The sequence below is a fragment of the Sphingopyxis sp. GW821-FHT12F08 genome (genome assembly GCF_058806755.1).
Window position 1 is genome coordinate 169,468 of record NZ_JBXAQA010000004.1, and the last position, 110,893, is coordinate 280,360.

Consider the following 110,893-nt stretch of genomic DNA (forward strand, 5'->3'; position numbering starts at 1 on the left):
GCGCGACGCCGCGCGCCGGGCTTACGCGCCCTATTCGGGCTTTCATGTCGGGGCGGCGCTGCTGCTCAAGAATGGCGACGTCGTCACCGGCGCCAATGTCGAGAATGCGAGCTATGGCTTGACGCTCTGCGCCGAAACGGCGGCGGTCGCGAAGATCGCCAACGAAGGCTGGATCGGCGAACTCGCCGAAGTCGCGATCGTCGGCGGGCGGCCCGCGGGCGACGCGCTGCTGGGCAGCGATCCGGTGAACCCGTGCGGCCGCTGCCGCCAGATATTGAACGAGGCCGCCGAGCGGTCAAAGGCCGACATCCTCGTCCACTGCGCTTCGGGCGATGGCCGGGCGGTGAACAGCTATCGGCTGAGCGAGTTGCTGCCCGCGGCCTTCGGGCCCAAGGATCTGGGGCTGATCGACTGATCCCTTCCAATCCTCCCCGCTTGCGGGGAGGGGGACCGCCGCGAAGCAGTGGTGGAGGGGGCGGGAAGCAAAGAGCGGCGTCGCGCAAGGACGCGAGCCCCCTCAGCGCTCCGCGCTGCCACCTCCCCGCAAGCGGGGAGGAATTTTACTATCCGGTCGCCGTGACGTTGTCGCCCGCACCACTGACAGCTTGCGCTTGGCGAGCCGCCCCGACAAGAGACGGACATGGCCATTCTTTCCGACCGCTGGATTCGCGACGCCGCCCGGACGCAGGGCATGATCGAACCGTTCGTCGAGGCGCAGCGCCGCGACGGGTGCATCAGCTATGGCCTCTCCTCCTACGGCTATGACGCGCGCGTCGCGCCCGAGTTCAAGATTTTCACCAATGTCGACAGCACGATCGTCGACCCCAAGAATTTCGACCCCAAGAATTTCGTCGATCGCGAAACCGACGTCTGCATCATCCCGCCGAACAGCTTCGCGCTCGCGCGCACGGTCGAATATTTCCGCATCCCGCGCGACGTGCTGGTGATCTGCCTCGGCAAGTCGACCTATGCGCGCTGCGGGATCATCGTGAACGTCACCCCGCTCGAGCCTGGTTGGGAAGGCCATGTGACGTTGGAGTTTTCGAACACCACCCCTCTGCCCGCCAAGATTTACGCCAATGAGGGCGCGTGCCAGTTTCTTTTCCTGCAGGGCAACGAGCCGTGCGAGACGAGCTACGCCGACCGCGCGGGCAAATATATGGGGCAGAAGGGCGTCACGCTGCCCAAGCTTTAAGCAGTCCGTCGCCCCGAGCTTGTCGCCAATTCCGTCATCCCGGCGAAGGCCGGGATCTCCACCTATCGTCATGACGCACCGGCGAGATCCCGGCCTTCGCCGGGATGACGGAAAAAATGGAGAATTGCATCCAGAGCTTGCTCTTCCTGCTACGATTGATAACGTTCCCATAAATCATAAACGGGGATGCCATCATGAAATTCGGACCGGCCTTGCTGGCGCTTGCGGCGCTGATTTCCTCCACCGCGGCGCAGGCCGGGGGCTGGTTGCGGACCCAAGGCACACAGATCGTCGACGACAGCGGGGAGCCGGTGATCCTGCGCGGCATGGGGCTCGGCGGCTGGATGCTGCAGGAAGGCTATATGCTGAAACTCGGCGAGGTCGGGCAGCAGCATCGCGTTCGCGCGAAGCTCGTCGAACTGGTCGGCGAGGAGCGCACGGCCGAATTCTACCGCGCCTGGCTCGACAATCATACGACCGAGGCCGACATCGCACAGATGGCGAAATGGGGGTTCAATTCGGTGCGGTTGCCGATCCATTTCGACCAGCTGACCCTGCCCGCCGACCAGGAGCCGCGCGCGGGGCACGACACTTGGCACGAGGAAGGTTTCGCGCGGATCGACCGGCTGCTCGAATGGAGCAAGGCGAACCGGATCTGGCTGATCCTCGACCTGCACGCCGCGCCGGGCGGCCAGGGCAACGACCTCGCGATATCGGACCGCGATCCCGCCAAGCCGGCTTTGTGGGAGAGCGAAGAGAACCAGCGCAAGACCGTGATGCTGTGGACCAAGCTCGCCGCGCGCTACAAGGACGAGCCGTGGATCGGCGGCTACGACCTGATCAACGAACCGAACTGGAGCTTTGCCACGCCCGGCAAGGGCAATGGCTGCGACGAGACCGAGAGCAAGGCTGTCTGGGACCTGCAGCAGCGCATCACCAAGGCAATCCGCGGCGTCGACAGCAAGCATATGATCATCGTCGAGGGCAATTGCTGGGGCAATAATTACAAGGGCCTGCCGCCGGCATGGGACGCCAATATGGTGCTGAGTTTCCACAAATATTGGAACCGCAACGACGCCGCCAGCATCGCCGATATCGTCAAGCTGCGGACGAGCTATGGCCGGCCGGTGTGGCTGGGCGAGTCGGGCGAGAACAGCAATGTCTGGTTCCGCGATGCGATCGCGCTGGTCGAGGGCGAGGGCATCGGCTGGAACTTCTGGCCGCTCAAGAAGATCGGCTTCAACCAGCCGCTCGAGATCGCCCCCGGCGACGGCTGGATGAAAATCGTCGCATGGGCGACCGGCAAGGGACCGAAACCCGACGCCGATATCGCCTTTGCCGCGATGATGCAGCTCGCCGAAAACAGCCGCTTCGCGAAGAATATCGCGAAACCCGACGTGATCGACGCGATGTTTCGCCAGCCGCACGACGCCAGCCCGAAAATGTTCGTGGCCCGCAAGCTCGGCGCGGGTTCGCTGACGATCCGCGCCGTCGATTACGACCTGGGTCCAGCCGGGGTCGCCTATAGCGATACGGTCGACGCCAATTATCATGTCGCGACGGGTGGCGAGCGCACGCCGTGGAACAACGGCATGACCGGGCGCAACGACGGCGTCGATCTCGCCCGCGACGCCGATGGAGGGGCCTATGTCACCGACTTCGTCGCCGGGGAATGGATGCGCTACGGCATCGAGACGAGCGGCCCGGGGCGCTGGAACGCCACCCTCCGCGTCCGTTCAGCGCACGGCGGGCGCCTCGCGCTGAACGGACGGGAGGTCGCCGTCGCGGCGGGCGAAGGCTGGCAGAGCGTCGCGATCGCCAGCCTGCCACTGGGCGGCGGGGTCGACTCGCTGATGCTGCGCGCGATCGAGTGCAAGGATTGCGAAATCCGCGATATCGGGCTTGCACCGCTCTGACCGGCCTTTCTTGATTCCCGCATAGGATTGCCGCATGTTCGGCCCGTCCTGGGGGGTTCACGGCATGAAAAATCGACATGGCCGCCGTGCCGACGAAGACCGGCGTGAAGCGAAAGGCTGGTCGGCGCCGCGCATGCAGAGCGTAGTGCCCGTCCGCCGCACCCGCGGCGGCAGTGGCGAGCAGAATGGCGATGTCGACGACGTCATCTACGACCTGTCCTGACGTCGCGGCCTGATCGCGGGGAACCTCCCGCGCCTCCACGCGTCCTGACTGCACAAGCGGACGGGGCCTAAGTGGAGGATCATCCATGTCCATGATTGCGGTCTTTATCGGGCGCCTGTTCATCGCCGTGATTTTCGTCGTGTCCGGGATCAACAAGCTGATCCACGTCGCCGACACCAATGCCATGATTTCAGCGGCAGGACTCCCCGCCGGGCTCGCGATCCCGACCGGCCTGTTCGAACTAGTCGCGGGCGTGTGCATCGCGCTGGGCATCGCGACGCGGCTGTTCGCGATCCTGCTCGCGGCTTTCGTGCTGCTCACCATCCTCTTTTTCCACCGCGAGTTCACCGATCCGCTGCAGGCGATGGCCGCGATGAAGAATCTCGCGATCGCGGGCGGCCTGCTCTGCCTCTTCGGTTATGGCCACACGCGCTGGAGTTATGACGCGCTGCGCCAGCACCGCCGCGACGAACTGGCGCGACACCAAGCCGAGGCGCGCCTGACCGAGGCCGAGCTGCGCGCCGCACGCGCCGAGGGCCGCGCCGAAGCGGTCGGCGCGCCGGTTGCGGTAAAAAAGCCCTTCTGGCGCCGTTAGCCACGATTGTTGTTTGATTTGTTCCGATGTTTCGCCCAGCATCAAAGTCCCCAAACAGGAGTATCCTCTGATGGCCGACAACACCCCCCGCCGTTCCGACGATCAAAAGCCCTGGTCGACTCCGCAGCTGCGCTCGGTCATTCCGGCGCACCACACCCGCGGCGGCGGTGGCGGCATCGCGGACCAGGACGACGCGCTGTACGACCTGTCCTGACCGGCACGCGGCTGGCCCCGGGAGCGATGGCGGCACGTTTGCCGCTTGGCATCGCTCCGCCCATGCGCTAGCCCTCTTTACGTTTACGTAAAGGGAGAGCTGGCCATGGCGGGAAGCCGCGAGTTCGACATCATCGTCTATGGGGCGACCGGCTTTACCGGCCGCCTCGTCGCCGAATATCTGGTGCAGCATTATGGCGGCGCCGCCGACGCGCCCAAATGGGCGATGGCGGGGCGCAGCGCCGACAAGCTGGCCGAGGTGCGCGCGCTTGTAGGCGCGCCGAAGGACACGCCGCTGGTCGTCGCCGACGCGAGCGATCTTGCGAGCCTCGACGCGATGGCCGCGCGGACGCAGGTCGTCCTGACCACCGTCGGCCCCTATCAGCTCTATGGCAGCGACGTCGTCGCGGCGTGCGTCAAGGCCGGCACAGCCTATGCCGACCTCTGCGGCGAACCCGGCTGGATGCGCGAGATGATCGATGCGCATCAGGATGCGGCCAGGGCGTCGGGCGCGCGCATCACCTTCAGCTGCGGCTTCGACTCGATCCCCTTCGACCTGGGCGTGCTGTTCCTGCAGGCCGAGGCGGTGAAGCGCCACGGCAAGCCCGCGCCGCGCGTCAAGGGCCGGGTGCGCAAGATGGCGGGCGGCGCGTCGGGCGGCACGATCGCCAGCCTGACCGAGACGCTGAAGGCCATCGCGAAAAAGCCTTCGCTCGCACTGCTGCTGCGCTCGAGCTTTGCGCTGACCCCGGGATTCGAGGGCCCGTCGCAGCCGACCGGACTGATCCCCGAATATGATGGCGCGACCGGCACCTGGACCGCGCCCTTCGTGATGGCGGCGATCAACACCAAGAATGTCCACCGCACCAACTTCCTGCTCGGCCACCAATGGGGCGCCGACCTGGTCTATGACGAGATGGTGATGACGACGATCGGCGACGCGGGCAAGGCGATGGCCGAGGCGATGGCGAAAGCGAACCCGTTCGGCGAATCCAAGCTCCAGCCCGGCGAAGGGCCGAGCAAGGAAGAACGCGAAAACGGCTTCTACGATATCCTCTTCATCGGCGAGTATCCGGACGGCACGACGATCCGCGCGTCGGTGCAGGGCGACCGTGACCCCGGCTATGGCTCGACCTCGAAGATGCTCGCCGAGACCGGGATCGCGCTGCTGGCGAACAAGGGCGACGGCGGGGTGTGGACCCCCGGCGCGCTGCTCGGCGAGGCGCTGATCGACCGCCTGACCGCCAATGCCGGGCTGACCTTCCAGATCGAAGAATAACCTCTCTTCCGTTCGTGCCGAGCTTGTCGAAGCACCGTTCTTTCCTCTCGCAAAGGAAGAACGGCCCTTCGACAAGCTCAGGGCGAACGGTTTTGTTTGAAATGGCAGATATGATGGCAAACTCCCCCAGCGCCCTCGACGCGCTCCTATCAACGCTCCGTATCGACGGCGAAGTCGCAAAGGCGCATATCGACGACGGATGGATGCAGGGGCGCACCGCCTATGGCGGGATCAGCTCGGCGGTCGCGCTCGCAGGTACGATGGCGCTCCATCCGACCGAAACCCCGCTGCGCTATGCGCAGATCAGCTTTGTCGGTCCGGTCGGCGGCGATTGTACCGTCGATACGCGCGTGCTGCGCCAGTCGAAGTCGAGCCTGTTCGTCGATGCCGGGGTGTCGAGCGACGCGGGTTTCGGCACCGCCGCAACCTTCGCTTTCTCGGGCGACCGGCAAAGCCATCTCGATCACAACAGCCTGACGATGCCCGATGCGCCCGCGCCCGAAAGCCTCGAGCCGGTTCCGGATCACAAGGCGCGGCCCAGCTTCGTGCGCCATTTCGACATGCGCCCGACGACCGGACCGCGCTTCGACTGGAAGAGCGATGTCGGCGATTATCTGACCTGGGTGCGCTTCGTCGAGCAACCGGCGTGCCACCCCGCGGTCGCGCTGCTCGCGATGGGCGACGCGCTGCCGCCCGCCGCGATGGCTTTGTTCACCGAATTCGGGCCGATCAGCTCGATGAACTGGACGGTGAACATGCTGACCGGAAAGCCCGAGACCGACGACGGCTGGTGGCTGCTGTCGGCGAAGACCGGCTTCGCGCGCGGCGGCTTTTCGGTACAGGACATGATGATCTGGAACCGCGCCGGCGAGCCGGTGGTGAGCGGCAGCCAGGGGATCGCGATCTACGCGTAAGCTTGTTCCCCTCCCTTCCAGGGAGGGGAGTCAGATAGTGGGCAACACGATCGCCGCATCCAGCCCCGGTACATCGGCGCGGTTGGCGATATCGAGCCGCCCCCCCTCGCCCTCGGCCAGCGCATTCGCGATTGCCAACCCCAGCCCAGCGCCGCCCGTGGCCCGATTGCGCGATGCCTCACCCCGCGCAAAGGGTTCGACGAGGTCGACGATCAGCGTCGGGTCGATGCCCGGCCCGTCGTCGCGCACGACAAGCCGGACCTCGCCGTCGCCGATCTCCGCGACCAGCGCTGCACCACCGGCATAGGCGATCGCATTGTCGATCAGGTTGCGCAGCGCGCGGCGGACCAGCAGCGGACGCCCGCTGAGCGCCGGCAGGTTCGGCGGAAAGGAGTGTGGACCGATAACGGCCTTACCCATCGCCCGATATTCCTCGCCGAGCTGCGCGAGAAGCGTCGCCGCATCATAGGTTTCGGGTGCTTCCTTGCCCGCGCCGCTGCGCGCGACCGCCAATATGTCGGTCAGCATCGCGGTCATCTCGTCGATCGTCGCGATCATCTTGTCGCGCAATTTATCGTCCTCGACCGCCTCGACGCGCACGCGCAGGCTGGCGAGCGGGGTGCGCAGGTCATGGCCGACCGCGCCGAGCATGCGGTCCTTGTCGGCGAGCATCGCGCCGATCCGCGCGCGCGAAGCGTTGAAGGCGCCGATCACGTCGCGCACGTCCGTCGGGCCTTCCTCGACCAGCGGCGGCCCGTCGCCCATCGGATCGCGCCGCACGGCGTGGGTCAGCGCCCTGAGCGGCTGCGCCGCGCGCCACGCGATGAGCATGATCGGGACGAGGATGAGGAGATAGAGCGACAGCGTCTGCCAGATCAGGAAACCCTGCAACCTTTTGCCCTCCGCGGGGAGCCAGCTGCGTACGGTGACATAGCGGTCGCCGATCTTCGCCGAGACGATCGCGGTGCGTGCAGGACCGTGCAGTTTCGCCTGCTGCGGCCGATGCGGAATGACCCAGGCGTCGACGCGCTGCGCGTCGAGTCCGGCCTCGGCAAGCTGCGCCGTAACATGGTCGGCGAGATGGCGCACGGGCTGCGCGCGCGGCGGCGGCGCGAAAGGCTGGTCGTCGACCAGCATCTTCGGCAGGCGCTTCCGGGACCCCGCCTCGTCGGGCCGGGCGACGCCGCGCCGGTCGCGTTCGAGCGCATCGATGATCCGCGCGACCGCCATGCCGCTGCCGTTCGCCAGCGCCTGCTGCCGCTGCCCACGCACGAGCAAGGTGTAATTGATCGCCTGCGCGACGAACAGCGCGGCCGCGACCGCAAGCACGAGCTGGCCGACGAGGCTGCGGGGCCAGAGGCGCAGTTTCACGCCGCGCCGCCGAGCCGCTTGACCTCGCAGGCGAGCGTATAGCCCCCGCCCCACACGGTCTTGACCAGCTGCGGATGCGCGGGATCGACCTCGATCTTCTTGCGCAGGCGGCTGACCAGATTGTCGATCGCACGGTCGAAGATGTCGGCCTCGCGCCCGCGGACGAGGTCGAGCAGCCGGTCGCGGCTCATCACCTGCCGCGGATGGCGCACCAGCGCCTGCAGCAGATGATATTCGCCCGACGACAGCGCGACCTCCTGCCCCTCGCCATCGATGAGCACGCGCTCGACGTCGCGCAGCACCCACGGTCCGAAGGCATAGCTCGCGCCGCCGGGGTCGAGCGTGCGCCCGCCCGCCTGCGTCCGGCGCAGCACGGTGCGGATGCGCGCGACCAGCTCGCGCGGGTTGAAGGGTTTGACGACATAGTCGTCGGCGCCGATCTCCAGCCCGATGATCCGTTCGGTATCCTCGGCGCGCGCGGTGAGCAGGATGACGGGGATGCTGCTCGTCTCGCGCAAATGGCGGGTGAGCGACAGCCCGTCTTCGCCGGGCATCATGATGTCGCTGACGACCAGGTCGACGCTCTGCGCGCGCAGGACCGAGCGCGCCTCGGCGGCACTGGCCGCGGCGGTGACGGTCAGGCCCTGCGCGGTCAGATATTCGCTCAGCGGCTCGCGGATCGACGGTTCGTCGTCGATTAGCAGGATGCGGGGCGCGTCGTTATCGGTCATCGGCCGTCCAAAGCTTCCAAATAGTTCGCCCACCGGCGGCGGTGCCGGTGGGCGATAGCTGGCAGGGACGGCAGGCAAAGGCAATGCCAGGGAGGGGGAGATAGCCGCCCTCGCCCGCCGTCCCGCCAGTTCAGTTGGCGGGGTTCGCCGGAGGAGCGGCCCGCTTGGCGCGCCATTCGGCCCGCTTTTCCTTCAGCGCCGCGCGCTGCGCCTGGCGCTCGTCGGCGGTGACCTGGCCATCCTTGTTGGCGTCGGACGCGTCGAAGCGCGCGAGCGCCGCGGTCTGGAATTCGGCGGCGCTGATCGCCTTGTCGCCGTCGGCGTCGGCCTTCATCATCATGCCGTCGCGCATGCCGTGGTGGCCGCTGCGCTTGCCGTGATGGCCGCGCATGCCGGGACCGCGCGTGCCGGGTTCGCCGGCCTCGGCGCGCTTCTCGCCGCGTTCGGCGCGCTTCGCCGCGCGATCGGCGCCATGCTGGTCCCATTCAGCCTTGCTGATATTGCCGTCCTTGTTCGCGTCGAAACGCTCGAAGGCCTTGGCCTGCATCTCGGTCCGCTTCGCGGCGCGGTCGGCCTGGTCGAGCTTGCCGTCGCCGTTCGCGTCCATCCTGGCGAACATCGCGGTGGCGTTGGTCTGGACTTCGGCGCGGGTCAGGGTGCCGTTGCCGTCGGCATCGGCCTTCTGACCGGCACCAGGGGCGGCGAGAACGGGCACGGCGATCAGCGCGGCACCCAGCGTCAGAAGCGAAATCTTCTTCTTCACGTAACGAACTCCTCATGGGGCAGCCCGAAGCGGACGGGCTGCGATGAGGGCGGTCTAGGCGCCGTCTGTCCCACCGGCATGCCGGATCGACGCACTTTTGTCGCAAAATGTCGCAGGATCGGCCCCGCGTTCATCGCGGCGCAAGACGCGCGTCAGCCGCCGCGCGCCGCGCGCCCCTTGCGGTCGGCGCGCGTCCACAGCGCCGCGCCCAGGATGACCGCGAGCGTGGGATAGGCCCAGAAGCCCTGCCCCGCCGAATAGACGCGCGGCACGATATCCGGCGCCGCGAGCTTCGCGAGATGGGTGACGCAGTTGATCAGTTGAAAGGCCGGCAGGCACAAGGTCCAGTAGCGCCGGCTGCGCAGGGCCTGGCCCAGATAGACCGCGAGCAGCACAAGGTCGACCGACACGACCGAGAAATTGAAGATTTCGAACCGCGTGCGCGTCAGGTAGAGCGCGACCACGGTCATCACCGACGCGATCGCCAGCGCGAGGATCGCAAAACGGCTTTCCTTTTCGCCGATGCGCAGTACCACGACCAGCACTGTGATCAGTGCGATCAGGTAAAGCACCCCCCAGATCATGGTCACGTCCTCTCAATAGACATGTTGTGATCACGACCTGGGGGAATGCCCTCAGGCCGTCGCTGTCCTGTCGACGGCGAGGATCGGATCCGCTTCGGCGACACTGGCCGACGGCGGCAAAAGCTTGCCCAGGTCGCCCGCGCCGACGACGCGGTGCTTCAAACCCATCCTGTCCTTCACATTGTTCAGTTCGTGGTGCAGCGCCACGACCTGTGCGCGCCCCGCGAACAACCCCGAGACCGAGGCGTGCAGCAGATTGAAACTCGTATCGCCGGTCACGGCCGACAGTCTGGCCGATGCCTGCGCCTGCGGCAAGATGCTGACCAGCTCGCCGGCGCGTGCGATCGCTTCGTCGATCGCCTTTTCATATTGATGCAGCTTGTCCGCGACCTCGTTGGCGGCGGCGATGCGTTCCTTGAGCATGTTACCACTCCCTGGCCCGCGCGATCGACGTGGCCCATTAGGGAGACGAAATGAGCCTCGAGATTCCGACGAGCCCGTTGACGAGCACGCCGAACGCGATGACCGATCCCATCGCGATGGCAAGGCTGACGAGCAGCCGTTGCCAGACCGAAAGCCTGTTCTCGCCTCCGAAGAATTTGGCGATCGGATGATCCGGCTCGAGCCAAGCCCCCCCGCTCCCGGAATCAGGCACTGACCCGGGCCTTTGTGGCATGGAGTGATCGAGATCGTCGGGACCGTCGCCTTCCCCCGTCGACGCCCCCTTGTCGGCGGCAATCGGCCCGCTGGGAAGGCTCACATTTTCATATACCAATTTGGTATCGGGCGAATCCGGGGCGTTTTCAAGAGAATCCAACGGGTTGTCGGCGAGCATCTTGGCGGCGACGAAGCGTGAATTGGTGCCGAGTTTGCGGCACGCCCCTTTCAGCCGGGCATCGACGGTGTGCGGCGACAGCCCCAGCCGGCGTGCGATCGCTTTCGATCCCAAGCCTTCGCCGACGAGACGCAAACAGGCGATCTCGCCCTCGCCCAGAGTCGCGAGCAATCGCCTGGCATCGCGGTCGGGATGCGAATCTCGTGTCATTCCAAACGACTTGCCCCTTTGCCGGGACGCTTTGCGCGACCTGATTGCGCGTTACCATGCGCCGTCATGCTTCGGTAACCCTATTTGCACCGCTTCCGCAGCGCATTTTCGACATATGACGGGGCGGCCCCCGCCGCGCTGGCGGATCGCAGGGCCCGAAACAGGTAAGCCCCGTCGCATTTCTGCGGCGGGGCTCCCCAGGTTCCGTCCTGAGACGAGAACCAAATTCCACTCGTTCTTTCGATCAAGCAGGTTAATGAAACGCGCCCGGCCACCACATGGTTCCCGCGGCACGCGATTTTTTGTATTATCAGGCTTTTTTGAACATTGTCCAGACAGATGCGGACGTGGGCGAACGGGAAAATGGAGCGGTAGCGGGAACCGCAAAATCACCTATAACTGGCGTATTTTAGCCATTACTATGCAATGCGGTTTTCAAATGGCCCCCAATATGGCCCCCAAATGATTTCGCTGGACGATTTTCACCGCGCTAATCGCGATATAGGTCGCTCTGAAATCCGCTGAACGTGCGCCGTATATCCGCAACGCTGCCCAGCTTGTCGATCGCATCCATTGGCGAACCATATTTCAGTTCTAGCAAGTCGGGCAGTTTGTCGCCGTCCAGTTCGCTTTCGCCGACTTCGACATATTGGCCTAGGACGAAATCGACGAACTCTTGCTGCTTGGCGTCATAGCGCGACAATATGTCGGCGCGGTTTGCCCCTGCCCGTTCGGCGCGCTTCAAAGGTACTTTGGTGTAAGCGATATATGCGAGCACGTCGAACAGGTCCATGTCCTGCCCGTCCACGGCGCGGCGGATCGCGGCGAGGGTTTCGCCGACAAAGCCGCGTTCGGCTAAACCTTCGACCAGCTTGCGGCGCGTGTCGGGTTGGCTCCACAGGCGGCGCAACTCGTCTTCGTCTTTGAACAGGTCAGGCAATTGGCCGAACAAGTCTGCGATAAACTGCGTGGCCGACACCGGCTTGCCATCGACGCTCCAGAATGTCGTCGCGCTGATATGCTGAAAGGTGCGCTCTTTCCCGTCCGCCAGCTTGATAACCAGCTTGGCGGCCGGAAATTCCGGTTCATCCGGCCCATGCGGTGGCAGATCATCGGGCGGTTGCGGTTCGCCCTTTGGCCGTGGTTCGCCCGGCGTCGGCGGCTCCATTGGCTCGCCATCCCATTCGGGGTCGCTGAAATGTTCATAGGCCTTCACGAAATCGAGGATCGTGAAATATTCCTTGCCGTCGAACAGGCGGGTGCCGCGTCCGATAATCTGCTTGAACTCGATCATCGAATTTACCGGTCGCATCAACACGATGTTGCGGACATTGCGCGCATCGACCCCCGTGGACAGCTTTTGTGAAGTCGTCAGTATCGTCGGGATCGTCTTGTCATTGTCCTGAAAGGTCCTCAGCCACGCCTCGCCCGCCGCGCCGTCATTGGCGGTAACGCGCACGCAATAATTAGGATTGGCGCTGGTTGCGGTCTGATTGATCAGGTCGCGGACGATCCCGGCGTGTTCCTGTGTCGCGCAGAAAACTAGCGTCTTTTCGCGCTGATCGATCATATCGATGAAAGTCTGAACGCGATACGTCTCGCGCTCGCGGATTTCGATGCGGCGGTTGAAGTCGCTTTCGGTGTAGCGTTTACCCTCTTCGACCTCGCCCGAAACGATTTCGTCATCGGGTGTGAAGACATATTCGTCGATCGTCGTTCCGATCTGGCGGACCTTGAACGGGGTCAGATAGCCGTCGTTAATCCCCTCTTTCAGCGAATAAACATAAACCGGATCGCCGAAATAGGCATAGGTGTCGATATTGTTGGTGCGCTTGGGCGTCGCGGTTAACCCGATTTGCACGGCGGGCGCAAAATACTCCAGGATTGCGCGCCATTCGCTTTCATCCTTCGCCCCGCCGCGATGGCATTCGTCGATGATGATGCAGTCGAAAAAGTCGGGTGGATAATCGCCGAAATAGGGCGAGGGTTCGCCGTCGGCATCGACGCCCGCCGTGAAGGTCTGGAAAATCGTGAAGAAGATATTGGCGTTTTTGGGCACCGCGCCTTTCTTCTTGATCTCGCCGGGCTTGATCCGCGACAACGCATCCTCTTCAAACGCATTGAAGCTGTTATAGGCTTGGTCGGCAAGAATATTACGGTCGGCGAGAAACAGGATACGCGGGCGGCGCGTCGGCTCTGCGCCATCGGCCGGGGTGTCGCGCCAGTCCTGCAAATTCCAGCGCGCATGAAACAGTTTCCACGCCAGTTGAAAGGCGATGGCGGTCTTGCCCGTTCCCGTCGCCATGGTCAGCAAGATGCGGTCGCGCCCACCCGCTATCGCGGCCAGCACGCGCTCGATGGCGTTATACTGATAATAGCGCGGATCGAAACGCCCGCCGCCGGTTTCATAGGGGACGGCGGCAAAGCGGTCTCGCCAGTAATTCGCATCGGCAAAGGTGGCGTCCCACAATTCTTGCGGGGTCGGGAAGCGATTGACCAGCCCTTCGCTGCCCGTCGCCATGTCGATGCGGTAAATCTGCTTGCCGTTGCTGGCGTAGCCAAAGCGTGTTTGCAGGCGCGTCGCATAATCCTTCGCCTGCGCCACCCCCTCGGTATAGCTTTTGATGTCCGCCTTGGCCTCCAACGCCGCCAGCTTGGTATTGCGATAAACCAGCACGTAATCGCAGCTCAGCCCCGCGCCACGCTTGCCCTTGCCCATAATTCGACCGGGCGCGATGACTTCGCGCCGCGTGCGGCTTTCCGAAACCACGCCCCAACCGGCTTCGCGAAGCGCGGGGTCGATCAGTTCGGCGCGGGTTTCGGCTTCGTTCAAAACGCCAACGCCTCCTGTCCGCCGACGCGCTTTGCAGAACCGTCAGGAACTATGCCCTTCGAGCGAATGGTTGCGATTGCTTCACGAAATTTGCCAACGGAGAATTTCAGCTTGGAGGCATGCCAGTTTTCACGGGCTTCACGGATAATGGCGTCCTCGGTTGGCTCCACGCCATCCAGAATCAGGTTGTTCCATGCCGCGTGAACCGTGGCGAGCAGTTCGGCCGCTTCCGAGTTCATCGGCGTGATCAGCGCAATGGCCCTTTCTAGGAGTACCTGCACCGGCTTCAAGGCCGCTGCCCCGTCGGCAATCATCGCGTCGAAAAGAGGCAGTTTCCTGAAGCCGTAGCCATTACCCGACGGTCGCTGCACAAACTCAAAGAACTCATTCGCCTTCGCCCAATCTTCTGCGGCGAGCATGTGCTGAAAATCGTTTGGACCTGCCGCATCCTTGATTGGATTACGCCCCATATCGACCATTCCGACGCTTTCGCAAAGGTGCAGCGCCTTTTGCGCCTTCACCCGCCCGAAAGTCGCTTCGGTGCCCCTCGCGAGGTGGCGGCGATAGGCGAGCCCGATCACCTGCGCGGCAAAAGATGGGGTTTTCCAGTTGTCATTGGTTGCCAAGGGGACAGTTGCGGTGAGTGTGCCGGCGAAGGCGCGGCGCAGGAGCGATTGTTTGAGGGAGGCCAAAGCGCTCAGTTTGGCTTCGAAGCACCCGGTCAGATTCCGGCAGTCGTCTGCCAGAGCATCAACCCTTTCGGCAAGTTCCCGCTGCTTTTCGATTGGGGGCAATTTGATCCGATAGGCAAAGAGATGATCTCGGTTCACCTTCGGCATTCCAGCACGCGCCGAACCTGCCTCGGCATAGGCGGTGAAGCCCCGACTGAGCAGTATTTGAAACAGAAAATTGCGGTCCAGTTTGCCCTCTATGGGAGCCAGCGGGTAGACGTCGGCACTGCACAATCCGGGGAAATCAGGGCGGCATGCTTTCATCAGATATGGGCGGATTTTGCTGTAAAGCACCATTGTCGGATCGAACAGGAACTTGCCGGAGATTAGGCCCTCTTCGCGCGCCGTAAGCACTTTGCTTAGCTCGCCTGTGCGTGATTCCACATTTCCGGCCCCGATGTGTGGCAGGTCGATGAACTCGTCCAGTCGGGGGTCGACCAACTTCGATGAGATCGTGCATACTTCGTCGAGCGCATGTTCCCGCCAGTCATCGCCACCTTTGGTCAGCAATTCAGACGACGCTTGTTCGAACAACTCCCGCGCATTAGCGAGGTTCTTTTCAGCGTTGGCGGTAGCGTTGGCGATGGCGGCGAAGGCCTCATCCAGCACCGCCACAATCCGACGCTGTTCTTCGAGGGGAGGAAGGGGGAGCTTTAGTGCCCCCAGCTTCGACGCGTTGAAACCCCCTTGCGCGCTGCCAGAAGACCCTTCTCGAATGGCCTTCCAATAAGCCTCCGTCTGAAAGAAAAGCGCCAAGAACTCTGGCATTACGCGTGGGTCAGTGAGGCGGAGCCTGATGAGGTAAGACGCCGGGACTGCCTCCGGCGGATCGCGAACGAGGAAGCTTTTGCCAGTGGTCGCGCCAGTCCGAGCGAACACTATGTCACCGTTCAGCAGGCGGTGCTTGCGAAGGTCCGTTGGATTGACGTGACAATAGGGCACCTGCTCCCAAGCGACGGAGTTTTCCTGAAGGTCCGTAATGCGCAGAAATTTCGGACCCACAGGATCGAACGATGCGCTTTCGGTGTATCCGTAGGCGATCGACGACACATTGCTTAGCGCTGTAGTTGGCCAAGGCGCCTTCACAGCAATTCCCTCACCCGCGCCAGAATCTCCGCGCTTTCGGCATCCAGCGCGGCGATCTCGTCGAGTATCTCCTGCGGGCTGCGCAACGTCTCGGCCTCGGGCGCGTTGGGGTTGCGCACTGTCAGGTCGAAGGTCGCGGGGTCAAGCGTGTCCGCCGGCACGTTCCATGCGTTCGGCCCATCGGCAAATCTCGCCTGCTTCTCGATGAAGTCCGCCATGTCGGCATCGTTCAGCGGGTTAGTCTTGCCCAAGTTGCGGCCGGGATCGAGCCGGTAATACCAGACGCTGCGGGTCGGTTCGCCCTTTTCAAAGAACAGCACCACCGTCTTCACCATCGCGCCCTGAAAGGTGCCGCCGGGCATATCGAGGATGGTGTGGAGGTTACAGCTATCGAGCAACTCGCGGCGCAGCGCCACGCTGGCATTGTCAGTGTTCGACAGAAAAGTGTTCTTGATCACCACCGCTGCCGCCCCGCCCGCGCGCAGCGACTTGATGAAATGTTGCAGGAACAGGTAGGCGGTTTCGCCGGTCTTGATCGGGAAATTCTGCTGGATTTCCGGCCGCTCCTTGCCGCCGAACGGCGGGTTGGCGAGGACGACGTCGAAACGGTCCTTTTCCTGAATATCGAGTATCTGTTCGGCGAGCGTGTTGGTGTGGACGATGTTCGGCGCGTCGATCCCGTGCAGGATCATGTTCATTGTGCCGATGACATAGGCGAGGCTCTTCTTCTCCTTGCCATAGAAGGTCCGCGTTTGGAGGATGTCGCGCTTTTCGGTCGTGTCCGCCTGCGGCAACAGATAGTCGTAGGCTTCGCAAAGGAAGCCGCACGATCCGGCCGCGCCGTCGTAAATTTTCTCGCCGACGCTGGGCTTAATGACGCGGATCATGGCGCGGATCAGCGGACGCGGGGTGTAATATTCGCCGCCATTGCGCCCGGCGTTGCCCATATTTTTGATCTTGGCTTCATATAGGTGCGACAGCTCGTGTTTCTGATCCTGCGATCGGAACGACAGCGCATCGATTTCATCGATGGCATCGCGCAGCGAATAACCCGACTGAAACTTGTTGCGGATCTCGCCGAAAATCTCGCCGATCTTATATTCGATCGTGTCGGCACTGGTCGCGCGGTCCTTGAAGCCCTCCAGATAGGGGAACAGTTCGCGGTTGACGTAATCGATCAGGTCGGGGCCGGTCTTGGCGTGGTTATGATCGATCTTGCCTGCCGCATCTTTGGGCACCGCCCACAAGCCCCAGCGATGCGCAGCATCGACAATGGGGGTATAGGCCGCACCCTTCAATTCTGCTTCAACCGCCCGGCTGGCCTCCAGATCGTCTAGATATTTCAGGAAGAGCAACCAACTTGTCTGCTCGGTATAATCCAGCTCCGAAGCGCACCCGGCTTCCTTGCGAAGAATGCCGTCGATATTCTTGAAGGTCTGTTCAAACATGTCGCAGGGTTAGCCACAATTCGGCCGGATCGCCAAGCCCCGACGGATCAGCGTCCGCCCATAAATTTTCGCGCGGTTTCGGCAAGCGCCGCCGCCAGCGCATCGTCGTTCGCCGACCTAGGGCCTTGGTCCGCAAGCCCACGGATCAATTCACCTTGCCGATACGGTGCCATCGCACCGTAGCTCGTCATTGTGGTCATCATGCCCGCGTGGCCGAAATTCAGCGACCATGCCTTCAGGCTTTCCATCGTCGGGCAGATGCGTTCGCCGAGCTGCGCGAGCGTGTCGCGGAACGAATGCGGGTTGAAATAGGGCAACCCTGCCGCCGTGAAGGCTTCGCGAAAAATGGTGCGAATTGGCCCGGCACTGGTCCAGCCATCACGCCGCAGCCCTACCGGCCGGAAGCCTCCGGTTTCGCTCAGCCCGATTTGCGTCGCCGGGAACAATGGATCATCATCCCCCCAAAGCAATTCGTCGCGCAAATAGCCACACCAATGCTCGAATATCGCCAATGCCTGCCCGCCAACCGGGAAAAACCATGTCGAAAAGGTCTTGCTCGCCTTCGTTCGAACGTCGCGGGCGTCCTGATCGACGCGGCCTTGCGCCAGATCGACATGCTTCAGTTTGAACGACGCCAGCGCGCCGTCGCGCGCGCCAGTCAGAATGGCAAAGGCTATAAGCGCCCGGTTGCGTAGTTCGATCGCTGAGCCGGTCGGCATAGCGGACAGGACATGGTGGATTTGCTCCAGCGTTGGGAACGCCTTCACCCGCACCGCTTTTGCAATGCGAACGTCCTTTTCGGACAGATTGAAATAATCCGCATCGGAATAGCGCAGGCGAGATTTGTAGCCGGGTTGCCCCGCGAGCCATTCGAAGAATGCGCGCAACGCCGACAGGGTGCTATGAACCGTCGCCCGGCTGAGCGGCTTGCCAGTCTTGACTGCAGTCGCTTCGTCCAGCTTCCGCTTGAAAGCGACCGCCTGCTCGCGGTGGAAATTTTTGAAGTCCTTGTGCCCGTTCGCTGTTTCAAAGCGCGACAGCGCCTTGGCGACCGCATCGATCGACGATTCATCGCGGCGCTTTGCTTCCTTCAGGTAGGCGAAATATTCGCGCTTGATCCGGGTGTTTGCGGGATTGTGTTTAGCCATGGCGTATCAGTCCTTTCAGGAGTCACAATTCAGGGAAGGCGATGGCCGCTCTAATAGGCGTGGCCCTGCTTCCCTGATTTGGACGTCGATTCCGGGCATGATCGTCGCAAGGTCACGTTGCCGGGCGCGACGAAACAGCGTCGTGTCGCATGTCTCGCAGAGCGCGGTCAGGTTGCCCGCCGCGCCATTGCCGGACACATATTCGACCATGCCAAGCGCCGGTCGGCGCGGTTCGCGGCATTTGAAGCAATAGATCGTGCCCGGCGGGCACGGACGCTTCCGGGCCTTCCGCTGGCGCTCCAGATAGCCCTGCAATTCATGCCCTAGGATCAAAACCGGGCGACCGCCCTCGACAACAGGCAAGCCTTTCTTGATCCAGCCGCGCACGCTGTTCTTATGGACTCCTAGCGCGCGGGCTGCTTCGTCCGCACTATAGGCGCGGTGGATTTTGATCAGGCGCGGATTGATCCGCCGGGCGGGCATGCCGTTACGCCTTGCCCGAAACGAGCTTGCGGATCGATTCGGCGCGGATCAGCGTTCGGCGACCGAGTTTGAAGGCTTCGAGCCGCCCGTCGGCGATCATGGCATAGATCGACGTGCGGCCCATACTCAGGACGCGGGCGGCTTCGTTGATCGAATAAGCGAGGCGATCCATTTGCGTTGCTCCTGCATGCTGGCGGGTGCCAGTGGATGCGAGCAAGCATCGATAAATCTGGGCGAATGGTCGTCCGGCAAGGTTCGGGAAAGTTCGCTAACCCCTAAGCCGCTCCTCCACTTTCTGCCAAAGAGCGCGGGCGCGATCAGTGACCGCCGTGTTTCCGGCGTCCAGCTCCCGCGCGTTCAGCCATGCGAACATGGCGTCGGAAATGTCCTTTTGCCGCGTAGGTTTGAGATCACCCTCCCAGAGCTGGACCGCGATATCAGCCCACATTTCGTCCCAGTGGGAAGCGAGCGGAGCGCCGCCTCGGTTCTTGTGTCGCGTCACGATATCAGCGGCAGCAGGAGCCGTTCCCAGCAATGGCTTCGTGGAAGGGGCCGGGCGGGTGAACTCGAACCTCCTGATCTCGGCCAAGCGCAACACCCGCTGTTGCAGGTCCAAAAAAAGCCGGTTCGCCTCGCGCGCGGCGCTCGTTTGACGCGCCCCCGTTGTAAAGGAAACCGCCTCGTCCACGCCCACCTTCAATCCGGCTAGGATGATCGTCACATCGGTGAAGACCATGTTGAAGGCTTGGACATCCATTGCGACATCGGAAACGGCATCGAACGCCGCCTTCACAAAGCTGGTCGCCAGCTCCTCCGCAATGCGGAGCGCTTCTTTGATCGTGTTTCCCGACTTGAGGATGCCTCGTGAGGAATGGTCCGCCTGCATCGCCTTTTGGCGCTGAATCGAATCTGATCGCAATTCATCACCGAGATGATCGAGTAGCAACCGAATCTGGGCGCGTTCAATTTTGTCCACACACTATGGTTCACCGATCAATGACAAGAGTCCAGCACCCCTTAAGCTGCCCGAATAGGCACGATCTCGGCACCCCTGCGCAGCATATCGAGATGGTCACCCCACCATTGCGCCATCGCGACGCGCTCGTCCCAATGGGCGCCGCGATGATAGGCCGCGCGGACCTTATCGCTATCGCCATGCGCAAGCGCGCGCTCGATAGCATCGGGGTGCCATCTGCCGCTTTCGTTCAACAGCGTCGAAGCCATCGCGCGAAAACCATGCGCGGTCATTTCATCGCTAGCGTAGCCGAGCCGTCGCAGCGCGCCATTGAGCGTGTTTTCGCTCATCGGCCGGGTGCGCGTGCGAACCGACGGAAACACAAAGCCCGTCGCCCCTGTCGCCTCGTGAATTTCCCGAAACAGCGCCACCGCCTGCCGCGAGAGCGGAATATGGTGCGGCTTGCGCATTTTTGTGCGACCGGCCGGGATGGCCCAGATAGCAGCCTCCAGATCGATCTCGCTCCAATCCGCATGGCGAAGCTCACCGGGGCGCACAAACACATGCGGCGCGAGTTGGAGCGCCAGCTTGGTAACGCCGCTGCCGTCATAGTCGTCAATCGAGCGCAGCAGTTCGCCAGCGCGCTTGGCGTCGGTGATCGCGCCATAATGCGTCACGGTCGGCGAGGTAAGCGCGCCGCGCAAATCGCGTGTCGGATCGGACGTCAGTCGCGCCGTCGCAATGGCATATCGGAAGATTAGGCTTGCCAGTTGCAGGGTACGGCGAGCGCTTTCCAGCTTTCCCCTCGCCTCGATCTTGCGCACCGCTGCAAGCACATCGGCCGGTTCAATCTCGCCGATCGGCAATCGACCTATCGAGGCGTTAAGCCGGGTCAGCAGGGAATCGGTGCGGATGACCGTCGATTGCGCCCACCCCTTCTCGCCATCGCGCTGACGCTTGGCGCAATATTCGGCGGCGATGGCCGCGAACGTGTTATCGACTGACAGCTTCGCCCTAATCTTCTGCCGCTGCTTTTCGCGCGCCGGATCGCCACCAAGTGCAATCTGCGCGCGGGCCGCGTCACGACGTTTCCGGGCCTCGCTTAGACTGACATCGGGATAACGCCCCAACGACAGCTTGCGCTCCTTGCCATCGATTCGGAATTTGAGCCGCCAGAGCTTCCCGCCCGCTGGGGTCACGAGCACGAAAAGCCCCCCGGAATCCGCCAGTTTATAGTCGCGCTCGGCAGGCTTCGCGTTGCGTATCGCCGTATCGGTGAGGGCCATATTGGGGGCCTTTTTGTTCGATGACACGCCCGAAATACGAAAGGCCCCCATAAAAGGCCCCCAGACTTACCGGCTGCCAGCGTTCAATCGCGAACGTCCGCGACCAATTCAGACGTCAAATATGGCAGATTTCCGGGAAAAGTCCAGACAGTGACGGTCAACGATGTATGGGAAATTGGAGCGGGTAGCGGGAATCGAACCCGCCTAGCTAGCTTGGAAGGCTAGAGCATTACCACTATGCTATACCCGCATCGCCAAGGCCGCGGCGATTGCCAGTTTGGTTCGGCGGCGTCAAGCACCGCGCGCACGCGCGGCGTTGAGAACATCGTGGCAACATGCTAGCGTGGCGGCGTGGAAGATGCCGAAGATCATGCCAAAGATCGGGCCGCGGAGGCCCCGGACGCGCCGGTCCGCAAGATCATCCATGTCGACATGGATGCTTTTTACGCGTCGGTCGAACAGCGCGACGACCGGTCGCTGCGTGGGCTGCCGGTCGCGGTCGGCGGCTCGTCGCGGCGCGGGGTCGTCGCGGCGGCGAGTTACGAGGCGCGCAAATTCGGGGTGCGATCGGCGATGCCGAGCGTCACCGCGAAGCGGCAGTGCCCCGAGCTCATCTTCGTGCCGCCGCGCTTCGAGGTCTATCGCGACATCTCGCACCAGATCCGCGCGATCTTCCGCGACTATGCCGACGAGGTCGAGCCGCTGTCGCTCGACGAGGCCTATCTCGACGTCTCGGCCGACAAGGCCGCGCTGGGCAGCGCGACCGCGGCCGCAAAGGCGATCCGCCGCCGCATCCGCGAGGAGACCGGCCTCACCGCCTCTGCCGGCGTGTCGTACAACAAGTTCATCGCCAAGCTGGCGTCGGACCAGAACAAGCCCGACGGGCTGACCGTCATCCCGCCGGGCAAGGGCGCCGCCTTCGTCCAGACGCTGTCGATCCGCCGCTTCCACGGCATCGGGCCGGTGACCGCGGCGAAGATGGAGGGGCTTGGCGTGTTTTCGGGTGCCGATCTGGCGGGCAAGGACCCGCTGTGGCTCGCCGAGCATTTCGGCAACAGCGCCGAGTGGCTCCATAATCTCGCGCGCGGGATCGACCATCGGCGGGTCAAGTCGAACCGGCCGCTGAAGTCGCTCGGCGGCGAGCGCACCTTCTTCAATGACCTGATCGGCGATACCGAAATCCGCGAGGCGCTCGCGCATGTCTGCGCGGTGGTGTGGGACCGCGCGGCCAAGAAGGGCGCACGCGGGCGGACGGTGACGCTGAAATTGCGCTACGCCGATTTCAGGACGATCACGCGCGCGAAATCGGTGCCCGCGCCGATCCTCGACGGGGCGGCGCTGCTGGCGGCAGGCGAAGCGATATTGGCGCCGCTGCTGCCGACCGAGCAGGGGATCAGGTTGCTGGGGCTGACATTGAGCAAGTTCGAGGGCGAGGAGGATGAGGAGGATGGGGCCGAGGCGGCTGGGCCGGCCGATCTGTTGAGTTTGATCTGAGGTCGCGATTTGGACTTGCACAAAGCCACGAAGCCACAAAGGGGCTATCCCAGCCCCGTTCGTGCTGAGCCCGTCGGGCCGAAGGCGACCGAAGGTCTCCCACCGTCCTTCTAGCGACATCGAATAAAGAACGACCCTTCGACAAGCTCGGGGCGAATGGGATCAAAGATCCTTTGTGGCTTCGTGGCTTTGTGCGAGAAAATCCTACTCCGCCAAGGCCCCCAGCCGCCGCTCCTTGGTCGCCGTGAAGCGGATATCCGGATTGCGCTGCGTTATATAGCCGACTTCCCACGCATCCTTCGCCATGAACACCGGCGCGCCGTCGCGGTCGGTGGCGCTGGCGCCGCGGTGCTCGGACTGGAACGTCTTCAGCTTGGCCGGATCGTCCGACGCGACCCAGCGCGCGGTTTCCCATGGCGACTGCTCGAGCTTCGCCGCGACCTTATATTCAGCGTCGAGACGGCTGATCAGCACCTCTAGCTGGAGCTGGCCGACGACGCCGACGATCATGTTCGCGCCGATCTCGGGATAAAAGACCTGGATGATCCCCTCCTCGGCCATGTCGTCGAGCGCCTTGCGCAATTTCTTGGTCTGGGTCGGATCGACGAGCGCGACGCGGCGGAGCAGTTCGGGTGCGAAATTGGGCAGCCCGGTGATCGTGATGTCGGTGCGTTCGGACAAGGTGTCGCCGACGCGCAGCGTGCCGTGGTTCGGAATGCCGATGATATCGCCGGGAAAGGCCTCCTCGGCCATTTCGCGGTCCTGCGCGAGGAAGAGCATCGGGCGGCTGATCGCGATTGCCTTGCCCGTGCCGCCCTGCATCAGCCGCATGCCGCGCTCGAACCTGCCCGAGCACAGCCGCATGAAGGCGATGCGGTCGCGGTGCGCGGGGTTCATATTCGCCTGCACCTTGAACACGAAGCCGGTGACCGCGTCGTCGGCGGGGTCGACCGGCGCGGGGTCGGCGGGCTGCGGCTGCGGGCCCGGCGCATGCGCGGCGAGCGCGGCGAGCAGGTCGGTGACCCCGAATTCCTTGAGCGCCGAGCCGAAATAGACGGGGGTCAGGTCGCCATTGCGATAGGCCGCGCCGTCGAAGGGGGCGTAGCAGGCCGAGGCGAGCTCGGTCTCTTCCTTGAGGTGCGCGAGAGCGCCCGCCGACAGTTCGGCGGCGAGCGCGGGATCATCGAGCCCCGCGACCTTGGCGCGGTGGCCTTCGTACATCCGCGAGGCATCGGCGCCCGGCCGCATGATCGCGGGGTCGGCGAGGTCGTAAATCCCCTCGAACTGCCCCCCCATGCCCGCGGGCCAGTTCATCGGGCAGACGTCCAGAGCAAGCCGGTCGGCGACTTCGTCGAGCAGTTCGAACGGCGGCAGGCCCTCGCGATCGACCTTGTTGATGAAGGTGATGATCGGGACCGAGCGCAGGCGGCAGACCTCGAACAATTTCAGCGTCTGCGGTTCGATGCCCTTGGCGGCGTCGATCACCATCACCGCGCTGTCGACCGCGGTCAGCGTGCGATAGGTGTCCTCGCTGAAATCCTCGTGCCCCGGGGTGTCGAGCAGGTTGAAGATGAGGCCCGCATGCTCGAAGGTCATCACCGACGAGGTCACCGAAATCCCGCGCTGCTGCTCGATCTTCATCCAGTCCGAGCGCGCGCGCCGGGCCTGTCCGCGCGCCTTGACCTCGCCCGCGATATGGATCGCGCCGCCGGCGACGAGCAATTTCTCGGTCAGCGTCGTCTTGCCCGCGTCGGGGTGCGAGATGATGGCAAAGGTGCGGCGTTCGGGATGCGGAGCGATCATGGCGCGCGCCTAGCAGCGGCGCGGCTGCCTGGGAAGGGCTGGCGCGGAAGGGGTCGGCATTCGGCGATTGCCCGCGCCGCGCATCTCTGTCATCCTCCTGCGGCGGAGAGAGATGGAGGCGCGCATGTCCCTGTTCCCCAGGATCCAGAGCCACTGCCCGTACAAGGGCAAGCTGAGCGACATCATGGACGGCGATATCTGCCGCCTCTGCCACCGCGAGGTCCACGACATTACGGACCTGTCGAGCACCGCGCGGCAGGCGCTGGTCGCGGGATGCAGCGACGAGATTTGCGTGAGCTATAAGGTGTCGGCACGGTCGGCGCTCGCCGCGATGGCGCTGAGCGCGAGCCTGGCGACCCCGGCCTATGCGCAGGTCGACGAGCTGCTCGCGGCCAATCTGACCGAGCCCGAGAGCGGCGAATATTGCCTCGAGGATCAATATATCATCGTCGGCGGGCTGAAGAAGCCGGGCGAGACCGAGTGGCTGACCGCCGACCTTGAGACCGACCTTCCAGAGATGCCCGTCGTCTATGACGACGAGCCGGTTCCCGCGGCCGATGCTTCCGACGATACGGACGACGCGCCGCAGGACGAGCGCGAGCAGCCGCTGGTCAGGGATCGTCCGGCCGCTTCCTGACTTCCGAAATCGCGCGCCATTCGAGCAGCGCGGCGACCTGTCCCGCCTCGACCATCGCTTCGGGCTCGCCATCGCTGAGGCTGAGCGCGATATGCGTCGCGTCGAAGCCGTTCAGCGAAATGTCGAAACTTTTCCACCGCCCGTCGACCCAGGCGATCACCCAGCTGTGCGGCATATAGGCGTTGCTCGCGCCATGATAGCGGCCGGGCGAGAAGACGAGGCCGTGGACGACGCGCACCGGGATGCCCGCCGCGCGCCCGAGCGCCGCGAGCACGAGCGCATCTTCGGTGCAATCGCCCGCGTGACGGCGCCAGGCGGTGCGCGCCGAGACATAGCCGTCGAACTCGATCCGCGGCAGCCGCGTGCGCGCCGCGGCGCCGAGGCGGATCATCACCGCCTCGTCGTTCCGCGCGCCGCGCCGCGCCTGCGCCGCCTTGTCCTGAAAGGCGGAGTCGCCGCTCTGGATCCACAGCGTGGGCCGCGTCCATTGCGCGATCTCCACGGCGGTGGGGGCGAGCAGCGGGCCGCAGTCGCGGCAGATATCGACCTGCCAGCCTTCGCCGTCACGGCGCACCCGTTGCTCGCCGGTTTCGGGAAAGGCGAAGGGGATGTCGGCCACGCCGCCGAAGGCGTAGCGGATCTGCCCCAGCGCGGCGCGCTGGGTGATATGGACGCCGGGCTTATGCTGCTCGTGCGCAACGATGCGGCCGCGCGACAATAGCTTGTCCGCCGTCGGTGGTCTGTCGTCGCGGCGCCAGCTGCGCGAACTACCGAGCAGCGGCTGCTTTGCCTCGATGAGCTTGCCCTGGTCGTAGGTCAGCCAGTGCGCCGATTGCAGCCGCCCCCCGCGCGCCGTCGTCAGGACATAGCTGTGCTCGGACCCGCTGCGCCGCGCTACGGCCATCTGGACAGGACGGAATTGGAGGGCGATCGGGTCGAACGCGGCGATCGACCAGCTGCGGGGGGCAGAGGGCTCTTCCAGCAGCGGCGCCAGCGCCTCCGAATCGCCGATCGGCAGCGCCGGGATCGCCGCTGCTACCGGGTGGCGCCGGCCGTCGTTCACCGCCTGCCCCTTGAGCAGCGCGCCATCGCGCTCGAGTTCGACGGTGAGCAGCTTGCCGTTGATGCTGCGCCGCCATTGCCAGCGCTGCGGCGCGCCGTCGCGATCGAGCGCGAGGCGCCACATCTCTCCAGCCTCGGTCGCATCATGCCCCGATATCGTGAAGGCGCTCTCGGCTTGCCGAAGGATCTCCTGCCCATCGACGGTCGCGCCCGTGCGCTCGCTCTGATGCCCGATCGGCTGGTCGCTGTCGCCGTGGAGCGTGAAGCGGATATCGATCGCCGCGCTTTGCGCCGTCGCGGAAGCGGCAGTGCAAAGGATAAGCCAGATGAGCGCGGCAACGCGCGCCGGGCGGGTTCGGAACGCCATCGCTATCGCCATCGCGCTCTTTTCCCTCCCGCCAGGCACATCGCACCGTTGCGCCCGCCGCGCACGCTGTCAAAGGAAATGAAGGGCTGGATTCACGCCCCGAAGGCGCGCAGATTAGGGCCATGCGATCCCCCATTCTCGCCGCGCTTCTCGCCGCATCGCTCGCCCTCCCCGCCTCGGCGCAGGCCCCCGACCTGGTCGGCGAATATCAGCTCGCCGAGGGGCCCGATGTCGGGGGCGGCATGCTGATTTCCGCCGACGGGACCTATGAATATGGTCTCGCCGCGGGCGCGCTCGACGAATTGTCGCGCGGCCGCTGGGAACGGCGGGGCGACACCATCTGCCTGATCACCGATCCCAAGCCGGTGCCGCCGGTCTTCGAGAAAGCCGAACCGATCGCGGTCGAAGGCATCGTCCCGACGATCCTCGTCACCTGGCCGAACGGCGAAGCGGTGTCGGGCGTGACCTTCAAGATCGGCTTCGACAGCGGCGAGCCAGTCGAGGATTATACGCAATATAATGGCTGGACGCTGCCCGACGACGACAAGCGCGTTCCGCGCTGGATCGAGGTGGTCGAGCCGATCTACGACATCCGTGCGCCGCGATACGACCTCACCGAGGCCGACCACGGCCAGCTGCACGTGCGGCTGATTCCCAACGACCTCGGCCTGATCGACCTCACGGGCGCCTGCGTCGAGGCGCGCGGCGACCGCATCGTGATGCGCCGCAAGGAAGGCGAGCTGCGCTTCGTGCGCTATGAGTCGAACGACGGCACCGAATAGCCGAGGAATGTCTGCTTTGGGGTGGGGAACTGCCTTCGTCTTATTCCAAAGTTCAGGAAAGTTCAGCCCTGTGCGCTTCCCCTAGGACCTCAGCAGCCGCGTTTGTCGACCGGGTGAAAGAGTCGGGATCATGCTTGCATAGCCGGATAATGTAGGAAAGGCCTTTTTTGAAGACGGCGGCGGTTTTGGGTTCGAAACAAGACGATCCTCCCCACTTGCGGGGAGGATCTTTATGGCAACTCCCGCGCCATACCCCCACTCTCCTTCCCCCTTGCACTCCCTCGCCAAATCGGCCACAACTTTACGTGAACGTAAAGGTAAAGCCTGAGCCGTCCCGCGAGAGGAGTTCTTCCCCATGACTGTCCCCAGCTACGAAATGATCAAGCTCGAGATCGCCGACCATGTCGCGACGATCACGCTCAATCGCCCCGAGCGGCTGAACTCGATGCCGCCCGCGATGGCCGACGAGATCCGTGACGCGCTCGACCATCTGCCCTCGCTCGGCGCGCGCGCGCTGCTGATCACCGGCGAAGGCCGCGGCTTCTGTTCGGGCGCCGACCTCGGCGGCGACCGCGCCGCGTCGGCGGTCGGCGGCGGCGCGAACAGCCGCAAGGCGCTGCGCAACCATTATAACCCGATGCTGCTCGCGCTCGCGAACCTCGACATCCCCGTCGTCACCGCGGTCAACGGCCCCGCGGCGGGGGTCGGGTGCAGCTTCGGCCTGTCGGGCGACTTCACCTTCGTCGGCAAGTCGGCCTATTTCCTCCAGGCCTTCGTCAATATCGGGCTGGTCCCCGACGGCGGCTCGTCGTGGCTGCTGCCGCGCCTGATCGGCCTGCCCCGCGCGGCGCAGATGATGATGCTGGGCGAAAAGATCGGCGGCGAACAGGCGGCCGAATGGGGGCTCGTCTATAAATGCGTCGAGGATGCCAACCTACTGACCGAGGCGCGCGCGATGGCAGTGCGCCTCGCGAGCGGCCCGACGGTGTCGCTGGGCACGATGCGCAAGATCCTGCGCAGCGGCCTGTCGCAGAGCTTCGCCGAAACGCTCGACGCCGAGGCGATGGGCCAGTTCGTCGCGGGCAACAGCGAGGATGCGGTCGAGGGCGTGCTCGCCTTCGTCGAGAAGCGCAAGACGGCATTCAAGGGGAAGTGAACGACCCCATTTGTCGTCATCCCGGCGAAGGCCGGGATCTCGACCTAGGTTCATGGAACCATCGGCGAGACCCCGGCCTTCGCCGGGGTGACGGTTGTATCTGGCCGATCTCTTACTCCGCCGCTTCCTCGACCATCACCTTCTTGTAAATGCTCTGTTTGGGGTAGCCGCAGACCCGCATCACCATCGGCTCGAAAAATTCCAGCGGCTCGCTAGCATAATCGGGGTCGAACGCCGGCGCGTCATATTTCTCGCAGAATTGGGCGCAGGCCGCATAGTGCGGATGGTCCTTGAACTGGTCGCGCATGTCGCGGTCGAGGCCCAGATAGTGGAAGAAATAATGGCCCTGGAAGATGCCGTGGTGCTGGACGATCCACAGATTCTCGTCCGACAAAAAGGGTTTCAGGATCGCCGCCGCGACGTCGGGATGGTTGAACGCGCCCAGCGTGTCGCCGATGTCGTGGAGCAGCGCCATCACGACATATTCCTCGTCGCGCCCGTCGCGATGCGCGCGCGTCGCGGTCTGCAGGCAATGTTCGAGCCGGTCGACCGGAAAGCCCCCATAATCGCCGCCGAGCAGTTTCAGATGGTCGAGGATGCGCTTGCCGTTCTGCGGCGCGAACGCCTTTTGCTCGCGCGCGATGATGTCCCAATCCTCCTGCGTCCCGTCGATCATCGAACGGAAGGACGCGTGATCGTGCGTCATATCGGTCATGGCAGCCTCTCCTCTGTTTGGGAGCAGCCTAAATTATTCGTTCCAATTTGCAACGTTATAGCCGTGGAGCTCCTCGGGGGTCAGGCAGCGCTTTGCGCCGGGCGTGGCCGAAGCGGCATCGCGATCGAGCGTGCCGGTCAGGAGCCGCCGCGAAACGCCCATGCGGATCAGATAGTTGGACACGTCGAGGCTTTGCCGCGCAACGTCGGCGCTTTTCGCCGACCTCTGCGCCGGCGCGTAAAATTGTCCGAGATCGAACACCGCAGCCGGATCGACCGACCGGATCCGGCCGCTGAGGAACAGCAAGGCGCAAGCGTCGGTGCAGTTCGCGCCCGCCGGGACATGCGCCTCGAAATTCCCCGCCGCGCGCAGGACGAGTCCCGCTGCCATCGCGCTGCTCCGGTCGTCGCCCGAGGCATTGAAATGGATTGTGGCAATATCCGGATGGGCTGCGAGCACGGCCTCGAGCTGCGCGGGAAGATCGGGGCCGATCCGGCCTTCGACCAACAAGGTCTCGCTGCGTCCGCTCCGCTGGATATCCAATCGCAGATCCGATGCATCCCATCCTACGCGTGCCGGGACGCATATTCCATCCGGTGCATCAGATGTCGCGGCTAGAAGAGGCAGCGCCAACAGCGGCGCGAATAGCCGCCGCCTAACCGTCGTCATTGTTCGCGACATTATAGGCCTTCACTTCGGTCTGCGTCAGGCAGCGCCGGGTCGATTTATCCTCGTCGGTCGCAATCGCCTTTTGCCGGTACATCACCTCGGTGAGCAATTTCCGCGACACGCCCATGCGGATCAGGAAATCATTGTCCTCGCTGGCGAGCAGGGCAGCATCCTGTTCGATATCGCCGATCAGGTCCCGCGTTGCATCGGTTCCCATCGCAACACTCATGTCGATCGCGCTACGGTCGCCTGTGCGCGTGAACATATGGACGATAAAAAGCCCGCCGGGGTCGACCAGACGTGGCTGACCGCCCATGAAAACGAAATTGCACGCGCTGAAACAGGCCCAGCCATTGGGAATGCGCGTGATGATCCCGAGGTTCGAGCGCACGATCCGGCCGGCCGCATTGCCGGCGCGTGCATCGCCACCGGGCGAGCGAAGCCAGATTTCCTCGATATCGGGATTGGTCGCGAGCGCCTTGGTCAGGCGGTCGGGAAGTCCCGCATCGATCCGCCCCTCGGCCAACAGAACCTTGGTTCCGTTTCGCTCGGCGGGGGTCAGCGTCATCGTCGGATTCGTCGACCAATTGGGGTTGAGCGGACAGGTCGGGTTCGCCGGGTCGTTCGGCGTCGCCGCCGTCAGGCATGCCAGCGCCGCCAGCCCAGCAAACGACCGGGCAATTTTAGGCAGCGGCAATGACATAGCGCGGCTCGCCCGGACCCTTGCACATGCGCTTCGAGACGCGCGTTTCCTCGCCATCGACGATCACCACGTCGGTGACGTTCATACACTTGCGGCCGCCGCCCTCGGCATTCACGGACGCCACGGTCGATGTCCCGCTGACATTCTCGCGCGTCGCGCTGGTCCAGCTGGCGGTCGCGCCGACTTCTTCGCCGCGCGTCACTTCCTCGGTCGCGGCGGCCGCCTGCAATTGTTCGCCGGGATCGAGGCGGCAGGCGATCGCGTCGGTCAGCGTGCCCGCGACCTCGGCGCTGGGGATATAGCTGCCGAAGCCGGTGCGCCCTGCCGCGCTGCTGATCGTATCGCTCAAAATGCCGCCCAATATCTTGCGACCGGTGCCGTCGCCCTTCTTGCCCTTGGGGCAACCGCCATTGTCCTTCTCGGTCGAGCTGGGTGTGGGGGTCGGCGAGGTCACCTTGCGGAGCAATCCGCCGAACTGCGCCTGCGCCGGCGCCACCGCCAGCAAGCATGCGGCCAATACCGCCGGCGCTGCCATCATTTTCTGCATATTCATCGCTCCAGCCAATATCCGCCCGCACGGGCTTTTCGGCGACCCCTGTAGCGGTGGTTCATGCCACCCGCTGTGATTTTCATCAACTCTTCGCACAATGTCAGCCAGACAGGTTGAATTAAGGCTGAATATGCATCACTAACATCGCCATGCTGTCGCAAAAGACCCGCTACACGATCCGCGCCTTCCAGCACCTCGCCGACCATTGGGGCAAGGGGCAGGTCCAGCTTGCGGATATCGCGGAGGCGCAGAATATCCCGCCCAAATTCCTGACCGTGATCCTGTCCGAAATGGCGCGCGAGGGCCTGCTGCTGTCGCAGCGCGGGCGCGACGGCGGCTATCAGCTCGCCCTGCCGCCGGTCGACATCAGCTATGGCGACCTGGTCCGGCTGACCCGCGGTTCGCTGGCACTCGTTCCTTGCGCAGCGCGCAACGCGCACGAGCATTGCAAGAATTGCCTGCCCGAATCCGAATGCCGGATGCGCAGCCTGATGCTGAAGGTGCGCGACGACACCGCGGCGATCCTCGACCGCATCACGCTGGCCGACCCGATCGCGATGGAACCGATCTTCGAGACCGAAGCCGCCGAATAGACACGCCCCCCGCGCAACAAAGAAGGCCCGCTTGCGCGGGCCTTCTTTGTAATGGTGGAGCCTAGCAAGGATAAATATCTGTTTCCGGCCAGCGGTAGAGCATAACTGCCGTTGACCGACAGTTAGTTAAACTTGAAGCTCATGTTCAAGCCGTAGGTCACCGGCATGCCTGTAAAGCGGATGACGGCATCTCCGCGCCGCGCGGCGGTGTTCCAGTAATATTCGTTGGTCACATTCTGCGCGTAGAGGCTCGCGGTCCATTTCCCGTCGATATGACCGACGCCCGCGCGCAGGTCGAGCAGGCCATAGTCGTCGATGAACAGGCGGGCGTCGGGCTTGAAATCGCCGTAGGTCGAACTGCGGTACGTGTAATTGGCCCCGACAAAAGCCTCTTTCGACCCGCCGATGTCCCAACAATATTCGAGGTCGGCATTGATCTGCCATTTCGGTGTGTAGGGGAAGCGGAAGCCGTTGAAGTCGGTTACCGCGCCGAACGCGGTGTAGTTCGAGAAGGAGCGCGTCACCTTGCTGTCGATATAGGTCGCGCCCAGATTGGCGCGCAGTCCGTCGGCTGGCGACACCACAAGTTGCAACTCGGCCCCCTTGATCCGCGACTTGGGCACGTTGACCAGCGCCTCGAGCGGCCCGAACACCGGCACGATCGTCCGCCCTTTGAGTTGCTTGTCGAGATAGTCGTAATAGAAGAGAGCGCCGTTGAGCTGAACGCGCCGGTCGAGCAGCGCCGACTTGAATCCAAGCTCGTAGGCCGTCACCTGCTCTTGGCGGACCGGCTTGTATTGGGAGAAGCGATTGCCGGCGAGCGTCGCGAAGGAGCCGCTCTTGTAGCCGCGGCTGACGCTGGCGTAGAACAGCTGGCCGTTCGCAGGCTTCCATTGCAGCACGCCGCGCCAGGACACATTGTCTTCCGGCAGACTTCCCGTAAACTTGCCCGGACGCCCCGCGTCGTCGAAGGTCACGCAGCCACCGAGCGGGATCGTCCCCGACGGCAGGCCGAAAATCAGTTCGAAGCCTCGGGCGTAGGTGCCGTTGCCGGCGTTGAGGGTGCAGCCCGCAAAATCGACCTTGGTATCGGTGTAACGCACGCCGCCGATCAAGGTCAGCGTGTCGACGATCGGGACGCTGACGTCGGCGAAGGCGGCGTAGCTGCGATATTTGGTGTCGCCGAGCTGCGGTACCAGTTCGATCGACGGGAAACCGAAGCGGTCGAACACATGCGCCGACGACTGGTCGTTGAGCCGCTGGGTCAGGAGTTCATGCGTCTTGCCCCATTCATAATTGCCGCCGACGATCCACGACCCGTCGCCCATCAGCGAGCCCGCGAGCCGCACTTCCTGACTGAACGACTTGATGTCGCCTTCGAGGAAGACGTCGGTCAGCCGCAGGGTCGTGCCGTCCGATTCCTGACCATAGGCCTCCTTGAAGCGCGTATAGGCCGAGATCGAGGTGAGCGTGATGTCGTCGCTGAGATCGATCTCGCCGCGCAGCGCCGCCTGTACCTGCCAATTATCCTTTTTCAGCCGGAAGCTGTTCCCCCAGTCCGCCGCGCGATTATTCCCGGGGGCGACCGGATAGGTCGGCAGGCGCGGATCGAAGAATCCGGCCGATTGCTGGAAGGGCGCGATGAACTGAGGCGCCTGCGTGTCGCCATGGTCCTGATAGGCGTTGACCATCAGGTTCAGGCGCACCGTCTCGACCGGCCGGAAAGCCAGCTGGACGCGGCCCTGCGTGAAGGCGCGCTGGCCGAGCCTCGCATCGCGCGTGTAGCTTTTCTGCCAGTCGCCGCCGCCTTCATGCCGCAGCGAAATGCGCGCCGCCAATGTCTCCGACAGTGGCCCGCTGGCATAGCCTTCGGCGCTGAAGCGATTGAAGCGGCCATAGGAAAGCGCCAGCCCCGCCTCGGGCGACCAGGCCGGCTTAGCGGCGATATAGTTGATCGCGCCGCCTGTGGCGTTCGACCCGAACAAAGTGCCCTGCGGCCCTTTCAGCACTTCGACCCGCTCGAGATCGAAGGAAGCGCCCGCGGTCATCACCGAATAGGGAATGGGAATTTCGTCGGTATAGACGGTGACCGTCGGCTTGGCGGCGAGGCTGCTGTCGAAGAAGCCGATACCGCGCAGGAAATAGACCGGCGTGCCGAAGCCGCTGTTGATCGCGTTGAAGCCGGGTGTCACTTTCGCCAGCCCGGCGACATCGGTCACGCCCTGTGCCTGCAGGTCGCCGCCCGACACCGCAGTGATCGACAGCGGAACGCTGTTGACGCTCTCGCTGCGCTTCTGGGCGGTCACAATAATGTCCGTCGTGCCTGCCGCTTCCGCGTCGTTGGCGGGCGCCGGGTCCTGCGCTGCCGCCTGATTCGCGAGCAGCGCGAGCAGCAGGGCCGCGACCGACGACGAGCTACGCATCTTTGAAAGCGCCATATTTTCCCTCCCAGTGACCATTTGTAACGCCCGATTCCCAACCGGAAAGAGCATCCAAATCTTTTGTTACCGTCCGGTCGGTAATATCGCTTTCTTACGTTGTCAAATCGGCGATGAAGGCACCGCCTATTGACCAGTGGGTCGTGGCGGACCTATGCCTCCCGATCAGGGGCGGCCGGGACGGCACCAAGGAACGAAACCCGGCCTATGGTGAAAGCAATGGCGGAAGCATCGAGGAAGATACGGATGTCGGCATCGCCGACCCAGGCGCGACCGGGCTCAGCCACCCCATCACGACCCGGCCGCAAGCGCGGGAGCGTCAACAAGGACGTGATCATGGGGATCGCCTCGACCATGTTTCGCGAGCGCGGCTATGACCGCACCAGCCTCGACGACATCGCCGCGGGCCTCTCGATCACCAAGCCCAGCCTCTATTATCATTTCGCGAGCAAGGAGGAGATCCTGCTCGAATGCATCGCGCGCGGCTATATTCTTTTTCAGCAGAAAATAGCCGATCGCGACGATGTCCGCCTGCCCGGCCGCGAACGCGTCCGCATCTTCGTCGAATGCTATGTCGACCTTTTGCAGGACAATGTCCTGTCGATGATCGTCGCGGACGAACGGGTGATGACCGACGCCGGCAAGGCCAAATATCGCAACTACAAACGGATGCTCAATCGCGACCTGCTCGACCGGCTAGAGATCGGCCGCAAGGACGGGTCGCTCGCACTCGATGACGCGCACATCGTCGCGTTCGGCATCTTCGGCATGGTCAACTGGATGACCCACTGGCAGTCGGGCGCCTTGCAGATCGAACCGGGCGCCGTGTCCGACCAGTTCGTCGCCATGATTCTCGACGGCATCGGCAAGCCCTAACCGCGTTTCAATCGCCGCAATCCCGCACGCCTCCCGGCTGTTCCGGCCGCGAGTTGACAGCCTTTGTCGGCGCGCATATGACAATGTTACCGACTAGTAGGTAATAAGAGGATTTGCGATGGCCGACTTCCGTTATCTGAACACCAGCGTCGAGGACGGCGTCGGCATCCTCCAGCTCAACCATCCCGAAGTCCGCAACGCGCTCGGCTGGGAACTGCACGAAGATATCATCGCGGCGCTCAGGGCATGGGAAGACGACGACAGCGTCTCGTGCGTGCTGTTTATCGGCAACGAGGAGTATTTCTGCGCCGGCTGGCGCGTCGATGTCCTCAATTCGGCGAGCGACGACGACCGCCGCCGCTTCAACGACCTCGCACTCGCGCTGATGAAAGCGATCTACGACTTCGGCAAACCGTCGGTCGCGGCAGTCGCGGGCGTCGCGCCGGGCTATGGCATGGACGTCGCCAATATGTGCGACATCACCATTGCGTCCGAAAATGCGCTCTTCGGATCGACGCAGGTCAAATATGCGATGAACGGCTTTTACCACGCGCTGATGTCGCGCGTCGGTCAGCAGCATGCGCGGCGCATGTATTATACGGGCGACCCGATCGACGCGCCGGAAGCGCTGCGGATCGGCCTTGTCAGCGAAGTGACGCCGGTCGGCGAACTGCGGGGCCGCGCGCTGACGCTGGCGAAGCAGATCGCCGAAATGGGCCCGGAGCTCGCGAAGATCTTCAAGGGCGTCGCGCTCCGGGCATCGAACATGGATCACCTCGGCGCACTGCAATATGAGCTGACCGTTACCCACGACCTGCTCCAGCGCGGCATTTTCCGCGAGCGGATCGCGCGCGGCTTCGACCGGCTGAAGGCCGGCGACAGCGTCGCGATCGAACGCGCCGGGAAGCCATGACCCTCGACCTCGTCGCCTCCGAAATTTTAGCTGCCGAAGAGTGCGAGCAGTTCGCGCGCTCGGTCGACGGCTTCCTTGCCGCGCACACCGCGCCCGAGGCGATCGACCGCTGGCGCGCCGACAAATGCGTCGACCGCGCGACCTGGACCGCTGCGGCCGAGGCCGGGCTCCTCGGCATTTCGGTCGCGGAAGAATATGGCGGCGCGGGCGCCGATTTCCGGTTCGAGGCGATCATCACCAAGGCGATCGGGCATCGCGGCGCCGACGCGCTGACGATCAGCCTGCACAACGCGGTGATCCTCCCCTATTTTTCAAGCTTCGGGACCGGGGCGCAGAAACAGCACTGGCTGCCCAGATTCTGCTCGGGCGAATGTCTGACCGCGATCGCGATGACCGAACCGGCGGCGGGGTCGGACCTGCAGGGCATGAAGATGGCCGCGCGACGCTGCGACGGCGGCTGGCGGCTCAGTGGGCAAAAGACCTTCATTTCGAACGGCCAGATCGCCGACGTCATCCTCGTCGCGGCGAAGACCGATCCGGCGGGCGGCAGCCGGTCGATCTCGCTGTTCATCGTCGATGTGCGAGGCGCCCCGCCGGGGTTCCGGCGCGGGCGAAACCTCGACAAGGTGGGACAGGAAGGACAGGATACATCGGAGCTTTTCTTCGACGACATGTTCGTACCTGACGACGCCCTGCTCGGCGGGGTCGAAGGCCGCGGACTGCCGCAGCTCATGGAAAAACTGCCGCAGGAACGGCTGATCATCGCCTGGCAGGCGATGGCGATGATCGAACGCGCGCTGGACGAGACCATCCGCTACACGCGCGAGCGGCCGATGTTCGGCCAGGCCCTCGCTGACTTCCAGAACACCCAGTTCCAGCTTGCCGAATATAAGACGCGGGCGGTTGTCTGCCGCGTCTTCGTAGATCATTGCACCGCGCTGCTCGTCCGCGGCGAACTGACCGCGGAACTCGCCTCGATGGCCAAATATTGGGCGTCGGAGGAACTGACGAAGATCGTCGATGGCTGCCTCCAGCTCTTCGGCGGCTATGGCTATATGCTCGAATATCCGATCGCGCGCATGTTCCGCGATAGCCGTATCCACCGCATCTACGGCGGCGCGAGCGAGGTGATGAAATTGCTCATCGCCCGAAATCTCTGATCCGAATCACAAGCTTGGGAGTATTTATGGCAAAGCACGGCACGATGCGCAGCGAGGTTAAGGGCGGCGTCGCCACCATCTTCCTCGACCGCCCCGACAAGAAGAATGCGCTCAGCACCGAATTGTTCGAGGACCTGGTCGAGACGCTCGCCCAGTGGCGGCGCGACGACAGCGTCGCCGCGGTCGTCATCACCGGTACCGAGGAATATTTCTCGGCCGGGCTCGACCTCGACACGATGAACTGGAAAAGCGAGGAAGAGCGGCTGCGCTGGTATGATGCCACTTACTATGGCTATCTCGCACTGCTCGAATATCCGAAGCCGACGATCGCCGCGGTCGCGGGGCCGACCTTCGGCGGCGGCTGCGACATCGCCGTTTTCTGCGACATCCGCATTTCGAGCCCCAACGCCAGGTTCGGCTTTCCGCAGATCCGTTTCGGCCTGACCCCCTTCGTCGACCCCCTGCAGCGCATCGTCGGCCAGAGCCAGGCGAAGCTGCTGGTGCTGACCGGCCGCCGCATCAATGCCCAGGAAGCCTTGCGTATCGGCCTGATCGACGAGATCGCGCCGGAGGGCCAGCTGCTCGCGACAGCACAGGGCATGGCGGCCGAGATTGCCTCGACCACGGTGCCGACCGTCGTGCGCACCACCGAAATGCTGCGCCGCAGCTGGGCGATGGATCCGATGGCCGCCTATGTCTACGGCCACGTCCAGTATCGCGACGTCCACTGGAATCCGGAAATCTCGGATCGCATGCTCGCCGCGCGCGCGAAGGTCGGGTCGGGAACGCGCTGACGCGCCGCGATGTTGGGCCTCCCTCCCCTCCCCTCGGTCGACCTTGATGGATCGGTCGTCGCGATCGTCGGCGCGAGCCGCGGGATCGGACGGCAATATGCCGCCGACCTCGCCGGCGCCGGCGCCCGCCTCGTCCTGACGGGTCGCGGCGACGGGGTCGACGCGGTCGCCGCGACGATCCGGCAGGCGGGGGGACGCGCGATCGCCGTCCGCTGCGATATCCGCGATCCGATGCCCTTCGTGGACGCCGCGCTCGCCGAATATGGTTCGATCGACGGGCTGGTCGTCAACGCCGGGATCGTTCGCGACCGCAGCTTCGCGAAAATGAGCGCCGAGGACTGGTCGGAGGTGATCGATGTCCATCTCGGCGGCAGCTTCGCCTGCGCCAAGGCGGCGTGGGGCCCGATGACGGCGCAGGGGCGCGGTTCGATCGTCCTCACCACGTCGGGCGCGGGGATGCACGGCGCCTTTGGCCAGGCCAATTACGCGGCGGCCAAGGGCGGTATCATAGGCCTGATGAAGACGCTCGCGATCGAAGGCGAACGCGTGGGCATCCGCGCCAATGCCATCGCGCCGATGGCGGCGACCGAAATGACCGACGGCGTCTTTTCGGACCGGATGAAGCAAGGCCTGCGGCCCGCGCAGATAGCTCCCTTCCTGCTCGCTTTGCTCGATCCCGCGTCGACGCGTACCGGCGAGATCGTCGAATGCGGCGGCGGCTGGGGCGCGCAGCTACGCTGGCAACGATCGGCCGGCGGGACCGCCAGCGGAACCGGGTTCGGGCGTGACTTCGACCTGCCGGCCACGACCGCCGACTCTCTCGGTGCGGCGCTTGGCGATCCTCGGACAATGTATAGGATGGCCTAGATGGAATTTGCGAGCCCTCCGCCCCCCAACGTGGCGCTGGACCGCCGCGACGACGGCAGCGTCATCCTGCGCTCGGCGCTGCCACTCGGCCCCGTCCCCAAATCGCTCGCGCATGTCTTTGACGAACAGGCCGAACGCGCGCCGGACGCCATCTTCATGCGCCAGCGCGGCGCGACCGGCGAATGGCGCAGCATTTCCTATGGCGGTGCGCGGCGCTCGGCCGACGGGCTCGCCCAATGGCTGATCGAGCGGGGTATCGGCGTCGGCGACGTCATATCCTTCCTGTCCGAACCCTCGATCGAACATGGCATCGCCGCGATCGGCGTCCAGCGGAGCGGCGCGGCGATCGCGCCGGTCAGCGTCGCCTATTCGCTGATGTCGAAGGATCATGCGCAGCTTCGCCAATGTGTTTCGGTCGTCGGTGCAAAGGTCGTCATCGTCGACGATGCGGTACGCTATGCCGCAGCGCTGCGCGCACTCGCGCCGCTCGGCGTGACGATCGTCGCAGCATCGGGCAGCGTCGAAGGACTCGATATCGTGCCTTGGGCCGAAGTGATCGCCACCGCGCCACGCGATGACGTGACCGAACGCATGGACGCCATCCGGCCCGACCAGATCGCGCGCATCGTCTATACCTCGGGTTCGACCGGCTCGCCAAAGGCGACGCCGCAGCCGCACGCCAATCTGAACATCACCATCGCGCAGAACCGCGCGCTCGGACTGCTCGAATTCGGGGACGAGCCGCCGCAGATACTGGAAGCCATGCCGTTCAGCCACATCATGGCGGGCAACTTCAACTTCAACAACACGATCGCCGCGGGCGGGACAATATGGATCGACGACGGCAAGCCGACGCCCGATCTGTTCGCGAAGACGCTCGCCAACCTCCGCGCCGTCGCGCCCTCTTATTTCATCACCGTCCCGCTCGGCTACACGATGCTGTGCCAGGCGCTCGAAGCCGATGCCGGGCTCAGCCGGCATTTCTTCTCGCGCCTCAAATTCCTGGGCTTCGGGGGCGCGGTGCTCGCCGAAGACGTCCGCGACCGGCTGGCCGCCCTCTCGATCGCCGCGCGCGGCAGGGCGGTGCCGATCTTCTCCTTCTATGGCGCGACCGAATATCTGTTCGGGACGCTCAAATATTGGAGCGAGGGCGGGACCGACGTCATCGGGCTTCCCCTGCCCGCCACCGACCTGAAGCTCGTCCCCTTCGACGGGCGGTACGAGATGCGGGTCAAGGGACCGACGATGATGCCGCAGAGCGGCTATATCGGCGCGCCCGAAGCCTCGGCCTCGCTGTTCGACGAAGAGGGCTTTTTCCACACCGGCGACGCCGTCCGCTTCGCCGATCCCGACGAGCCGTGCGCCGGCCTCGTCTTTGCGGGCCGCCTGTCGGAAGACTTCAAGCTGGACTCGGGCACCTATGTCACCGTCGAGGCGCTGCGGCTGGCGCTTCTGGCCGCGTGCAATGCGCTTGTTTCGGAAGCCGTGATTTGCGGACTCAACCGTCCCTATCCCGCGGCACTGTTGTGGCTCAAATCGCCCGCCAACGCTCCCGAAACACGCGCGGCGATCGAGCAGGCGATATCGGCTTTCAACGCCACGCAGAGCGGCGCCGCGCGCCGGGTCGGCGCGGCTCTGGTCCTCGACGAACCGCCATCGTTCGAAACCGGCGAGGTCACCGTAAAGGGCAATGTCGCGCAGCGCGTCGTGCGCGAGCGGCGCGGGGCCGAGGTCGAGCGCCTTTATGCGGACCGCCCCGACCCCGCCGTGATGCGGTTCACGGGCGCCGCGCGCAAGCTGGTCGAGCCGCTAATGGGCCTCACGCCATGACGATGTCCCGCACGGCGGGCGACTGGGGGCCGCTGCGCTTCGACGATCCCTTTTGCGCGCATATCGGCGGCATGCAGATGCTGCACACCGGCGACCCCGTCGAGCCCGTCCGTTTCGGGATGAGAGTGCAGGCGTACCAATGCAACCGCCTCGGCTTCTGCCACGGAGGGCTGCTGTCGACCTTTCTTGATATCGCGCTCGGCGTCTGCGCGATCGAGATCTGCGGCCACGACTGGGGCGGTCCGACAATCAACCTCAGCGTCGATTTCCTGCAGGGGGCCCCACTGGGCGACTGGATCGAGAGCCGCGTCACGCTGGAACACAGCACGCGTAGCCTGATGTTCGTGACCGGGTCGGTCGTGGGATCGCCGGGAAAGATCGCGCGGGCCACGGCATTGTTCAAACAGCCACGGCCCGCGCCAGTCGTCGCATAGCCGCCACGGAGAAAATTATATGCTTCCCGACGAAACGATTTCTGAAGCTCCCGTCGCCGTCAGCCAGACCTATGTCGGATTGCCCATGGCGGATATTGTCACTGCTGAGTTCGTTCGCGACTTCGGCAATCGCTGGGAGGCCGCGTGGAATTCGCACGACACCGAACAGGTCATGGGGTTGATCCACCCCGACATCCGCTGGAACGACACGATATTCTGGCCCGAGATCATCCATGGCCATGCAGCGATGCGCGCCTATGTCGACAAGATATGGGCGGTCATGCCCGACGTGCATTTCCGCGAAGTGCAACTTTTCAGTGCGGTCGAAGCCGGGCGCGCGCTCTATCTGTTCGAACAGACGGCCAGTGCGCCGGCCGCCTCGGGCAAGGATAGCAAGGCCACCACCTATGGCTGCGACATCTTCCTCGGCTTTCGCGACGGGCTGCTGTCCGACTATATGGCCCAGTATGAAATCGCCGATATGATGCGGCAGTTCGACATGTTGCCACCGCGAGGCGGACGTATAGGCGGTGCCTATTTGCTGTCGCTCATGGGGCCCAAGCCGGCCAAAGCCGGATAGACGGCGACGCAATCATCCGTCCCGCATCCCGCATCTTCAGAAGTTCAAAGCAAAAGGGCGACCGCCGATATGGCCATCAAGACGCGCATTACCGAGAAGTTCGGCATTGAAACCCCGATCCTGATGGGCGGCATGACCGGCGTGGGTTACGGCCCGCTCGTCGCGGCGGTCGCCAATGCCGGCGCCTTGGGCTTTATCACCGCGCATATGTATCCGACCGGCCAGGCCCTGTTCGACGAGATCGAAGCGACGCGGAGGCTCACCGACAAGCCCTTCGGCGTGAACCTCACCTTGCTGCCGTCGATCAACCCCATCCCCTATGACGAATATCGCGAGGCGATCATCGCGAGCGGGATCCGGATCGTCGAGACCGCGGGCCGCGCCCCGACCGATCATCTGCCGCGCTTCAAGGAAGAAGGTGTCACCGTGATCCACAAATGCACTTCGGTGCGCCACTCGGTGTCGGCGGTGAAGAAGGGCGTCGACATGATCAGCATCGACGGCTTCGAATGCGCGGGTCATCCCGGCGAGGACGATGTCGGGCTCGTCGTGCTGCTGCCCGCCACGGCCGACGCGCTGCCCGATGTGCCGATCATCGCCTCGGGCGGCATGGCCGACGGGCGCAGCCTGATCGCGGCGCTCGCATTGGGCGCCGATGCGGTCAACATGGGCACGCGCTTCTGCGCGACGGTCGAGGCGCAGATCCATCACAATGTGAAGCAGCGCATCGTCGACGCGAACGAGACCGACACGGTGCTCGTCGGCCGGACGCTCCGCAACACCGCGCGCGTCGCGAAGAATGCCGTGTCGATGGAAGTCGCCGAGATCCAGCGCGACCCGACCAAGACCTTCGACGACGTCCGGCATCTGATGGCGGGCGTGCGCGGGCGCGAGAATGTCCTGGCGGGCGGCGATGTCGACGGCGGCATCTGGACCAGCGGCCAGAGCCAGGCGCTGATCCACGACATCCCCACCTGCGCCGAGCTGGTTCAGAATATCATGCGCCAGGCCGAAGCCGTGCGAGACCGACTGCGCTCCTCTTCGTAGCGTGCGTGCTTAGCTTCAAAAAGGAAACATGGCCGCTCATGGCCGTTTGCAGACTGTCGGCTTTCCGGACGAACTCGATGAAAGTCGCCGCAGTCACCGCTGGCCATAATCTTTGAAGGCTTCCAGGATTCGCTCCATCTCGACCGGATCGAGCAGCTTGGGGCCGCCGAGCGCCAGCGTGCCGCAATAGACGGCAGCCTGCTCTTCGATCTCTTCGGCGATCGCCATCGCAGTGGCGAGGCTCGAGCCGAGCGCGATCAACCCATGATTGGCCATGAGGCAAGCAAAGCGGCCACAAAGCGTTTGCGCGACCCCTTCCGCAAGCTCCTCGCTGCCGAAGGTCGCATAGGGCGCAACCGGAACACTCGCGCCGCCACTCACCGCAACCATGTAATGAAGCGGAGGGATTTCGCGATGCGCGCACGCCAAAATGGTCGAATGACGTGCATGGCAGTGGACGATGGCTTTTGCATCGGCGCGGCGGCGGTAGAGGCCGAGATGCATCTGCCATTCGCTCGAGGGTCGCGCAGCACCCGGCGCGACGCTGCCGTCGCCATCGACGAAGACAATCGTGTCGGGCACGAGGCGATCGGGCGTTATACCCGAAGGCGTGACTAGCATACCGGACGTGTAGCGCACCGAAAGATTCCCCGATGTGCCGCGATTGAGTCCGCGCGCATCGAGCGCGCGCATCGCGTCGACGAGTTGCTGACGGGCTTCGGCTTCGGTCATCGCACCTCTCCGCTAACGGGTGTGTCGCGCGCAAACGCGCGCGTCTCTTCATAGCCTTCGAGCCGGCCCAGCGTTCCGACGCCCAGGGCAACCTGCGCCGCCGTCGCAACCGCGAAGCGCAGGGCCGCATCCCCATCGAGTCCCCGGCTTCGCCCGGCATGGAAGCCCGCGCACAGACTGTCGCCGCAGCTTGTCGTGTCGACGGGGTCGATCCGATAGGCGGGGACGTGGATTTGCCGGTCCGACTGCACCAGCAAGGCGCCCTTTGCGCCCAGCTTCACGAGGCAGCCGCCAGCACCCTTGGCCATGAAATATCGCGCACCCTCCACCGGATCGTCGGTGCGGGCAAGCGCGCGAACTTCGGCCAAGCTTGGCATGAACAGGTCGATATGCGGCAGCAGCCTGTCGAGGTCGGCATTGGCGGCGTCCGACGGCGCGATCAGGTCGCATGACGTGAACGCGCCCAGCGCGCGCCCCTGACGGAGAAAATCGGCGCCGCGATCCGCGACGCCCGGGAAGCCGACGGCTCCCCAATGAACCGCCGCCGTACGCGGCAGCGCTGCGAACATCGCATCAGTGACTGGCGCAAAGACGCTGGCGCCCATCATGTGCCAGTTCGGCCGTTCACCGCCCGGACGGACGGGCAGCACGGTCGTCGAGGTCGGCATATCCGGCCGCGTGGCGAGCATGCGGGTGTCGACGCCCGCTGCAACGAACATCGAACGCACAAGCTTACCCTGCGGATCGTCGCCGACCGCCGAGGCGATGCCGGCCGCCATACCGAGTTTCTGCGCGACAAGCGTCGTCCCGCCAGCCGTACCCGCGGGCGAAAGCACGATAGAATCGACAAGGTCGCCGGTATCGGCGTCGGGAAGCGACGATACCGGATGGACGGTGATGTCGAGCGTCGTGAGCCCGACCGCCAGCAGATCGAGAGGCTGGTCCATGCGGCGCCTCAGCCGGCTGTTTCGGGCGTCGCCATCGCCGCCGCCATCGCGACAAGCACCGGGTGCGGGACAAGGTCGTCGCGACGTGCTGCAACGGCGCCGAACGCTTCCTTGGCGGCGGCGATGGTGCGGTCGATATCGGCCTCGGTCATCGCAGCGCAGAGGAACATGTTGTGCCACGGGTGAACATAAATCCCGCGCGCGAGCATTTCCTCGGCCCAGGCATAGCCGATGCGGAAATCGGGATCGTCGGCAAACATGATCTGCGGCATCTGGACCGGGCCGGTCTGGCGCAGCGCAAAGCCGCTTCCCGCGGCCGCAGCGTCGAGTCCCGCCCGCAGCTGGTCGCCGAGGCGGATGATATGCTCAAGATAACCGGTCTCGCGAATGATGCGCAGCGTCTCGATCGCCGCGGCCATCGGGACGGCGGAAAGCCAGAAAGACCCGGTCGCATAGATGGCACCGGCGCCCTCGCGGCAGCTGTCCGAGCCGAGCAGCGCCGAAATCGGGTGTCCGTTCGCAAAGCATTTGCCCCACGCGCTGAGGTCGGGCGCCACCCCGAGTTCGGCCCAGCTGCTGCCCCGCGCGATACGGAATCCCGCGCGAACCTCGTCGACGATAAGCATCGCACCGGCGGTGTCGCAAAGCGAGCGCGCGCGGTGAGCATAGGCGGGGTCGGGTGCTTCCTGGTCGATGAAGGCATCGTGACGGAACGGCGATGCAAAAATCGCGGCGAGATCGTCGCCCGCATCGGCGACCGCAGCCTCGAGGCTGGCAACGTCATTATAGGCGTAAGTGCGGACATGCGCGCGGTCCTCGGCGACCGTGCCCGCGGGGATCGGCGTGCACCACGGCGCGGCCCCATGATAGGCGCCTTTCGCCACCAGCACGATCCGCTTGCCCGTCTGCGCGCGTGCGCTGCTCATCGCCATCGTCGTGGCGTCGGTGCCATTCTTGCAGAACATCGCCCAGTCGGCGTGATCGACCATCGCTACCAGGGTTTCGGCGAGTTCGACCATCGCGGGCGACGGACCGGTCAGCGTATCCCCGAGCGCCGTCTGCGCGCGCGCCGCAGCCTCGACCCGCTCGTCGCGATAGCCGAGCAGGCTCGGGCCATAGGCGCACATATAATCGAGATAGCGGTTGCCGTCGGCATCCCAGATATAGGCGCCTTCGGCCTTGCTGAAGAATTGCGGAAAACTGTCCGGCAACAGCCGCACCGATTCATGTCCGTACATCCCGTTCGGGATTACTTTGAGCGCGCGCGCGCGCAGCGCAGCATCCTGCATTCTGGTCATGTCATTCTCTCTTGCTCGCCTGCAGCCGCCACCGACGTTCTGCGGCGGCGCTTCCTGCAGCATGTTTAGAATTTGAGGACGGCCTGAACGCCGTAGGTCGCGGGATCATTGTAGTTGAGCTGATCCATCGTCACGACGGGCGAGACATAAGTCACATAGCGCGTGCCGGTAATATTCTTCGCCCAGAGCGCGACCTCCAGATTTTCGTCGGCCGAGAGCCAGGACAGACGCGCATTGGCGATGCCGTAGGGCTTGACGCGGTTGGCCTGCACATTGTCGGGCGTGAGGAAGGTTTCGGACTGGAGGCTGCCGTCGACGCGCAGCTTGAGCGCGCTGTCGCCCGGCAGCGGCTGGGTCACCGAGAAGCCCGCCGAAATCGCATATTCGGGCGCGTTGACGAGCTTGTTGCCCGAATAATCGTCGGCCGCGAGCGCCGTAAAATCCTTGTAACGCGCGTGCAGGAGGCTCGCGTTGACGAAAGCGTTGAAGTAACGTGACGGTTGCGCCTGGAGTTCGATTTCGAGACCGTAAAGCTCGGCATTGCCCGCATTGAGCTTGCGCTGCACGGGGATCACGCCCGAGGTGTCGAAAACGAACACCTGCAGATCGCGATAGTCATAATAGAAGGCGGCCGCGTTGAAGCGCAGCGTGCGACCGAGCAGATCGCTCTTGAAACCCGCTTCATAGGCGTAAAGCTTTTCCGAGCGGAACGGCTGCAACTGCGCCGGATCGCTCGACGAACCGCCCGCAAACCCGCCGCTGTTATAGCCCTTCGACGAGGAGGCGTAGAAGAGGAGGTTGTCGGTCGCCTGGAACGACAGCGCCGCGCGCCACGACAGGTCCTTGAATGTCTTCGACCCCTCGAAATCGAGCACCGGCACGACGATCACATCGTCGAAGAAGCTGTGAAAATCGAAATCGATATTGTCGGCCGAATAGCGCAGGCCACCCGTCAGGGTAAGCTTGTCCGACAGCTTCACATCGGCCTGCGCGAACGCCGCCCAGCTTTCGGTCTTTTGCGTATAGGGATAGGCGAAGTTGCCGATCGAATTGACCGGGTCGAATGTGCCGAGCAGATCGTTCGGATCGCGGAACACGCGCAATATGTCGAACGCGCTTTCGGTCACCAGCTTGTCGTGGAAATAATAGCCGCCGACAATCCAGTTGACCGCGCCGCCATCGCGCGACTGCAGGCGCAGTTCCTGGCTGAACTGCTGCGGCCGGTCGATATAAGTCGCCGTCAGCACGTTGTTCGGGCTGGCGTCAGTATCTTCGACCGTACTGCGACGAACCTGCTCGTAAGCGCTGATCGAGGTCAGGGTGACGCCCGGAAAATTGATGCTGGCGGTCAGCGAGGCGCCGAAGACATTGACACGTTCCTGCCCCTCGATGTCGTAGTCGCCCGCATTGAGGTCGCCATCGGTGTCGGCATAGCCAAGCGCGTCGAGCGGCACGCCGTTCGCGAAATTGGGGTTGCCCGCGAAATCGATGCCCTGCCCCCGATGCTGGAACTGGCGCGCACCACCGCGATTCTGCCCGCCGTGAACGATCGCGCGGATCAGGACATCTTCGCTCGGCGTCAGATCGACGATCGCGCGGCCGGCCCACATGTCGAGGTCGTTGAGCTTGTTGCCGGTGACGCGGTTGAGCAGCCAGCCGTCGCGGCGGAGATAGGTGCCGGCGACGCGCATCTTGAGGAGATCGGTGACAATTGGCCCGCCAACGCCGCCTTCGACCTGAACCTCGTTGAAACGGCCGTAGGACAGCGCGGCGTTGGCGCTGAACGCATCGGTCGGCTTGCGCGAGGAAAAGCGGATGGCGCCCGCGGTCGTGTTGCGGCCGTAGAGCGTACCCTGCGGCCCCTTCAGCACTTCGATGCCGTCGCTGTCGAAGACGTTGAAAAGCTTGCCGGCATTCGCGCCGAGGAAGACATCATCGACATAGACGCCCACCGCGCCCGTCGTGTTCGAGTTGAAATCGCCGATGCCGACACCGCGCAGGAATAGCGAGGTCGTCGTGGCCGATGTCCCGGCTTGCGACGAAAGGCCGGGGACGAGGATTGAGAGGTCACGCGGATCGCGGATTCCGACCTCGGTGAGCGCTTCGCCGCTGATCGCTGCGATGCTGATCGGCACATCCTGGATGTTCTGCGACCGCCGCTGCGCGGTCACGACAATTTCGCCGAGGCCCTCCTGGGGAGCAGTGGAGGCCGCGTCGGCCGGGACATCGGCGTCCTGCGCTGCCGCCACCGCAGGGGTGAGTGCCAGCAACGAAACCGAAATCATTGTAAACCCGCGCTTCATCGACTTCCCCTTCTCAATTTCGGATATTTATCTGGTTTAGAGAGCAAGTGGCAACCAGAGAGTCAAGAAAATTTCATCTTTCCGCCACTAAAACCAGATAAAAGGTTGATTTGAATTGACGCCTGAGGAATAATCGACGCGACCAGGAGTGCGCATGACCACAAGCGAATTGACCCGGGCGGAAATCCGTCGCCCCGCTCAGAAACGGAGCCGCGCCCGGTTCGAGGCGATTCTTGACGGAGCCGAACGCTTGCTCGACGCCCTACCGCCGTCGGCCATCAGCATTCATGCCATCGCAGCCGAGGTCGGCATCTCGCCGCCGTCGATCTATCATTTCTTCCCCGAGCCGCAGCTCGTGTTCAGCGCGCTTGCCGAACGCTATCTCAAGCGCTTCGAGGAAGGCGTGCTGACCGATGCCCCGGGCCATGTCGAAAGCTGGCAGGAACTGCAGACACTCCAGTTTCGCGCCGGGCAAACATGGTTCAACGCGCACCCGGCCGCTCGCCAGGTCCTGCTTGGGGGGCCCGCATGGTCCTCCGACATCCATGCGCAGGATCTCGACAGCAATTTCGTCATGGCCGGCCGCAGCATCCAGCTCATGGCCCAGCGATTTTTGATGCCTGACATTCCGGACGTCGAGGATCGCCTGGTCGAGGTCATCGCGATCAGCGACGCGATCTGGTCGCTGTCGATCCACCGCTACGGCGTCATTACCGACGCGATGGAAGAGCAGGCTCGCCGCGCCCGGATTGCCTATTCGCGGACCTTCCTTCCCGAATATCTCCCCTTGCGCAATGACGGGACCCCGCCGTCTTGACCGCGCCGCTTGTGCTGGTCGACGGTCGCACCCTCGCCGCTTCCATCCTGATCGGGTCCTGCGCCCTGCTCGTCCTCGGCGTGCAGCCCATGCTGCTCGGCGCGCTGGTGCAGGAAGGCCGGATCGCCGACAGTCAGGTCGGCAATCTCGTCACGATCGAAATGCTCGCGATCGTTCTCGGGTCGCTCCTGGGCATCGGGATGCTTCGCAGAATCGGGGCGAGGATTGTGATCGCCGTCGCCGGGGTCACGCTCGCAGTCGCCAACTTCGCGATGATCGGGCAATCGGGGATGCTCCTTCTCTCGCTGATGCGGGTCGTAACGGGACTGACCGAGGGGATCCTTGTCGCTGCTGCGCTCGTCGCCATTTCGCGCGTCGCAAGAGTGGAACGCGCCAGTGCGATCTTCCTTGCCGCGCAAACGCTTCTGCAAGCGGCCATCGCCGGGGTGCTTCCCTTGCTGTCGGTCACCTCTTCGCGGACGGACGCCGCGCTCGCAACGCTGGCGGCCGCTGGCGTGGTGGCGGCCGCATCGGTCGTCGCACTGCCGTCACAGCTCCGGCCAGCCCAGCCCAACGGCGAACGCGGCGCGTTAACGCCCGCCAGCCTGACCGCCCTGCTTTGCGCCGGGCTGTTCCTCGGCGCCATTGTTTCGGTGTGGAGCTATTTCGGCCTTTGGCTGATCCACTATGGATACCCGCCGGCCTTCGAAGGAACGGCAGTCGCGCTATGCCTCGTCTCGCAGGTCGTTGGCGCGCTTGCTGCCGCGCGCTTGGGGGAACGACTGCCCAACCGGAAGACGATTGCCCGCTGCGCCTTGACGGGTGCGTTGTTGGTGGCGCTCTTCTTCCTGTTCCGCGGCAGCGCCGCGGCCATCATCACGATCAGCATGGCGTTCGGTTTCGTCTGGCTCTTCACACTTCCCTTTTTCGCAGGGTGGCTCATCGAAATCGATCCGGCCCGCCGCGCGGTTCTCTACCTCACCGCCTTCCAACTCGGTGGAGCGGCGCTGCTGCCATCGCTGGCCGGTCTGGCCGTCGGCCGCTTCTCGATCAATGCGATGCTCGTTTTCAGCGGCGCCATATTTGCGGCCCTCGCCGCAATTGCGTGGAACGCGGGCAGGCGAAAGACATAGCTTGGCCGTGAAGAGACTGGCAGGTTCCGAAAAGCCAATTTGAGATAGCCGCCATTCGTTTGTCTCTTTTGTGCCCCGGTTGTCGTCTTGATCGCGCAAACCCACGCGAGGCCTTTTGCCGGGCGGGAAACGCCTTACCAGATACGCACACGATCCGCGGGAGCGAGGTGGAGGTGATCCCCCGGCTTCACGCCGAATGCGTTGTACCATGCGTCGATGTTTCGAACGATGCCGTTCACCCTGAACCTTGCGGGGCTGTGGGGGTCCGAAGCGAGCTTTGTCCTGAGCGCTGCGTCCCGAATATTCTCCCGGTAGGTCTGCGCCCACGACAGGAAGACGCGCTGATCGCCCGTCGTACCGTCGAGGATCGGCGCAGGCTTTCCACCGAGCGCGATATGATAGGCCTCAAGCGCGATATTGAGGCCGCCGAGATCGCCGATATTCTCGCCGACCGTGGCTTCGCCGTTCAGGTGGATGCCCGGGATCGGCTCGAACTGCGCGAATTGCCTGGCGAGACGAGCGGTCAGTGCCTTGAACCGGGCGGCATCGGCCTGGTCCCACCAATCGCGCTGGGCGCCCTTCGCATCGGTCTTCGCGCCCTGATCATCGAATGCGTGGCTCATCTCATGGCCGATGACCCCGCCGATGCCGCCATAATTCACCGCCGGATCGGCCGCGGGATCGAAATAGGGCGATTGCAGGATCGCCGCGGGAAAGACGACCTCGTTGAAGAAGCTATTAGAATAGGCGTTGACGGTCTGCGGGGTCATTCCCCATTCGTCGCGGTCGGCGGGCTGCTCGAGCCGGGCGATGCGCCGTTTCCAATCCCACATTGCCGCGCGCTTGCGATTGCCCAAGGGATCGCCGCCGCGAACCTCGAGCGTCGAATAATCGCGCCAATTGTCTGGATAGCCGACCTTCACGCGGATCGCGGCGAGCTTGGCCAGCGCGGCGCGTTTCGTCCCGGCAGACATCCAGTCGAGCCGCTCGATCCGCACGCGGAAGGCGGCTCGCAGATTCTCTGCGAGCGCGGCGACCTGGACCTTCGCTTCGGGCGAGAAATGGCGCTGGACATAGAGCTTGCCGACAGCCTCGCCGAGCGCGACATTCAGCGCGGTCGTCGCGCGTTTCCAGCGCTCGCGCTTCTGCAGCTGTCCGGCAAGCACCCGCCCGTTGAAATCGAAGGACAGGTTGTCGACCCCTGCTGGCAGCACATCGGCCATGCCGTTCAAATAATGAAACGTCATATAGGCGCGCCACGCCGCGACCGGTGTGCTGCGGAACAGACTGGTCAGGTCGCGGACCGCACTGTCTTCCTTGACGACGAAAAAGTCATGATCGGGTATTCCGAGCGCGGCGAGCGCCGCGTCCCACGGATAGTCAGGCGCGAAGGCCTTGAGCCCGGCGCGTGACTTGGGGTGATAGGTCAGGTCGCGCTGGGCGCGTTTCTCACGCGTCCAGTGCGTCCGTGCGATGCCGGTCTCGAGCGCCAACACGGCGTCGGCCGCAACCTCCGGATCGGGATGGCGGCCGAGCGCCAGCATCGCGGCGACATAGGATCGGAACTTCGCCCGCACCTCGACGGACCGGGCGTCTGTGTTCAGGTAGAAATCCCGGTCAGGGAGGCTGAGACCCGATTGGACGATGTTGATCGCATAGCGATCGGGATCGGCGGCATCCGGCCAGACGCTGATCGACAAGGGGCCACCGACCGGCAGACCGGGCTGCCCCATCAATCGTGCGACATCCTGGTAAGCGCTTGCCGCCGCGACCGACGCGAGGTCTGCAGCGGCGGGGGCCAGCCCGGCTGCCTCGATTGCGTCGACATCGAGATAGCTATTGTAGGTATCGGCGATCTTGCGTTCGATCGAGCCGGCCGGCTGGGGCCGTCCGACAATCCCATCGACGATCGCTTTGACGTCGGTCTCCGCCTTGGCGCGGAGCATCGCGAACGGACCCCAGGCGCTTCGGTCGGGCGGGATCGGCGTTGCCTGCTCCCATGCTCCGCTACTGTAGCGGTCGAAATCGTCGCCCGGTCTTATGGATCGATCCATGCCGGCGAGGTCGAATCCCCATGGGGGCACTGCTGGCGCGTCGGCGGCGAACGCCCGGCCAACCCACAAGGATGCGGCCGTGCCAGCCAGAAAATCGCGACGTTTCATTCGCTAATTATGTAGGTGCCTACTTATCATGTCAATCGGCGTCTGCGTCTTGGGCTGCGACACCGATCTTGTCGGTCACCCGATCGAAAAGCGATTTCCGCGCCAACGCATCGTCAAGCCGGTCGAGCAATCTCACCACGTCGCCCGCCTCGGCATTGAGTTCTTCAGCGACCCCGTTGAGCGCCTGCCATAACGGCGAGAGCTGGGCGATGAGGGCGTCGCCTTTCGGCGTCAAACGAAGTTCGCGGCGACGCGCATCCCGGGTCGAGGGAGTGGAAGCGACGATTCCCGATGCCTCGAGCGACCGACTCGCCTGGCTGACCGAGACATGGGTGATGCTGAGCGCACGAGCGAGGTCACCAATCGACATCGGACCGTTCAGAACGAGTTGATTGAGCAGGCCATACCAACGTTGCTCGAAATGGATGTTCCGAGCGCCATATAACCGGGTCGCATCGCGGTCGATGCGTTCGGAAAGTCGCCGCAAACGAGCACCCAGCGCTGCACCACCGGCTTCTCGACTATAATCAGATGCTTGATCCACTATGCCTCCAATCTTGAGGTAAGGATAGCATTGCCGGACGACAGGCGCACGCACAGCAGCGGGCGCAAGGACGAGGTTATCGAGCGGCCGGTTTCGGAAAAGATCAACGATGCCGGGAACGACCGAAATGAAGCGCAAAGCGGCCATCAACACCGCATTTGCGAGGGACTATCTCAGAGCTTGGCAAGTGGTTCAAAACAGGAGCAGCGGGTGTCGAATTGCCGACAGCCGCAAACGGCACTTGTTGGATTTTCGATAAAAATCCAACAATCCCAGTGCCATGAAAGCGAAATGGTGGAGCCTAGCAAGGACAAATATCTATTTGTCTTCGTGTGTTATCGTCCGATTTTCCTATATTTTCTGAGCGTTGATTTCCAAGTATGGTCGTCATCACTTGTGGTTCATCGCCTATGTCCGCTGCATTTTGATGGTAAGGATGTTTGCCTCGATCGAGCCGCTACTTCGGATAATCGAGAAAAAACGTGCCCGCACTCACCTCTCTACGTGTCGAAAAAGCGAAGCCCGGCGTACATTGTGACGGTCGAGGCCTCCTGCTTCGCGTCTCACCGAACGGTGCCAAATCCTGGATTCTCGGGGTTCAGCATGAAGGGCGACGGCGCGATTTTGGCTTAGGCTCGCTCGATTGGGTGTCCCTCGACGAAGCGCGGGCAGCTGCAGCTAAGCTGCGCGCGAACATCAAGACTGGCTCGGAGCCGATTGATCGTTCCACGCGACGTGAAAGGCATTCTGCCCGCATCGCGATGCCGAATTTCGAGGAAGCAGCCCGTCAATGCTACGATGCCTTAGAAAGCGGATGGGACGACAAGCGAAAGAAAAATTGGCTGACCAGCCTTGAGAATCACATTTTCCCGCACATCGGCAAAAAGCCGGTAGATGGTATCGATAGCGCGCGAGTTCGTGACGCCCTCGCGCCGATCTGGCTAGAAATCCCCGATACGTCGCGACGAATCCTCCAGCGCATTACAGCAGTCCTGGATTTCGCTCACATTCAGGGATGGCGCCCCGAAGAGACATCTTTGCGCACCGTGAGCAAAGGCCTCCCGCGGCAGAACGACCGAGGTGGCCATTTCGAAGCCATGCCGTTCGTGGATGTGCCCGAGTTTTTCCGCCAGCTAATCGACAACCCAACGATATCGCGCGATGCGATGCGCTTTCTTATCTACACAGCGGCGCGATCGAATGAGGTTCGCAAGGCTACTTGGCCAGAGATCGATCTGGACAAGGGCATGTGGTCGATCCCTGCTGAGCGGATGAAAGCGCGTGTTGCCCATCAGGTTCCCCTGCCCCCTCAAGCAATTGCGCTCTTGCAACCCTATTGGGATGCGCGACGGAATGACCAGGCTCTCATCTTTTCGATCAGGGGCACAAAACCGCTTTCCGATATGACGTTGACCAAAGCGCTACGAACGATGGGCATCGACAAAGCGACAGTCCACGGATTCCGGAGCAGCTTCACAGACTGGTCATCGGAACGCACAAATTTTCCGAAGGAGGTTGCGGACAAGGCCTTGGCCCATCTCATCCCCGACAAGGTCGAGGCGGCGTATCGCCGGACCGTTTTTCTCGAAAAGCGCCAGAAGCTTATGGCATTATGGGCCGATTTTCTTCATGGAAACAACGCGAAGCAGAGGGCGGCCAAACGAAGGCGCGGCGCGTAGCGAGTACGAACTCATGTCCTAGTTTGGCCGCTTGCGGACTGGCGGCTTTGGGCGCGAAGTCGGCAAAAGCGGACATCGAGCAAGCCGCGCAGCTCAAGGGCGGACATATACGCGGGCGCGTATCAATTTGGCGCCGCGCATGAAGCTATGTTGATCTCCCGAAGTCGGCTATTCACCTCTGCTCGGGGCGGGAGAAGGAGCAAATGGATCGGCTGGACGCCATGCGGGTCATTCTGGCGGTCGTCGATGCCGGCAGCCTGTCAGCGGGTAGCCGCGCCCTTGGGTCTCCGTTGCCCAGCGTCAGTCGCAAGGTCGCTGAACTCGAGCGGTATCTTGGAACCAATCTGCTCGTCAGGACGAGCCGCAACATTCAGTTGACCGATGCGGGCCGCGACTATGTCGAGGCAGCACGACGTATCATTGCGGACTTGGAAGAAACCGAACGACGGGCCTCGGGAGAGTATCAGACGCCCCGCGGCGAGTTGTCGATCACCATGCCGATCGAGTTCGGCGTGCGGCACGTCATCCCGATCGCGCTCGCCTTCATCGAGGAATATCCCGAGGTCACCCTCAAACTCGTCACCTCCGACCGGCTGGTGCATATGGTCGATGAGCATGTCGATGTCGCGATCCGGCTCGGTCATCTACCGGACAGCGCGCTCTTTGCAGTCAAGGCGGGAGAATTTCGACTGATCACCTGCGCCAGCCCGGCCTATCTGGAACGGTGCGGGACACCGTCCGGCCCGCGCGACCTTCCTCAACATGACGGAATCCTGTTCGGACCGCTGCCGATGTTCTGGGGTTATCGCGTCGAAGACGAGGACGTGATGTGCTTGCCGCGCGCACGAGTGACGGTCAACAGCGCCGCTGGAAATCTCGCGGCCGCGCTCGGCGGCGTGGGGGTCGCGCGCCTCTTCGATTATCAGGTATCGGAGCATATCCGGTCGGGCACGCTGGTGCGGCTCTTTCCCGATGCCGATGGCGAGCTCCGTCCCGTCCATATCGTTTATCCGCGCCAAGGCCTGCTTCCGCTCAAGGTGCGCGCCTTCATCGACTGGGCCGCACCACGCCTTCGCGTCGCATGTACGGGACTCGACTGCGCCTGACCAACATGGCGGAAATGAGAGGCTTGCTCTCGGTTTCCCTTTCTACCGGCATTCTCCCAACCCTCTAAATCGTTCTGGTCGCCCCGATCACGTCGGTCGGTCGGCATCCCAACCTTCTTGAAAGGAAGAGCGATGAACGAAGTAAAGGGCACTGCCCTCATCACCGGCGCCTCCGCCGGTATCGGTGCGATCTATGCCGACCGTCTGGCCCGTCGTGGCTATGATCTGCTCCTGGTGGCGCGCAGCGCCGCCAATCTCGACAAGGTCGCGAAAGCAATCCGCGAAGCGACCGGCCGCAGCGTCGAAACGCTATCGGCCGATTTGTCCAATCCGGGCGAACTGCGGCTGATCGAGGCGCGCCTCATCAACGATCGCCGCATCACGATGCTCGTGAACAACGCCGGCATCGGCGCGCCCGTCCCGACGTGGCAGGCCGATGTCGACCAGATGGAGGCGATGATCGACATCAACGCCACCGCTCTCGCTCGGCTGACCTACGCCGTTGCGCAGCGATTTGCTGCAGTGGGTAGCGGTACGATCATCAACATCGCCTCGACGGTCGCTATCGCGCCGGAGTTTCTGCTCAACGGCGTCTATGGTGCGACCAAGGCATTTGTGGTTGCACTCACGGCGTCGCTGCAAGCCGAACTCGCCGACAAGGGCGTACGTGTCCAGGTCGTCCTGCCCGGCGCCACCGCGACCGAGTTCTGGGATCTGTCGGGTGTGCCGCTTTCCGGCGTTCCCGCGGAGATCGTGATGTCGGCCGACGCGATGGTCGATGCTGCTCTCGCCGGTCTCGACCTCGGTGAAACCGTCACTATCCCCGCCCTTCCGGACACGTCCGCCTGGGATGCTTTCGAAGCGGCACGGATCGCCATGCTCCCCAATCTATCGCTGACCCATCCGGCTGACCGTTATCGGCCCGCCACCACAGTCGCCTAAGCGTCCCCCTTCGTATCGAAACAGGAGAAATATCATGTCCCCCAAAAACGCAACGTCACTGCGCCGCTTGCTATCCGCAACAGCCCTTTCGGCAGCTGCGCTCGGCATGTCGCTTCAGGCCAGCCCGAGCTTCGCCAACACCGCCGGTTCGACAACCCCGATCGCGGCCACGACCGCTGCAGTCGCCGCGGCACCACAGGATGAGTCCATCCGGCCGTTCCACGTGGCCATCCCTGAAGAAGCGCTGACCGACCTTCGTCGGCGGATCGGCGAGACGCGCTGGCCCGACCGCGAAAAGGTCTCGGATGCATCGCAGGGCGTGCAGCTCGACCGTCTCGAACCGCTCGTCCGATATTGGGGCACCGACTATGACTGGCGCAAGGGCGAAGCCCGTCTCAACGCCGTGCCCCAGTTCATTACGACGATCGACGGTGTCGACATTCAGTTCATCCACATCCGCTCGAAGCATAAAGGGGCGATGCCGCTGCTGATGACGCATGGCTGGCCCGGCTCGCCGTTCGAGCTGCTCAAAACCGTCGGGCCGCTGACCGATCCGACGGCCCATGGCGGCAAGGCGGAAGACGCCTTCGACCTGATCATGCCGACCTACCCGGGCTATGGTTTTTCGGGAAAGCCGAACGAGGCCTGGGATCCGGCGCGGGTGGCGCGTGCTTGGGACGTGCTGATGAAGCGCCTGGGGTACAAGAATTATGTATCGCAGGGCGGCGACTGGGGCGCGATCATTTCCCAGGTGTTGGCGGTTCAGGCCCCCGATGGCTTGCTGGGTATCCACACGAACATGCCCGGCACCGTGCCGCCCGACGTTCTCAAGCTCGTCCGTGCCAAACAGCCGGTTCCTGACAGCTACTCGCCCGAGGAGAAGATCGCCTATGCCGGACTCGAAACCTTCTACGGCAAAGGCTTCGGATATGCCGAGATGATGAACACGCGGCCGCAGACGCTCGGCTATGGTCTGTCGGACTCGCCGGTCGGTCTTGCCGCCTTCCTCTATGAAAAGATCGCGACCTGGACGCACAGCGGCGGCAATCCCGAAAGCGTGCTGACGCGCGACGAGATCCTCGACAACATCACCCTTTACTGGCTGACCAACACAGGAACCTCGTCATCGCGCAGCTATTGGGACGCAGCCCAAGGCCCCGGCGGTCCGTTCAATGCGATCGAGATTAGCAAGGTGCCGGTCGCAGTCACCGTCTTCCCCGGCGAAATCTATCGCGCGCCGCGCAGCTGGGGCGAGAAGAGCTTCAAGAAGCTGATCTACTGGAACGAGGTCGAGAAGGGCGGTCATTTCGCCGCCTGGGAACAGCCCGAGCTGTTCGCTGCCGAAATCCGCGCCGCTTTTCGTCCCCTGCGCGAGAGGAAGTGAACGAACGCCCCACCACCTCATCAAAGGAATATGATCATGAACAAGCCTGATAAAATTCTCTACACCGCCAAGACCCACACCACCGGAGGCCGCGATGGCAAGTCGGCAAGCTCGGACGGCAGGCTCGATGTGAAGCTGTCGAGCCCCGGCGGGCCGGGCAGCGGCACCAATCCCGAGCAATTGTTCGCCGCAGGTTGGTCCGCCTGCTTCGAAGGCGCCATGGGTCTCGCCGCCAAGAAGCTCGATGTAAAACTCCCCGCCGATCTTGCGATCGATGCCGAGGTCGATCTTGGAATGGCCGGCGATGCCTATCTGCTCCAGGCACGCCTCAATGTCAGCTTGCCTGGCGTCGAGCGCAAGGCGGCGCAGGCTATCGTCGATATGGCGCACCAGACCTGCCCCTATTCGAAAGCGACCCGCGGCAATATCGATGTCGAGATCAACCTCGTCTGATCCCGAAATGTAAGGAGACCTCCCATGCCATATCTGGACGCACATAATCGGCGAAACTTCCTCGGCTTCGCCATCGCCGCCACCGGAATGGCATGGGGGTCCAGCCGGGCACACATGCCGGCCCGGCCCTTTGCGGGCTCGACCGAATTCGGCCTAGTCAAGCAAATCCGGGCCGGCAAACTCGACATCGGCTTCGTCGAGCAGGGTCCAAAAGACGGGCCTCCGGTCCTCCTCTTGCACGGCTGGCCGTACGATATTCACAGTTATGACGGGGTCACCCCGCTGCTGGCCGCTTCCGGCTACCGCGTGATCGTCCCCTACTTGCGCGGTTTCGGCACGACGACTTTCCTGTCCCAGGATGAGGCTCGTAATGGCCAGCAATCCGCTTTTGCCGCAGATGCGATCGCGTTGCTCGACGCGCTCGGCATCGACAAGGCCATCGTCGCTGGCTGCGACTGGGGTGCCCGCACCGCGTGCATCGTTGCGGCGCTTTGGCCAGAGCGCTGCGCAGCGCTCGTCTCGGTGAGCGGTTATCTCATCGGCAGCCAGGAGGCCAACAGGATGCCGCTGCCGCCAGCGACCGAACTTTCCTGGTGGTACCAATTTTATTTCGCCACCGAACGGGGTCGCGTCGGATACGAAGCTAATCGTGCCGAATTCGCAAAGTTGATCTGGCGGACGGCCTCGCCAACCTGGCAATTTGACGACGCCACATTCGCCCGGACGGCCCGCGCGCTCGACAATCCGGATCATGTCGCAATCGTCATCGACAATTATCGCTGGCGCTTGGGACTGAGCAAGGGCGAACCTGCCTATGATGCGCTGGAGGCAAGGCTAGCTAAGTTCCCGGCAATTACCGTACCGACAATCACGCTTGAGGGCGACGCTAACGGCGCCCCGCATCCCGAGCCGGCGGTCTACGCAAAGAGATTTTCCGGACCCTATGCGCACCGCAATATCAGCGGCGGTATCGGCCACAACTTGCCGCAGGAGGCTCCCAAAGCCTTTGCCCTGGCGGTGATTGACGTCGCGCCTGCCGATTTTCGGGGAGCCGGACAATGAGCCTTCAGATGAAACGCAAAATCGCGTTCGCCCTCCTGATGGGCATTGTGACGACCGGAATTATCTCCTTCTCACTCGTCGCGATCAACCTCGGCCTTTCTAGCGACTTTGTGGCGATCTGGTTGCGCTCCTGGGCAACAGCCTATGCGATCGTTATACCCGCGATCCTGCTGATAAGCCCTCGCCTGCAGGCGCAGGTCGACCGGCTTATCACCTGATTCAAGCTCGGTCTGCGACGGGCGAGGCGCGATCTCATCATTTCGGAAGAGCAGCATGAACGTTCAGTCGTCGCGGGCAATGAAATTGGCAGCGATTGGCCGAAAGCGGATCGTCGGCTTTTGAACGTCAAAGCCTAAAACCCGGTCGGCGAATCTCTATGTCGCCAAACTCCCGGCGAACCGCTCGGCCAGATGTTCCCGTTTGAACGCTTCGGCGACCCAGTCGACGAACGCGCGCGTCTTGCCGGGCAGCAGGGTGCGCGAAGCGAAATAGACCGAGATCGCACCGGCGTCGGCATACCAGCGCGGAACGAGCCGGACGAGCGCGCCGCTCTCGAGTTCTGGCAGCACATCGGGCATCGCGAGCAGGGCGACGCCGAGCCCCAACCGCGCCGCCTCGGCCATCGCCGCCGGATCGTTCACGACGATGTCCTCGCGCAAGGCCACGGCGCTCTCGGCGCCGGCTGCATCGCGCATCGTCCAGTGCCGGATGCGCCCCGACTGGAGCGACCGCATCACGATGCCGTCGAAGCCCGCAAGCGCCGTCGGCTCGGCGGGCGGTACGCGGCCCGCCATATAGGCGGGCGAGGCCACGGCGACGATATGCGCAGGTGCGAGCGTCCGCGCGACGATCCCCGGCGACAAGTCGAAACCGCCGCCGATCGCCGCGTCATAGCCTTCCGCGACAATATCGACGGGCCGGTTCTCGAAATGCCATTCGGGCCGGATACGCGGATAGCGCGCGAGGAACCCGGGCAACATCGGCAGGATGTGCATCACCCCGAAGGTCGGCGCCATGCTGACCTTCAGCACCCCCGCCGGCTCGCCGCTGTCGGATGCGATCCCGGCGATCGCCGCCTGAATATCCTCAAGACTTCCCGATATCGCGAGACGAAAGGCTTCCCCCGCTTCGGTCAGCGTCAGCTTGCGCGTCGATCGATGAAAGAGCCGGACACCCAGATTGCGTTCGAGCATCGCCACATTGCGGCTGACCGCCGCCGGGGTCAGCGCCAGCCGCCGCGCCGCTTCCGAAAAGCTGCCCAGCTCGGCGCTGCGAACGAAGGACTCAAGATTGGCGAGCGTTTCCATTTTCAATCAATAATTGAAGATATAGCAAATCATTCCCGGCTAATCGAGCGGCAAACTTCAGCCCATCTTGGCTTCACCCAATCAACAGGAGTGAAGACCATGACCAAGACCAACCTATCCTGCAAAGCCGCCCTCGTCACCGGCGGCTCACGCTCGATCGGCGCCGCCGTTGCCCGCCGCCTTGCCGCCGACGGCGCCGCCGTCGCCATCACCTACAGCGCCTCGCCCGACCGCGCTGCCGACGTCGTTGCCGAAATCGAAGCCGCCGGCGGAAAGGCTATCGCCATTGCCGCCGACGCGGGCGACCCGGACGCGGTGCGCGCCGCGGTGACCCGAACCGTCGAGGCCTTTGGCGGCATCGATATCCTCGTCAACAATGCCGGTGTCGCGGTGAATGCGTCGATCGAGGATTTCCGTTTCGAAGACTATGAGCGCATGCTCGCGGTCAACGTCACCGGTGTGTTCGTCGCGACACAGGAGGCCGCACGCCGCATGAAAGCGGGCGGCCGCATCATCCACATCGGCTCGTCGATGACCCGCTATGCCGCCTTCCCGACGGCGTCGGTCTACACGCTGACCAAGGGCGCGATCACCGGGTTCAACCGCAGCCTCGCGCGCGACCTCGGGCCGAAGGGCATCACCGTCAACACGGTGCACCCCGGCCCGACCGACACCGACATGAATCCCGCAAATGGCCCGGTCGCCGCAATCGTTGGTCCGGGCATGGCGATCGGCCGCTATGGCCGGCCTTCGGAAATCGCCAGCGTCGTCGCCTTCCTCGCGAGCGACGAAGCCGCCTTCGTCACCGGCGCCGACATCGTCGCCGATGGCGGCCTCACCGCCTGAGACTCCAGACAGAAAGGAATAACCCCATGTCCAGCATTGGCATCATCGGCGCCGGCAATATCGGCCGCGCCATCGCCGCCGCCCTCGCGAAGAACGGCATTCCCGCGGTGCTTTCCAACAGCCGCGGCCCTGAGAGCCTCGCCGACATCATCGCCGCGATCGGCCCCGGCATATCGGCCGGCTCGCGCGAAGAAGCCGCGACCAAGGATATCGTCTTCGTAGCGGTGAACTGGTCGAAGCTGCCCGCCGCGCTCGGTGATCTTCCGGGATTCGATGGCCGTATCGTCGTCGACACCAACAATCCGATCGAGGCACCGCTGTTCAAGCCCTTCGACCTCGGCGGCCGCGCTTCGTCCGAAGTCTTCGCCGACATGGCCCCAGGCGCCCGCGTGGTAAAGGCATTCAACCACCTCCAGCCCCATCTCGTCGCCGGCGATCCGGCCAGCGAGGGCGGCCAGCGCGTGCTCTTCTATTCGGGTGACGATGCGGGTGCCAAAGCCGAGATCGGCGCGTTGATCGACCGGCTCGGCTTTGCGGGAATCGACCTTGGCTCACTCGCGATCGGGGGGCGGCTCGTCCAGTTCCCGGGCGGACCGCTTCCCGCGCTCAATCTCGTCAAGTTCAACTGACGAACGGATATTGACGGCGGGTCGACATTGCCGACCCGCCGTATCTGGCCGTTTGCGGCCGGTCCGCTTAAGGTTGATATTTCGAGGGAACCAGACGCACCGGCCACTCGGCGGGGACCAAGTCAAACCCGCAATGCGTCGATGATGGCACGAAGGCCTGCCGAGAGATGTTTGCGGGCCGGATAGTAGAGATAGAGCCAGTCTTCGGGCGCGCACCAGGAAGCGAGACATTCGACGAGCTGCCCCCGCTCGACATAGGGTCTCGCCCGATCTTCCCAGACATAAGCGAGCGCGGCGCCTGACAGGGCAGCCTCGACCATCAGTTCATGATCGTCGAGCGACAGCGGCCCGGTCGGCTCGAACTCGATCGCCTTTCCATAACGCTCGAACTCCCACGGATAAGGTGTTCCGCTCGGATAGATGTTGCGGATGCAGATATGATCCTTGAGATCGGCTGGAACCTTCGGAACCGCGCGGGCGGCAAAATAGGCCGGCGAACCGACCACCGCGAAGCGTAGCCGCGGCTTGATGCGGACCGCCGTCATGCCATCGCGAAGGCTCTCGCCCAGCCGGATGCCGGCGTCGAAACCTTCTTCGACGATGTCGACCAGCCGGTCAGTCGCGATAATCTCCAGCTCAAGGTTCGGGTTCGCCGCGATGAGCGATCCCATGACCGGACCGAACACGAAGGGTGCGATCGAGTTGGGCGCATTGATGCGCACCTTGCCGAACGGCGTCTCGCGAAACTGGTTGAGCGCGTCGAGCGCAGACCCGATTTCGCCGAAGGCGGGAGAGAGGCGCGCGAAGAGCATGGCGCCGGCGTCGGTCAGCGAGACGCTTCGCGTCGTTCGATTGAGCAGCCTTATCCCGGTCCGGGCCTCGAGACTGCTCACCGCATGACTGACAGCGGAGGCCGTGACGCCGCGCTCCTCGCTTGCGCGTCGAAAACTGCGATGCCGGGCGACGGCGTCGAACGCGGCAAGTTCGGACAGGTCTGCGCTTCTCATTGCTGATCCATACTCATGAGTGATCTAAATATTATGGCGCTAATCTGCGAAAACGAAAAGGCGCAAATAGCTCCTACCGGACGGCGGACATCCCGCCCGACCGCATAGGAGACACATCATGGCCGACTTCATTCCCCCTGCCCCCAACAGCGCATCGCCGTTCGCGGACATGCGCGGACATCATGTTGCGGTCCGTACCCCGGACCTTGAAACCGCCATGCGCTGGTACGCCGAGAAGCTCGACTTTCGCATCGTCGCCGAATGGGATTATGCCGACGAGAAGCTCGCCTATATGGCGCCCGCAACCGACGATCATTTCTATATCGAAATCCTCGGCGGCGGCGAGCCGGCTCCCATCGAGACGCGCCCCTACACCGATCTTGGCGATAGCCTCAAATATCGCGGCTATCATCATTTCTGCCTCAATGTGACGAGCGTGGACGACACCATCGAGACCCTCCGCGCACGCGGCGTCACCATCGTGACCGAACCCTTCGAACTCGCCGCGATCAGCCGCCGCCTCGCTTTCTTCTGCGACCCGTTCGGCAATCTGATCGAGCTGGCCGAGGTGCTCGCCTGAGCCGCCGGGCGGAAACTTTCACTCGGAAGGAATTCAAGATGACAAACTCGCCTCGGAAGCAGCGTTGTTTTGGCGGTAAGACCATGCTCGGCATGGCGGCGGCCGGCCTCACCCTTCTCGTCTCGCCACCGAAGGCCGCCGCCCAGACGGCCGACCAGAACAAGTTGATTGTCGCCGCAAGTTTCGCCGACTGGAAAGCCGGTACGGGCAGCCCGTTCGACCTGCTTGCCGACAATGCTAGCTGGACGATCGAAGGCCGATCGGCCGCGTCGGGCACTTACCCGAGCAAGGAGGCGTTCCTGCGCCACGTCATAGGCCCGTTCAATGCCCGTATGGCGATCGGCATCAAACCGGCGGTTCGCACCATGACCGCCGAAGCCGATCGCGTCGTCGTCCTGTTCGACGCGGCCGGAACCGCGCGCGACGGCAAGCTCTACAGGAACAGCTACGCCTGGTTCTTCCGCATGGAAGACGGCCGTGTTGTCGAGGCGAACGCCTTTTTCGACGCCATCGCCTTCGACGATCTCTGGTCGCGCGTCGCGCCGACCGAATGACCATCTCAAGCAACCGAAGGACATCATCATGACCCAATCGATTCTCATCATCGGCGCAGGCCCCGGCATTGGTCAGGCCGTCGCTCAAAAATTCGGCACGCAAGGCTGGCAGGTCATTCTCGCCGCACGAAACCGGGCCAGTCTCGACGGGCTCGTTTCGGAGCTCAGCGATAACGGCATTGATGCGCAACCGCTTGTCGTCGATGCCACCGATCCGGCGGCCCTGCGCAGGGCGATTGCAGAGGCGGATCGGATCGCCGGCGGCCTTACCGCAGTGCATTTCAATGCAGCGGTTGTGCGGCAGCAGGATCTGTTCAGCATGACCGATGACGACGTGACCGGCGATCTGGCGATCAACGTCGCGGGCGGCCTCCATGCGATCCGCGCCGCTGTGACGCAGTTCGGTACGCGAGGCGGCACGATCCTCGTCACCGGCGGCGGGCTCGCGATCGCTCCGCACGAGAGCTATGCCAGCCTCGGGATTGGCAAAGCGGCGCTTCGAAACGGCGTACAGGCTCTTGTCGATCCCCTTGCCGCCCAAGGCATTCGGATCGCGATGGTGACGGTCTCGACGCTTGTCGCGCCCGGCTCGGCCGAAGCCGGAGATGTGGCGAACCGCTTCTGGGATCTTGCGACAAATGAGCGCGCCGCCTGGGAGACCATTTACCCCGAAGATAAGCGCTCGAACGACGAACTGACCTTGATCGCGAAACTGACCGCCAAGCGTGAATATGCGGATATGCTAGGCGAAGAACTGCGCGGACTCGTCTCACCGACGTTGGCCGAACCGGGATCGATCGCCTATCGGATCCACCGCGACAGGGACGATCCCGCCGTCTGGATTCTCTACGAGACCTGGCGCTCCCGTGCCGACCTCGATGCGCATTTCCAGCAGCCCTACACCAAGGCGCTCATGGGTCGTTTCGCGGATATCCTCGCGCGCGACATGGAACTGACCTTCGCGTCCGAGGTCTCGCCCGCTCGCTGAACGCCCGTCTCCCCTATCCCAAGCATCCCGTTAGAAAGGAACAGCATCATGAAAACCTGGTTCATCACCGGCGCATCGCGCGGCTTCGGCGCTCTCGTCACCGAGCGCGCGCTCGCGAAAGGCGACGCGGTTGTCGCGACCGCGAGGAACCCCAAAGCGATCACCGACCGTTTCGGCAAGCATCCGAACCTTTTGGCGGTCGCTCTCGACGTGTCGGACGAAGATCAGGCGCTCGCCGCCGCCAACGCCGCGATCGAGCGGTTCGGCCGGATCGACGTCCTGCTCAACAATGCGGGCTTCGGCCTGATGGGAGCGGTCGAAGAAGCCAGCGCTGCGGAAATCGAGGCCGTCTACCGCACCAATGTGTTCGGCCTGCTGACCGTGACGCGCGCGATCCTCCCGCACATGCGGGCCGCGCGGTCGGGCCGGATTCTGAATATCTCGTCGATCGGCGGCTATCGCGGCGCGGCAGGGTTCGGTGTCTATTCCTCAACGAAGTTCGCGGTCGAGGGGCTAAGCGAAGCGCTGCACGCCGAGCTCGAACCGCTCGGGATTCACGTCACGGTGATAGAGCCGGGCTATTTCCGCACCGACTTCCTGGATTCTTCTTCTCTTTCGGTCAGCACCAAGCAGATCGACGATTATGATGCGACGGCGGGCAAAGTTCGTACCGTCGCGGCGGGGCTCAGCCACAATCAGCCTGGCGACCCCTCAAAACTCGCAGATGTGCTGCTTGGCTTCGTCGACGCACCGAACCCGCCGGTCCGCTTGCCGCTCGGCAGCGACACGGTCGCAGCGATCGAAGCGAAGCACGTGTCGGACGCAGACATCCTCGCCAAATGGCGCCACGTGTCGATCTCCACCGACTTCTGAACCCCTGATGGTCCGTCCGCAAAAGAGGGCGGGCCATCCCTTGCTTCTTCTGGCCGGTTGCGCCCGTTCCGCTGCCAGCGCCAGAGCATGGAAGGCGGTCCCCCCTCCCGCCCCACTCAAACGTCTGAGCTGCCATCCACGCCTGCCGCACGTGCGGAAACCAACCGGTCGATGTTCCGGAGGAAAGCAGCCAAAACGGGTGACGGGTTGTCGGCGCGATAGCCGGCCGCGACTTCAATCACCGGTCCGTTCCCGGCGAGTGGCCGACTGACCAACGACGCTGGGAGCAAGGCCTCGACATAGGCAGGAAGCAGCGTGACACCCCTGGTCGAAGCAACGAGAGAAATCCCGGTCGCATAGCCATCGAGGAAATGGCTGGGCGCCATGGTCAGACCGCGCTCTCTGAAATAGCGCTCGACAATCCCGCGCAGCACATGCGGCGTGTCGGAATAGCCGACAAAGGACCGGTGATCGATGTCGGCCGGATCGATCTCGGTGCGGGAGGCCAGCGCATGCTCTCGGGGCAAAATCACCACGATCGGTTCGTGCGCGATGATTTTGTATGTCACATCCGGCTGCGGCTCGATACGCGAGAAGCCGAGGTCGATGTCACCGCTCTGCACTGCGGCGCCAATTGCCGGAGAGAAGTCGCTCGTGACCCGAAAATCTGTCGTCCGCAGCTCATCGCTCAGCACACTCGTGATGTGGCGCAGCCACTCCACCTCATGTCCCGTAAGGAAACCCACGGCAAAACTCGCCTTGGCGGGCCGGACGGTACGCCGCGCAGCTGAAACTGCCTCGCGCGCCTGGGCAAGCGCGAGGCGCGCATGATCGAGGAACGCCTTCCCTGCAGGGGTGAGCACGACGCCGCGCGAGCCACGCACGAAGAGTGGTGTGCCGACCTCAGCCTCCAGGTCCCGGAGCTGGCGACTGAGCGACGGCTGCGATGTGTGAAGGCGCGTCTCCGCCGCCTCCGTGAGGCTGCCGGTCTCCGCGACGGCGACGAAATAGCGCAGGTGACGTAGCTCCATCTTGTCATGCCTTCTAGGCATGGGAGCTCAAGTTGCAAAGTCTTTGTGACGACGAGATTGTAGGAGTATCTCTGGTGTACCGAGACGATAATGACCTGCCTCAAAGGTCTGACGAACGGCAATCATGCAGCTGAATGGATGCGTGCGACCCTGCTTCGCACGTCGAGGCACCGCGTGCTCTGCTCAAGTCTTTGTCCCGGGCGATGTGCGCCCTCCCAGATGGAGCGCGCCCTGAGTAACGATCAACCTGCTGGAGAAAAACGATGACCAAGATCCTGATTGTCCTGTCTGCTGCCGACACCTGGACCCGCGCAGACGGCTCGAAATATGAAAGCGGCGTCTGGGCCGAAGAATTCGTCGTCATGGACGAGAAGTTCATTGCCGAGGGTTGCACCGTAGACATTGCGACGCCCGGCGGCGTTGCGCCGACGATCGACCAGCACAGCATGAACCCGGATGTGGTTGGCCAGGCGAACGTCGATCACTTCCGCAGCTATCTCGACGCGATTGCCGAGCGGCTGGCGACCCCCCTCGTCCTCGCCGACATCGATGGCCGTCGCTATGATGCCATCGTCATCCCCGGCGGACATGGCCCCGTCGAGGACCTGTACAAGGACCCCGACATGGGCCGCATCCTTCTCGAAGCCGATCGCGCCGGCATCCTTATCGCGCCGGTCTGTCACGGCCAGGCAGCCTTGCTCGCTGCGCGCGGGCCCGATGGAAGCTGGCCGTTCGCCGGACGTGCGATTACCTCGTTCAGCGACGAGGAAGAGGTCGAGCTGGGGACAGCGGACAACGCCCCCTGGCTGCTCGCCGACACTCTGCGCAAGTCCGGCGCGCGCTATGAGAAGGGTCCGAACTGGGGCGCCTATGTTGTGCGGGACGGCAATCTCCTCACCGGCCAGAACCCCGCCTCGAGCGCGCCGCTCGCCGAAGCGGTGCTGGCGGCGCTACGCTGAAACAGCTCTGGCGCGGCGGGGTTGGCCGCAGGCTGACCCCGCATGCGCATGTGGCCGGTTTGACAGGCAGCTTTTGAGCGCCGATCTCAGAAAGCGGATATTAGGCGGAAGGGCGATCGGTCGCCTTCTATCTCATGTTGAGAAGCATCTGCCCCATGAGGGAGAATTCGTCATTCATCACCTCGACCAGCGATCTTTTCCCCTCCTCGCGGTTGAACTGTTCGAGCGACAGGCGAACGACGCTGACGACCATATTCGCTGCGAGCCTTAACTCTTCCCGAATCGCGGGCTCCGGCCATCGCCGCTGCATGGCTTCGAACAGCACCTCCTCCGAGAGGATGTAATTGGCGCGTTTGCGAGCGAGAACCGCCTCGCTCGATCGCATCACCTTGTCGAAGATCAGCAGTTCGTCATGCGGCTGCGCCGCGGCAATGTCTGCCATCGCAGCCATCATAGTCGCCAGCGGCGGCTTGCCGGGCGGCTGGGCCTCTAGACCCTGGACGAGGGCGTCCCCCATGCCTCCCGCCATGGACATCAGGATATCGTCTTTCGACCTGAAATAATGGAACAGAGTGCGGCGCGAGAGATTGGCCGCATCGGCGATGTCTTCGAGCGTCGTGCCGTCATAGCCGCGGGCGACGAACAGCGCTCTTGCGGCCTCCAGGATCCGCAGATGCGTCGCGCGGCGCTTGCGCTCGCGCAGACCTTCGCGGGTCAGCTCCTCTCCTGACTTTTTCAACTTATTACCTCCAGTGCAATTTTGCACTTTGCGAAATTATGGATTCGATCTAACGGGATTCTTACACGGGGTGCAATTTATTGGAAGGATGGAAGATGACCAAATGGACGGCAGCCGACATGCCGGCGCAGACGGGACGCGCGTTCGTGGTGACCGGCACCGGTGGGCTCGGATATGAGGATGCCCTCGCCCTCGCGAAAGCAGGCGCCGAAGTGATCATCGCAGGCCGCAACACCGCGAGCGGCGCAGAAGCTGTCGCGCAGATCAAGGCCGCGGCGCCCTGCGCCAACGTTCGCTTCGCCATGCTCGACCTGTCCGATCTCGCCTCGGTGCGGCGCTTTTACGAAAGGCTCGCCAGCGAACGCGACAGCCTCGACGGGTTGGTCAACAACGCCGGGGTGATGAACCCGCCCAAGCGGATGGAGACCGTCGATGGCTTCGAGCTTCAACTCGGCACCAATTATCTCGGCCACTTCCTGCTGACCGCAGGGCTGCTCCCGCTCCTCAAGCGGGGCAAGGACCCGCGTGTGGTGACGCTGTCGAGCGTCGCCGCGCGCCAGGGCGACATCCAGTTCGACGACCTCAACTTCGGCGAAACCTATGTGCCGATGAAAGCCTATGCCCAGTCGAAGATCGCCTGCCTCATGTTCGCGCTCGAACTGCAGAAGCGCAGCGATGCTGCCAATTGGGGAGTCGCCAGCCTTGCCGCGCATCCGGGGGTGTCGCGCACCAACCTGCTGCTCAACACGCCCGGCGGCGCCGGCACCGCGGGCGTTGCGCGCAAACTGCTTGCCTTCCTGTTCCAGCCGGTCTGGCAAGGCGCGCTGCCGACGCTGTTCGCCGCAACGGCGCCGGACGCCAAGGCAGGTGGATATTATGGCCCGGATGGAATCGGCGAGATACGCGGCTATCCCGCCGAAGCGCGCATCCCCGCGCCCGCGCGAGATCCCGAAATCCTGCGCCGACTGTGGGCGGAGGCCGAGCGGCTGACCGGCGCGCGCTTCGCCTGAGGTGGCTTCCGATATGCACAAATATCTCGTCTACGCCGCCTTCGGCAGCCTGACGTTGTTCGGCACGCTCCATTTGCTGATCGACGTGGTATCGCAGCATGTTCGCGGGGTGCGCGCCCCCGGGCCGGCTACCGATCTTTATTTCGGTTTGCACAGCGCTTACGGCCTCGGACAGGTCGCCTTCGGCGCGCTCGGCTTATATGTTGCTTGGCGCGCCATGCCGATCATGCACGAAGGGCCTCCGATCCTGCTCGCGCTGCTCGCCGGTCTAGGCTGGCTCGCAATCTGCATTTTTCTCATCGAATATACGCAGCCGCGCTTTCCAATAATCATCTACTGCGGCCTATTACTGGCCGCGCTCGCCACCCGGCCGATCGGATCTTAAGGCGCCGCCCGGCCGCCGCGAACGTTCGGAAGGCCGGTTTGAAGACTGCCTGCTCTCAATCGACAAACCACAAAACAGATGTCGCCCGCCGTCTTCCCTGGTGGCTTCGCCAGAGCTGTTCCGGGCACCAAACCTACTCCAACCCATTGAAATCCCAACCGTGAATTGCCTATATTCCAACCGCAGCCGCTAGGGCTGCAACATCCTCAACTTGGCATGGAGAAGAAGATGTCCAGCAAACATATCGATTATCTCCGGCGCGAGCATGCCCGCCTCGACGCCGAAATCGATCGGGAGGCGCAGCAGCGCCCGCCTGACGAGGTCCTGATCGCGCGGCTCAAGAAGCTGAAGCTGGCGATAAAGGATCAGATCGCGACATGGAGCCGCGATACCGGCGATAGCCGTGCCGCATGATCCGATCGCGGAGCCGCGCGCAGCGCGACTCCGCGCCTGAATGCAGCAGGAATTCAAGGCCGCTTCGCTTGAGGATCAGATGTCCTTTCGACCTCTTGAAACCGGAAAAACGGCTTCCTAATTTTTTCCCGGACGCCGGGTTTTCCGCGTCCTAGGACATAGAGAGCGCCGGCTCTAAGTCCCGGCGCATCTCATGCCCGAATTGCTTCAATCAGGAGGATTTGGAAATGAGAACCGATTTTGACTTTACCCCGTACCGCCGCTCAACGGTGGGCTTCGATCACCTCTTCGACCTGCTCGAGAAGGGGCAGCGCAGCGAGACGTCCGACGGCTATCCGGCCTTCGACATCGTGCGCGAGGCCGACGACCGCTTCCGCATCACGCTCGCGGTCCCGGGCTTCAAGCCCGAAGAGATCGAGATCGTGGCGCAGCAGAACCAGCTGGCCGTTACGGGCAAACCCGCGGAAGAAGATGCGAAGAGCACCTATCTTCATCGCGGCATCGCGCGCCGGGCGTTCGAACGGCGCTTCCAGCTCGCCGACTATATCGAGGTCGGTAGCGCGAGCTTCACCGACGGCCTGCTCACGATCGAGCTCAACCGGGTCATTCCCGAGGCGATGAAGCCGCGCAAGATCGAGATCGGCAGCGGCGATGCCGAACCGCGCCGGATCGGATCGTCGAAAGAAAAGGCGCTCGAGAGCGCCTGATATCTTGCGGGGCCGCTGTACAGCAGCGGCCCCGCTTTCCCGAAGAATAGCAGTAGAAGTACAGCTAACCAGCCGGAGACGCTCAGGTCGCTCCGTCAATCAATCGCGCGAATGATGTCCGTCACGCGCCACTCGGCGGGCCCGACCAGCGCATTATGCGCGATCCGCACCGAATGAAGCGCGGCTTCGGTCTGGCGCCGCCACATGGCAAGAAAATCGAACAGCACCGGGAAGTCCGGCGGCAGGTCATAATCCTGCCAGACGAAGAGCTGGAGCAGCGAGAGATGGTCGGGCCGGTGATAATGAATCTCGGCGGTCGTCAGTCCATAGCCATCCAGCTGCGCGATCAGCGCCCGGTCGGTCATGGCGCGCGCGCCTCGCCGCCGTCCAGCGACCGGAGCGCGGCGAGCACGTCGTCGACCGGAACCGCGCGCTTCGTGCCCGGCGGTTTTCGGAGCGCGGGCTTGTTGCGGACCGCCGAGCGGTCCGATGCCCAGGATGCAAGGAGCGCGCGCTTGACCTCGGGCTCGAGGCTCGGGTGACGCGCCACGTCGAAGGGGTGAAGAAAACGGGAAAATGGCTCGGACATGATCGTGCCTCCTTCCTTGTAGCCTTTCCTTTCTCGTCGTGCGGCAAGGTGCCGCAGAGACAGATTTTGGGAGCGAAGCGAGTCGAGTCAAGAGGCGTCAGCCCCTTGATAAGCGGCATTTGTTTCGCGCGGGCGAGAAAGCGAAAAAAATTTCACCGAACCTCTTGAACCGAAAAAAATCGCTTCCTAGCTCATCGGCGCCGCGCGTCCCGGACAGGCGCGCCGGCTTATCATATCGTTATGCAACATGGAGGTTATGCATGCATTTCCGTCCCTTGCACGACCGTGTGGTCGTCCGCCGCATCGAAGCCGAGGAGAAGACCTCGGGCGGCATCATCATCCCCGACACCGCCAAGGAAAAGCCGCAGGAGGGCGAAGTTGTCGCCGTCGGCCCGGGCGCCCGCGCCGAGGACGGCACGGTCACCCCGCTCGACGTTAAGGCCGGCGACCGGATCCTGTTCGGCAAATGGTCGGGAACCGAGGTCCACATCGACGGCGAGGAACTGCTCATCATGAAGGAGAGCGACATCCTCGGCGTGATCGAGCAGACCGAGGCGCTCAAGCAGGCGGCCTGATGCCGCACTCATCACCAACTGAAAGGACAGCAAGAAGGAGGTCAAAATGGCTGCCAAGGAAGTGAAATTTGCGTCGGACGCGCGTGATCGCATGTTGCGCGGCGTGGATACGCTTGCGAATGCAGTGAAGGTCACGCTGGGCCCCAAGGGCCGCAACGTCGTGATCGACAAGAGCTTCGGCGCGCCGCGCATCACCAAGGACGGCGTCACCGTCGCCAAGGAAATCGAGCTTGCCGACAAGTTCGAGAATATGGGCGCGCAGATGCTGCGCGAAGTTGCGTCGAAGCAGAACGACAAGGCCGGCGACGGCACGACGACCGCGACCGTGCTCGCGCAGGCGATCGTCCGCGAAGGCTCGAAGGCGGTCGCCGCGGGCATGAACCCGATGGACGTCAAGCGCGGCATCGACCTTGCCGTCACCACGGTCGTCGAGGACCTCAAGGCCCATGCCAAAACGGTCGAGGCGAATAGCGAGATCGCGCAGGTCGCGACGATCTCGGCCAATGGCGACGAAGAGGTCGGCAAGATCCTCGCCGAGGCGATGGAGAAGGTCGGCAACGAGGGCGTGATCACCGTCGAGGAAGCGAAGAGCCTCGCGACCGAACTCGAGACGGTCGAAGGCATGCAGTTCGATCGCGGCTACCTCTCGCCCTATTTCATCACCAATGCCGAGAAGCTGAAGGTCGAACTCGACGACCCCTATATCCTCATCCACGAGAAGAAGCTCTCGAACCTGCAGGCGATGCTGCCGCTCCTCGAGAGCGTCGTGCAGTCGGGCCGGCCATTGCTCATCATCGCCGAGGATGTCGAGGGCGACGCGCTCGCAACGCTCGTCGTCAACCGCCTGCGCGGTGGCCTGAAGGTCGCGGCGGTGAAAGCGCCCGGCTTCGGCGACCGCCGCAAGGCGATGCTCGAGGATATCGCGGTGCTCACCGGTGGCAATGTCGTCAGCGAAGAACTCGGGATCAAGATGGAGAGCGTCACGGTCAACATGCTCGGCCGCGCCAAGAAGGTCGTCATCGACAAGGATAATACGACAATCGTCGATGGCGCCGGCGCCCGGACCGACATCGATGGCCGCATCGCGCAGATCCGCCAGCAGATCGAGACGACGACGAGCGACTATGACCGCGAGAAGCTGCAGGAGCGGCTCGCCAAGCTCGCGGGCGGCGTCGCCGTGATCCGCGTCGGCGGCGCGACCGAGGTCGAGGTCAAGGAGAAGAAGGACCGCGTCGACGACGCGCTCCATGCAACGCGCGCGGCGGTCGAGGAAGGCATCCTTCCAGGCGGGGGCATCGCGCTGCTCCGCTCGCTGAAGGCGCTCGAGGGCCTCAAGGCCGCGAACGACGACCAGCAGTCGGGCATCGATATCGTCCGCCGCGCGCTCCGCGCCCCGGCGCGCCAGATCGCCGACAATGCCGGCGAGGACGGCGCGTGGATCGTCGGCAAGCTGCTCGAGAGCGACGATTACAACTGGGGCTTCAATGCCGCCACCGGCGAGTATCAGGACCTCGTCAAGGCGGGGGTGATTGATCCCGCCAAGGTCGTGCGCACCGCGCTGCAGGATGCGGCCTCGGTCGCTTCGCTGCTGATCACCACCGAGGCGCTCGTCGCCGAGCTGCCGAAGGAAGAGAAGGCCGCGCCGATGCCGGCGATGGACTTCTGACATACCCGGGGGCGGCGGGGTAAACCGCCGCCCTCACCCTTATGACGACCTTCGGGAGAATAAAGGAGATCGGCTATGCCTTTTTCTGATCAGAGCGTTCGGGCCTGTTCGGCGCAGCTGAAGTTGCTGCACGGCCAGGAGGCCGAGCTTCGCGTCGCGCGGCAGCTTGGCTGGGCGCAGGCCCGCGGCAACGAGCATGAGGTCGCCTTCTGGGACGCGGTGCTCAAGGATCTGGAGCGGAAGTCTACCCGCCACTGAGACTGCCGACACCGGCGGCTTCGGCCTCGCGATCCCGAAGCTGGTCTTCATGTCGCGCAAGACGATCTTGGATTGTGCCGGCCCCCGATGTCTTCTAGCTATTTTGGACCGGGGCCGAGCAACCTCCCGGACAAGCGCAGCGTGCGCTCAAGCGTTGCCTTTTGATCCCTGCGTCGCGGGGATGAGGAGGTTTGTTTGAAGCGCTTTTCTCTCCTGGCCCTGTTGCTCGTCGCTACCCCTGCCTGCGCCGAAGACGGCCTGACGCTCAGCGCCAATACGCGCCTTCGCTACGAGACGATCGAAGGCCAGCCCCGCACGGGCTTCAACGAGTCCGACGATCTCTTCAATATCCGCACCATCGTCACCGGCGAGTATCGTAGCGGACAGCTCAAGATTGGTGCCGAGCTCTACGACAGCCGCGTCTATGGCGGCGACGCGGGGACACCGATCACGACGGGCGAAGTCAACACACTCGAACTGGTGCAGGCTTACGTCGGCTACGACATACCGGACGCCTTCGGGCCGGGTACGAAGCTCGGGCTCCAAGCCGGTCGCTTCACGCTCAATCTGGGGTCGCGCCGGCTGGTCGCCGCCGACGATTATCGCAACACGACCAACGGCTACACGGGTATCCGCGCCGATCTCGGCCTTCCGGACGATCTGTCGGCGACGCTCATCTACACGCTGCCGCAGGTCCGGCTCCCCGACAACCGCCCCGACATCGTCGATAAGAGCGTCAGATTCGACCGCGAGAGCTTCGACCTCGTCTTGTGGGGCGGGCTCGCCACGAAGAAGCTCGCGGGCAAGCGCGGTGCGATCGAGCTTGCCTATTTTCATCTCGGCGAGCGCGACACGCCGAAGCTCGCGACGCGCGACCGCTCGCTCGATACTGTCGGTCTTCGGCTCTACCGCGATCCCGCGGCCGGCCGCGCCGACTTCGAAAGCGAGACCATCTATCAGTCCGGATCGGTCCGTGCGTCGCTCGCGCCGACCGCGGCCATGCTCGACGTCTCGGCGTGGTTCGCGCATCTGGAAGCAGGCTATACTTTTAAACACCCCTGGTCGCCGCGGATCGCGCTCGAATTCGATTATGCGAGCGGCGATGGACGGGGCGCGAAATTCACCCGCTTCGACACGCTGTTCGGCATGCGGCGGGCGGATCTTGCGCCTGCCGGCCTCTACAATGCGGTCGGGCGCGCCAATATTGTCGCGACCGGCCTGCGTGTCGAGGCAACACCCTCAAAGCGCATCGATGCCTTTGCCGCCTATCGTCCGCTCTGGCTCGCATCGCGCTATGATAGCTTCTCTACAACGGGCGTTCGAGACGCGTCCGGAAATTCAGGACGGTTCGCCGGCCACCAGATCGAAGCGCGCATTCGCTATTGGCTCATCCCCAAGCGGCTCCGTCTCGAATGGAATGGCCTGCTGCTCGCCAAGGGCCGCTTTCTGCGTAACGCGCCAAATGCGGCGGCAGGAGGTAATACGATTTATAATTCGCTCAATGCTACGATCAGCTTTTAGGGATTTTGGCCGATAGCCGACCAACAGCTTTCCAGCGCGTCCTCGGCTTAATGGGCACTCGACCTCCGATCCTCTCGGTGTAAACGAGATGCTCTACCCTGTGTCGAGACTGGTCGCTTCCCGACGTCCGCTACATATTGCGAACGTCGGCGCAACGACTCAGACAGTTCGAACGGTGCCACCATCGACGACGAACTCGGCGCCATGGATCGCAGCGGCGCGATCCGAGGCCAGATAGGCGATAAGATCGGCGACTTCGTAAGGCTCCGCCGCACGCCCGATAGGGATCCCACCCAAACCGTCGAGGACGGCTTGGCGGGCGTCCTCGATCGTGCCGCCATTGGCGGCCTGCAGGCGCTCCAGGAAGTGAACGGTCGACTCGGTCATGATCCAACCGGGAGAGACGGCGTTGACCCGCACGCCCTTCGGCCCCAGCTCCTTGGAGATCGATTTGCTGTAGGTCCTGAGCGCGGCCTTTGCGGCGGCGTAACCGGTGGTGGAATCCGGAAGCGGCAGGATCGACTGGATGGAGGTAACGTGGACTACCTTCCCTGAACTTTGTTCGGTCATGTGCGGGATCAGGAGGCGGTCAAGGCGGACCGTGGCAAGCAGGTTCAGGTTCAGTTCGGCGAGCCAGTGATCGTCGGTCAAGGCGGCGAAGCCTCCACCCGGCGAAGATGAGCCGCCGATCACATGGGCGAGGATGTCCACGCCTCCCATGTGCGCGAGCGCGGCGGCTGCCAGCATTTCGCCGCCCTCGGTAGTCGTCAGGTCCGCCCGGACGAATTCGGCGCCGGCAACGGGATCAGGGTTTCCGCGGGCGGCGGTGATGACGCGGGCGCCACCCTCGAGGAAACGCTTTACGGTTGCGCGGCCCAGGCCCTTGGTACCGCCACTGACGACGACGCGCTTGCCCGCAAACTCGGTCGGATCAACCTGGATGCTCATAGCGTGATCTCCAGCGCCTTGATGACGTCGTTTTCGAGCGTGAAGGCATAGGTGAAGCGGATCGGGCTACCCTTGAAGTTGCCATGGGCGGGGCCTTCGACCACGATCTGACCATTCTCCCGGCGGGCGCCATCGGGCGTGAAGATCGCTTTTACCGCGACGACCTCTTCCTCGAACAAGGTCCTGAGTTGGGCGTGGCCTTCGAGACGGCGTCCGACGTCGATGAGGACCGCATCGGCCGCGAAGGGTTGCAGCATGCCGTCCACATCGAGCCGGGCGTTGGCCTCGATATAATCGGCTATCGGCTTGGGTAACGCTTTGACGACCTTGTTCGCATCGCGGCGATCATCGGCTGGGGCATCGGTCTGCATGACAAGTCTCCTTCGGTTTGGCTTGCCTCCATCATAAGGGTCGGCCACTATTCCAAGAAGTGGGCCAATAATGGATGATGTAGTGAAGGATTCGGGATAATGTCGCGATTGTCGCTTCGAGATTTCGACGCGGTGCTCGCGGTCGCGCGGCGCACGTCCTTCCGGCAAGCTGCGATCGATCTGGGCATGTCGACGACCGCGCTCAGCCATATGATCGCGAGGATCGAAGCGGAGCTGGGCGTGCGCCTGTTCAACCGGACGACGCGGAGCGTGGCGCTGACCGATGCGGGACGGATTTTCGTCGATCGCCTTGGCCCCTCGCTTCAGGACGTGCGCGAAGCCATAGAGATCGTCCGCGAACGCCGCGCGACGCCAACGGGCACGTTGCGGATCAATGCGCCGCCCTTCGCCGCGCGCTCGCCGGTGTTCACCGAACTTCTCCTGGAATATGCCCGCCGCTACCCTGATATGCATGTCGACCTAGTGACCGAGGGGCAGCTTCGCGACATCGTCGCCGAAGGTTTCGATCTCGGCGTTCGCGTCGCGTCCCTCATCCCTTCCGACATGATCGCGCTGCCGCTTGGCGAGTCCCAGCGCTTCGCCGTGGTTGCTTCGCCGGCCTATATGGCGGAGCGTCCCCGGCTGCTTGTGCCGACCGATCTTCTTGGCCACGTCTGCATCCGCGTCCGCTTGCCCGATGGTTCGCTTTACCGCTGGCATTTCGAGAAAGGCGGCGACACGGCGCAGGTCGAGGTGAGCGGTCCCATGACGTTCGACGAACTCGCAGTCTCGCGCGCGGCGGTGCTGGCGGGGTTCGGTATCGGCTTCTTCTTTGAACAGGACGTAATCGCCGACATCAAAGACGGAAGGCTCGCCCGCTTGATCGAGGATTGGACCCCGCCCTTCCCGGGCCTCAGCCTCTATTATCCGGGCCGAAGGCATCCTTCCGCCGGTCTTGCAGCGTTTCTGGCATTGGCCCGCGAGCGCGCTCCCGCAAAGAGCAGCAGCAGTTGAAGCCCAACACGAGGGGCCACCATCGCTGGAACGGAGCACAGACCACTTCTTCAACCGCTTGGTCGAAGCATCACGGTTCAAGCACCGATCTTCAATAATCATCAATGGCCGGTAGCGGAAAGGCTGCTTCCGGGAAGAAATGGCAGGAAGCGGACGTTGACGCCGATTGGTTGACCCAGCTTCTCACAGGAGCCGCCGCAACAAATCAGGCTGCTAATATGATGCGGTCCCGGCCTCCCATCCACCGCCTAGAGCACGAAAAGAGGCGACCGCCGCGCCCGCGGTCGACGCGCGCGCCTGGATTCGTGCATCGCGCACCTCAAGAAGACGCCGGTCGGCGTCGAGCACGTCGAGCAGGTTCGCAACGCCGCCCTCGTAGCCTGCAAAAGACGATTGCCGCGCTGCAGCCTGTGCCTTTTCGGCCGCCGCCAGCAAATCGCCGCGCGTGCGCTGTTTGGCCAGACTCGACAGACCGTTTTCGACATCCTCCGACGCGCGGAGCACTGTCTGGCGATAGGCCGCCAGCGCCTCGGCATTCCGGCCTTCGGCCGCGGCGATCTCGGCGTCGACGCGGCCAAAATCGAACAGGCGCCAGCGCAGGCCCAGAACACCGCTCGCCTGGACGGAATCGCCCCCGAACAAACCGCCTACGCCCATCGTCGCGGTGCCGAGCAACCCGCTCAGCGAGAATTTCGGATAATATTCCGACATGGCTGCTCCGATCCGGGCGTTCGAAGCGGCCAGCGTCCGTTCGGCCGCGATAATGTCGGGTCGCCGCCGGATCATCGCCGCCGGGCCGCCGGCACTCGATATCGCCGGGGGCGACGGTATCGGCGCGGCGGCAGCAAGCTCGACGCGCGTCGCGCCGGGCTGCAAGCCCAGCAGGATGTCGAGGGCGTTCATCGCCTTGTCGCGCTGCTCTTCGAGCTCCGGAACCGCCGCCGCGACCTGCGCCAATGCGCCCTCAGCCTGCCGCAACTGATATTGTGCCGCCACGCCCTTGCGAAACCGCAGATCGACGAGATCGACGAGTTGCTTTTGAACCGCCTGCCTTTCGCGTGCGACCTCGATCCGCGCCTGCAGCCCGCGGATGGAGATATAGGTGTCGGCGGTCTGCGCCGCGACGCTGAGCCGCGCGGCGACCGCGGCCGCAGCCGACGCTTGCCAATCGGCGCGCGCCGCATCACGCGCGGCATCCCTGCCCCCGAACAGGTCGATCTCCCAACTGGCGCCAACGCCGAGATCATAGGCTTGCGCGTCGCGCTCGAACCCGGGCAAGGCGCTCGCAATCCGGCCCTGCGGCGATTCGAGGGACTGGTAGGTCTCCGCCGCCGATCCGCTGATCTGTCCGCTCGGCAGCAACGCGGCATTCGCGCCGCGGAGGCCAGCGCGCGCCTGGGCGACGCGTGCACTGGCCTGCTGGAGATCGAGGTTCTGGGCGAGCGCGCGCTCGACGAGGCTTGCCAGCAGCGGGTCGTCGAAAGATCGCCACCAGCTGACCAGATCGGCGCGCGCCGCGTCGCCCGCTGCGCCATCGAGTGCAGCCCCGCCGAGAAAAGCCGGCGGCGCCTCGATCGCAGGCGCGACATAGGTCGGTCCGACCGCGCAACCCGAGAGCAACGCCGGAATGAGATACAGGAAAGACTTTCGCATGATCGCGCTTCACCATTCGACTGGAGCAATATGTGACTAATGACGATATTGGTTACAGTTTGTCAACCCCGCGTCACCTCGCTATAGGAAGCGGATGAGCAATAACCCAGCCAGCAGCCACGCGCCCGCCCGCGGGCCAGCCGACCATGTCGTGCGCGAACAGATCATCGACGCAGCGAACGAACATTTCGCCCATTATGGCTATGCCAAGACGACCGTGTCCGACCTCGCGCGCAAGATCGGCTTCTCGAAAGCCTATATCTACCGCTTCTTCGAATCGAAGCAGGCGATCGGCGAGGCTATCTGCGCCAAATGCCTCGACGGCCTCTACAAACAGGTTAGGCTCGCGGTGGCCGAAGGACAGGACGCGACTGACAAACTGCGGCGTTTCGCCAAAACCGTGACGGCCGTCGGCGTCGAGCTCTTCTTCCAGGATCGACGAATTTACGAGATCGCGGCCAATGCCTCGACCGAAAAATGGCCCGCGACACGCGCCTATAGCGAGAAGCTTCGGCTGCTGATCGAGGAGATTGTCCGCGAGGGCCGCGAGAGCGGCGAGTTCGAGCGGAAGACTCCACTCGACGAGACATGCCGGTCGATTTCCTATGCCTTCCTGCCCTTTACCGATCCCGTCTGCCTCGAACGCAGCCTCGACCTGCTGCCCGATGCGCAGGTCGAGGTCACGAGCCTCGTGCTGCGGAGCCTTGCTCCCTAAGCAAGTGACTAGTTGACAATATAGTCACTCGTCGACATGTAGATTCGACCTTTCAGGGAGAATTTGCGTGTCGAGACAGATTTGCGCCCGATGGTCGGGCGCTTTGATCATCGCTTCCATGCTAGCCGCGTGCGGCGAGGCGCCGGACGACCCCCGCGCTAAACCGCCGCTGGTACGAACGGCAGAAGCGGGCGTCGCGGGCGCGAGCGAACGTGAGTTCTCGGGCGTGGTCGGCGCGCGCGTCCAGAGCGACCTCGGCTTCCGGATCGACGGCAAGATCACCGCGCGGCTCGTCGATGCGGGCCAATCGGTCCGCCGCGGCCAGCCCTTGATGCGCATCGATCCCGCCGACTACCGACTCGCGGCGGACGCTGCCGCCGGGACGGTCGACGCCGCGCGTGCTCGAGCGATCCAGACGAGCGCCGAAGAGAACCGCTACCGCGATCTCGTCGGAGCGGGCGCCGTGTCGGCCTCGGCCTACGACCAGGCGAAGGCCGCGGCGCGCGCCGCGCGCGCGGATCTCGCCTCGGCCGAGGCGCAGCTGCGCGCCCGCCGCAACGACGCCGGCTACACGCTGCTGGTCGCCGATGCCGATGGCGTGGTCGCGGAGACGCTGGGCGAGCCTGGCCAAGTGGTATCCGCGGGCCAGACGGTCATCCGGCTGGCACGGTCGGGGCCGCGCGAAGCGGTGGTCCAGCTTCCCGAGACGCTCCGCCCTGCGCTCGGCACCATCGCGCGGGCGGAGACCTATAGCGGGCTGAGCGGAACCGCGAGCCTGCGCGAGCTCAGCGCGGCCGCCGATCCCGCGACCCGCACATTCGCTGCAAAGTTCACGCTGGCGGGCGCGCCGGCCAGCGCTCCACTCGGATCGACGGTCACCATCCGCTTTGGAGCCCTCGGCGAAACCGGCCGGATTTCGGTCCCGCTCGCGGCGATCGACGATCGCGGCCGCGGTCCCGGCGTGTGGATCGTGCGCGGCGGCAAGGTGCGCTTCCGGCCGGTCAAGATAGCGGGGCTCGGCGACGAGACGGCGACGCTTGCGGGCGGTCTTCGCACCGGCGAACGCTTCGCGGCGCTCGGCGTCCATCTGCTTCGCGAGGGCCAGGCGGTGCGCATCGAGACGGGAGCTGCCCGGTGACCGAAACGCCCGAGCCTGAGAGCCGCTTCAACCTCTCCGCCCTCGCGGTGCGCGAGCAATCGATCACCCTCTTCTTCATCGTCGCGATCATCCTCGCCGGAACGGTCGCTTTCCTCAAACTCGGACGTGCCGAGGATCCCGCCTTCACCATCAAGATTATGACCGTGGTGACGGCATGGCCCGGCGCGACGGCGCAGGAGATGCAGGACCAGGTCGCGGAACCGCTGGAGAAGAGACTGCAGGAACTGCGCTGGTACGACCGCAGCGAGACCTTTACGCGGCCCGGCCTCGCCTTCACGACCTTGACGCTGCGCGACAATGCCCCGCCCGCCATCGTCCAGTCCGAATTCTATCAGGCGCGCAAGAAGATCGCCGACGAGGCGCCCCGATTGCCGGGCGGCGTCGCGGGTCCCTTCGTCAACGACGAGTATAGCGACGTCACCTTCGCGCTCTATGCGCTGAAGGCGAAGGGCGAACCGCAACGTCATCTCGTCCGCGAAGCCGAACAGCTCCGCCAGCGGCTGCTGCACGTCCCGGGCGTCAAGAAGATCAATATCTTCGGCGAGCAGCCCGAGCGCATCTATGTCGAATTCTCGGCCGAACGGCTGGCGACGCTCGGCATCGCGCCGCGCGCCATCTTCGCGGCGCTTGCGCAGCAGAATATGATCACTCCGGCGGGCGCGATCGAGGCGAACGGACCGCAGGTGCAGGTCCGGATCGACGGCGCGTTCGACGATCTCGAGAAGATCGGCAGCCTTCCCATTGTTGCGCAAGGCAAGACATTCCGCCTCTCCGATGTCGCGGCGGTGCGCCGCGGCTATGAGGATCCCGCAACCTTCCTGATCCGCAGCGAGGGCGAGCCGGCACTCCTGCTCGGGGTGGTGATGCGCGAAGGCTGGAACGGCCTCGATCTCGGCAAATCGCTCAAGGCGGAAGTCGCGAGCATATCCTCCGAGCTGCCGCTCGGCATGTCGCTGACCCCGGTCACCGACCAGGCGGTGAATATCGCCTCGGCGGTCGACCAGTTCATGACCACCTTTCTCGAGGCGCTAGCGATCGTGATGGTGGTGAGCCTGATTGCGCTCGGCTGGCGCGTCGGCATCGTCGTCGCCGCCGCCGTGCCGCTCACCCTCGCCATCGTGCTCGTCATCATGTGGGCTACCGATCGGGTTCTCGATCGCATCACCCTGGGCTCGCTGATCCTCGCGCTCGGCCTCCTCGTCGACGATGCGATCATCGCCATCGAAATCATGGTCGTGCGGATGGAAGAGGGCTATGACCGAATCAAGGCGTCGGCCTATGCGTGGAGCCACACCGCTGCGCCGATGCTCGCAGGCACGCTGGTGACGGTCATCGGACTGATGCCGGTGGGGTTCGCGCGGTCGACCGCCGGCGAATATGCGGGCAATATCTTCTGGGTCGTGGGCTTTGCGCTCATTGCATCCTGGGTCGTTGCGGTCGCGTTCACCCCCTATATGGGCGTGAAGCTGCTTCCGGCGATCAAGAAGGTCGAGGGCGGGCATGACGCGATATACCAGACCCCGCGCTACCAGAAGGCGCGCTCGATCATCCGCTGGGCGGTCGAGCGAAACCGGCTGGTGACCGCTGCGACACTGGCGGCATTTCTGGTCGCCGGCGCCGGCATGATATTCGTGAAGAAGCAGTTCTTCCCCGCCTCCGACCGTCCCGAGGTGCTTGTCGAGATCCAGCTGCCCAAGGGCACCGCGATCGAGCGGACCGATGCGACGACGAAGACCGTCGAAGCCTGGCTGCTCAAACAGCCCGAAGCGAAGGTCATCACCGCCTATGTCGGCCAAGGGGCACCGCGCTTCTTCATGTCGCTGTCGCCCGAGCTTCCCGATCCGTCCTTCGCCAAGATTGTCGTGCGAACCGGCTCGGAGGACGAGCGAGATGCCCTGAAGGTCCGCCTGCGCGGGGCCGTCGCCGAAGGGCTCGCGCCCGCCGCGCAGGTCCGTGCGGCGCAGCTCGTGTTCGGCCCCTATTCGCCCTACCCGGTCGCGTTCCGCGTTGCCGGACCTGATACGGTGAAGCTCCGCGCGATCGCCGACCAGGTGAAGGAGATCCTCGCCAAGGACCCGATGATGCGGACGGTCAATGCCGACTGGGGCGAGCGCGTTCCCGTGCTTCATCTGAGGCTCGACCAGGACCGGCTTCGCGCCCTCGGCCTCACCTCCGCCGATGTCGGCGAGCAGCTGCAATTCCTGCTATCTGGGGTCGCCGTCTCGGAGGTCCGCGAGGATATTCGGGGTGTAGAAGTCGTCGCTCGCTCGCAGGGCTCCGCGCGCCTCGATCCCGCGCGCGTCGCCGATTTCACTCTCGCCGGCGCGAGCGGTGAACGCGTGTCGCTCAGCCAGGTCGGCAAACTCGAGGTCCGGATGGACGAGCCAATCCTGCACCGCCGCGACCGCGTTCCCACGATCACCGTTCGCGGCGATATCGCCGACGGCTTGCAGCCCCCCGACGTATCGCAGGCGATGTACGCGAAGCTCCAGCCCATCATCGACACCTTGCCTCAAGGCTATCGCATCGACATGGCGGGCTCGATCGAGGAAGCGGGCAAGGCCAATGCGGCGCTAGCCCCGATCTTCCCGATCATGATCCTCCTGATGATGATCGTTATCATCCTTCAGGTCCGGCAATTCTCGGCGATGGCGATCGTGCTGCTGACCGCGCCTTTGGGACTGGTCGGGGTCGTGCCGACGCTGCTCGTCACCGGTCAGCCGTTCGGGTTCAACGCCATCCTCGGCCTGATCGCCCTCGCCGGCATCCTGATGCGCAACACGCTGATCCTGATCGGACAGATACAGGATAATCAGAAGATGGGCCTGTCGCCCTTCGACGCGGTGGTCGAGGCCACCGTCCAGCGGTCGCGCCCAGTCGTTCTGACCGCGCTCGCTGCCGTTCTCGCCTTCGTGCCGCTGACCACGTCGGTGTTCTGGGGATCGATGGCTTACACTTTGATCGGCGGCACGCTCGTCGGCACGATCCTGACGCTCGTGTTCCTGCCGGCGCTTTACACGCTCTGGTACAGGATCGGTTCGGAAGGACATGCCCGGCCCGCGACAGTGCGTACCGGCACCCGCTTCCCCCTGTTGGCGCGTTTCGGCGCGATGCGCAGGATCATCTCAAGGAGGTTCACGCGATGAGTATCCGGAAAAGACTTGGCGCAGCATGGCAGCGATTTGCTGCGGTTGCCCATGCCATGGACTATGACGAGACTGCCGAAACGGCAGCGCTTGTCGCGGGGCTAGACGTGCGAGTCCGTCAGCAAGCAGCGGATCTCGCCACCATATCAGCGCGAATGGACGCGCTCGCTGCGCAGATAGCGCAATCCTCCCGGCGCGACCTGCCGTTGTAGGGCAACCGAAGGAGGTGTCCCGCACGGTATATAAGACAAGCGAATGCGCGGCTCGGAAAGCGCTTCGACGACCCGGCACCGCCAATCGATGAAAGAATGACCCGATGAAATATTATCTCTGCAAATATCTGCCGCCCCGCTCCGACTTCCTCGCCACCATGACAGATGACGAGAAGATATGGATGGGACAGCATGGCGCCTATCTGGACGGCCTACTCGCCAAGGGGCAGATTGTCGCCCACGGCCCGGTGATGGACCCTAACGGCGGCTATGGTGTCTCGCTCTACCGGATCGAGGACGATCAGGATATCGAAGCTCTGACGGCGCAGGATCCCATCGTGAAAAACGGTGTCGGCCATTACGAACATTTCAGCATGCTGCACCTGCACGCGCACGACTGACGTTCTTCCAGCTGCGGGAACGGCCAAGGATGGCGTTTGTCGCGCATCGCTTGTAGGCTATCGATCGCCAATGGGGGTCTTGGCTGCTTCTTTATCGGCGGCGCAGGCCGGAGATTTGTGACCAGCGGCCCTTCGGTGGTCCGGCCGATTAAAGCTCGTGGATATTGCAGCCGCGCGCCTCCAGGATCGGCCGCATCTCCCAATAGGCGGCGGGCGTCCGGTTCAGCGGAATATAGGGGTGAAGGTGATGGACGATGTGGAATTGCATCCCCATCGAGCCGATATTTCCCAATCGCGAGCGGAAACTCCGCGTGTCGCGGTAACGGCCGGTTTCCTTCGCCGGGTGGTGCGGCGCCCACGATAGAAATAGCGCCACATAGACCAGGCCGATCTGCAGCGGCAGCCACCAGAGGAAGAACGCTTCCAGCGCAAGGCCGGACCAGGCGAGCGTGAACAAGATGGCAAAATATGTCATCTTGAACCCGATGCTCTGCAGCATAAGATCCTTGCGGTTACCCCGTGCGAGGCAGGCCGCATAATCCCGGCTGCGCTGGCCGTCGGGCTGACTCTCGCGGATGATCTTGCGGACAGCATGCCAGGCGCTGTCGGCGTGGGTCGTATGATCGGGATCGAGTGCAGGGTCGTTGGCGTGCTTGTGATGCTCGAGATGGGTGAACCGTAGCACGGCGAAAGGGCTGACGATCATCCAAGACGTGGAATGGCCGACCAGCTCATTGAGCCAGCGCCACCTGGTGCCCGGCCGCGCGATTATGTCGTGCTGCGCCTCATGCGTCGGTAGATACACCAGCATGATGCTGACCGTTGCGATGGGGAACGCGGCCCAGAGCGGCAAGTAGCCGAAGATCACCAGCGGCCACAGACATAGCCAGCATGCCATGTTGCCAAAGGCCCACAGCAGGATTTCCCATGGGAACTGCCCGCTGTGACGGCGCGCGATGTCGCGCTCCAGCCTCATCAACTCGGGTTTCGACAGGGTGCTGACATCGATAGGCGGAGCGGTCATATCCAACGTCCCCTTATTTGCGCAACGAGCCCCCAGCCGCCGCCGACAAGGAGCCCAATAACCAAGGGCGTGGTCCCAAGGGGCCGCACCCAACCCAGGCCTTCGATGCCCTGTGCGATCACGGGGACGAGAAAGCCGAATGCGAATATCAGCGGCATGAAATCCAGAAACCGCAGCAGGCCGCGCGCCTCTTTTGCCTTGGCCGGGTCTTTCATGCGGCACATCTTTCGGCAGCGTCCCGGCCGAGGGCAGCAAGGCGGTCCAGAAGCTCCTGCCGGAATGAATCGCTGGCATCGGCGGCCATGGCGAGGATGAACCCCCGCTTGATCCGATAGCGTGACATTGCAAGGCTTATGGTGCCGAAAGCCCACTCTCGCGTCGGCCCGAGATAGGCGTAAAACATCTGTTCGGTAATATCGCGGGTGCTGACATTTCCGCGCAGCAGGCCCTGGGCACGCGCCGCTTCGCACGCCGGGAGCGCGATCGTCATCGCGGCTTCACCCAGTGCTGGATGCGAGCCGATGTCTCCCCGCAGGCCATAGCCACCGGCGATGCGATCCTGGCAGAAGCTGAGCGCGCGGTGGTAGGTCTCGTCGCCCTCGACCATGTCGACAGCTTCGTCGGCGATCGCCTCGATCCATTCGAGACAGGAGTCGAACTCCAGCAGCGAGAGCCGCTGCTGGACATGTTCCGCGCCGGCCTTGGCAAGCGCGCGAACGATATCGTCCTTGCCGCCGATGAGATTGTAGAGCGTGGGGGCGGAAACGCCGGCCACCTGCGCCAGGCCGCGCGTGGTCAGCGCATCAAAACCGTTCTCCGCAATGATCGACCGGGCCGCATCGAGGATCCGGTCGCGTCGCTCGTTCATGTTGCGCATCCGCGTCGACATGTTCGTTCTCCCCGAAAGAGGAGTAAGTCATGTTGATTTCTTTATCAATGATAAAGTTTTTGCTTTCATCAAATCGGCGTTCGTAGGTCACCCTGCTGTTTTCGAACGGAGGAGACATCCGCCAGCATTCTGATCCCGCGTCAATGTGCGGCGTCGTTGTCCGACGGTTCAGGCGGGCCCCGCATGGGATCCAGGTCCCCCACGATCGCCGGACCCACTGCCCCCAGGCCCTCATCGCTCGGAGCTTTTCCTCCTGCTACGGCTAACACGGATAGGCGTGCAGTCGAAAGATTGGCCAGCGGCGACGACGGAGACGACGAACAATAGCATGAGTATCATTCGTCGCCTTCAAATGCTCTCGAGGAGAACCCTAGAACTATTTTGACGTTGGTGCCGCAGTGCCCGATTCAACCGTATTCAACCTGTCCCATCGCTGATAATCCCGATCGTTATCGGCATCGCGCGCTTCTTGACCCAAAAGCCAGTAGCCGAACCAGTTGACGTTCCCCTGCTGCGACAAATAGCGCTCGCGGGGCTTGACGAGGACGTGCGTGGCGTCAGGTAGATATAAGGCATCTACCGGCTTGTTCTGCAGCTTCAGGGCGGAGTAAATTTCCCACTCCTGAAGTACCGACGATTTCCCGAGCATCTCGATCCGCAAAGGAGCCGAAATCCTGCTCGCATTCATGTCGGGGCTGTTCTTGATCCAGTTCCCGAGCGTCTCGCCCCAGGGCGGCCCGCCATTCAGCCCGTCATAGAGCGGCTTGATGCCGTTGAAGGCCGTGTGATTGAGCGAATAAGCGTGATACTGCACATAACCGCCGCTGAGGCCGTCCGCGATGGTGGCGGCTGCGAAGCGACGGGCCGAATGCGTGAGGGCATAAGCGACGTGGTAACAGGTCCGGCTGAACCCGATCAAACCCACGCGATCCGGGTCGATCCCATATTGTGAGGCCAGAAAATCGATTGCGGATTCGATCCCGCGCATCTGCGTCAGCCCTTCCTTCGCCGTATCCATTGTGGCCGGGTCGAAGGCATTGAGCTCAAGGACAGCCATCCCTTTTGCGGCCAGCGCCTGGCTTGCAAAGGCGGTTGTGTAAGGACCGTCGGGCGAGAAGCGCGTGGGGTCGAAGAACTTCAGCTCGATGACGAGCGGAATGCGTTCGCCGGCCTTTCGGGTCGCGGGCAGGATCAGCCCGCCCGACCAGCCATGTCCCGTCGCATCCGTCCATTTAACCTCTTTAATGGCGTTCAGGCGGATGGTCTTGAGCTGCGGATTGAGATCGAATTCGAACGACGGCTTGCCGGAGCCCGCGTCCTGGCCAATGATCTGCGGCGGCGTGTTGGCATCTTCGCGGACGAAGAAATCGACATCGTCTCTACGGAGCCGCGTCGCCGGCCCTATCTCCGCCCGGCCCGTTGGAACCCATTTGCCTTCGTCGCGGCCGAATGTCGTTCGCCAGCGGCGCCCCTTCGAGGCAAAGCTGTAGAGACCCTGGCCGCTGCCCGCCCCGGCGGCGCTTTCAACGACCAGTTCGCCGCTGCCACCCCAACTCAGCTTAGCTGCGCGTTCGCCCGGCTCGCCGCGCTGATCGACTACCGACACCTGATCGGAGCCCGCCGCGCCGATATCGATGATGACGGTGCGGGGATCGGAAGGAAGTTCCTCGCCCTCCTTCACATCCTGCGATCCTAGCAACGCATTGGTCAGGGCCACCTGGCGTCCGTCGGCGGCCCAGAGAAGCTGGCTCGCTGAGGTGTCCCCGATAGCGATGCCTGTCGGCGCGGACAAAAGCGGGCGAGCGCTCACCGACGCAATATCGACAAGATAGGGCTGTACCGCGATGGACTGCATCGCCTCGACAAGTGGCCGCGTGCCGGGCCGCGCCTTCCATGCCGCGGCGAAGCCAGAGTCAGGCGACGCCGGTAGCATGGCGATCGCCCTGCCCCCGTCCGGCGCGATAGCGAACCGGACAAAGGGATAGGCGAGGGATTTTTTCAGCGCGGTCAGCCGCTTGGCGGGCCCGCCCGTCTGCTGCACATAGGCGGCACCCTCTTCGTTAAGACTATCTTGTTCGGGCATGAGCAGACCGAGCAGGGATTCTCCGCCGAGATATCCTCCGGGCGCCGGAAACTCCCTAGCCCCGCGTGCGACCGCGTAGAACAGACAGTCGTCGCCCCTCAGGTCGAAACTGACGATCTTCTGTTGCACGCGAGTGACCTGACGGCTTTCGCCGGTGGCCAGATCGTACCGGAAGACTTGTGGAAACCCGGTATCGTCGGGCGAAAGGAAAGCGACCCCTCGGCCATCATCCACCCAGCGGAGCGACGAAATCGGTTCGTCATTTGTCGTGCTCGTGCGCTCCGCACCAGCGGTCGCGCGGAACTGCCCCCCTTCGTCCTTCCTCACGATCCAGACCGTCGAGCGGACCACCCCGCCGCCGAGTTCCCCCCTCGATGTTACGAATGCGAATGCGCGGCCATCGGGTGAGGGCTGCAGCCTGTCCCCGAAGCCGCCGAGCGTCGACCGCTCGATGGCGTCCTTGACAGTGAAAGAACGCAGAGCGCTCCCCTCCCGACCCTCGACCGCCTTGCCCGAAACCGGGCTTGCGACGGCGATTGCCAGGAGAAGGGCGACAGCGGATATCCTCCGCGAAGCTATCCCGAGAGGCGGCATCGATCAAAACGCCTTGCGGACACTGGTATAGATGAAGCGGCCGCGGTTGTTGTAGTTAAATGGGTCATACCCCAGCGAGAAATTGAAGAAAGGCGGCTGCGTGTTCAGCAGATTCGACGCGCCGACAGTCACACGAACGTTCTGCAAAGGTCCGGCGGTTGCCGGGCTCTGTAAGGATAGCTGAAGATCGACAAACGCGCGGTCGCCCAGGGTGTAGGGCGCTCCGCGCCTGTCCTGATAGCTGCCGATGTAGCGAAGCGTTCCGGTCAGATCGACTGGCCCCTGCCCGATGCTGCCGGTGATCGATCCTCTCCATTTCGGGGCATAGCCATCGAAGGAAAAGGAACCGAGCCGGTTTTCGACAAGCCCCGGCACGAGCTCGGCCTTGTAGTTGAGGACCCGGGTGACCGATCCGTTAACTGACCAGCGCGTCGCGCCCCCTTCGCCGCGATAATTGACCTGGGCATCGATGCCATTCGTTTTCGCGGTTCCGAAGTTGATATAGCTTGCGTCGATCGACTGGAGCGCTCCAGGGCGCCCCGCCGCAATATCCGCTGGCGTCGGAGCACTTCTTATGACCCGGTCGGAAAAGCGGCTGGCGTTGTCGACCAGCGTCTGCCCGTTTGGCGTGACGACGCGATCTGCCTGCGACACCCACCAAGCCGAAATATTCGCATCGAGGTGATGGCTCGCCGTGTCGAGCGGCGTCACCCGGAGGCTGACCGTGTAGCTGTCGGCGGTTTCCGCCTGAAGGTTCGGATTTGCCCCGCGGGTGGTCGGCACGGTGACGGATTCGTTGCCCCGTAAAGGGTCGGTGACCACCAGCGGCACGACAAAGGCCACGCTGTTGATAAAGGCGAGCGGCGGCGCGCGGAACGACGTGCCCCATGTCCCGGAGAGCATGACCGCCTTTGTCGGCGTCCACTCGAAGCCGAGCTTCGGATTAAAGGAACTACCGAAATCGCTATAGTGATCGAAACGCCCCGCGCCCGAGAGGGTCAGCGTGTCGAGGACCGGCGCGCGCAACTCGAAGTAGCCGCTGGCGACATCCCTGCGCCCCTTGGTATTGTCGAAGGGTGAAGTGATACCGATCTTTTCGCGGCGAACCTCGGCGCCGAGCGCGAAAGACAAATTACCTCCGGGCAGGGCGAAGATCGACCCGGTAAGCTGGCCGTCGGCGCTGAGGGCACTTGCCAGATAGCGCTTGTCTATCGCCTGGAAAAGCGAATCCAGCACGGCCTCGCTGGCCACCGGCCCGGTCGCGAACAGATTGAGCGTTGCGTTGGGATCGGGATTGTTGAGAACGGCCGCAAGACGCGCTGTGTCGTAAAAATTCTCTTCATGCACCCGGTTGTCGTCGCGCGAATAGTTGACCGCGACCTCCCAGCGGAGATCAGCGCCCGCCTTTCCCCTTACCCCTGCGAGAAAGCGCAGGAAGGTGTCGCGCGTATGATTGACGTCCGGATCGACACCGGTCAGCAGGCGGTTGACGCCGACATTCACGCCGAAGGGATTATAGGGGTTGCTCGCCGGCACGATCATCGTCGTGGCGATAAATGGCCGGACAACGACATATTCGCCGTTCTGCCGCGATGCGAGAGCGTTGGCGAAGATCGTCACATCGTCTGACACGTCATAGCTCAGATCCGCGACGGCGCCGTAGCGCTCGACGGGCGACTGAAGACTGCTCAGCTGATAATAGTCGTCGCCCACACTCACCTGCCCCGCGGTAGCCGCGAAATCGGGGATGGCGGGGCGATCATTGCTTGTAACCGGGATGATCGCGCGGGTGGCGGTCAGACCGGGAAGATTGCCCCCGGAGAGCGAATGGACGGTTCCCTGATCGGTATAGGGAAGCCGGCGATCGAAGCTCCCGAAGCGGCGGTAATCGAGATCGCGGGTTCGCGCCCGGTCGCTGAACAATATGCCGCCGGTATCGAAATAATCGGCGGAGATCGACCCGCGCAGCCGTCCGGTCGAAAAACCGTAGGTCGCGGAGAGGCGCCGCTCCTCTCCCACGCCGCCATCGGCAACGCCGAGCCGGCCATCAACGGTCAGCCCCGTCCCCGAGCTTTTGAGCACGACATTCACGATCCCGCCGACGGCGTCCGCACCGTAGATGGCCGACGCGCCGTCCGCGAGCACTTCGATGCGCTCGACCGCCGCGAGCGGAATGCTGCCGACGTCGAACGAAACGCCGGTCGCGCCCGAAGGCGTCACGCGGCGGCCGTTGACGAGCACGAGCGTCGTGCCGGCGCTGAGGCCGCGCAGCTGCACGGGCGCTGCACCCAGGAAGGAACTGGCTTGGGTCGGTGTCATGCCGGCCTGGCTGCTGAGCTCGAGAACGCCGCGGATCGTACCCTCCCCGCTGCGGTCGATCCGCTCCCTGTCGAACACCGTCACGGAACCTGGCACGGACTTCGAGGAGCGCGCGATGCGCGAGCCGGTCACGATGATCGCTTCGGCTTCGGCTTCGACGGCGGCATCCGGCGCCGCGGCCGATGAAGCATCCGCGACGGCGGGCGGCGCCGCGCGCTCGATCCGATACCCACCGCGCGGATTGGGCACCGCGCGCAGACCGCTCCCCCGGAGCAACCGCCCTATCGCCTCGTTGACCGGCAGCGATCCGCGCAGCGCGGGAGCCCTCTTCCGGCTTACCACTTCGGGCGAAACCACGACGAGCACATCCGACTGCCGCGAAAACTCCAGCAAGGCGGACGATAAGGACTGGGCAGGAATGTTGAATTCGCGAACGGTCGCTTGCGCGGCAGCAGGCTGCGCGATTGCGAGCGCTGCCAGCGAAGCCGACAGCAGCGATAGTCGAGCCAAGTTCATTTCAATTGCGCGGACCATTATATCCCCTCTCTCCCGATTGCATGGCTCGCGCGGGAGATTCTTCCGACCCCCAGCGCGCCATCATCAGGACGACGCGCCGGGATGAGAAATCGTCAGAGGGGCGTCACATTTTTTTCACGAAGCGGATTTCACGACGACGGCCTGAGCCGCACAGCGCCATTTGGCCCCTCCTCGGCACGCACCGCCACCACCCCGCCGACCGCGCTCAAAAAGGCCGGTATTTCACTGGCCTTGAAGGATGCCGTGACCCGCAAGTCCCCAATCGCCGGATCGCTCAAGGTGACGCCAGGAGCATAATAGCGGTTCACGTCCGCGACGAGGTCTGCGAGGCGCGCGTCCTGATAGACGAGGCGCCCTTCACGCCATGCGCCCGGCGATTGCGCGGGAAGCGCCGCCATGGTGGCGGCTGAGCGGTCCTCGCCCGTGCCGGCTCCGCGACCGGCCAGCCGTATCTCGGCGCGCTGCCCCGCACGAAGCAATTTTACATTCGACCGGGATGAGCCCGCGTGCGGCCGGTCGCGCACCTCTACCAGCCCCTGCAGCACAGCGACGCGCAGCGACTGATCGCTGTAATTGACGTCGAACTTTGTCCCGAGCACGCGCACCTGTGAGCCGCCCGCCTCGACGAGGAAAGGCCGCCGCGCATCGTGCACGACTTCGAAAAACGCCTCGCCGCCAGTCAGCGCCACGCGGCGCTTGCCATCCTCGAATTTCACCTTGAGCGACGAGCGCGGACCGAGAGTCACCTGCGTGCCGTCGGGAAGAGTAATCAGCCGCGACTGTGCGAGCTGCGTCGCATATTCTCTCTGTCCGGATCCCGCCGGAAAAAGATAAGCAGGGATGGCGATCACCGCGACCAGAACGGCGGCAACGGCACTCCAGATCGCCTTCCGCGACCGTGGGCGCGGCGCAGCCTCGTCGCGGCTGGCGGATTTTTCGGCGCGCAGCGGTACGAGTGCGGCAAGGTGCGACAGATTCGGCACTTCGCTCCACGTTCGGCTGAAGTCGCGCCAAGCCGTCTCGTGTCGCGGGTCGGCAGCGCGCCAGGCGTCGAGTTCCGCCTGCTCGATGCGCGTGAGTTCGCGTTCGGACGCGAGCACGACCCAATTGCTCGCCTGCTCGTCGATGCGATCCCGATGCGGGTCGAAGGCGCGGGACGTCGTCATTCGCCGTCCGCCTCGCGCAGCGCCCGCTCGCAGAGGACGAGAGCTTGCGCCGCGAGCATTTTTACCAAGGTCTGCGAGCAGGAGAGCCGCCGGGCGATCTCGGCATAGCTCAGGCCGTGAATGCGGTTCATGATCAAGACCTCCTGCCGGCGCGGATCCATCGTCCGGATCGCGTTCTCGAGGATTCCCCACCTTTCCCTTGCCGATATGACGCGCTCGGCATCGAAATCGTCACTGTCCGCACCTGATATTCTTTCATTTTCACTATAATCGGCCCGAACCTTGAGCCGCCGCCGCTGGTCGAGGACATAGTTGCGGGCACTCGTGGTAAGGAATGCCTCGGGGTTGGCGATCGCGGTCCGATCCTCAAGTCCCGCGAACTTCTCGAAAGCCGCCTGGACCACGTCCTCGGGATCGGGCGGCCCCGCGCCGAATGTCGCGGCAACATAACGGCGCAACCGGTCCTTGTAGGACCGATAGACGCGTTCGACGTCACCCTCCGAACCGGTGGTGTCGCGATAATCCATCGATGTCGGCTTCGAACGCATGGCCCAACGATTTCCTTCGCGCGCGAGAGGACCAAATCGCGGTTGAAGATGCAAGTTCGAGTTTGAGCTCGATAAGAAGAGAGTGTCGATCTGCCACCGATTTGGGTGGCTTGGTCGAAAGCGCCAATGTCGAGAACGCTCAGATTTTCCGCGAAAAGTGATACCTCGTCACTTCAAGCCCGGAATACCCACGATCCGATCAGTTATGGCCGCTTTCCGCCGGTCCGCTTTTAGATTGAATCCGGCAAGATCGGACATTTGTGGCGTTCCGAGTGAGCTTGTCCGCGAGGCGAAAGTCTATCGGGCGCCCCCGTGCGAACGAATTGCGCGCGCTATTCGGTACGCCGCGTGCGACAAGCGCGCCGCTGGATCATGAAGAACGACGACCTTCATCTCTCATCCGTGAACATCGGTACGATAGAGCATCTTTTGGCGCTGTCGTACAATTATCGGTCGGCCCGCGACGCTATCCGCGCCGTGCGACCCAGGAAAGCTCTTCCTTTCAGGAAACAGAGATCTTCATCTGACGCCCGCCCGGTTTCGATCGGGCGGGCGTCTTTTTTTGGCGCTCCGTCCAATCGCTGCTCGAACCGTTAAAATAGAGCTGACCACCGCCGACCCTTATTATGCCGCTGCGGCGGAGCTCGCGCCGGCTTTTGGCCGTTAACAGCCCGTCGGCTTTAGGTGATCAAACGGAGAGAGCGGACGTTCGATAGATTTCCTGAGCGTTCACTGTCAGTGATTCAATTGTTCAGCGTCGGTTAGATTTCGGTACCTTCCGCAAGCGTAAGAGTGTCCTCGACGTCAACGCCGAAGTACAAATCCGCATATTCGTGCTAAAAGGACCAGGCTATTGCGCAATGTCTGCGCCATAGGGATCCTAGCATGGATACTATCGCCACCATGCGCGCCTTTCGGCGCATCGTCGAGCTTGGCGGGCTGGCCAGGGCCGCCGAAGATTTGGGATTATCGTCGGCAGGCCTCAGCAAACAACTGCGTGCCCTCGAAGCCCATCTCGACACGGTGCTGTTGCAACGCACGACCCGTAGCATGAGCCTGACCGAAACCGGGCGCGCCTATTATGCGGATTGCTGCCGCCTTCTCGATGAACTGGACGTGCTCGAAAATTCGATCCGCCAGCAATCGCAACATGTGGCGGGAAGGTTGAGGCTCAATGCGCCGCTCTCCTTCGGCCTCAGCATCCTATCGCCTCTTCTCGCCGAATTTCTGCGGGAGTATCCGGATTTGCAGCTCGATCTGGTGATGGAAGACCGAGTGATAGACGCCGTCGCACATGGTTTTGACCTGACGATCCGGGCGCGATCCAGCCTCGACGATTCCACGCTGATCGCCAGGCGGCTTGCCACCGTCAAACAATATTTATGTGCGGCACCCTCGTACCTAGAACAAAATGGCGAACCCGCGACACCGGGCGACCTGCGGCATCACAAGATCTTCGCCTATAGCCTGGCACAAAATCAGGATATTGTCCCCACCGTGGGGCATGCGGCATCCGGCGAGCGGAGCCAGATCAGCAACAGTCTGCTGCTACGCGACCTGCTCATCGCAGGCCTCGGAATTGGCGCGCTGCCCTCCTTCCTCGCCGATCCGGCGATTGCGCGCGGCGACCTGCGGCGCATCCTTCCTGCCTTCATGGATGAGCCGCGCCATGTCTATGCGGTCTATCCGACCAGCCGCCATCTTCAACCCAAGGTGAAGGCCTTCGTCGACTTTCTGGCGCGTCGGCTACCGTCGGTCATGACCGACTATTCTTGACCGGTAGCGAATAGTGTCCGCACCGCGGCGGGCTTATTCCGTTGCTTCCCTGCGCGTATGTTGACGTCCATCGACTGATCGACATCCAAAGGAAAGCAATATGAAACTCTCACGCACGTTTCGCGCAGCCGGCCTGCTATTGCTTGGCAGCGCCAGCCTTACGGGGCAGATGGCCCATGCCGGCGATGATGCAAAAGCGCCCGTGGCCGCGAGCGAGCAGGAAGTCGGCATCAGCCCATGGGGCCCCGATGATGAAATCGGCCGCCTCAACCTGATCACGCCTGAATCGCGCGCCGCCATCCTGTCGCGCGTCGAGGGCGGGAAGGTCTACGATCTGGCGACGGATTATTATATCGGCATGCCAAGCTGGCAGGCGGCCGGCGATCCGCATTACCAGTTCTGGATGACCCATACGCCGCGCGGCACGGAGGTCGATGACCCGATGGGCGTGGGTCAGGAAATGAATGCCGCCCGCAGCTATACGGGGACCGCATTTTCCATGTACTCGCATACCGGGACGCACATCGACGCGCTCAACCACTTCGGCATTCACGGCAAGATCTGGAACGGTTTCAAGGCCGATGAGCATCTCGGCGATCGCGGCTGGAAGCGCGCCGGCATCGAAAAATTCCCGCCGCTCATCGCTCGCGGCGTCATGATCGATATTGCGGCGGCCAAGGGCGTCGACATGCTGCCCGACGGCTATCGGATCACCCGTCGGGATATCGAGGACGCACTGGCACGCCAGAAATCCGCCTTGCAGAAAGGCGACATCGTCCTGATCCGGACCGGTCGGATGAAGCTGTTCAACGACCCTGAGAGCTACATCGCAAACCCGCCCGGCATGGGCTTGGATGCCGCACGCTATCTCGTCGAAGAAGGCGGCGCGATAGTGCTGGGCGCGGACAATCTGAGCTTCGAGGCTTTTCCTTCGGAAGTGCCGGACGATTATGTGCCGCTCCACACCTATCTGCTGGCGCAGCACGGTGCTCCCATAATCGAGTTGGTCGCACTTGATGAGCTGTCACGCGACAAGGTCTATGAGTTCGCATTCATTGGCGGCCCCTTGAAGCTCCGCGGCGGCGATGCGGCGCCTCTGCGTCCGGTCGCCTTGCCCATCCAGGCAACACCAGCCCCGAAATCCGGACATACCGAACATCAGGAGGCGCCTCAGATTACGCGCAGCAACCCCGCCATTGGCTATATGGCGGAGGACGTGTTCAAGGCCAACGCCTTTACCCAGACAATCCGGGCCGGCAATACGCTCTACCTGTCCGGGATCGCACCCCTCAAGGGGGATCTCAACCATCTGGAACTGGTCGGCGAAGGTAGCATGCGGGCCCAGACCGAGTTCGTCCTGGAAACTCTCAAACGCAATCTGGCGGCGGAGGGTGCCACTCTGCGCAATTGGGTGGCGCAGACCGTCTACGTCACCGACATTGCCGAGTTTGTGAAGCTGGCCGATGTCACCAGGCAGTTCTTTGGGGAACACACGCCCACTAGCACCCTGGTCGAGGTCAAGGCGCTGTTTCATCCCCAGCAGAAGATCGAAATCAACGGCATTGCCGTGCTCGATTAGCCCAGCAAATCGAGGAATTTCAAATGCCACATGCCCCGACATCCAGCATGATCTTCACCATCCAGGCCCTCGATCACCTAGTCCTCCGGGTGATCGACATGGCCCTCATGGAGCGCTTCTATTGCGACGTGCTCGGCTGCACCGTCGAGCGCCGCGACGACGCGTTCGGACTGGTCCAGCTGCGTGCCGGACGCGCGCTGATCGACCTTCTCGATGTTGCGCTTCCGGGCGGTCGCGATGGCGGCGCCGCGGCTGGGCCCGAAGGCCGCAACATGGATCATTTCTGCCTGCGCATCGAACCCTTCGACGGGCCGGTGCTCAGATCCTATTTGGCCGAGTGCGGCGTCGAGTCGACCAAGGTGCTGCCGCGCTACGGCGCCGAGGGCTCGGGGCCTTCAATCTATACTCAAGATCCCGAGGGCAACAGAGTTGAGCTCAAAGGTCCGCCCTCAAACGCCCTGTAAGAGTATGGGGATGCGTTCGGTCCGCTCACGGTCACTTGCCTTTGTCCCGCTCAAGCAGCGGGCGCAACGGTCGCGCAAAGCAGATACGCGGAGGGTCCCATGGATCGTCTTGATGCCATGCAGGTGCTGCTGGCGGTCGTCGACGAAGGCAGCCTGTCGGCCGGCAGCCGCAAGCTTCGGACACCGCTCCCGAGCGTCAGCCGAAAGGTCGCGGAGCTCGAGCGCCATCTCGGCACTCGGTTGCTCATCCGCACCAGCCGCAACATCCAGCTCACCGAAGCCGGCCGTGATTATACCGAGACGGCGCGGCGTATTGTTGCCGAACTCAAGGACGCTGAATTGCGCGCGTCGGGCGAATATCAGGTCCCGAGGGGGGAACTGACGGTTACGGCAACGCTGCAGTTCGGCCAGGCAGTCATCGCTCCACTCGCGTATCAGTTCTTGAAAGAACATCCTGAGATCGTTCTTGACATGCGGCTATTCGATAGACGGGTGAATTTGATTGAAGAGAAGGTCGACGTAGACGTTCACTTGGGCAAACTTGAGGACAGTTCCCTGTTCGCAACGAAGATTGGAGACATCCGGGTCGTTACCTGTGCGAGTCCGGCTTATCTCGAGCGTAGAGGCCGACCGGCGCGGCCAGAAGACCTTGTTCGCCACGACGCGATCATTTCCACTCGGTGGAGTGACGTGCCGTGGTTCTATTATCGTGACAGGCAGAGATTAGAGGGCATGCCGAACATTCGAATTCGCGTGTATCCTCCAGCATCTGCTGTTGTCGCGACGATCGACGGTCTCGGACTAACGAAGGTTCCAGCCTATATGATCGAAGATGAGCTCGGTACGGGTAAACTTGTCAAAATTCTCGAGGATTATGATGGAGACACCTTTCAGACCGATGTGAGCATCCTCGCAACGGCCGACATCGGGCGCAAAGTAGCCATTCGCACCGTGCCCGCGAAGATGTAATTCGAAAACGCTATGCAGGTGTCGAATTTCCGAATGCTGCAGACGACACTCTAAATCATCGTCTGGAACGTCGATACATGCCTGACGGAACAATCTGTTCGGTAGGAGAAAAACGACGGACTCAAAAGCCGAGAGCCAAATGCCGCCTTAAGCTGCAACTTGGAGCGTTTTCCGTAAATTGATCTGAATTTTCAGATAGAAAGAGGGCCAATCCGAACAGATACCTGAATCAAAACGTTGGGATGACTGTTGGATTTCAAAAAGAAAATCGCGCCATATCAATGATATAGCGAAGAAATGGTGGAGCCTAGCGGGATCGAACCGCTGACCTCCTGCATGCCATGCAGGCGCTCTCCCAGCTGAGCTAAGGCCCCGTGCCATTTCCTGATGCCGCCCTGGCCAATATTCTTGGCTGCGGCGACCGGGACGCCGCCTTTACCAGCGCGCGTCCCATATGCAAGGGGCCAAATGCATCCTGTGACGCTTTTTTGACCCCCTGCCGGAAAGATCAGCTTTCGTCGTCGTCATCGTCCGCTGTCGCGACGCCCAGATCGTCGTCGCCGCCGAGATCGACGTCGTTGTCGGGCGAATCGCTGTCCTCGTCGACATCGACGTCCAGATCCAGATCGTCATCGACCACTTCGGGTTCCTTGACGACCTTGCCCGGCTTTTCGACTTCCTCGAACGGCATCGGCTGCTTCGATTTCAGCACCGATTCCGGGATCCACGCATAGCCGCAATTGATGCACGCGACCGGGTCATCCTTGGTCAGATCGTAGAATCGCGTTGCGCATTTCGGGCAGCTACGCTTCGTGCCCCACTCAGCCTTCACCATAAACGCCTCATAACCTTCTGGAAACAGGATAAAATATCGGAAAAGAGATGGAAGCTGAATAGCTATCCGTCAAATCGGCGTGCGCCTTGCCAGATTGCAGGGCCGCTGTCAAAAGCCGCACGCCATGACCGATCAAAGTGCCACGCCCCGCAGCTTTTCCGCTTCCGCTCCGCTCCAAGGTAGGATCGCGATTCCGGGTGACAAGAGCATCTCGCACCGATCGCTGATGCTGTCGGCGCTCGCGGTGGGGACAAGCCGCGTTACCGGGCTGCTCGAAGGGCATGACGTGCTCGCCACCGCCGCGGCGATGCGTGCGATGGGTGCCGACGTCACCCGCCGCGACGACGGCGAATGGCGCATCCACGGCGTCGGGGTCGGCGGGCTGCTGCAACCGCGCGAAGCGCTCGACATGGGCAACAGCGGCACTTCGACGCGGCTGCTGATGGGCCTCGTCGCGAGCCACCCGATCACCGCGACCTTCGTCGGCGACGCCAGCCTGTCGGGGCGCCCGATGGGCCGCGTCATCGACCCGCTGTCGCAGATGGGCGCCGATATCGGCGCCTCGCCCGGTGGCCGCCTGCCGCTGATGGTGCGAGGGCTCGCTCCCGCCATTCCCCTCGCCTATCGCCTGCCGATGGCGTCGGCGCAGGTGAAGAGCGCAATACTGCTCGCGGGCCTCAACACGCCGGGCATCACCGAAGTCATCGAGCCCGTGCCGACGCGCGATCATAGCGAACGGATGCTCAAGGGCTTTGGCGCCGAACTGACCGTCGAGACCGACGCCGACGGCACGCGCCACATCCGCATCCGCGGCGAGGCCGAGCTCAAGCCGCAGACGATTATCGTCCCCGGCGACCCGTCGTCGGCCGCCTTCTTCATCGTCGCGGCGCTGATCGTGCCGGGATCGGATGTGACCATCGCCAATGTCGGGCTCAACCCGACGCGCGCCGGGTTGGTCGAAGTCTTGAAAGCCATGGGCGGCGACATCGAGTTGCTCGACGCCCGCGAAGTCGGCGGCGAGCCCGTCGCGGACCTGCGCGTGCGCCACAGTGCGCTCAAGGGCATTGCCGTCGATCCCGCGGTGGCGCCGAGCATGATCGACGAATTCCCGATCCTCTTCATCGCCGCGGCGCTCGCCGAGGGACGCACGACGACGACCGGCCTCGACGAGCTGCGGGTCAAGGAAAGCGACCGGCTGGCGGTGATGGCCACCGGGCTGACCGCCATCGGCGCGCGCGTCACCGAGAGCGAAGACGGCCTCGTCATCGACGGCACCGGCGGCGACCTGCTCCCCGGCGGCGCGACGATCGCCGGCCACCTCGACCACCGCATCTGCATGAGCTTTGCGATCGCGGGGCTGGTCAGCAAGGTGCCGGTGACGATCGACGATATCGCGCCGGTGGCGACCAGCTTTCCCAATTTCGAGACGTTGCTCGCGGGCCTGCAGCAATGATCATCGCCGTCGACGGCCCCACGGCGTCGGGCAAGGGCACCATCGCCCGCGCGATCGCCGAACATTTCGGGCTGCCCGTGCTCGACACCGGGCTGCTCTATCGCGCGGTCGGCTACCAGACGCAGCTCAACCACGGCGATCCCGACAATGCCGCCGATGCGCTCGCCGCGTGCGATTTTCCGGGCAGCCTGCTCGATGATCCGGCGCTGCGCTACGAAAGCACGGGCAGCCTCGCGAGCCGCGCGTCGATCCATCCCGCGGTGCGCGCGGCGCTGTTCCAGCGCCAGGTCGATTTTGCGAACCAGCCGGGCGGCGCGGTGCTCGACGGGCGCGACATCGGTACCGTGATCGCACCGCACGCCGATGCGAAATTGTTCGTCACCGCCAGCGCCGAGGAACGCGCGCGGCGGCGTCATGCCGAAATGCTCGGGCGCGGGGTCGAGATCGGCTATGACGCCGTGCTCGCCGACATCCACGCCCGCGATGCGCGCGACACGGGCCGCGCCGACGCCCCACTGCTCCGCGCCGACGACGCTATGCTGCTCGACAACAGCGACATGGATGCAGGCGAAGCGATCGCCGCTGCGATCGCCTTTGTCGAGGCGTGCAGAACGGCAGGAAACCCACGCTAGCTTGCAAAGCCATCCTCCCTGGCGGATAAGCTGCGACCGGGCTGCGGCCCGACCGGCATCATGGGGGGATGAGGCTATGGGCAAAGCCATCCGATTGGCATTCGGCGCCGCGCTGGCATTGTCGGCCGCGCCTGCCGTCGCTCAGACACTGGGCGATACCACGACCGTCACGGTCGGCCCGGTGTCGGGCGACAGCATCCTGACATGCCACGGGCACACCGACTGGGTCACTTGCGAGGAGGAAGAGCCGGATTTCATCAACGGCAACGCGGCGATCGACTGGTCCCCGCCCGCCGGCTGGGTGATCGTCGGAACGTCGACGTCGTCAATCAGCGGCCAGAATGCCTCCTTCACCCAGCCGCTAGAGCAGGTGCCCGGCGGCGACGGCTATATGAAGCGGCACGACGTGCGCCGCGCCTATGCGCTCGCGCTCAAGCTTGCCCGGCTCGGCAACAAGGCCGATGCCATCGCCACGCTCACCGCCGAGCGCGACAAGCTGCTCGCCGCCTATGGGACCACGGGCGACATCGCCAATCGCCTGCACATGTCGGCGACATGCAGCGGCGATTGCACCGTGTCGATTTCGGCGACCGCGGCCATCGTCTATGTCGGACCGAACGATCCGTTCGCGCTGCTCGTGTCGCTGGTCCGGCGCTTCAAGCTCTGATGACAGACGGCACGAAAGGGGAGATGCGAATGATGAAGATGCTTGGCGCCGGGCTTTGCCTCGCCTTCGCCGCGCAGCCGGCGCTCGCGCAGCAGCTCGGCGATACCCAGACGATCGCGCTCGGCCCGGTCACCGGACAGAGCAACGGCAGCTGCATGCTCTATGACCCGCTGATCGGGAACCAATGTATCGAGATGGGCGACGGCAGTGCAACCGCGGTGATCGACTGGTCGCCGCCCGACGGCTGGTTGATCGCCGGAACGCCAAGTGCGGCGATCAGCGGCAACGGCGAGTATCTGCCCGAACCGATGATTGTCGTGCCCGGCGGCGGCAATGTCATTTCGCAGCACCATCTGCGCCGCGCCTATGCCATCGCGCTGAAACTCGCCAAGGCTGGCGGCAAGGCCGATGCGGCCAAGGCGCTCGAAGCCGAACGGACACGCCTGCTCGCATCCTACGCGGCGAACGGCGCGACCCTCAACACCGCACAGATGACGGGCGCCTGCGACGGCGATCCCGACACCACCGGATCCTATGGGTGCGACGTCACGATCAGCGGCAGCGCCAACCTGGTCTATGTCGGACCCGACGATCCCTTCGCGCTGCTCGTCTCGCTGATCCAGCGCTTCAGGCTCTGATCAGGCGACCCAGCCGATATCGGGCAGCGCCGCGGGTCTCGGCGACGCGGGCGCGGCGTGGTAGACGCAGGTTTCGCCAACCCCCTTCAGCATCTCGACATGCGGGGGGCCGAATTCGGCGCGGTCCTTGGCGCGCAGCCAGGTGCTTTCCGAAATCGCGATGCCGTTGACCGGCGCCGTGCCCTCCAGCCGCGCGGCCATGTTCACCGTCTCGCCCCAATAGTCATAGGCCATGCGCGTCGCGCCGATCACCCCGCCGACGACCGGCCCGCTGTGGATGCCGACGCGCAGCCCGACCTCGACCCCGCCGATCCTTTGCAGTTCGTCGATCCCCGCAAGCACTGCGCGGGCAAAGGCGATCGCGTCATCGGCGCTGTTTCGGCTCGTCATATTGCCGCCCGCCATCGCAAGATAGGCGTCGCCGATCGTCTTGACCTTCTCGACCCCATGGTCGGCGGCGCAGCGGTCGGCATGGTTGAAAAAGGCATTGAGCAGTTCGACCAGATGCCCTGGCGACACGCGCTGCGCGAGTTTGGTGAAGCCGACCATGTCGATGAAGATCACGCTTGCGTCGGCATAGCTGTCGGCGACGATGCGCCCGTCGCGGATCCGCTCGACCGCCGCCTGCGGCAGCATGTTATAGACCAGCGCCTCATTCTTCGCGCGCTCGGCCTCGAGCGCCTCGGCGAGCGCAAAGGCCCCGCGGCTCGACCGGTCGATCGCGAAATTGATTGCGATCATGATCGTCGCACCGCTGAAATAGCTGAGCATCGCATACCAGAAGCCCGCGCCATGATCCTGAATCGACATCACCGTGGTCAGGAACACACCGCATTCGAGCCCCACCCACAGCAGGAACAACCGCGGCCGTCCGGCGAGCGCCACCGCGGCAAAGGCGCTGATCGCCAGCCGGTTGATCGAACCGACCGCGTGCAGATCGTCGTCGAGTTCGACCAGCTCGTCGAGCAGGATCAGGTTGATGAGCCCGACGAGCAACGCGATGCCGAGCAATGCCGCAAAGTCGAGCGCGGGTTGCTCGATATAGCGCGGCCAGAAGGTCAGCGCGACATAGGCGCCAGCGACGAACAGCGTCGCGCCGAACAAGATCGCGATCCGCGCCGCGTCATGCGCGTGGAGAAACAGCGGGTTGGCGATCGTATAGGCGAGCGCGACGAGCATGAAGAGCACGCCATAGATGCGCACGAAGGGCAGCCGCAGCGTGCGCGCCGTTTCCTGGAAACGCGCTTCGACCGCCGGATCGGCGAATTGGCCGTGCACCGCCTGTGGCATTGAGACCCCTCTCGATTGCGCAGGAGCATAAGGACTAGGTCTTACCACGCGGTTTACTGCGGATTTCGCCTTGCTTCCGGGGGGCTTGCGCCCTATATGCGCCCCGTCCGACGGGCTTGCCAGCCGGTCGAGGCATGGACAAACCGCCGCTCGGACACGAGCGTCGGGCGTGGCGGGGCGCACCCGTCGCGCCCTTTTTGCTTTGCCCATGGCTCACCGATGGCGCGTTCGAAGGATGCTGCGCTCCGCATCCGGCGGGCGCGGCGGATCGGCCACAAGACCAGCGGAACCAACCGCTTGGCCGGAACAAATGAAGTAAGGAAAAACATCTATGGCCTCTACGGCTTTTCCGACGCGCGACGATTTCGCCGCGCTGCTCGATGAATCGCTGGGTGGTGCCGATGGCGGCTTTGAAGGCCGCGTCGTCAAGGGCACCGTGACCGCGATCGAAAACGACCTGGCAGTGATCGACATCGGCCTGAAGAGCGAAGGCCGCGTGCCGCTTCGCGAATTCGCGATGCCGGGCCAGAAGGCCGACATCGATGTCGGCGACGAAGTCGAAGTCTATGTCGACCGCGTCGAAAACGCCAATGGCGAAACCATGTTGTCCCGCGATCGCGCCCGCCGCGAAGCCGCCTGGGACCGCCTCGAAGAAGAATTCAACAAGGAAGCCCGCGTCGAAGGCGTCATCTTCGGCCGCGTCAAGGGCGGCTTCACCGTCGACCTCGGCGGCGCCGTGGCGTTCCTTCCGGGTTCGCAGGTCGACATCCGCCCCGTGCGCGACGTCGGCCCGCTCATGGACCTGCCGCAGCCGTTCCAGATTCTCAAGATGGATCGCCGCCGCGGCAACATCGTCGTGTCGCGCCGCGCCATCCTCGAAGAAACGCGCGCCGAACAGCGCTCGGGCCTGATCCAGAACCTCGAAGAAGGCCAGATCATCGAAGGCGCCGTCAAGAACATCACCGATTATGGTGCGTTCGTCGACCTCGGCGGCATCGACGGCCTGCTCCATGTCACCGACATGAGCTACAAGCGCGTCAACCACCCGAGCGAAGTCATCAACATCGGTGACACCGTCCGCGTCCAGATCATCCGCATCAACCGCGACACGCAGCGCATCAGCCTCGGCATGAAGCAGCTCGAAAGCGATCCGTGGGAAGGCGTCGCCGCCAAATACCCCGTGGGTGCGAAGCTGTCGGGCGTCGTCACGAACATCACCGATTATGGTGCGTTCGTCGAACTCGAAGCCGGCATCGAAGGCCTGGTCCACGTCAGCGAAATGTCGTGGGTCAAGAAGAACGTCCACCCCGGCAAGATCGTCTCGACCAGCCAGGAAGTCGACGTCATCGTCCTCGAAGTCGACAGCGACAAGCGCCGCATTTCGCTGGGCCTCAAGCAGGCCCAGTCGAACCCCTGGGGCGCGTTCGCCGAAACCCACCCGGTGGGCTCGGTTGTCGAAGGTGAAGTCAAGAACGCGACCGAATTCGGTCTGTTCGTCGGCCTGCCGGGCGACGTCGACGGCATGGTTCACATGTCGGACATCGCGTGGGGCATCTCGGGCGAAGAAGCGCTGCACCTCCACCGCAAGGGCGAGGCCGTGCAGGTCGTCGTTCTCGACGTCGACGTCGAGAAGGAACGCATCAGCCTGGGCATCAAGCAGCTCGAGAAGGGTGCTCCGGCCGTCGGCGGCGGCACCGCTGCGACGGGCTCGGTGAAGAAGAACGACGTCGTCACCGTCACCGTCCTCGAAGTCCGCGACAACGGGCTCGAAGTCCAGGCCGGCGACGATGGCGCCACCGGCTTCATCAAGCGCGCCGACCTTGGCCGCGACCGCGACGAGCAGCGCCCCGAGCGCTATCAGGTCGGCCAGAAGTTCGACGCGATGGTTACCGGCTTCGATCGTTCGAAGAAGCCCAGCTTCTCGGTCAAGGCGATGCAGATCGCCGAAGAGAAGCAGGCCGTCGCGCAGTACGGTTCGTCGGACTCGGGTGCGTCGCTCGGCGACATCCTCGGCGAAGCGCTGAAGGCCGGCAAGAAGGGCTGATCCAGCCCTTTCTTACCGAAATGAGACAGAAGGCCCGCCGGATGCGTCCGGCGGGCCTTTTGATTCCGCGATATATTTTGCGCCTTTGTTGATTCATGTTAGTCTGGCGCCCGCGTTGGGAGGGGTCTCACGCACGGAGCCGGCAACGACCGGTAGCCAGCATCGTAAAGATGCGCGTCAACGATAGGGGAAGCCAATGATCCGGTCGGAACTGGTTCAGAAGATCGCCAGCGAAAACAGCGATCTACGCCTCGAAGAGGTCGAAAAGATCGTCGATGTTTTCTTCGATTCCATTGTGGACCAGCTCGCGTCGGGCGGCCGCGTCGAACTGCGCGGTTTCGGCGCCTTTTCGACCCGCAGCCGCGACTCGCGAACCGGTCGCAATCCGCGCACCGGCGCGGCGGTCGACGTGCAGGCGAAGAGCGTGCCCTATTTCAAGCCCGGCAAGGAAATGCGCGAGCGGCTGAACGACTGAATTCGATTCTTTCGCGGTCACCCAAATGCCGTAGCCCCGAGCCTGTCGAAGGACGCTTCTCGGTGAGGCGCTCTTCGACAGGCTGGGGGCTATGGTTAAGGTATCTGGCTCAGGTCTTGAGCCGGTAGCCCGTCCGGAACATCCAGAAGATCACCGCGAGGCACAAGGTCAGGAAGAGCGCGACCGCACCCATGCTGACCTCGATGCCGACGTCACCCTGCCCGAAGAAGGTCCAGCGGAAACCGCTGATCAGATAAACGACGGGGTTGAACAGCGTGATCGTCCGCCACGCCGCGGGCAGCATGTCGAGCGAGTAGAAGGCGCCGCCCAAAAAGGTCAGCGGATAGACGACGAGCAGCGGGATGACCTGCAACTGCTCGAAGCTTTGTGCCCAGATGCCGATGATGAAGCCGAACAGGCAGAAGGTCACCGCCATCAGGATCATGAAGGCGACCATATAGATCGGATGCGCGACCTGCACATCGACGAACAGATGCGCGGTGGCAAAGATGATCGCGCCGATGATCAGCGACTTGGTCGCCGCCGCGCCGACATAGGCGACGACGGTTTCGAACGGCGACAGCGGCGCCGACAGCATCTCGTAGATCGTGCCCGACCATTTGGGCATATAGATGCCGAAGGACGCGTTGCTGATGCTCTCGGTGAACATCGTCAGCATCATCAGCCCCGGGACGATGAACGCGCCATAGGGCACCCCGCCGACCTCGTTCATCCGCCCGCCGATCGCCGAGCCGAAGACGACGAAATAGAGCGCGGTAGTGATAACGGGCAGCGCGAGGCTGGTCCACACGGTGCGCCCGAAGCGCGCCAGTTCGAACAGATAGATCGCGCGCACGCCGCGCCAGTTCGCGGTCATGCGGCTTCTCCCTTCGCATGGTTGCTGTCGTGGACAAGCCCGACGAAAATATCCTCGAGCGAGCTCTGCCGCGTGTGCAGGTCCTTGAACTGGACCCCGATGTCGGTCATCCGCCGCAGCAGCGACGGCACCCCGGTCGCCTCGGCGCGGCTGTCGAACTCGTAGACCAGCTCGTTGCCCTCGCCCGCGAGCTCGAGCTTCCACTGCGCCAGTTCCTCGGGGATCGCCGCCAGCGGCTCGACCAGGTTGAGCGTCAGCGTCTTGCGGCCGAGCTTCTTGATCAGCTCGTCCTTCTGCTCGACCAGGATCAGCCGCCCGCCGGTGATCACGCCCACGCGGTCGGCCATTTCCTCGGCCTCCTCGATATAATGGGTGGTGAGGATGATCGTGACCCCGCGCTCGCGAAGGCCGCGCACCATGTTCCACATGTCGCGGCGCAGCTCGACGTCGACCCCCGCGGTCGGCTCGTCGAGGAAGAGGATTTCGGGCTCATGACTGAGCGCCTTCGCGATCATCACGCGGCGCTTCATCCCGCCCGACAATTCCATGATCTTCGCGTCGCGCTTGTCCCACAGCGACAGGTCGCGCAGCAATTGTTCGATGAACGCGGGATTGCGCGGCTTGCCGAACAACCCGCGCGAGAAGCTGACGGTGGCCAGCACGGTTTCGAAGGCGTCGGTGTGCAATTCCTGCGGCACCAGCCCGATCATCGCGCGCGCGGCGCGATAATCGCGCTGATGGTCGTGCCCCGCGACGGTGACCGTCCCCACGCTCGGCGTGACGATGCCGCAGACGATGCTGATCAGCGTCGTCTTGCCCGCGCCATTGGGACCGAGCAGCGCAAAAATCTCGCCCTTGGCGATGGTGAGGTCGACCGCGGACAGCGCCATGTGGCCGCCCTTGTACGTCTTGCCGAGCCCGGCGATGGTGAGAACAGCTTCCATGGGGTCCCTCTAGCCGACGTGTCGAGGGCGGTGAAGCGGCAAAGATCGCTTGACCTCTCCGCGCGCCTCGGCTTGACCGGCGATGCCGGGCGGACGTGGCGAAATCGGTAGACGCAGCAGACTTAAAATCTGCCATCCTCTGGATATCCGGGTTCAAGTCCCGGCGTCCGCACCAGCATCTCAAAGATGCCGGATGTCGTCCGGCGCGTTCCACCAATTGTCGTGGAGGCCGTCGCAATAGGCGATCGGCGCGGCCATCAGCTCGTCGACGGGCAGGTCGTCGAGCGCGGCGACGCGCACGCCGACATAAGGTCCGCCCATCGCATCGATATGCCCGTGGCCGTGCGTCGCGGTGCCGCATTTTATGCAGAAGCGGTGGTGCGTCTCGAAGCCCTCGCCGCTGCGCGCATAGTCGCCGAGCACCGCTTCGCCCGCGATCAGGCGGAAGGCGTCGGGCTTCATCCCCGCAGCGTTCCAGTTGCGCTGTTTCCAGCAATAGGTGCAGTTGCATTTGCTGCTGCCGCTCGCGGCGAAGTCCATGTCGACCTCGAAACGCACCGCGCCGCAGTGGCAGCTGCCGTGATAGGTTTTGGTCATCACTTTCTCCTTATGGCGCGGACGGTCATTTGCAGGCGATCGCCTCGATCTCGAGCAGCCAGGCTTCGTCGAAGATGTCGGCGATGATCACGGTAATCGCGGGCGAGTGGCCGCCGAGGATTTCGTGCCGGATCGCGGTGTTGGCGGCGCGGTGGTCGCGGCTCGACAGGAAGATGCCGACGCGGACGATGTCGGTCAGCGCCATGTCCGCGGCGGCGAGCTGGCGCGCGACATTGGCCCAGGCGAGGCGGCATTGCGCGTCGAAGCCCGCCGGAACCTCGCCCGCCCCGTCCGCCGGCACCTGCCCGCCGACGAACAGCCACTGCTGCGGCGCGGGCACCAGATAGGCCTGCGCATAGGAGGAGCCGCTCGGCTCGATGGCGCGTGCCTGGACGCCTTGGTGATTCATCGCCGCCATCGTCGCCACTCCAACAGCTCCTGCCCCAAAATCGCGCCGGTTCAGCATTTTGGCGGCCAATCCTCACGGCTTCCAGCGACGAGCGACGACAGGAACATCTCTCCTGACCGGTCGCCATCGGCCTGCGCGAAGAGCAGTTTCTCGCCGCGCGGCGACAGCAAGGGTCCGACCTGAAAGACGGTGTCGTCCGCCGCGAGCCTTGACCGCTCGACCCATTTTTCGCCTTCGCGGACAAAATGATAGAGGTGCGAACGGTCGCCGCGGTCGGAGACGAGGATCAGCGTGCGCCCGTCGCGCGAAATCTCCGCCTCATAGTCGTTGGCGGCACTGCTCACCGGCGGCCCGACATTCGTCACCTGCCAGCCGCCACCCGTATCGCGCGTCGCGACATAGATATCGCCGTCGCCGAACCCGCCCGGCCGCGCCGATCCGAAATAGAGCCGCCCGCTCGCGTCGGCACGCGGCAGCAGCTCGGCGTGGGGCGAATTGACCGGCGGCGGCAACCGCTCGGGCTCGCCCCAGCGTCCGTCGTCGCCGCGCGCGACATGATAGATGTCGAAATCCGCGTTCGCCGGGTCGTGCCGCGCCGAGATAAAATAGAGCCCGCTGCCGTCCGGGACGAAGCCTGGATCGGCCTCGATCGCGGGCGCCGGCGCGGCAAAGGGCGGCGGTTCGGGCGCCGACCAGGCGCTGCCCTCGCAACGCGAGTGCAGCAGGCGCCAGTTCGCGAAGCGCGCATCGGCGGCGAGATAGACCATCTCGCGCCCGTCGGGCGAAAAGGTCGGGGTCGCTTCATAGCCCGGCGTGGCGATGTTGGCAGGTGTCCAGCGCTCGGCAGGGGTCTGCGCCGGCGCGACGCATCCTCCGAGCAAAAGCGCTGCGGCGAGCATGGGGAAATCCTGTTTCATCCCCGCCGACTAGCGGGCGTGGTAGCCCGCGCAAAACAACGTCATTGCATGCACATGACAAGCTGGGCTTAATATGGAC

Annotated in this window: 111 protein-coding genes and 3 tRNA genes (1 of these 114 cut by a window edge); 62 read left to right on the forward strand and 52 right to left on the reverse strand. The window is 63.7% G+C overall.

What is annotated here, in order from left to right:
• From AC1RNQ_RS12710 to AC1RNQ_RS12745, 8 genes are all read left to right on the forward strand, one after another.
• On the forward strand, positions 1-415 hold the 3' portion of the coding sequence (locus AC1RNQ_RS12710; protein WP_493171511.1) for a cytidine deaminase. 35 nt of this gene lie to the left of the window's left edge; 415 of the gene's 450 nt are visible here — the last part of the coding sequence; its start codon lies beyond the left edge, outside the window; the stop codon is at positions 413-415.
• A 225-nt stretch (positions 416-640) separates the two neighbouring features.
• Complete coding sequence (gene dcd, locus AC1RNQ_RS12715; protein ID WP_493171512.1) at positions 641-1,195, forward strand: dCTP deaminase; 555 nt, start codon at positions 641-643, stop codon at positions 1,193-1,195.
• Positions 1,196-1,389: 194 nt separating this feature from the next.
• The gene (locus tag AC1RNQ_RS12720) at positions 1,390-3,111 is read left to right on the forward strand and encodes a cellulase family glycosylhydrolase (protein ID WP_493171513.1); all 1,722 of its coding nucleotides are present in this window, start codon (positions 1,390-1,392) and stop codon (positions 3,109-3,111) included.
• A 64-nt stretch (positions 3,112-3,175) separates the two neighbouring features.
• Positions 3,176-3,334: a hypothetical protein gene (locus tag AC1RNQ_RS12725; RefSeq protein WP_493171514.1), complete on the forward strand. Its 159-nt coding sequence runs from the start codon at positions 3,176-3,178 to the stop codon at positions 3,332-3,334.
• Between the two features lie 85 nt (positions 3,335-3,419).
• Entirely contained in the window at positions 3,420-3,929 is a 510-nt protein-coding gene (locus tag AC1RNQ_RS12730) for a DoxX family protein (protein ID WP_493171515.1), read from the forward strand.
• Between the two features lie 70 nt (positions 3,930-3,999).
• Positions 4,000-4,143 (forward strand): hypothetical protein, encoded by a 144-nt coding sequence (locus AC1RNQ_RS12735; protein WP_493171516.1) that lies wholly within the window; start codon positions 4,000-4,002, stop codon positions 4,141-4,143.
• A 105-nt stretch (positions 4,144-4,248) separates the two neighbouring features.
• A complete protein-coding gene (locus tag AC1RNQ_RS12740) occupies positions 4,249-5,421 on the forward strand; it encodes a saccharopine dehydrogenase family protein (protein WP_493171517.1) in 1,173 nt (390 codons plus the stop codon).
• A 110-nt stretch (positions 5,422-5,531) separates the two neighbouring features.
• Positions 5,532-6,335, forward strand: coding sequence for an acyl-CoA thioesterase (locus AC1RNQ_RS12745; protein ID WP_493171518.1), 804 nt, complete (start codon positions 5,532-5,534; stop codon positions 6,333-6,335).
• 30 nt (positions 6,336-6,365) lie between these two features.
• On the opposite strand, the gene AC1RNQ_RS12750 is transcribed toward AC1RNQ_RS12745, so the two are convergent.
• The 15 genes from AC1RNQ_RS12750 to AC1RNQ_RS12820 form a co-directional block, all read right to left on the reverse strand.
• The gene (locus AC1RNQ_RS12750) at positions 6,366-7,706 is read right to left on the reverse strand and encodes a sensor histidine kinase (RefSeq protein ID WP_493171519.1); all 1,341 of its coding nucleotides are present in this window, start codon (positions 7,704-7,706) and stop codon (positions 6,366-6,368) included.
• Positions 7,703-8,437 carry a response regulator gene (locus AC1RNQ_RS12755; protein WP_493171520.1) on the reverse strand — a complete coding sequence of 245 codons (735 nt, stop codon included), beginning with the start codon at positions 8,435-8,437 and terminating at the stop codon, positions 7,703-7,705. The genes AC1RNQ_RS12750 and AC1RNQ_RS12755 overlap by 4 nt, the downstream gene beginning before the upstream one ends.
• A 130-nt stretch (positions 8,438-8,567) precedes the next feature.
• Positions 8,568-9,200, reverse strand: coding sequence for an EF-hand domain-containing protein (locus AC1RNQ_RS12760; protein WP_493171521.1), 633 nt, complete (start codon positions 9,198-9,200; stop codon positions 8,568-8,570).
• Positions 9,201-9,352: 152 nt separating this feature from the next.
• Complete coding sequence (locus AC1RNQ_RS12765) at positions 9,353-9,790, reverse strand: hypothetical protein (protein ID WP_493171522.1); 438 nt, start codon at positions 9,788-9,790, stop codon at positions 9,353-9,355.
• A 45-nt stretch (positions 9,791-9,835) separates the two neighbouring features.
• Positions 9,836-10,207 carry a hypothetical protein gene (locus AC1RNQ_RS12770; RefSeq protein ID WP_493171523.1) on the reverse strand — a complete coding sequence of 124 codons (372 nt, stop codon included), beginning with the start codon at positions 10,205-10,207 and terminating at the stop codon, positions 9,836-9,838.
• 37 nt (positions 10,208-10,244) lie between these two features.
• Positions 10,245-10,829 (reverse strand): helix-turn-helix domain-containing protein, encoded by a 585-nt coding sequence (locus AC1RNQ_RS12775; protein ID WP_493171524.1) that lies wholly within the window; start codon positions 10,827-10,829, stop codon positions 10,245-10,247.
• 490 nt (positions 10,830-11,319) lie between these two features.
• The gene (gene hsdR, locus AC1RNQ_RS12780; RefSeq protein WP_493171525.1) at positions 11,320-13,662 is read right to left on the reverse strand and encodes an EcoAI/FtnUII family type I restriction enzme subunit R; all 2,343 of its coding nucleotides are present in this window, start codon (positions 13,660-13,662) and stop codon (positions 11,320-11,322) included.
• Positions 13,659-15,443, reverse strand: coding sequence for a restriction endonuclease subunit S (locus AC1RNQ_RS12785; protein WP_493171526.1), 1,785 nt, complete (start codon positions 15,441-15,443; stop codon positions 13,659-13,661). The genes hsdR and AC1RNQ_RS12785 overlap by 4 nt, the downstream gene beginning before the upstream one ends.
• Positions 15,444-15,475: 32 nt before the next feature.
• Positions 15,476-16,927: a class I SAM-dependent DNA methyltransferase gene (locus AC1RNQ_RS12790; protein ID WP_493171527.1), complete on the reverse strand. Its 1,452-nt coding sequence runs from the start codon at positions 16,925-16,927 to the stop codon at positions 15,476-15,478.
• A 47-nt stretch (positions 16,928-16,974) separates the two neighbouring features.
• Entirely contained in the window at positions 16,975-18,075 is a 1,101-nt protein-coding gene (locus tag AC1RNQ_RS12795; RefSeq protein WP_493171528.1) for a site-specific integrase, read from the reverse strand.
• Positions 18,076-18,090: 15 nt separating this feature from the next.
• Positions 18,091-18,558, reverse strand: a complete 468-nt coding sequence (locus tag AC1RNQ_RS12800; RefSeq protein WP_493171529.1) for a helix-turn-helix domain-containing protein — start codon at positions 18,556-18,558, stop codon at positions 18,091-18,093.
• Between the two features lie 4 nt (positions 18,559-18,562).
• Complete coding sequence (locus AC1RNQ_RS12805; protein WP_260581345.1) at positions 18,563-18,730, reverse strand: helix-turn-helix domain-containing protein; 168 nt, start codon at positions 18,728-18,730, stop codon at positions 18,563-18,565.
• A gap of 96 nt (positions 18,731-18,826) precedes the next feature.
• Positions 18,827-19,534, reverse strand: a complete 708-nt coding sequence (locus AC1RNQ_RS12810) for a hypothetical protein (protein WP_493171530.1) — start codon at positions 19,532-19,534, stop codon at positions 18,827-18,829.
• 41 nt (positions 19,535-19,575) lie between these two features.
• Positions 19,576-20,799 (reverse strand): tyrosine-type recombinase/integrase, encoded by a 1,224-nt coding sequence (locus AC1RNQ_RS12815; RefSeq protein WP_493171531.1) that lies wholly within the window; start codon positions 20,797-20,799, stop codon positions 19,576-19,578.
• A gap of 176 nt (positions 20,800-20,975) precedes the next feature.
• A tRNA-Gly gene (locus AC1RNQ_RS12820) sits at positions 20,976-21,049 on the reverse strand.
• Between the two features lie 101 nt (positions 21,050-21,150).
• Here AC1RNQ_RS12820 and dinB point away from each other — a divergent pair.
• On the forward strand, positions 21,151-22,293 hold the full coding sequence (dinB, locus tag AC1RNQ_RS12825; RefSeq protein WP_493171532.1) for a DNA polymerase IV: 1,143 nt from the start codon (positions 21,151-21,153) through the stop codon (positions 22,291-22,293).
• Positions 22,294-22,497: 204 nt separating this feature from the next.
• Here the strand turns inward: dinB and AC1RNQ_RS12830 are convergent, their stop codons facing one another.
• Positions 22,498-24,096, reverse strand: coding sequence for a peptide chain release factor 3 (locus tag AC1RNQ_RS12830; RefSeq protein ID WP_493171533.1), 1,599 nt, complete (start codon positions 24,094-24,096; stop codon positions 22,498-22,500).
• A gap of 124 nt (positions 24,097-24,220) precedes the next feature.
• Here AC1RNQ_RS12830 and AC1RNQ_RS12835 point away from each other — a divergent pair, with 124 nt between their 5' ends.
• Positions 24,221-24,733: a hypothetical protein gene (locus AC1RNQ_RS12835; protein WP_493171534.1), complete on the forward strand. Its 513-nt coding sequence runs from the start codon at positions 24,221-24,223 to the stop codon at positions 24,731-24,733.
• Here AC1RNQ_RS12835 and AC1RNQ_RS12840 read toward each other — a convergent pair.
• Positions 24,708-26,162, reverse strand: a complete 1,455-nt coding sequence (locus tag AC1RNQ_RS12840; RefSeq protein WP_493171535.1) for a transglutaminase-like domain-containing protein — start codon at positions 26,160-26,162, stop codon at positions 24,708-24,710. The genes AC1RNQ_RS12835 and AC1RNQ_RS12840 overlap by 26 nt on opposite strands.
• A 122-nt stretch (positions 26,163-26,284) precedes the next feature.
• On the opposite strand from AC1RNQ_RS12840, the gene AC1RNQ_RS12845 reads away from it, so the two are divergent.
• Together AC1RNQ_RS12845 and AC1RNQ_RS12850 are read left to right on the forward strand one after the other, a co-directional pair.
• Positions 26,285-26,944, forward strand: coding sequence for a hypothetical protein (locus tag AC1RNQ_RS12845; protein WP_493171536.1), 660 nt, complete (start codon positions 26,285-26,287; stop codon positions 26,942-26,944).
• 355 nt (positions 26,945-27,299) lie between these two features.
• On the forward strand, positions 27,300-28,100 hold the full coding sequence (locus AC1RNQ_RS12850; protein WP_493171537.1) for an enoyl-CoA hydratase-related protein: 801 nt from the start codon (positions 27,300-27,302) through the stop codon (positions 28,098-28,100).
• A 112-nt stretch (positions 28,101-28,212) separates the two neighbouring features.
• Here AC1RNQ_RS12850 and AC1RNQ_RS12855 read toward each other — a convergent pair whose 3' ends face one another.
• From AC1RNQ_RS12855 to AC1RNQ_RS12870, 4 genes are all read right to left on the reverse strand, one after another.
• Positions 28,213-28,815 carry an HD domain-containing protein gene (locus AC1RNQ_RS12855; protein WP_493171538.1) on the reverse strand — a complete coding sequence of 201 codons (603 nt, stop codon included), beginning with the start codon at positions 28,813-28,815 and terminating at the stop codon, positions 28,213-28,215.
• A gap of 33 nt (positions 28,816-28,848) precedes the next feature.
• A complete protein-coding gene (locus AC1RNQ_RS12860) occupies positions 28,849-29,358 on the reverse strand; it encodes a hypothetical protein (protein WP_493171539.1) in 510 nt (169 codons plus the stop codon).
• A gap of 112 nt (positions 29,359-29,470) precedes the next feature.
• The gene (locus tag AC1RNQ_RS12865) at positions 29,471-30,187 is read right to left on the reverse strand and encodes a COG3904 family protein (RefSeq protein ID WP_493171540.1); all 717 of its coding nucleotides are present in this window, start codon (positions 30,185-30,187) and stop codon (positions 29,471-29,473) included.
• A complete protein-coding gene (locus AC1RNQ_RS12870) occupies positions 30,168-30,734 on the reverse strand; it encodes a hypothetical protein (protein ID WP_493171541.1) in 567 nt (188 codons plus the stop codon). Before AC1RNQ_RS12870 ends, AC1RNQ_RS12865 begins: the two co-directional genes overlap by 20 nt.
• Positions 30,735-30,886: 152 nt before the next feature.
• On the opposite strand from AC1RNQ_RS12870, the gene AC1RNQ_RS12875 reads away from it, so the two are divergent.
• A complete protein-coding gene (locus tag AC1RNQ_RS12875; RefSeq protein WP_431592578.1) occupies positions 30,887-31,330 on the forward strand; it encodes an RrF2 family transcriptional regulator in 444 nt (147 codons plus the stop codon).
• 122 nt (positions 31,331-31,452) lie between these two features.
• On the opposite strand, the gene AC1RNQ_RS12880 is transcribed toward AC1RNQ_RS12875, so the two are convergent.
• The gene (locus AC1RNQ_RS12880) at positions 31,453-33,768 is read right to left on the reverse strand and encodes a TonB-dependent receptor (RefSeq protein ID WP_493171542.1); all 2,316 of its coding nucleotides are present in this window, start codon (positions 33,766-33,768) and stop codon (positions 31,453-31,455) included.
• Between the two features lie 336 nt (positions 33,769-34,104).
• Here AC1RNQ_RS12880 and AC1RNQ_RS12885 point away from each other — a divergent pair, with 336 nt between their 5' ends.
• From AC1RNQ_RS12885 to AC1RNQ_RS12925, 9 genes are all read left to right on the forward strand, one after another.
• Positions 34,105-34,644: a TetR/AcrR family transcriptional regulator gene (locus tag AC1RNQ_RS12885; RefSeq protein ID WP_493171543.1), complete on the forward strand. Its 540-nt coding sequence runs from the start codon at positions 34,105-34,107 to the stop codon at positions 34,642-34,644.
• Between the two features lie 118 nt (positions 34,645-34,762).
• Complete coding sequence (locus AC1RNQ_RS12890) at positions 34,763-35,557, forward strand: enoyl-CoA hydratase/isomerase family protein (protein ID WP_493171544.1); 795 nt, start codon at positions 34,763-34,765, stop codon at positions 35,555-35,557.
• Positions 35,554-36,717 carry an acyl-CoA dehydrogenase family protein gene (locus tag AC1RNQ_RS12895; RefSeq protein ID WP_493171545.1) on the forward strand — a complete coding sequence of 388 codons (1,164 nt, stop codon included), beginning with the start codon at positions 35,554-35,556 and terminating at the stop codon, positions 36,715-36,717. The genes AC1RNQ_RS12890 and AC1RNQ_RS12895 overlap by 4 nt, the downstream gene beginning before the upstream one ends.
• Before the next feature lie 26 nt (positions 36,718-36,743).
• Positions 36,744-37,511 carry an enoyl-CoA hydratase/isomerase family protein gene (locus tag AC1RNQ_RS12900; RefSeq protein WP_493171546.1) on the forward strand — a complete coding sequence of 256 codons (768 nt, stop codon included), beginning with the start codon at positions 36,744-36,746 and terminating at the stop codon, positions 37,509-37,511.
• A gap of 9 nt (positions 37,512-37,520) precedes the next feature.
• Positions 37,521-38,378 (forward strand): SDR family NAD(P)-dependent oxidoreductase, encoded by an 858-nt coding sequence (locus AC1RNQ_RS12905; protein ID WP_493171547.1) that lies wholly within the window; start codon positions 37,521-37,523, stop codon positions 38,376-38,378.
• A 30-nt stretch (positions 38,379-38,408) separates the two neighbouring features.
• Complete coding sequence (locus tag AC1RNQ_RS12910; RefSeq protein ID WP_493171548.1) at positions 38,409-40,208, forward strand: AMP-binding protein; 1,800 nt, start codon at positions 38,409-38,411, stop codon at positions 40,206-40,208.
• Positions 40,205-40,642: a PaaI family thioesterase gene (locus AC1RNQ_RS12915; protein WP_493171549.1), complete on the forward strand. Its 438-nt coding sequence runs from the start codon at positions 40,205-40,207 to the stop codon at positions 40,640-40,642. Before AC1RNQ_RS12910 ends, AC1RNQ_RS12915 begins: the two co-directional genes overlap by 4 nt.
• A 19-nt stretch (positions 40,643-40,661) precedes the next feature.
• Positions 40,662-41,222 carry a nuclear transport factor 2 family protein gene (locus AC1RNQ_RS12920; RefSeq protein ID WP_493171550.1) on the forward strand — a complete coding sequence of 187 codons (561 nt, stop codon included), beginning with the start codon at positions 40,662-40,664 and terminating at the stop codon, positions 41,220-41,222.
• Between the two features lie 69 nt (positions 41,223-41,291).
• Positions 41,292-42,269, forward strand: a complete 978-nt coding sequence (locus tag AC1RNQ_RS12925) for an NAD(P)H-dependent flavin oxidoreductase (protein WP_493171551.1) — start codon at positions 41,292-41,294, stop codon at positions 42,267-42,269.
• Positions 42,270-42,362: 93 nt separating this feature from the next.
• Here AC1RNQ_RS12925 and AC1RNQ_RS12930 read toward each other — a convergent pair whose 3' ends face one another.
• The 4 genes from AC1RNQ_RS12930 to AC1RNQ_RS12945 all read right to left on the reverse strand — a co-directional run bounded on the left by AC1RNQ_RS12930 (position 42,363) and on the right by AC1RNQ_RS12945 (position 47,531).
• On the reverse strand, positions 42,363-43,001 hold the full coding sequence (locus tag AC1RNQ_RS12930; protein ID WP_493171552.1) for a class II aldolase/adducin family protein: 639 nt from the start codon (positions 42,999-43,001) through the stop codon (positions 42,363-42,365).
• Positions 42,998-43,948, reverse strand: a complete 951-nt coding sequence (locus AC1RNQ_RS12935; protein WP_493171553.1) for a carbohydrate kinase family protein — start codon at positions 43,946-43,948, stop codon at positions 42,998-43,000. Before AC1RNQ_RS12935 ends, AC1RNQ_RS12930 begins: the two co-directional genes overlap by 4 nt.
• A gap of 8 nt (positions 43,949-43,956) precedes the next feature.
• On the reverse strand, positions 43,957-45,246 hold the full coding sequence (locus tag AC1RNQ_RS12940) for an aminotransferase class III-fold pyridoxal phosphate-dependent enzyme (protein WP_493171554.1): 1,290 nt from the start codon (positions 45,244-45,246) through the stop codon (positions 43,957-43,959).
• A 65-nt stretch (positions 45,247-45,311) separates the two neighbouring features.
• A complete protein-coding gene (locus AC1RNQ_RS12945; RefSeq protein ID WP_493171555.1) occupies positions 45,312-47,531 on the reverse strand; it encodes a TonB-dependent receptor in 2,220 nt (739 codons plus the stop codon).
• 172 nt (positions 47,532-47,703) lie between these two features.
• On the opposite strand from AC1RNQ_RS12945, the gene AC1RNQ_RS12950 reads away from it, so the two are divergent.
• Positions 47,704-48,366 (forward strand): TetR/AcrR family transcriptional regulator, encoded by a 663-nt coding sequence (locus AC1RNQ_RS12950; protein ID WP_493171556.1) that lies wholly within the window; start codon positions 47,704-47,706, stop codon positions 48,364-48,366.
• Positions 48,363-49,499, forward strand: coding sequence for an MFS transporter (locus tag AC1RNQ_RS12955; protein WP_493171557.1), 1,137 nt, complete (start codon positions 48,363-48,365; stop codon positions 49,497-49,499). The genes AC1RNQ_RS12950 and AC1RNQ_RS12955 overlap by 4 nt, the downstream gene beginning before the upstream one ends.
• Before the next feature lie 134 nt (positions 49,500-49,633).
• Here the strand turns inward: AC1RNQ_RS12955 and AC1RNQ_RS12960 are convergent, their stop codons facing one another.
• Both AC1RNQ_RS12960 and AC1RNQ_RS12965 read right to left on the reverse strand, forming a co-directional pair.
• The gene (locus AC1RNQ_RS12960; RefSeq protein WP_493171558.1) at positions 49,634-51,661 is read right to left on the reverse strand and encodes a M13 family metallopeptidase; all 2,028 of its coding nucleotides are present in this window, start codon (positions 51,659-51,661) and stop codon (positions 49,634-49,636) included.
• A 31-nt stretch (positions 51,662-51,692) separates the two neighbouring features.
• A complete protein-coding gene (locus AC1RNQ_RS12965) occupies positions 51,693-52,352 on the reverse strand; it encodes a MarR family winged helix-turn-helix transcriptional regulator (protein WP_493171559.1) in 660 nt (219 codons plus the stop codon).
• Positions 52,353-52,687: 335 nt separating this feature from the next.
• Between AC1RNQ_RS12965 and AC1RNQ_RS12970 the strand changes: the two genes are divergently transcribed.
• The 7 genes from AC1RNQ_RS12970 (at position 52,688) to AC1RNQ_RS13000 (ending at position 59,049) form a co-directional block, all read left to right on the forward strand.
• Positions 52,688-53,884 (forward strand): tyrosine-type recombinase/integrase, encoded by a 1,197-nt coding sequence (locus AC1RNQ_RS12970; RefSeq protein WP_493171560.1) that lies wholly within the window; start codon positions 52,688-52,690, stop codon positions 53,882-53,884.
• A 203-nt stretch (positions 53,885-54,087) separates the two neighbouring features.
• Positions 54,088-54,990 (forward strand): LysR family transcriptional regulator, encoded by a 903-nt coding sequence (locus AC1RNQ_RS12975; protein ID WP_336444421.1) that lies wholly within the window; start codon positions 54,088-54,090, stop codon positions 54,988-54,990.
• Positions 54,991-55,122: 132 nt separating this feature from the next.
• Positions 55,123-55,932 carry an SDR family NAD(P)-dependent oxidoreductase gene (locus tag AC1RNQ_RS12980; protein WP_493171561.1) on the forward strand — a complete coding sequence of 270 codons (810 nt, stop codon included), beginning with the start codon at positions 55,123-55,125 and terminating at the stop codon, positions 55,930-55,932.
• Between the two features lie 106 nt (positions 55,933-56,038).
• Complete coding sequence (locus AC1RNQ_RS12985; RefSeq protein WP_493171562.1) at positions 56,039-57,316, forward strand: epoxide hydrolase family protein; 1,278 nt, start codon at positions 56,039-56,041, stop codon at positions 57,314-57,316.
• A 36-nt stretch (positions 57,317-57,352) separates the two neighbouring features.
• A complete protein-coding gene (locus tag AC1RNQ_RS12990) occupies positions 57,353-57,769 on the forward strand; it encodes an organic hydroperoxide resistance protein (RefSeq protein WP_192648811.1) in 417 nt (138 codons plus the stop codon).
• A gap of 24 nt (positions 57,770-57,793) precedes the next feature.
• A complete protein-coding gene (locus tag AC1RNQ_RS12995; protein ID WP_493171563.1) occupies positions 57,794-58,831 on the forward strand; it encodes an alpha/beta fold hydrolase in 1,038 nt (345 codons plus the stop codon).
• A gap of 8 nt (positions 58,832-58,839) precedes the next feature.
• On the forward strand, positions 58,840-59,049 hold the full coding sequence (locus AC1RNQ_RS13000) for a DUF2798 domain-containing protein (protein ID WP_225940932.1): 210 nt from the start codon (positions 58,840-58,842) through the stop codon (positions 59,047-59,049).
• A 156-nt stretch (positions 59,050-59,205) separates the two neighbouring features.
• On the opposite strand, the gene AC1RNQ_RS13005 is transcribed toward AC1RNQ_RS13000, so the two are convergent.
• On the reverse strand, positions 59,206-60,138 hold the full coding sequence (locus AC1RNQ_RS13005) for a LysR family transcriptional regulator (protein ID WP_493171564.1): 933 nt from the start codon (positions 60,136-60,138) through the stop codon (positions 59,206-59,208).
• Between the two features lie 99 nt (positions 60,139-60,237).
• Between AC1RNQ_RS13005 and AC1RNQ_RS13010 the strand changes: the two genes are divergently transcribed.
• Entirely contained in the window at positions 60,238-60,984 is a 747-nt protein-coding gene (locus AC1RNQ_RS13010; RefSeq protein ID WP_493171565.1) for an SDR family oxidoreductase, read from the forward strand.
• A gap of 26 nt (positions 60,985-61,010) precedes the next feature.
• Positions 61,011-61,613: an NADPH-dependent F420 reductase gene (locus tag AC1RNQ_RS13015; protein ID WP_493171566.1), complete on the forward strand. Its 603-nt coding sequence runs from the start codon at positions 61,011-61,013 to the stop codon at positions 61,611-61,613.
• Positions 61,614-61,735: 122 nt separating this feature from the next.
• Here the strand turns inward: AC1RNQ_RS13015 and AC1RNQ_RS13020 are convergent, their stop codons facing one another.
• Positions 61,736-62,620, reverse strand: coding sequence for a LysR family transcriptional regulator (locus AC1RNQ_RS13020; protein WP_493171567.1), 885 nt, complete (start codon positions 62,618-62,620; stop codon positions 61,736-61,738).
• Positions 62,621-62,738: 118 nt separating this feature from the next.
• Between AC1RNQ_RS13020 and AC1RNQ_RS13025 the strand changes: the two genes are divergently transcribed.
• Genes AC1RNQ_RS13025 through AC1RNQ_RS13040 form a run of 4 tightly spaced genes read left to right on the forward strand, consistent with a single transcriptional unit; the run spans position 62,739 to position 65,615 of the window.
• Positions 62,739-63,200, forward strand: a complete 462-nt coding sequence (locus AC1RNQ_RS13025) for a VOC family protein (RefSeq protein WP_493171568.1) — start codon at positions 62,739-62,741, stop codon at positions 63,198-63,200.
• A gap of 38 nt (positions 63,201-63,238) precedes the next feature.
• Entirely contained in the window at positions 63,239-63,754 is a 516-nt protein-coding gene (locus AC1RNQ_RS13030) for a nuclear transport factor 2 family protein (protein ID WP_493171569.1), read from the forward strand.
• Between the two features lie 28 nt (positions 63,755-63,782).
• Positions 63,783-64,742, forward strand: coding sequence for an SDR family NAD(P)-dependent oxidoreductase (locus AC1RNQ_RS13035; RefSeq protein WP_493171570.1), 960 nt, complete (start codon positions 63,783-63,785; stop codon positions 64,740-64,742).
• Between the two features lie 48 nt (positions 64,743-64,790).
• Entirely contained in the window at positions 64,791-65,615 is an 825-nt protein-coding gene (locus AC1RNQ_RS13040; RefSeq protein WP_493171571.1) for an oxidoreductase, read from the forward strand.
• 116 nt (positions 65,616-65,731) lie between these two features.
• Here the strand turns inward: AC1RNQ_RS13040 and AC1RNQ_RS13045 are convergent, their stop codons facing one another.
• A complete protein-coding gene (locus AC1RNQ_RS13045; RefSeq protein WP_493171572.1) occupies positions 65,732-66,646 on the reverse strand; it encodes a LysR substrate-binding domain-containing protein in 915 nt (304 codons plus the stop codon).
• 263 nt (positions 66,647-66,909) lie between these two features.
• On the opposite strand from AC1RNQ_RS13045, the gene AC1RNQ_RS13050 reads away from it, so the two are divergent.
• Complete coding sequence (locus AC1RNQ_RS13050; RefSeq protein WP_493171573.1) at positions 66,910-67,605, forward strand: type 1 glutamine amidotransferase domain-containing protein; 696 nt, start codon at positions 66,910-66,912, stop codon at positions 67,603-67,605.
• A gap of 127 nt (positions 67,606-67,732) precedes the next feature.
• On the opposite strand, the gene AC1RNQ_RS13055 is transcribed toward AC1RNQ_RS13050, so the two are convergent.
• On the reverse strand, positions 67,733-68,344 hold the full coding sequence (locus tag AC1RNQ_RS13055; RefSeq protein ID WP_493171574.1) for a TetR/AcrR family transcriptional regulator: 612 nt from the start codon (positions 68,342-68,344) through the stop codon (positions 67,733-67,735).
• A gap of 95 nt (positions 68,345-68,439) precedes the next feature.
• Between AC1RNQ_RS13055 and AC1RNQ_RS13060 the strand changes: the two genes are divergently transcribed.
• From AC1RNQ_RS13060 to AC1RNQ_RS13075, 4 genes are all read left to right on the forward strand, one after another.
• The gene (locus tag AC1RNQ_RS13060; RefSeq protein WP_493171575.1) at positions 68,440-69,354 is read left to right on the forward strand and encodes an SDR family oxidoreductase; all 915 of its coding nucleotides are present in this window, start codon (positions 68,440-68,442) and stop codon (positions 69,352-69,354) included.
• 13 nt (positions 69,355-69,367) lie between these two features.
• Positions 69,368-69,739 carry a hypothetical protein gene (locus AC1RNQ_RS13065; protein ID WP_493171576.1) on the forward strand — a complete coding sequence of 124 codons (372 nt, stop codon included), beginning with the start codon at positions 69,368-69,370 and terminating at the stop codon, positions 69,737-69,739.
• Between the two features lie 228 nt (positions 69,740-69,967).
• On the forward strand, positions 69,968-70,153 hold the full coding sequence (locus AC1RNQ_RS13070; protein ID WP_493171577.1) for a YdcH family protein: 186 nt from the start codon (positions 69,968-69,970) through the stop codon (positions 70,151-70,153).
• Positions 70,154-70,380: 227 nt separating this feature from the next.
• Positions 70,381-70,860: an Hsp20 family protein gene (locus AC1RNQ_RS13075; protein ID WP_493171578.1), complete on the forward strand. Its 480-nt coding sequence runs from the start codon at positions 70,381-70,383 to the stop codon at positions 70,858-70,860.
• Between the two features lie 95 nt (positions 70,861-70,955).
• Here the strand turns inward: AC1RNQ_RS13075 and AC1RNQ_RS13080 are convergent, their stop codons facing one another.
• Positions 70,956-71,225 (reverse strand): usg protein, encoded by a 270-nt coding sequence (locus tag AC1RNQ_RS13080; RefSeq protein ID WP_493171579.1) that lies wholly within the window; start codon positions 71,223-71,225, stop codon positions 70,956-70,958.
• Positions 71,222-71,449, reverse strand: a complete 228-nt coding sequence (locus tag AC1RNQ_RS13085; protein WP_325543696.1) for a hypothetical protein — start codon at positions 71,447-71,449, stop codon at positions 71,222-71,224. Before AC1RNQ_RS13085 ends, AC1RNQ_RS13080 begins: the two co-directional genes overlap by 4 nt.
• A gap of 260 nt (positions 71,450-71,709) precedes the next feature.
• Here AC1RNQ_RS13085 and groES point away from each other — a divergent pair, with 260 nt between their 5' ends.
• From groES to AC1RNQ_RS13105, 4 genes are all read left to right on the forward strand, one after another.
• The gene (groES, locus tag AC1RNQ_RS13090) at positions 71,710-72,024 is read left to right on the forward strand and encodes a co-chaperone GroES (RefSeq protein ID WP_493171580.1); all 315 of its coding nucleotides are present in this window, start codon (positions 71,710-71,712) and stop codon (positions 72,022-72,024) included.
• A 46-nt stretch (positions 72,025-72,070) separates the two neighbouring features.
• Positions 72,071-73,690: a chaperonin GroEL gene (gene groL, locus AC1RNQ_RS13095; protein WP_493171581.1), complete on the forward strand. Its 1,620-nt coding sequence runs from the start codon at positions 72,071-72,073 to the stop codon at positions 73,688-73,690.
• Between the two features lie 75 nt (positions 73,691-73,765).
• The gene (locus tag AC1RNQ_RS13100) at positions 73,766-73,948 is read left to right on the forward strand and encodes a hypothetical protein (RefSeq protein WP_493171582.1); all 183 of its coding nucleotides are present in this window, start codon (positions 73,766-73,768) and stop codon (positions 73,946-73,948) included.
• Positions 73,949-74,143: 195 nt separating this feature from the next.
• Entirely contained in the window at positions 74,144-75,469 is a 1,326-nt protein-coding gene (locus AC1RNQ_RS13105; protein WP_493171583.1) for an alginate export family protein, read from the forward strand.
• A gap of 159 nt (positions 75,470-75,628) precedes the next feature.
• Here AC1RNQ_RS13105 and AC1RNQ_RS13110 read toward each other — a convergent pair whose 3' ends face one another.
• Both AC1RNQ_RS13110 and AC1RNQ_RS13115 read right to left on the reverse strand, forming a co-directional pair.
• The gene (locus AC1RNQ_RS13110) at positions 75,629-76,417 is read right to left on the reverse strand and encodes an SDR family oxidoreductase (RefSeq protein WP_493171584.1); all 789 of its coding nucleotides are present in this window, start codon (positions 76,415-76,417) and stop codon (positions 75,629-75,631) included.
• Positions 76,414-76,788 carry a nuclear transport factor 2 family protein gene (locus AC1RNQ_RS13115; RefSeq protein ID WP_493171585.1) on the reverse strand — a complete coding sequence of 125 codons (375 nt, stop codon included), beginning with the start codon at positions 76,786-76,788 and terminating at the stop codon, positions 76,414-76,416. Before AC1RNQ_RS13115 ends, AC1RNQ_RS13110 begins: the two co-directional genes overlap by 4 nt.
• A 99-nt stretch (positions 76,789-76,887) precedes the next feature.
• On the opposite strand from AC1RNQ_RS13115, the gene AC1RNQ_RS13120 reads away from it, so the two are divergent.
• The gene (locus tag AC1RNQ_RS13120; RefSeq protein WP_493171586.1) at positions 76,888-77,802 is read left to right on the forward strand and encodes a LysR family transcriptional regulator; all 915 of its coding nucleotides are present in this window, start codon (positions 76,888-76,890) and stop codon (positions 77,800-77,802) included.
• A gap of 213 nt (positions 77,803-78,015) precedes the next feature.
• Here AC1RNQ_RS13120 and AC1RNQ_RS13125 read toward each other — a convergent pair whose 3' ends face one another.
• On the reverse strand, positions 78,016-79,455 hold the full coding sequence (locus tag AC1RNQ_RS13125) for an efflux transporter outer membrane subunit (protein ID WP_493171587.1): 1,440 nt from the start codon (positions 79,453-79,455) through the stop codon (positions 78,016-78,018).
• A gap of 94 nt (positions 79,456-79,549) precedes the next feature.
• Between AC1RNQ_RS13125 and AC1RNQ_RS13130 the strand changes: the two genes are divergently transcribed.
• The 4 genes from AC1RNQ_RS13130 (at position 79,550) to AC1RNQ_RS13145 (ending at position 85,088) form a co-directional block, all read left to right on the forward strand.
• Positions 79,550-80,170 (forward strand): TetR/AcrR family transcriptional regulator, encoded by a 621-nt coding sequence (locus tag AC1RNQ_RS13130; protein ID WP_493171588.1) that lies wholly within the window; start codon positions 79,550-79,552, stop codon positions 80,168-80,170.
• A 118-nt stretch (positions 80,171-80,288) separates the two neighbouring features.
• Complete coding sequence (locus AC1RNQ_RS13135) at positions 80,289-81,308, forward strand: efflux RND transporter periplasmic adaptor subunit (RefSeq protein WP_493171589.1); 1,020 nt, start codon at positions 80,289-80,291, stop codon at positions 81,306-81,308.
• Positions 81,305-84,475 (forward strand): efflux RND transporter permease subunit, encoded by a 3,171-nt coding sequence (locus AC1RNQ_RS13140; protein ID WP_493171590.1) that lies wholly within the window; start codon positions 81,305-81,307, stop codon positions 84,473-84,475. Before AC1RNQ_RS13135 ends, AC1RNQ_RS13140 begins: the two co-directional genes overlap by 4 nt.
• Positions 84,476-84,791: 316 nt before the next feature.
• Entirely contained in the window at positions 84,792-85,088 is a 297-nt protein-coding gene (locus tag AC1RNQ_RS13145) for a YciI family protein (protein WP_493171591.1), read from the forward strand.
• A 148-nt stretch (positions 85,089-85,236) separates the two neighbouring features.
• On the opposite strand, the gene AC1RNQ_RS13150 is transcribed toward AC1RNQ_RS13145, so the two are convergent.
• The 7 genes from AC1RNQ_RS13150 to AC1RNQ_RS13180 form a co-directional block, all read right to left on the reverse strand.
• The gene (locus tag AC1RNQ_RS13150) at positions 85,237-86,112 is read right to left on the reverse strand and encodes a fatty acid desaturase (protein WP_493171592.1); all 876 of its coding nucleotides are present in this window, start codon (positions 86,110-86,112) and stop codon (positions 85,237-85,239) included.
• Positions 86,109-86,327 carry a hypothetical protein gene (locus tag AC1RNQ_RS13155; RefSeq protein WP_493171593.1) on the reverse strand — a complete coding sequence of 73 codons (219 nt, stop codon included), beginning with the start codon at positions 86,325-86,327 and terminating at the stop codon, positions 86,109-86,111. The genes AC1RNQ_RS13150 and AC1RNQ_RS13155 overlap by 4 nt, the downstream gene beginning before the upstream one ends.
• On the reverse strand, positions 86,324-87,001 hold the full coding sequence (locus tag AC1RNQ_RS13160; RefSeq protein WP_493171594.1) for a TetR/AcrR family transcriptional regulator: 678 nt from the start codon (positions 86,999-87,001) through the stop codon (positions 86,324-86,326). The genes AC1RNQ_RS13155 and AC1RNQ_RS13160 overlap by 4 nt, the downstream gene beginning before the upstream one ends.
• 376 nt (positions 87,002-87,377) lie before the next feature.
• Positions 87,378-89,411: an alpha/beta hydrolase family protein gene (locus tag AC1RNQ_RS13165; protein ID WP_493171595.1), complete on the reverse strand. Its 2,034-nt coding sequence runs from the start codon at positions 89,409-89,411 to the stop codon at positions 87,378-87,380.
• Positions 89,412-89,681: 270 nt separating this feature from the next.
• Positions 89,682-92,531 carry a TonB-dependent receptor domain-containing protein gene (locus tag AC1RNQ_RS13170; RefSeq protein WP_493171596.1) on the reverse strand — a complete coding sequence of 950 codons (2,850 nt, stop codon included), beginning with the start codon at positions 92,529-92,531 and terminating at the stop codon, positions 89,682-89,684.
• 131 nt (positions 92,532-92,662) lie between these two features.
• Positions 92,663-93,700 (reverse strand): FecR family protein, encoded by a 1,038-nt coding sequence (locus AC1RNQ_RS13175; RefSeq protein WP_493171597.1) that lies wholly within the window; start codon positions 93,698-93,700, stop codon positions 92,663-92,665.
• Positions 93,697-94,248: an RNA polymerase sigma factor gene (locus AC1RNQ_RS13180; RefSeq protein ID WP_493171598.1), complete on the reverse strand. Its 552-nt coding sequence runs from the start codon at positions 94,246-94,248 to the stop codon at positions 93,697-93,699. The genes AC1RNQ_RS13175 and AC1RNQ_RS13180 overlap by 4 nt, the downstream gene beginning before the upstream one ends.
• 885 nt (positions 94,249-95,133) lie before the next feature.
• Here AC1RNQ_RS13180 and AC1RNQ_RS13185 point away from each other — a divergent pair.
• The 4 genes from AC1RNQ_RS13185 (at position 95,134) to AC1RNQ_RS13200 (ending at position 99,036) form a co-directional block, all read left to right on the forward strand.
• Positions 95,134-96,024 carry a LysR family transcriptional regulator gene (locus tag AC1RNQ_RS13185; RefSeq protein WP_493171599.1) on the forward strand — a complete coding sequence of 297 codons (891 nt, stop codon included), beginning with the start codon at positions 95,134-95,136 and terminating at the stop codon, positions 96,022-96,024.
• Positions 96,025-96,124: 100 nt separating this feature from the next.
• Entirely contained in the window at positions 96,125-97,603 is a 1,479-nt protein-coding gene (locus AC1RNQ_RS13190; protein ID WP_493171600.1) for a cyclase family protein, read from the forward strand.
• A gap of 47 nt (positions 97,604-97,650) precedes the next feature.
• Entirely contained in the window at positions 97,651-98,067 is a 417-nt protein-coding gene (locus AC1RNQ_RS13195) for a VOC family protein (RefSeq protein ID WP_493171601.1), read from the forward strand.
• A 99-nt stretch (positions 98,068-98,166) separates the two neighbouring features.
• Positions 98,167-99,036 carry a LysR family transcriptional regulator gene (locus AC1RNQ_RS13200; protein ID WP_493171602.1) on the forward strand — a complete coding sequence of 290 codons (870 nt, stop codon included), beginning with the start codon at positions 98,167-98,169 and terminating at the stop codon, positions 99,034-99,036.
• 298 nt (positions 99,037-99,334) lie between these two features.
• On the opposite strand, the gene AC1RNQ_RS13205 is transcribed toward AC1RNQ_RS13200, so the two are convergent.
• Together AC1RNQ_RS13205 and AC1RNQ_RS13210 are read right to left on the reverse strand one after the other, a co-directional pair.
• Positions 99,335-99,410 (reverse strand) — tRNA-Ala (locus tag AC1RNQ_RS13205).
• Positions 99,411-99,544: 134 nt separating this feature from the next.
• On the reverse strand, positions 99,545-99,871 hold the full coding sequence (locus tag AC1RNQ_RS13210) for a TIGR02300 family protein (protein ID WP_493171603.1): 327 nt from the start codon (positions 99,869-99,871) through the stop codon (positions 99,545-99,547).
• A 124-nt stretch (positions 99,872-99,995) separates the two neighbouring features.
• On the opposite strand from AC1RNQ_RS13210, the gene aroA reads away from it, so the two are divergent.
• From aroA to AC1RNQ_RS13230, 4 genes are all read left to right on the forward strand, one after another.
• Positions 99,996-101,324: a 3-phosphoshikimate 1-carboxyvinyltransferase gene (gene aroA, locus AC1RNQ_RS13215; RefSeq protein ID WP_493171604.1), complete on the forward strand. Its 1,329-nt coding sequence runs from the start codon at positions 99,996-99,998 to the stop codon at positions 101,322-101,324.
• Positions 101,321-101,956 carry a (d)CMP kinase gene (locus tag AC1RNQ_RS13220; RefSeq protein WP_493171605.1) on the forward strand — a complete coding sequence of 212 codons (636 nt, stop codon included), beginning with the start codon at positions 101,321-101,323 and terminating at the stop codon, positions 101,954-101,956. Before aroA ends, AC1RNQ_RS13220 begins: the two co-directional genes overlap by 4 nt.
• A 76-nt stretch (positions 101,957-102,032) precedes the next feature.
• On the forward strand, positions 102,033-102,623 hold the full coding sequence (locus AC1RNQ_RS13225; protein ID WP_493171606.1) for a hypothetical protein: 591 nt from the start codon (positions 102,033-102,035) through the stop codon (positions 102,621-102,623).
• A gap of 29 nt (positions 102,624-102,652) precedes the next feature.
• Positions 102,653-103,261: a hypothetical protein gene (locus tag AC1RNQ_RS13230; RefSeq protein WP_493171607.1), complete on the forward strand. Its 609-nt coding sequence runs from the start codon at positions 102,653-102,655 to the stop codon at positions 103,259-103,261.
• On the opposite strand, the gene AC1RNQ_RS13235 is transcribed toward AC1RNQ_RS13230, so the two are convergent.
• Positions 103,262-104,551: an adenylate/guanylate cyclase domain-containing protein gene (locus AC1RNQ_RS13235; protein WP_493171608.1), complete on the reverse strand. Its 1,290-nt coding sequence runs from the start codon at positions 104,549-104,551 to the stop codon at positions 103,262-103,264. It lies immediately after the preceding gene.
• A 331-nt stretch (positions 104,552-104,882) separates the two neighbouring features.
• Between AC1RNQ_RS13235 and rpsA the strand changes: the two genes are divergently transcribed.
• Together rpsA and AC1RNQ_RS13245 are read left to right on the forward strand one after the other, a co-directional pair.
• Entirely contained in the window at positions 104,883-106,595 is a 1,713-nt protein-coding gene (gene rpsA / locus AC1RNQ_RS13240) for a 30S ribosomal protein S1 (RefSeq protein ID WP_493171609.1), read from the forward strand.
• A 196-nt stretch (positions 106,596-106,791) separates the two neighbouring features.
• Complete coding sequence (locus AC1RNQ_RS13245; RefSeq protein ID WP_493171610.1) at positions 106,792-107,070, forward strand: integration host factor subunit beta; 279 nt, start codon at positions 106,792-106,794, stop codon at positions 107,068-107,070.
• A 109-nt stretch (positions 107,071-107,179) separates the two neighbouring features.
• On the opposite strand, the gene AC1RNQ_RS13250 is transcribed toward AC1RNQ_RS13245, so the two are convergent.
• Positions 107,180-107,947, reverse strand: a complete 768-nt coding sequence (locus tag AC1RNQ_RS13250; protein WP_493171611.1) for an ABC transporter permease — start codon at positions 107,945-107,947, stop codon at positions 107,180-107,182.
• Positions 107,944-108,891, reverse strand: a complete 948-nt coding sequence (locus AC1RNQ_RS13255; RefSeq protein ID WP_493171612.1) for an ABC transporter ATP-binding protein — start codon at positions 108,889-108,891, stop codon at positions 107,944-107,946. Before AC1RNQ_RS13255 ends, AC1RNQ_RS13250 begins: the two co-directional genes overlap by 4 nt.
• A gap of 89 nt (positions 108,892-108,980) precedes the next feature.
• On the opposite strand from AC1RNQ_RS13255, the gene AC1RNQ_RS13260 reads away from it, so the two are divergent.
• Positions 108,981-109,066: transfer RNA gene (locus tag AC1RNQ_RS13260), tRNA-Leu, on the forward strand.
• Positions 109,067-109,071: 5 nt separating this feature from the next.
• On the opposite strand, the gene AC1RNQ_RS13265 is transcribed toward AC1RNQ_RS13260, so the two are convergent.
• From AC1RNQ_RS13265 to AC1RNQ_RS13275, 3 genes are read right to left on the reverse strand one after another with little or no spacing between them, the layout of a single operon-like run.
• Positions 109,072-109,488: a GFA family protein gene (locus AC1RNQ_RS13265; protein WP_493171613.1), complete on the reverse strand. Its 417-nt coding sequence runs from the start codon at positions 109,486-109,488 to the stop codon at positions 109,072-109,074.
• 25 nt (positions 109,489-109,513) lie between these two features.
• Positions 109,514-109,906 (reverse strand): RidA family protein, encoded by a 393-nt coding sequence (locus AC1RNQ_RS13270; RefSeq protein ID WP_493171614.1) that lies wholly within the window; start codon positions 109,904-109,906, stop codon positions 109,514-109,516.
• Between the two features lie 41 nt (positions 109,907-109,947).
• Complete coding sequence (locus AC1RNQ_RS13275) at positions 109,948-110,814, reverse strand: TolB family protein (RefSeq protein ID WP_493171615.1); 867 nt, start codon at positions 110,812-110,814, stop codon at positions 109,948-109,950.
• Positions 110,815-110,893 lie beyond the last annotated feature (79 nt).

Excerpts from the sequence above, each read along its gene's own strand:
- dcd (WP_493171512.1), top strand. The coding sequence starts at position 641 with ATGGCCATTCTTTCCGACCGCTGGATTCGCGACGCCGCCCGGACGCAG.
- AC1RNQ_RS12720 (WP_493171513.1), top strand. The coding sequence starts at position 1,390 with ATGAAATTCGGACCGGCCTTGCTGGCGCTTGCGGCGCTGATTTCCTCC.
- AC1RNQ_RS12725 (WP_493171514.1), top strand. The coding sequence starts at position 3,176 with ATGAAAAATCGACATGGCCGCCGTGCCGACGAAGACCGGCGTGAAGCG.
- AC1RNQ_RS12730 (WP_493171515.1), top strand. The coding sequence starts at position 3,420 with ATGTCCATGATTGCGGTCTTTATCGGGCGCCTGTTCATCGCCGTGATT.
- AC1RNQ_RS12735 (WP_493171516.1), top strand. The coding sequence starts at position 4,000 with ATGGCCGACAACACCCCCCGCCGTTCCGACGATCAAAAGCCCTGGTCG.
- AC1RNQ_RS12740 (WP_493171517.1), top strand. The coding sequence starts at position 4,249 with ATGGCGGGAAGCCGCGAGTTCGACATCATCGTCTATGGGGCGACCGGC.
- AC1RNQ_RS12745 (WP_493171518.1), top strand. The coding sequence starts at position 5,532 with ATGATGGCAAACTCCCCCAGCGCCCTCGACGCGCTCCTATCAACGCTC.
- AC1RNQ_RS12755 (WP_493171520.1), bottom strand. The coding sequence starts at position 8,437 with ATGACCGATAACGACGCGCCCCGCATCCTGCTAATCGACGACGAACCG.
- AC1RNQ_RS12770 (WP_493171523.1), bottom strand. The coding sequence starts at position 10,207 with ATGCTCAAGGAACGCATCGCCGCCGCCAACGAGGTCGCGGACAAGCTG.
- AC1RNQ_RS12775 (WP_493171524.1), bottom strand. The coding sequence starts at position 10,829 with ATGACACGAGATTCGCATCCCGACCGCGATGCCAGGCGATTGCTCGCG.
- AC1RNQ_RS12790 (WP_493171527.1), bottom strand. The coding sequence starts at position 16,927 with ATGTTTGAACAGACCTTCAAGAATATCGACGGCATTCTTCGCAAGGAA.
- AC1RNQ_RS12795 (WP_493171528.1), bottom strand. The coding sequence starts at position 18,075 with ATGGCTAAACACAATCCCGCAAACACCCGGATCAAGCGCGAATATTTC.
- AC1RNQ_RS12800 (WP_493171529.1), bottom strand. The coding sequence starts at position 18,558 with ATGCCCGCCCGGCGGATCAATCCGCGCCTGATCAAAATCCACCGCGCC.
- AC1RNQ_RS12805 (WP_260581345.1), bottom strand. The coding sequence starts at position 18,730 with ATGGATCGCCTCGCTTATTCGATCAACGAAGCCGCCCGCGTCCTGAGT.
- AC1RNQ_RS12815 (WP_493171531.1), bottom strand. The coding sequence starts at position 20,799 with ATGGCCCTCACCGATACGGCGATACGCAACGCGAAGCCTGCCGAGCGC.
- AC1RNQ_RS12830 (WP_493171533.1), bottom strand. The coding sequence starts at position 24,096 with ATGATCGCTCCGCATCCCGAACGCCGCACCTTTGCCATCATCTCGCAC.
- AC1RNQ_RS12835 (WP_493171534.1), top strand. The coding sequence starts at position 24,221 with ATGTCCCTGTTCCCCAGGATCCAGAGCCACTGCCCGTACAAGGGCAAG.
- AC1RNQ_RS12840 (WP_493171535.1), bottom strand. The coding sequence starts at position 26,162 with ATGGCGTTCCGAACCCGCCCGGCGCGCGTTGCCGCGCTCATCTGGCTT.
- AC1RNQ_RS12845 (WP_493171536.1), top strand. The coding sequence starts at position 26,285 with ATGCGATCCCCCATTCTCGCCGCGCTTCTCGCCGCATCGCTCGCCCTC.
- AC1RNQ_RS12850 (WP_493171537.1), top strand. The coding sequence starts at position 27,300 with ATGACTGTCCCCAGCTACGAAATGATCAAGCTCGAGATCGCCGACCAT.
- AC1RNQ_RS12855 (WP_493171538.1), bottom strand. The coding sequence starts at position 28,815 with ATGACCGATATGACGCACGATCACGCGTCCTTCCGTTCGATGATCGAC.
- AC1RNQ_RS12865 (WP_493171540.1), bottom strand. The coding sequence starts at position 30,187 with ATGTCATTGCCGCTGCCTAAAATTGCCCGGTCGTTTGCTGGGCTGGCG.
- AC1RNQ_RS12870 (WP_493171541.1), bottom strand. The coding sequence starts at position 30,734 with ATGCAGAAAATGATGGCAGCGCCGGCGGTATTGGCCGCATGCTTGCTG.
- AC1RNQ_RS12875 (WP_431592578.1), top strand. The coding sequence starts at position 30,887 with ATGCTGTCGCAAAAGACCCGCTACACGATCCGCGCCTTCCAGCACCTC.
- AC1RNQ_RS12880 (WP_493171542.1), bottom strand. The coding sequence starts at position 33,768 with ATGGCGCTTTCAAAGATGCGTAGCTCGTCGTCGGTCGCGGCCCTGCTG.
- AC1RNQ_RS12885 (WP_493171543.1), top strand. The coding sequence starts at position 34,105 with ATGGGGATCGCCTCGACCATGTTTCGCGAGCGCGGCTATGACCGCACC.
- AC1RNQ_RS12890 (WP_493171544.1), top strand. The coding sequence starts at position 34,763 with ATGGCCGACTTCCGTTATCTGAACACCAGCGTCGAGGACGGCGTCGGC.
- AC1RNQ_RS12895 (WP_493171545.1), top strand. The coding sequence starts at position 35,554 with ATGACCCTCGACCTCGTCGCCTCCGAAATTTTAGCTGCCGAAGAGTGC.
- AC1RNQ_RS12900 (WP_493171546.1), top strand. The coding sequence starts at position 36,744 with ATGGCAAAGCACGGCACGATGCGCAGCGAGGTTAAGGGCGGCGTCGCC.
- AC1RNQ_RS12905 (WP_493171547.1), top strand. The coding sequence starts at position 37,521 with ATGTTGGGCCTCCCTCCCCTCCCCTCGGTCGACCTTGATGGATCGGTC.
- AC1RNQ_RS12915 (WP_493171549.1), top strand. The coding sequence starts at position 40,205 with ATGACGATGTCCCGCACGGCGGGCGACTGGGGGCCGCTGCGCTTCGAC.
- AC1RNQ_RS12920 (WP_493171550.1), top strand. The coding sequence starts at position 40,662 with ATGCTTCCCGACGAAACGATTTCTGAAGCTCCCGTCGCCGTCAGCCAG.
- AC1RNQ_RS12925 (WP_493171551.1), top strand. The coding sequence starts at position 41,292 with ATGGCCATCAAGACGCGCATTACCGAGAAGTTCGGCATTGAAACCCCG.
- AC1RNQ_RS12930 (WP_493171552.1), bottom strand. The coding sequence starts at position 43,001 with ATGACCGAAGCCGAAGCCCGTCAGCAACTCGTCGACGCGATGCGCGCG.
- AC1RNQ_RS12935 (WP_493171553.1), bottom strand. The coding sequence starts at position 43,948 with ATGGACCAGCCTCTCGATCTGCTGGCGGTCGGGCTCACGACGCTCGAC.
- AC1RNQ_RS12940 (WP_493171554.1), bottom strand. The coding sequence starts at position 45,246 with ATGACCAGAATGCAGGATGCTGCGCTGCGCGCGCGCGCGCTCAAAGTA.
- AC1RNQ_RS12945 (WP_493171555.1), bottom strand. The coding sequence starts at position 47,531 with ATGATTTCGGTTTCGTTGCTGGCACTCACCCCTGCGGTGGCGGCAGCG.
- AC1RNQ_RS12950 (WP_493171556.1), top strand. The coding sequence starts at position 47,704 with ATGACCACAAGCGAATTGACCCGGGCGGAAATCCGTCGCCCCGCTCAG.
- AC1RNQ_RS12960 (WP_493171558.1), bottom strand. The coding sequence starts at position 51,661 with ATGAAACGTCGCGATTTTCTGGCTGGCACGGCCGCATCCTTGTGGGTT.
- AC1RNQ_RS12965 (WP_493171559.1), bottom strand. The coding sequence starts at position 52,352 with ATGGCCGCTTTGCGCTTCATTTCGGTCGTTCCCGGCATCGTTGATCTT.
- AC1RNQ_RS12975 (WP_336444421.1), top strand. The coding sequence starts at position 54,088 with ATGGATCGGCTGGACGCCATGCGGGTCATTCTGGCGGTCGTCGATGCC.
- AC1RNQ_RS12980 (WP_493171561.1), top strand. The coding sequence starts at position 55,123 with ATGAACGAAGTAAAGGGCACTGCCCTCATCACCGGCGCCTCCGCCGGT.
- AC1RNQ_RS12985 (WP_493171562.1), top strand. The coding sequence starts at position 56,039 with ATGTCGCTTCAGGCCAGCCCGAGCTTCGCCAACACCGCCGGTTCGACA.
- AC1RNQ_RS12990 (WP_192648811.1), top strand. The coding sequence starts at position 57,353 with ATGAACAAGCCTGATAAAATTCTCTACACCGCCAAGACCCACACCACC.
- AC1RNQ_RS12995 (WP_493171563.1), top strand. The coding sequence starts at position 57,794 with ATGCCATATCTGGACGCACATAATCGGCGAAACTTCCTCGGCTTCGCC.
- AC1RNQ_RS13000 (WP_225940932.1), top strand. The coding sequence starts at position 58,840 with ATGAAACGCAAAATCGCGTTCGCCCTCCTGATGGGCATTGTGACGACC.
- AC1RNQ_RS13005 (WP_493171564.1), bottom strand. The coding sequence starts at position 60,138 with ATGGAAACGCTCGCCAATCTTGAGTCCTTCGTTCGCAGCGCCGAGCTG.
- AC1RNQ_RS13010 (WP_493171565.1), top strand. The coding sequence starts at position 60,238 with ATGACCAAGACCAACCTATCCTGCAAAGCCGCCCTCGTCACCGGCGGC.
- AC1RNQ_RS13015 (WP_493171566.1), top strand. The coding sequence starts at position 61,011 with ATGTCCAGCATTGGCATCATCGGCGCCGGCAATATCGGCCGCGCCATC.
- AC1RNQ_RS13020 (WP_493171567.1), bottom strand. The coding sequence starts at position 62,620 with ATGAGAAGCGCAGACCTGTCCGAACTTGCCGCGTTCGACGCCGTCGCC.
- AC1RNQ_RS13025 (WP_493171568.1), top strand. The coding sequence starts at position 62,739 with ATGGCCGACTTCATTCCCCCTGCCCCCAACAGCGCATCGCCGTTCGCG.
- AC1RNQ_RS13030 (WP_493171569.1), top strand. The coding sequence starts at position 63,239 with ATGACAAACTCGCCTCGGAAGCAGCGTTGTTTTGGCGGTAAGACCATG.
- AC1RNQ_RS13035 (WP_493171570.1), top strand. The coding sequence starts at position 63,783 with ATGACCCAATCGATTCTCATCATCGGCGCAGGCCCCGGCATTGGTCAG.
- AC1RNQ_RS13040 (WP_493171571.1), top strand. The coding sequence starts at position 64,791 with ATGAAAACCTGGTTCATCACCGGCGCATCGCGCGGCTTCGGCGCTCTC.
- AC1RNQ_RS13045 (WP_493171572.1), bottom strand. The coding sequence starts at position 66,646 with ATGGAGCTACGTCACCTGCGCTATTTCGTCGCCGTCGCGGAGACCGGC.
- AC1RNQ_RS13050 (WP_493171573.1), top strand. The coding sequence starts at position 66,910 with ATGACCAAGATCCTGATTGTCCTGTCTGCTGCCGACACCTGGACCCGC.
- AC1RNQ_RS13060 (WP_493171575.1), top strand. The coding sequence starts at position 68,440 with ATGACCAAATGGACGGCAGCCGACATGCCGGCGCAGACGGGACGCGCG.
- AC1RNQ_RS13065 (WP_493171576.1), top strand. The coding sequence starts at position 69,368 with ATGCACAAATATCTCGTCTACGCCGCCTTCGGCAGCCTGACGTTGTTC.
- AC1RNQ_RS13070 (WP_493171577.1), top strand. The coding sequence starts at position 69,968 with ATGTCCAGCAAACATATCGATTATCTCCGGCGCGAGCATGCCCGCCTC.
- AC1RNQ_RS13075 (WP_493171578.1), top strand. The coding sequence starts at position 70,381 with ATGAGAACCGATTTTGACTTTACCCCGTACCGCCGCTCAACGGTGGGC.
- AC1RNQ_RS13080 (WP_493171579.1), bottom strand. The coding sequence starts at position 71,225 with ATGACCGACCGGGCGCTGATCGCGCAGCTGGATGGCTATGGACTGACG.
- AC1RNQ_RS13085 (WP_325543696.1), bottom strand. The coding sequence starts at position 71,449 with ATGTCCGAGCCATTTTCCCGTTTTCTTCACCCCTTCGACGTGGCGCGT.
- groES (WP_493171580.1), top strand. The coding sequence starts at position 71,710 with ATGCATTTCCGTCCCTTGCACGACCGTGTGGTCGTCCGCCGCATCGAA.
- groL (WP_493171581.1), top strand. The coding sequence starts at position 72,071 with ATGGCTGCCAAGGAAGTGAAATTTGCGTCGGACGCGCGTGATCGCATG.
- AC1RNQ_RS13100 (WP_493171582.1), top strand. The coding sequence starts at position 73,766 with ATGCCTTTTTCTGATCAGAGCGTTCGGGCCTGTTCGGCGCAGCTGAAG.
- AC1RNQ_RS13110 (WP_493171584.1), bottom strand. The coding sequence starts at position 76,417 with ATGAGCATCCAGGTTGATCCGACCGAGTTTGCGGGCAAGCGCGTCGTC.
- AC1RNQ_RS13115 (WP_493171585.1), bottom strand. The coding sequence starts at position 76,788 with ATGCAGACCGATGCCCCAGCCGATGATCGCCGCGATGCGAACAAGGTC.
- AC1RNQ_RS13120 (WP_493171586.1), top strand. The coding sequence starts at position 76,888 with ATGTCGCGATTGTCGCTTCGAGATTTCGACGCGGTGCTCGCGGTCGCG.
- AC1RNQ_RS13125 (WP_493171587.1), bottom strand. The coding sequence starts at position 79,455 with ATGCGAAAGTCTTTCCTGTATCTCATTCCGGCGTTGCTCTCGGGTTGC.
- AC1RNQ_RS13130 (WP_493171588.1), top strand. The coding sequence starts at position 79,550 with ATGAGCAATAACCCAGCCAGCAGCCACGCGCCCGCCCGCGGGCCAGCC.
- AC1RNQ_RS13135 (WP_493171589.1), top strand. The coding sequence starts at position 80,289 with ATGCTAGCCGCGTGCGGCGAGGCGCCGGACGACCCCCGCGCTAAACCG.
- AC1RNQ_RS13145 (WP_493171591.1), top strand. The coding sequence starts at position 84,792 with ATGAAATATTATCTCTGCAAATATCTGCCGCCCCGCTCCGACTTCCTC.
- AC1RNQ_RS13150 (WP_493171592.1), bottom strand. The coding sequence starts at position 86,112 with ATGACCGCTCCGCCTATCGATGTCAGCACCCTGTCGAAACCCGAGTTG.
- AC1RNQ_RS13155 (WP_493171593.1), bottom strand. The coding sequence starts at position 86,327 with ATGAAAGACCCGGCCAAGGCAAAAGAGGCGCGCGGCCTGCTGCGGTTT.
- AC1RNQ_RS13160 (WP_493171594.1), bottom strand. The coding sequence starts at position 87,001 with ATGTCGACGCGGATGCGCAACATGAACGAGCGACGCGACCGGATCCTC.
- AC1RNQ_RS13170 (WP_493171596.1), bottom strand. The coding sequence starts at position 92,531 with ATGGTCCGCGCAATTGAAATGAACTTGGCTCGACTATCGCTGCTGTCG.
- AC1RNQ_RS13175 (WP_493171597.1), bottom strand. The coding sequence starts at position 93,700 with ATGACGACGTCCCGCGCCTTCGACCCGCATCGGGATCGCATCGACGAG.
- AC1RNQ_RS13180 (WP_493171598.1), bottom strand. The coding sequence starts at position 94,248 with ATGCGTTCGAAGCCGACATCGATGGATTATCGCGACACCACCGGTTCG.
- AC1RNQ_RS13185 (WP_493171599.1), top strand. The coding sequence starts at position 95,134 with ATGGATACTATCGCCACCATGCGCGCCTTTCGGCGCATCGTCGAGCTT.
- AC1RNQ_RS13190 (WP_493171600.1), top strand. The coding sequence starts at position 96,125 with ATGAAACTCTCACGCACGTTTCGCGCAGCCGGCCTGCTATTGCTTGGC.
- AC1RNQ_RS13195 (WP_493171601.1), top strand. The coding sequence starts at position 97,651 with ATGATCTTCACCATCCAGGCCCTCGATCACCTAGTCCTCCGGGTGATC.
- AC1RNQ_RS13200 (WP_493171602.1), top strand. The coding sequence starts at position 98,167 with ATGGATCGTCTTGATGCCATGCAGGTGCTGCTGGCGGTCGTCGACGAA.
- AC1RNQ_RS13210 (WP_493171603.1), bottom strand. The coding sequence starts at position 99,871 with ATGGTGAAGGCTGAGTGGGGCACGAAGCGTAGCTGCCCGAAATGCGCA.
- aroA (WP_493171604.1), top strand. The coding sequence starts at position 99,996 with ATGACCGATCAAAGTGCCACGCCCCGCAGCTTTTCCGCTTCCGCTCCG.
- AC1RNQ_RS13220 (WP_493171605.1), top strand. The coding sequence starts at position 101,321 with ATGATCATCGCCGTCGACGGCCCCACGGCGTCGGGCAAGGGCACCATC.
- AC1RNQ_RS13225 (WP_493171606.1), top strand. The coding sequence starts at position 102,033 with ATGGGCAAAGCCATCCGATTGGCATTCGGCGCCGCGCTGGCATTGTCG.
- AC1RNQ_RS13230 (WP_493171607.1), top strand. The coding sequence starts at position 102,653 with ATGATGAAGATGCTTGGCGCCGGGCTTTGCCTCGCCTTCGCCGCGCAG.
- AC1RNQ_RS13235 (WP_493171608.1), bottom strand. The coding sequence starts at position 104,551 with ATGCCACAGGCGGTGCACGGCCAATTCGCCGATCCGGCGGTCGAAGCG.
- rpsA (WP_493171609.1), top strand. The coding sequence starts at position 104,883 with ATGGCCTCTACGGCTTTTCCGACGCGCGACGATTTCGCCGCGCTGCTC.
- AC1RNQ_RS13245 (WP_493171610.1), top strand. The coding sequence starts at position 106,792 with ATGATCCGGTCGGAACTGGTTCAGAAGATCGCCAGCGAAAACAGCGAT.
- AC1RNQ_RS13250 (WP_493171611.1), bottom strand. The coding sequence starts at position 107,947 with ATGACCGCGAACTGGCGCGGCGTGCGCGCGATCTATCTGTTCGAACTG.
- AC1RNQ_RS13255 (WP_493171612.1), bottom strand. The coding sequence starts at position 108,891 with ATGGAAGCTGTTCTCACCATCGCCGGGCTCGGCAAGACGTACAAGGGC.
- AC1RNQ_RS13265 (WP_493171613.1), bottom strand. The coding sequence starts at position 109,488 with ATGACCAAAACCTATCACGGCAGCTGCCACTGCGGCGCGGTGCGTTTC.
- AC1RNQ_RS13270 (WP_493171614.1), bottom strand. The coding sequence starts at position 109,906 with ATGGCGGCGATGAATCACCAAGGCGTCCAGGCACGCGCCATCGAGCCG.
- AC1RNQ_RS13275 (WP_493171615.1), bottom strand. The coding sequence starts at position 110,814 with ATGAAACAGGATTTCCCCATGCTCGCCGCAGCGCTTTTGCTCGGAGGA.